This is a genomic window from Flavobacterium sp. B330r (assembly GCF_056824325.1).
In genome coordinates this window covers 5,132,756-5,248,098 of sequence record NZ_CP124860.1, presented here as the reverse complement: position 1 = coordinate 5,248,098, position 115,343 = coordinate 5,132,756, and the positions used below count along the sequence as shown (strand labels likewise).

Sequence of the window (115,343 nt, the reverse complement as noted above, 5' to 3'; positions counted from 1 at the left end):
AGCTTTATTAAGTGGAAAACATGTCGTTTGTACAAAACCCTTTATCGATGATCTTTCTGATGCAAAAGAATTACTAGAATTAAGCAAATCAACAGGAAAGAAAGTTTTTATTGGGCAAAGTTCCCGTTTCTTCGAACCAGCCAAAAGGCAAAGAGCCGATTATGAAGCGGGTTTAATTGGAGATTTAATTACTATTGAAGCCCAATACCATGCTGATCACAGATGGTTTTTGAAGAAAGAATGGTCGCTTTTGCAATCGTTTAAATGGCTGTACGGAGGTCTGAGTCATCCTGTAGATTTCATCAGATGGTATTTACCGAATATTCAGGAAGTGATGGGTTACGGAATGATCAGCAGTAACGGACAAAATGCAGGTTTGAAAAATGAAGATACGATGCATTTTATCTTTAAAGCAACTGACGGAAGAATTGCACGTGTCAGCGGTGTATATACTTCGCCGACTCAACCAGCGCAACGTGACAGTGGCATGAGTACAATTTTAAGAGCAACAGAAGGGGCAAGTCAAGCCGATTATCACGAATTACGTTATGCCGTTACTGATAAAACTGGCGAAGAAAAAGTAATTACTTGGGGCGACAGCACGATAAAATATTATTTTCGTTTTGAAGGACAAAGTCATCACGGCGGGGAATATCAGAATTATTTAGAATATTTTACAGACAGTATCGAGCAAGGTTTTGAAGCTTATCCAAACATGGAAGAAGGAATTGGAACTGTGGCTTTGTTACAAGCAATGGATAAATCTTTGCAAACTGGAATGCCGGTTAAAATCGCCGATATTCTTAACGAATACGGACTATGAACAGTATCTACGATAAATTAACCACGCTCGATTTTGTAATTGTTGCGGGTTATTTAGTGGCTTTATTAGTCATTGGATATGTGGTAAGTATGAAGCAGAGAAAGAAAAACGAAACGCTTTTTCTGGCCGGAAATTCACTAAACTGGTACAGCATCGGGTTTAATATGTGGGGAACCAATGTTGGGCCTTCGTCATTATTGGCTTTTGCGAGTATTGGTTACGCAACGGGAATTGTAGCAGGAAATTTCGAATGGTACGCTTTTGTTTTTTTACTGCTTTTAGCGATGGTTTTTGCGCCAAGATATATTGCAAGTAAAGTAAGCACGATGCCCGAATATATGGGAAAACGCTACGGCGATAGTACGCAGAATATTTTGGCTTGGTATGCTTTGGTAAAAATATTAGTAAGCTGGCTGTCTTTAGGATTATTTAGCGGAGGCGTTTTAGTACGTCAGATTTTGGGAATCCCGATGTGGCAGAGCGTTACCGTTTTAGTGATTTTCTCTGGAATTTTTACGTTTGCAGGAGGATTAAAAGCGATTGCCAAAGTGAATGTTTTTCAGATGATTTTGCTGATTGTAGTTTCATTGACACTTTCCTTTTTAGGTTTACAAAAGCTAGGTGGAATCGATGTTTTAATTGCTAAAACTCCTTCTAACTTCTGGAATTTAATCCGTCCTTCAGATGATGCGCATTATCCGTGGCCAGCTATTTTATTGGGATATCCTGTAGCTGCAGTTGCTTTTTTCTGTACCGATCAATCGATGGTCCAGAGTGTTTTAGGAGCTAAAAATTTGGAGCAGGGACAATTGGGCGTAAACTTTATTGGATGGTTAAAAGTAATGGCATTGCCGTTGTTTATTCTTCCCGGAATTTTGTGTTATGCGTTATATCCAGAATTAGGAAGCAATTCTGATTTAGCTTATATGACCATGGTTACGAATCTTTTCCCAAGCGGAATGAACGGCTTGGTAATCTGTGTGATGATTGCCGTTTTGGTGGGAACAATTGGTTCTTCTTTAAATGCTTTGAGCACTGTTTTTACGAATGATATTTATGTAAAGAAAATCAACCCGACGGCGACGATTCAGGATCAGATTAAAATTGGCCGATTAACAATTGCTGCCGGATGTGTATTTGCAATTCTGATTGCCGTTGCAATTGACAATATAAAAGGGCAGAATCTATTCAATATTTTTCAGGCGGTTTTAGGTTTCCTGGCGCCTTCGTTATCTGTTGTTTTCCTTTTGAGTGTTTTCTGGAAACGTACTACGAAAAAAGCCGTAAATGCAACTCTTTCTTGGGGTTCTGCTTTTAGTTTGTTTGTTGGGGTTTTGTATCTATGGATTTTTCCTGCGGATAAATATCCAGCTTGGCCTCACTTTTTATTGATTTCCTTTTACATTTTTGCTGTGCTTTTAATTACAGCAGTTATTATTTCTTTAACCGATAAAAATCCTGAAGTTAATGTTTCAGATGAAAGGGATATTCCTAAAACTAGTAAAAAGGTTAAGTTTTTGTTTGGGTTGTTAGGGTTGACGATTTTGGTTTTGTATTTGGTTTTTAATGGGAATTAGTGGATTCAAAGGATTTTAAAAATAGTCGATTTCTAATTTCAATTAAAAAAAGAATTAAAAATAAATAGTAAAAAGATTACTTTAATTTAAATATTTTGTAGTTTTTGTATTACATTTGCATCGCTTTTTAAACAATGTTTAATGATAAAAATGTAATTATGTCAAAGAGTATAGTAGCGGTTTTAATTTTATCTCTTATTTCTATTCATAAAATTTCTTCACAGAATCAGAAGATTTTTATTACTAGTGTAAAAAAAGGAGACAATAGTGTAGAGTACAATTATACTAAATCAGTATTAGGGAATTATTTTGTAGAGTTTGATTTAGAAAGTGCTGCAAATGTTCAAGATCTTTCTTCATTTAGAAAAACTTATAATTTGAATTTAACTCAAGATTCGGGAACGCTTTTTAAATTAGATCCTATTGATAAAGAAAAACCAATCTATTGTTCCTATACATATAGTTATAAAAAAGGTTCTATAAACCCGCAATTAGATAATTCTATTGTGTACTTTCTTCCATTTAAAGAAAATAAAGAAGTCGCAATATATGAGTCTTTTAGGTTTAATGTAAAACCTGAAATATGGAAGAACTATGCCGTATATTCTAAAACGAAAGATACTATATGTGCAATGAGAAAAGGTATCGTGACGGAAATAAGAAAATTTACAGTTGCAGATAAAGGAAATACGATCTTTAGAACAGAAATTATAGTAGATCATGCAGACGGTACTAATGCATCTTATATTGGTGTTGATGAAAAATCACTTTCTGTAAAGCTTAATGATCAAATCTACCCAGGTTCTGTAATTGGTGTAATGGATAATGTGGTTGATAATGATAAGAATCATATTTTTAAATTCAATGTCTATTATTTTTCTGATGAAGAAGTGGAGGGAATAGATGGTAAAAAGGTTAGAATACTTGAAAAATCTGTGATGCCAATTTTTTATACAGCAGAAGGATATCAAAATTTACGTAGCGATAAGAAGTACACTGTAAAATATAATGATGAAGTTTTTTCTAAAGAAATGACTTCTCAAGAAAAAGAAAAGTACAGTTCAAATAAGAAGTTATTGTAAAACAAAAAAGCTCTAAAATATTTTAGAGCTTTTTTTGTTTTTAATATGTAAAATATTTTAGTTTTTAATTTTCTTCTCCAAATTAGGCAAGAACCCAGTAATTACCCCAATCAAAGGCAGAAATGCACAAATCTTAAATACATATTCAATACTAGTAGCATCAGCAATTTTTCCTAAAATAGCAGAACCTAAACCGCCCATTCCGAAAGCAAATCCGAAGAAAAGGCCAGCCACAAGTCCGACTTTTCCAGGCAATAATTCAGTAGCATAAACGAGAATCGCTGAGAATGCCGAAGAAAGAATCAATCCGATGATTACAGATAAAGTTCCAACCCAAAATAAAGAAACGTAAGGTAACATTAAAGTAAACGGAGCAACTCCTAAAATAGAAACCCAGATTACATATTTTCTACCATATCGATCTCCAATTGGTCCACCAATTAAAGTTCCAGCAGCAACAGCACCCGAGAATAAAAATAAATAGACTTGTGACTGCTGAATTGTGATGTGAAATTTATCTATCAAGAAGAAAGTATAGTAACTCGTAATACTACTCATGTAGAAATACTTAGAGAAAATCAGAATCAATAAGATAATCAATGAAGCAATTACTCTGTTTTTAGACAAATGATGCGTTTCGATTTGATGAGAAGCTTTATTCGCATTTCTTTCAGATAGATGTGCAGTATACCAAATTGCAATTTTATACAATGCAAAAACACCAACTAACGCAATAATACAAAACCAAGCGATATAAGATTGTCCGTGCGGAATAACAATAAAGGCTGCCAATAAAGGTCCGATAGCACTTCCAGCGTTTCCTCCCAATTGAAAAATAGACTGTGCCAAACCTCTTTTTCCGCCCGAAGCCAAATGCGCCACACGTGAAGATTCAGGATGGAAAATCGAAGAACCAATTCCGATTAAACTTACTGATAATAATAAATTGATAAAACTCGAAGCGATAGAAACAAAGAAAAGTCCAATCATTGTGAAACACATTCCCACAATCAGTGAATATGGTTTTGAGTTTTTATCGGTATACATTCCCACAAACGGCTGTAAAATAGAGGCAACCATTTGGTAAGTCAAAGTAATAATACCAATTTGAGTAAAACTTAAACTGAAATTTTCTTTTAAAAGCGGATAAATTGAAGGAACAACAGCCTGTAAAAGATCATTAATTAAATGGGAAAAACTGATGATGAATAAGATCGAATAAGTGGTTTTTTTAACTATGTCAGGATTTGCTTTAATAGTGTCCATGTGGTATTTTTTGATTTTTAAATTAAGTTTAAAAACAACAGCTGTATTATTTTTTGCAAAGATTAAAAGAATAGTAATGTCAGAATTGCTATATTTGGACAATGAATAACCAGATTCGGACATATCGGATGGCGCAGGAACATGGATACAGACTTGATCCATCGATTCCTGTTATTGGCTATACCGAAATGGTAACCAACGAAATGTGTATTTCTCATTCGCATCCAAGAGGCCAGTTGATCTATGCAACTCGTGGCGTGATGAACGTTGTAGTGGGCAATCATATTTGGGTTGTGAATCCTTTACAGGGTTTGTGGCTTCCAGGCGGAGTAGAACATCAGGTTACTTTTCAGAAAGACGTTAATTATTACAGCGTTTTTATCGATCCATCGGCAATGGAAGGATTGCCAACAAATAGTTTTTCGTTTGATATTCCGATGTTTTTAAAGCAGTTGGTTTTTAAAATCATTTCTTTTGGAATCGAAGGAAATCTGACTCCACCACAAAAAAGAATCATTTCTGTTTTCTTGGATGAATTGGCTTTAATCGAACCAAGTGCGACTTTCTTGCCAACAACCAATCACGAAAGACTTCAAAAAGTTGTAGAGCTTTTAATGGAAGATATTGCCAGCAAAAACACGATCGAATATTACGCCGAAATTTCTTTTATGAGTACGAGAACTTTGTCTCGCTTGTTTATTAAAGAATTAGGAATGAATTTCAGCGACTGGCGTACACGTTTAAAATTATTAGAAGCCATAAAACGTTTGGGCGAAAAACAATCGATCAAAGAAATTGCCTTTAATTTAGGTTACGAAACTACAAGCGCTTTCATTTACATGTTTAAAAAACATTTGGGCAAAACGCCTTCTAATTATATTTTAGAAGATGAAAATGAATCTGAGAGAATGATTGCTTAGATTATAATTTACACAAAAATAACCACAATCATTGTCATTTCGACGGAGGAGAAATCTTCGTGAGAAGCTCTAAAAAGATTGGACTTTAGTTACGGAGTTACTTGCGAAGATTTCTCCTCCGTCGAAATGACAAAAAAGGGTAAATAATTAAAATCCGTTTTTCATCCCCGTCTTTGCGATAGCGAATCCGTCTCATCATCGTCCCATAAAATTCTAACATCATTTTTTTTAGTACTAAAAAAGTGATAAGCCGTAATTTTTCCCTTAAAAAATTATCAAAAAGTACTGTTTTTTATGAAATAGCAGGATAGTGCAGGTTGTGAAATGTAAAGATAACACTTATCTTTAGTCCCAAAATACACTAACTATGCTAAACCGCTTTTCCATTTTTACGACTTTAATTCTTTTTGTTGCCCTTTTTTCTTGTTCTTTATCATCAGCACAGGAAAAACCAAAAGAAGCGACATGGATCTGGTATCCAGGTGATTTTGAAGTTTGGTTAAGCAATAAAATGCAGGTAAGACGCACAGAACGCGAAGCAGTATTTCCGCCACTTTGGCAATATTATAGTCCTTATGCTTTGGTCACTTTTCAAACAGAAGTAGATATTCCACAACCAGACGAAGTGAAAATCTTCTCAGAAGGACCTTTTCAATTACTTTTAGATGGTGTTCAAATTTACGGACAGCCAAAATCAATCATAGTTCCTGCTGGAAAACATAAAATTTCCTTTAAAGTTTACAATCAGGAAGTATTGCCTGCTATTTATATTTCAGGTCAATACGTTAAATCTGATGCTTCGTGGAAAGTAACCAACGAAGATAAACTTTGGATCGATGAAACTGGAAAAGCACAACAATCTGGTACGCCATGGGTTCCTGTTGGTTCTTGGAATTTTAATTCGCCAGAAAATAAACCTTCGGGATTTAAATTAACAACCAAACCTTTAAGTGCAAAGAAAACAGAGAAAATTGGAGTGGGTCAGTTAGTAGATTTTGGCAAAGAAACTTTTGGATATATTAAAATTCACGGTTTAAAAGGGAAAGGCAAACTAGCACTTTATTACGGTGAATCTCGTGAAGAAGCGTTGGATTCTGCTAAATGCGAAACCTTAGATCATTTATCTTTTGATGGAAAACAATCTGAAACTTACACACATGATGGATCGAAAGCATTCCGCTATGTTCAGGTTCAAGCAGATGCAGGTGTAAAATATGATTCTATTTCGATGCTTTATGAATATTTGCCATTAGATTATCGTGGTGCATTTAAATCTTCGGACGAACAATTGAATAAAATTTGGGACGTGTCGGCATATACGATGCATTTAACATCTCGTGAATTTTTTATTGACGGAATCAAACGCGACCGTTGGGTTTGGTCTGGTGACGCTTATCAAAGTTATTTAATGAATTATTATTTATTCTTTGATTCGGCTTCTGTAGAACGAACGCTGTTAGCTCTTCGTGGAAAAGATCCCGTAACCGCTCACGTCAATATCATAATGGATTACTCGTTGTATTGGTTTGTAGGTGTTTACGATTACTATTTGCACACAGGCGATACGAAATTCATCAAAACTTTTTATCCAAGAATGAAATCACTGATGGATTTCTGTTTAGAAAGAAGAAACAAAAACGGATTCCTCGAACCATTAGAAGGCGATTGGGTTTTTATCGATTGGGCAGACGGATTACCAAAAACAGGAGAGGTTAGTTTTGAACAGATGCTTTTGGCAAGAAGTTTGGAAGCCATGGCAGTAAGCGCTGAAATCGCTGGTAAAAGTGAAGACCAAAAACAATATCAAAAACTAGGGAATGATTTAAAAACCAAATTATTTGATGTGTTTTGGGATAAAAAAGAAAACGTCATGAAACACCAGCGTATCGACGGTAAAATGCAAAATATTGTAACCAGATATGCTAATATGTTCGGTATTTTCTTCAATTATTTTAATGAAGAACAAAAACAAAGCGTAAAAAACAAAGTGTTGCTCAATAAAGAAGTTCTCCAAATCACAACACCATACATGCGTTTTTACGAGTTGGAAGCGTTGTGTGCGATGGGCGAACAGGATTATGTTTTAAAAGAAATGAAAGATTATTGGGGCGGAATGCTGAATGAAGGCGCAACCTCTTTCTGGGAAGAATACAATCCAAACAAAAAGGGAACGGAACATTTAACAATGTACGGTCGTCCTTACGGGAAAAGTCTTTGCCATGCTTGGGGCGCAAGTCCGATTTATTTATTAGGAAAATATTATTTGGGTGTAAAACCAACTGCTCCAGGTTATTCTCAATACGAAATCAAACCAAACTTAGGCGGTTTAAAATGGATGGAAGGAAAAGTGCCAACACTAAACGGAGAAGTTGCCGTGTATTGCAGTACCAAAGAAATCAAAGTAAAAGCAGGCGAAGGAGAAGGAAAATTGATTTTTGAAAGTGCCAGCAAACCTAAAACAAACTCTGGAACAATTACAGAATTAGCAAAAAATAAATATCAATTGATTGTAAAACCGAATGTGGAGTATAAAGTAATTTATAAGGCTTTGTAAGTTATGAGTTATTAGTTATAAGTGCCTAGTAATTAGTTCTTAACCCAGTTTGTCATTCCGACCGAAAGGAGACCCGAGCGATAGCGAATAGGCGAAGCAAATCACACTTGTAGCCACAAAGATTGTCACACCAGTTTTGTCATTTCGAGGGACGAGAAATCTCCACAAGTAGCTCCGCAAAGATTGTCGACTATTGTTGCGGAATTCCTAGTGTGATTCCTCCTTCGTCGGAATGACAAAAAAACAAAAAAATAAAACCAATGTTTTCAAAAAATAAAATACACAACTTCAAATTAAAAACCGCTTTCCTAATGCTGCTTGTAATCTGCATTCAAGCCACAGCACAAACCTCTGCATGGAAACCAGCATCATTTGAAATTGTAAAATCTAATTACAAAACTTTCAAAACTACTCAATACGCTCATGTATTTTCAGGAAGCAAACACAATATCGTTCGTTTAGCTCCAGAATTGCAAGGTTTGACTGGGATTGAACTTCCTTTAGAAAAATATAAAAACGGAACTAACGCTCCATTACAATTAAAATTTAAAGAACCAGTAACTGTTTTAGTTGGTGTTTTTCAAGATAAAAATTCAGAATATCTTCAAGCTGATAAACTTCAAAATGCCAAATTAATTTTAGAAAGTGGGGTTACTATAACAGGTTTACCTCCAGTAAATGTTTATGCGGTTTCTTTCTCCAAAGGAACACAAACATTAAATTTTGGAAAAGGATTATTTGCCTTTTTAGGAGTTGTAAAAGCTTCTGAAAAACTAGAACAAAGAAACGCCAATTTTCCAGACGGAAAACTTTGGAATCCAACTTTTATTGTTGAAGGATTTTCAGATGAAAAACCGCTTTTCGAAATTATCGGCGGAGAAAATAAACCGGTTATTGATGAAGGAATGTCGGGAACAGAAGGAATTCAGGGAGGTTTTGAAGGCGGACGTGTGGTGAAAGTCGGCGATACGTATCATATGTTTCCAACAGAAAGAGCAGGAGAAAAAGGTGTTGATTATTATTATGATCGTGTAAAAACTAAAATTGGACATTGGACAAGTAAAGATGCCATTCACTGGAAAAGAGAATCAACCATTTATCAAGCAAGCGGAACTTATGCCATTACAGAAGATGATAATCCGATGAATGATCGTCGTGCAGCTATTTGGTCTTATATGCCAATTTTTAATGAAAAAGCAAACAAATGGTATGGCTATTATTTGGCATATACTGTTAGTAAAGAAATTGAACCAAATCATTCATTTGGAAGAATCTGGCGTTGTGAATCAACTGTAGAAGGAATCAACGGAATTGGCGGACCGTATAAAGATATGGGAATTATTATGGAACCAGGACTAGATTCTCAGCCTTGGGAAGGACGTCAGGGTGTTGCTTCATTTTTTCCATACCAAGTTGGAGATAAATACTTCGGCTTTTACAGCGGTGCGTATCCTTTCAATTCATGGGCTGATTATCCAAAGAAATCAGGAAAAGGCTGGTTTGTAGCTTTAGCCGAATCTAAAAGTTTAGAAGGGCCTTGGTTAAGAATGAACAAAGGTTTGGAACCAATTAAAACTATGCATCCGCAGTTTGTAGAAAATCCAATCGTGAGTCAATTACCAAACGGAATGTATATCGCTATTTTCGACGGAGGTCCAGATGGCTGGGGGCATCATTTACCGAATATGATTGCGTATTCATTATCAGCAGATGGTGTTAATTGGGCAGAAGCACATTATTTACCAATAGAAACTAAAGTTGATAAATGGTGGGATATTATGAGAACGCCTTTGTGTTTAATCCCAGAAGGAAACGACGTTTACACAATAGTCTATAATGCAATCGATTTGAAAAGAAGATTTCATCCAACAGGAATGGTAAAAGTAAAACTGAATAAAGACGTAATGGATTCTAAATTAAAAGAATTGAAAAAATAAATTAAAGTTTCCCGCAGATTTGGCAGATCAAGCAGATAAAAAAAATCAGCTAAATCTGCAAAATCTGCGAGAGAAACAAAATGAAATCCGTGTTATCAGCGTACCAAAATATAACCAAAAAATGAAAATTAAATATCTACTAATTGCCATTTCAGTACTTGTCCTAACAAGCTGTGCAACTAAATACAAAAAAAGAGAAATTACCGACAGCGTAATGCAGGAGATTTACGAAGAAATCAAAACGCCTTATAAATACGGTTTGGTGATGGTTCCTACTGACAACTCATACAAAATGGATTGTCCGAGTGTATTTAGAAAAGACGGAAAATGGTATATGACCTATTTAATTTACGACGGACGAGGTTACGAAACTTGGTTGGCAGAAAGCGACAATCTTCTGGACTGGAAATATCTAGGAAAAGTAATGTCATTTTCAGAAAACGAAAAACACTGGGATGTCAACCAAAAAGCAGGATATATTTCGTTACAAGATCCAACTTGGGGCGGAAGCTACGAATGGGAGAAATACGATGACAAATACTGGATGAGTTATTTTGGAGGAGACAGTAAAGGTTATGAAGCGGGCGTTTTATCAATCGGGATGGCATATACCAAAGAAGCGCCGACAAAACCACATGAGTTTCAAAGATTAGAAAATCCAGTTTTGACTCCAAAAGACAAAGATACCAAATGGTGGGACAATAGTACGATGTACAAAAACAGTGTGATTCGTGATAAAGATAAAGTGACGGGACACAATTTTATCATGTATTACAATGCCCGTGGCGACAGTATAAATCCTGCTAAAGGTGCTGAGCGCATTGCTATGGCAGTATCAAACGACATGAAAACATGGAAACGTTATGGCGAAAAACCATTAATCAATCACCATAAAGGAATCTCGGGCGATGCCTATATTCAACGTATTAATGATACTTGGGTAATGTTCTATTTTGGAGCTTTTTGGACGGGATGGAATCAAGGTGCATTTAACCGTTTTGCCGTTTCGAACGATTTAGTAAACTGGACGGACTGGAAAGGCGACGATTTAGTTAAATCATCTGAATCTTACGATGATATGTTTGCTCATAAATCATTTGTGGTAAAACATGATGGCGTTGTCTATCATTTTTACTGTGCCGTTAATAAAGCAGAACAAAGAGGAATTGCCATTGCAACGTCTAAAGATTTAGGAAAAAGTAAATTGAATTTTGTGGCACCGCCGGAGAAAAAGAAGAAGAATTAAGTACAAAGTACAAAGTACAAAGTACAAAGAATTAAGATACAGTACGTTTTAAACCTGACAGGTTTAATTACGCAAAAATAAATAAAGACACAGTTTTGTAATTTCGACGAAGGAGAAATCTCCACAAGTAGCTACGCACAGGATGGCTGCCAATCTTTGTAGAATATCGTGCGAAGATTTCTCGTTCCTCGAAATGACAAAAGAACTAAAAATAAAATAATGTTTAAAACCAATCATATTCAGCAATTTTTCAACTTTCGACTTTCGGCTTTCGATTTTTTGACTGTAATTTTACTATTCACACCTTACGCAATAAACGCCCAATCCGTAACAGGAGAACCAGCGGGAATCCCAGAATTGCATAAAAAATACGAATTTGCTCCTTGGGAAGATCCAACGATAACAAGTATCAACAGACAACCATCAAGAGCAACTTCTTATTCATACGCAAGTATAGAAGACGCTTTAAAAGGAGACAGAACCAAAAGCCGAATCCAAATGCTAAACGGCGATTGGGATTTTAAATATGCTGTAAATTTGAAAGAAGCTTCAAAAGATTTCTATAAAAATACCGTTTCAGGTTGGGATAAAATTGAAGTACCTTCGAACTGGGAAATGAAAGGATACGATAATCCAATTTACAAAAGTGCCGTTTATCCGTTTAGACCCATAAATCCGCCTTATATACCTAAAGATTATAACGGAGTCGGTTCGTACCAACGCAGTTTTACCGTTCCAGAAAACTGGAAAGATATGACCGTGACTTTGCATTTCGGAGCCGTAAGTTCAGGTTTTGAAGTTTGGTTAAACGGAGAGTTTTTAGGCTACGGAGAAGATAGTTTTTTACCATCAGAATTTGATATTTCGCCTTATTTAAAAGCAGGAGAAAATGTAGTTTCTGTTCGTGTAATTCGTTGGACAGATGGTTCTTATTTAGAAGATCAGGATCACTGGCGTATGAGCGGAATCCAGCGTGAAGTTTTCATTATGGCCGAGCCGAAACTGCGTATTCAGGATTTCTTTGTTCAGACCAAATTAGACAAACAATACACAGATGCGATTTTTAAACTGCGTCCAAAAGTAGAAAATCTTACAGGTGAAAAAATAAAAGATTATACAATGAATGTTCAATTGTACGATGCCAATAATACGGCAATGTTTAAAGAACCGCTTCAAAGACCTGTGATTGATTTGATTAATGAAAGTTACCCTCGTTTGGATAATGTTCGTTTCGGATTCTTCCAAGAAACCATCAAAAATCCAAAAAAATGGAGTTCAGAGGAGCCGAATTTATACACGATGGTCATTTCTATAAAAGATAAAAACGGCAATGTTACAGAAGCCAAAAGCTGTAAAGTTGGTTTCCGTTCGATTGAATTCTCAAAAGAAAACGGAAAAATGCTCATCAACGGAAAAGAAACTTACGTTTATGGCGTAAATCGTCATGATCATCATCCAACAAGAGGAAAAGCGGTTACGAGAGAAGATATCAAACAAGATATTACCACGATTAAAAAGTTTAATTTCAACTTTATACGTACAAGTCATTATCCAAATGATCCTTATTTCTACGAATTATGCGATCAATACGGTATCATGGTAATGGATGAAGCCAATCAGGAAACACACGGAATCGGAGGGAAACTAAGCAACGATCCGCTTTGGACAAATGCTTATATGGAACGAATGATTCGAATGGTTGAAAGAGACAAAAACCATCCATCGGTTGTCATGTGGAGTTTGGGTAACGAAGGCGGAAAAGGACCAAATCATGCTGCAATGTCGGGCTGGGTTCACGATTTCGATATCACACGTCCAGTTCATTATGAACCAGCACAGGGAAATGCCAAATTAGACGGATATATTGATCCGCTTGATCCAGGATATCCAAAAACAATCGATCACGCTTATAGATTCGAAAATCCGCAGGATGATTCGTATGTCGATATGGTCAGCCGTTTTTATCCAGGCGTTTTCACTCCTAAATTTTTAGTCGATCAAAAGAAAGATACTCGTCCGATTATTTTCGTAGAATATTCTCATGCGATGGGAAATTCGGTCGGAAATTTAAAAGAATTATGGGATGAATTCCGTTCGCTTCCAAGAGTTATAGGCGGTTGTATTTGGGAATTTAAAGATCAGGGAATTGTAAAATTTGATTCCAGATCTGGTCAGAATTATTTTGCGCACGGAGGAGATTTTGGCGAGAAATACCACGACGGAAACTTTAATACAAAAGGAATTGTAGATTCTAACGGAAAACCAAAAGGATCTATTTTTGAAAACAAATGGGTATATCAGCCAGCTATTTCGACTTTAAACGGAAGTCAATTAGAAATTAAAAATCGTCAGTCGGTTAAATCATTAGAAGGTTATATTCCGGTTTTAAAAGTGTTGGAAAACGGAAACGTAATCAAAACTCAGATTTTAAAACCATTAAAAGTAGCAGCAGGACAATCAACAACCTTAGATATCAGTTCTTATCTTCCAAAAATGAAAGCTGATGCCGAATATATTTTAAATATAGAATTCCAGCTTTCAAAGGATGAATTATGGGCTTCAAAAGGTTACGCTGTCGCGGAAGATCAGTTTGTATTGAAAAAGAAAGAAGCCGTTTCTCCAGAATCTAAAAAAGAAACCCTAAACGTTTCTGAATCAGATTCAGATTTCAAAATCAAAGGAAAAACTTTTGATATTACAATTGGAAAAACAAACGGAGCTTTGAGTTCTTATATTTTTAATGGAGAAGAGCAGGTTTTTGCACCGCTATTGCCAAACTTCGTAAGACCGCTTACAGATAACGATAAACGTGGATGGAAATCGCAAAAGTTATTGAAACAATGGTATAAAGCAAAACCAAAATTGGTTAACATTTCAATTGATAAATCAGCTTCTGAAGTTAAAATAACAAGCGATTACGAAGTTATAAAAGATAGTGCGAGCGTAAAAGTGATCTATAATATTTTACCAAACGGATTAATAAAAGTAGATTACAGTTTAAAAGCATCAAACAAATTACCAAACATTCCAAAAATCGGAATGCAGATGGGAGTTCAAAGAAAATTCGATCAGATTTCATGGTACGGAAAAGGAGAATTGGAAAATTACAGCGATAGAAGTTTTGGTTCATTTGTTGGTAAATATTCACTTCCAATAAATGATTTTATCGAACATTATCCAAAACCACAGGAAAACGGAAACAGATGCGATGTCAGATGGATGGCGCTAAGCACTCCGCAGAAAAACAACGGATTTTTAGTAGTAAACGATACCAAAGTTCTAAGTATTAGCGCATGGCCGTACACACAGGAAAATCTAAGTGCATCAGGACATACATATGATTTGAAAGATCCAGGATTTTTGACGGTAAACATCGATTTAATCCAAATGGGAGTGGGAGGAAATGATAGTTGGACGATTGTTGCACAGCCATTAGAACAATATCAGATTAAGTCTGGAAATTATGAGTATAGTTTTTATTTGATGCCTTTTAACGGTTCAAAAAATCAATTGGAAAATAGTTTGAAGAAGTTTAAATATTAGTAATTGAGAATTTAGAATTAAAAAGGAATCTGCTAAATCAGCCAAATCTGCGAGAGTAAATTTTTCCCGCAGATTTTGTAGATTTTGCAGATTTGTAAAATCAATTAGAAGTTAAAGATACAGTTTGTCATTTCGACGAAAGGAGAAATGACAAAACAAACGAATAAAAACCTGTCGGGTTTACAAACGAAAATAAAACAGTAAAAATGTTTCAAAAAAAACACCTCTTTTTTATGCTCCTTTTAGCAAGCATTGTCTCTGCACAGGAAGTCTATAAAAAAGAAACCACTTTTCAGCCAACATTAGAATCCTCAAGACCTTGGGTGTATTGGTATTGGATGAAATCAGCATATTCTAAAGTTGGAATTACAGCCGATTTAGAAGCCATGAAACAAGCCGGAATTGCGGGCGCTTATTTAATGACGATTAAAGGACCAGCCAATCCGCCATTGATAGATCCGCCAGTTTTACAGTTGTCGCCTGAATTTTGGGATATGATTCATTGGGCTTTCAAAGAAGCGAATCGTTTAGGTTTGAAATTGGCTTTTCACGGAGCAGACGGATTTGCCGTTGCTGGCGGGCCTTGGATTACACCAGAAATGTCAATGCAGAAAGTTGTTTGGTCTTCAACTGAAATTTTAGGTGGAAAGAAAGTTGCGCTAAAATTGCCAGTTCCAGAACACTATAAAGATTATTATAAAGACATTGCCACTTTTGCTATTCCGATAAAAGAATACCAAATTACTTCGCAGATGCAACTGCCAAAAGTGACCACATCAAACAATACCGATGCTTCTTTTTTAGTTGATCCTAAAAAGGACGAAAACTTCAAGTTTGCCGATGCAGGTTGGATTCAGTACGAATTTGCACAGCCTTTTACCTGCAAATCTATTGTAATAGAAACCAAAGGAAGAGATTTTCAAGCACAACGTCTGATTGTGGAAGTGAGTGATAATGGAATCAATTTTAGATTCCATGAAAGATTGATTGCACCACGCCACGGCTGGCAAGACATGGATTTCCCAAATACGCATACGATTACGCCAGTTACAGCAAAATATTTCAGATTCGTTTATGATCCAAAAGGAACAGAACCTGGAGCAGAAGATTTGGATTTTGCGAAGTGGAAACAGAATCTGAAAGTCAGTAAAATTATACTTTCGAATCAATCGTTGATTAATAATTACGAAGGAAAATCTGGAGCAATTTGGCGTTTGACTCCGCAGACTACTGAAAAAGAAATTCCAAGTTCTGACGCATTTAAAAAATCAGAAATTATCAATATTTCGAATTTTGTTGATGCTGATGGAAACTTGAATTGGAAAGCGCCAAAAGGTAAATGGAAAATTATCCGAATGGGACACACTTCGACTGGACATGAAAATGCAACTGGCGGAGCAGGAAAAGGATTGGAAGTAGATAAATTTAATCCGGAATTAATCCGTTTTCAGTTAGATCATTGGTTTGGAGAAGCAGTTCGTTCGGCTGGTCCAGAATTGGCTTCAAAAGTTTTAGAAATTCTGCATTTTGATAGCTGGGAATGTGGAAGCCAAAACTGGTCTTCGGTTTTTCAGGCTGAATTTAAAAAGAGACGTGGCTACGATCTTGTAGATTATCTTCCAGTTATGGCGGGAATTCCGATAGAAAATGCCGATTTTTCAGAGAAAGTTTTATACGATGTTAGAAAAACAATTGCCGATTTAGTAGCCGATAATTTCTACAGAACTGTCGCTCAAATTGCCAAAGAATACAACGTCAAGTTAAGTTCTGAAAACGTTGCGCCAACCATGATGAGTGATGCTTTGTTGCATTATAAATATGTCGATTACCCTGGTGGAGAATTTTGGTTGAAAAGCCCAACACACGATAAACCTTTTGATATGGTAGATGCCATTTCGGGCGGACATATTTATGGAAAAGATATTATTCAGGCAGAATCTTTTACTGCTTTGCGAATGGATTGGGACGAACATCCCGGAAATCTAAAAACAACTGCCGACCGCAATTACGCTTTAGGAATTAACCGTTTATTCTATCACGTTTTTGTCCATAATCCTTGGACGGATAGAAAACCGGGAATGACTTTAGACGATATCGGAACTTTTTTCCAAAGAGATCAAACGTGGTGGAAACCCGGAAAAGCGTGGTTTGACTATTGTCAAAGAGTACAGTTTCAATTGCAAAAAGGAAAACCTGTAATTGATTTGGCGGTTTTTATTGGCGAAGATTTTCCTTCCCGTTCTTTTGTGCCGGATCGTTTGGTGCCTTTTATTCCGAATGTTTTCGGAAAAGAAAGATTGGAAAGCGAGAAAATCCGTTTAGAAAATGAAGGTCAGCCAACGGCAAAAATGCCAAAAGAAGTGACCTATTCTAAAAATATCACCGATTTATCACAATGGATTAATCCGCTAAATGGTTATCAATACGATTCTTTTAATGCTGATGTTTTAATTAATAGAGCGAAAGTGGTAAACGGAAAAATCTCATTTGAAGGCGGAATTGAATATGGAGCTTTATTCTTCCCAGGAATTCACAAAATGGCACCAAATAAGATTTTATCTTTGGCTTCCGCCGAAAAAATCCTGCAATTGCTAAAAGATGGAGCAACCATTTTTGTGGACGAAAAACCGAACCTTCTGTCGGGAATTCAGTCAGAACCCGATCAAAAGAAATGGCAGAATGTAATTGATGAAATCTGGAATAATGCCAATTCATCAACATGGAAAATTGGAAAAGGTACGGTTGTCAAATTGCCATATTTAGGAAATGATTTTGCTTCCATCGGAATTACTCAAGATGTTTATTTTCCAAATTTAAATAGAGCTGATTCTGAAACATTAGCTTGGGCACATCGCAAATCAGAAAGTGAAGATTTATATTTCCTTTCGAATCAAAAGAATGAAAAAAGAGTATTTGATGCATCTTTCAGAATTTCAGGAAAAGTGCCACAATGGTATAATCCTGTGACAGATCAAACTTCGGCTTTAGCCAATTGGGAAATAGAAAACGGAAGAACTATAGCTTCTATAACTTTAGATTCAAACGAATCTGGTTTTGTGATTTTTAAAGAGGAAACCAATGAAGTTTTAGCAAAAGGAAAATCTTCTGAATTTGAAAAAGTTCAGACTTTAGATGAAAATTGGGAATTACAATTTGATACAGAATTTAAAGGTCCGAAAGAAGTCGTGAAAACCAATAAACTTTTTGACTGGAGCACTTCTGAAAATGATCAGATTAAGTATTATTCAGGAACTGTTATTTACAAAAAAGAGTTTATCTGGAAAGGAAAAGATAGCAATAAAACTTGGTTGGATTTAGGCGAAATGGCCAATATTGCCGAAATCAGAATCAACGGAAAAGATTGCGGAACGCTTTGGACTTTACCTTTCAAAATAGATATTTCAAAAGCTTTACAAAAAGGAAAAAATTCAATAGAAATTAAAGTCACAAATACTTGGGCAAATAGATTAATTGGCGATCAAAAATTGTCAAAAGAAGAGCGATTGACATGGACAACAGCGCCATTTCGTCTGGAAGGAGAGCCTTTGTTGAAAGCGGGATTATTTGGGCCGGTTATGATTTTGAAAGAGAAAAATAAATAAAAATTTAGCCACAGATTAAAATGATTATTTGGATTGTCACCCTGAGCGAAGTCGAAGGGCGTTTCAATTGTAATCGGGCTTCGGCTTCGCTCAGCCTGACATAACTAAAACTAATAATCCTTTTTAATCCTCTAATCTGTGGCAATAAAAAATAAATCAAAATGAAAAAATCAATTATTGCGTTATTAACGATTTTAGCAAGTTTTCAAATCAATGCAAAAATCAAATTACCAGCTTTGTTTACTGATAACATGATGTTGCAGCAAAAATCCAACGCACCCATTTGGGGCTGGGCAGAAAAGAACGCCAATGTGGTAATCAAAACTTCTTGGGATTCTAAAACCTACAAGGTAAAAGCAGACATTTCAGGAAAATGGAAATCAGAATTACAGACTTCTTCTTTTGGTGGCCCATACACGATTGAAGTTTTAGAAGGAAATGAAAAAGTAACCATCAAAAATGTTTTGTTGGGCGAAGTTTGGCTTTGTTCTGGACAATCCAATATGGAAATGCCATTGAAAGGATTTCAGGGACAACCTGTTAAAAATGGAAACGAAATTATTGTAAGATCAACCAATAAAAATATCCGTTTAATCACGATTCCAAGAGCGACAGTTTTAGAACCATTGCAAGATTTTGAAGGAAAATGGGAAGAAGCTTCTCCAAAATCGACATCCAATTTTAGTGCAACGGCTTGGTATTTTGGTTCGCTTTTACAGGAAGTTTTAAACGTTCCTGTGGGATTAATTCATGTTTCTTACGGAGGTTCGAGCATGGAAGCGTGGATGAATCAGGAAATGCTGAAAGATTTTGCGAGCGCTAAAATTCCGACTACAAAAGAAGAATTGGCAAAAGACCCAAATCGTGTTCCGACGACTTTGTTTAACGGAATGCTTTCGCCTGTAATTGGTTACGGAATCAAAGGTTGTATCTGGTATCAGGGAGAATCGAATTACGAAAGAGCTTCTGAATATACGGCTTTAATGAAGAAAATGGTAAGCAGTTGGAGAACGTTATGGAATCAAGGTGATTTTCCTTTTTATTTCGCTCAGATTGCGCCGTTTAATTATGCTTCATTTCATCCAAAAGATTATTTAGAAAAATACAATTCGGCTTATTTGAGAGAAGCACAGTTTAAGGCTTCAAAGGAAATTCCAAATTCAGGAATGGCTGTTTTAATGGATGTTGGAGAAGAAAACAACATTCATCCAATGGATAAAGAAAAAGGCGGAAACCGTTTGGCTTTTCAAGCTTTGGGAAGAACGTACGGAATTGAAGGTTTTGAATTCGAAAGTCCGAAATACAAATCAATGGAAATAAAAGATGGCTCTGTTACGGTTTCTTTTGATGATGTTGCCAACGGAATCACCTCTTATGATAAAGAAGTTTTAGGTTTTGAAATAGCAGGAAAAGATAAAGTTTTTTATCCCGCAAAAACGGTTGTAAGAAGAAAATCAGTGGTTCTGACTTCAGATAAAGTTAAGAATCCAGTTTCAGTTCGATATTTATGGAAAGATTTCGCGAAAGCGGAATTGTTTAGCGCAGGCGGTTTGCCGGTTTCTTCGTTTAGAACAGACGAATGGTAATTATGAATTGTGAATTGTGAATTCAAACGTAGTTTGTCATTCTGAGAAACGAAGAATCACACTCGTAAATCGACAAAGATTTAAGACATTCTATGCGAAGTTTCTAGTGTGATTCTTCGTTCCTCAGAATGACAAGTAAGACTAAAAAAAAACAGATAAAATTGAAATACATAAAATACATACTTCTCTTCACCACGCTTTGCCTCAAAGCGCAAATCCCTGTGCTCGATAATTATAATCAAATTTGGACAACGCAGAGTAATAATTCATCAGAATCTATGCCTTTAGGAGGCGGTGATATTGGTATGAATGTTTGGGTAGAGAAAGGGGATTTGTATTTTTATTTTTCAAGAAGCGGCACTTTTGATGAACATAATACTTTATTGAAATTAGGACGTGTAAAAGTGACTTTAAGTCCGAATCCGTTTGAGGGAAAAGAAAGCTTTCGCCAGGAATTGAAACTGAAAGACGGTTATGTTTTAGTTGGGCAGAATGACACTAAAATAAAACTTTGGGTGGACGTTTTTAAACCGATTATTCATTTTGATTTAGAAAGTAAAAATGCGTTGAAAATGACGGCTTCTTATGAAAGCTGGCGTTATCAAAATCGTTATCCGAAAGGAAAAGAAAATAATGCCAATTCTTATAAATGGGCGCCTCAAGGAGAACTAATTACTTATAAAGATTCTATTTCGTTTGAAAATAACGGAGTTAAATTCTATCATAGAAACAGAGAAAATACGGTTTTTGATGTAGCGGTTAAACAGCAGAAAATGGAATCGGTTAAAGCCCAAATGTTGAACCCGATTGCGAATCTGACTTTCGGCGGATTTATGAAAGGCGAAAATTTAAAACCAAACGGAACTTACTTAGGTAAATACCAGTCAACTGATTTTAAAGGTTTTAATTTATCAAGCATAAAACCATCGAAAAAACATTCTTTAGAAATTTATTTAAACACGAACCAATCTGATTTTTCTACTTGGGATAATGGATTAAAAAGTTTGATTTCTCAAAATAAAAACACAGCAAAACAAGCTGAAAAAAACACTCAAAAATGGTGGAATAATTTCTGGAACCGCAGTTTTATTTTTATTCAAAAAAATCGATCGACTGCGAAAGATTCGGTTTATCAAATTGGACAGAATTATCAATTGTTCAGATACATGCTTGGATGCAATGCGTACGGGAAATATCCAACGAAATTCAATGGCGGACTTTTTACGGTTGATCCTGTTTACACGAATAAAGACCTGAATTTTACGCCTGATTTTAGAAATTGGGGTGGAGGAACGATGACGGCTCAAAATCAGCGATTGGTTTATTTTCCGATGGTGAAAAGCGGTGATTTTGATATGATGAAATCACAATTGAATTATTACGTTAGTCTTCAAAAAAATGCTGAATTGCGTAGTAAAGTCTATTGGAAACATAACGGTGCATCATTCACAGAACAATTAGAAAATTTCGGACTCCCAAATCCAGCAGAATACGAATGGAAACGTCCCACAGATTACGATCCAGGAATGGAATACAATGCTTGGTTGGAATACGAATGGGACACGGTTTTGGAGTTTTGCCAGATGATGTTGCAACAGAAAGAATATGCTGGAGAAGATATTCAGAAATACAATCAATTCATCATTAGCTGTCTTCGTTTTTTTGATGAACATTATCAATACTTAGCAAAACAGCGAGGCAGAAAAGCTTTAGATGGAAACGGAAAATTAGTTCTTTTTCCAGGTTCAGCTGCTGAAACTTATAAAATGACCAATAATTCGAATAGCACGATTTCGGCTTTGCAAGTTATTACAGAAAACCTTTTAAACCTTTCAGGAAATCAGTTGTCAAAAGAAGACGTTGAATATTTAAAAGCATTTCAAACGAGAATTCCGCCTTTAAATTTCGGGCAAATCGAAAATCACAAAGTTTTACTTCCTGCCAAAACATGGGAAAGAGTAAATAATTCTGAAGTTCCGCAATTGTATCCCGTTTATCCGTGGGGAATTTGCGGTGTTGGGAAACCAGATTTAGAAACAGCTTTAAATACATGGAAATACGATTCTGATGCTTTAAAATTCAGAAGTCATATTGGATGGAAACAAGACAATATTTTTTCGGCTCGTTTAGGATTAACCGAAGAAGCAGCAAAATATAATACGCTAAAAATGGCCAATTCAGAAAGACGTTTTCCAGCTTTTTGGGGTCCTGGATTTGACTGGGTTCCAGATCATAATTGGGGCGGATCGGGAATGATTGGTATGCAGGAAATGCTTTTGCAGGAAGCAAACGGGAAAATCTATCTTTTTCCAGCATGGCCAAAAGATTGGAACGTTCACTTTAAATTACACGCGAAACAAAATACAACAATTGAAGCCGAACTTTTAAATGGAGAATTGAAGGTTTTAAAAGTAATTCCAAAAGAAAGAGAAAAAGACATTATAAATCTGTTAGGAAAATCTGAAGCAGAGAAAACGAAATTAAACTAACTATTACCAAGCAAAAATGATAAAGAAATTAATAAGCGGTGCTGTTTTGTCCATGCTTTTGACCACAAATGGGCAGGCACAATCAGTCGCAAATACTGATAAACAAATTGTAAAAGTGGACTTTGATTTTTTTCAAAGAAGACTAGAAGAAGTTCATGATCCGAGTTATGATTCGTGGGTAATTAATGAAGGAAAAGAAGCCGAAAAATCATTTAATAATGTGTCTTTTAAGTTAAAAGGAAATTTTACTTCAAAATGGTACAAAGTCGGAATGAGTGCTCCACATTACAATAGATTAGGAAGTGACGGTTTGGTTACGTCCGAAAATTTGGAATTGAAAATCAGCGGATTGAAAGCGGGAAAACATACGCTTTTGACATTTCATAACGCCTTTGATGTGATTACAGGAAAAACTTTTTCTCCAATCAAAATCTACGTAAACGGAAAACTTCAGGAAACGGTAAATGCGAGTCAGAGAGCCAATGCTAAAATTGATGCGTCGATGGCGTATATTACTTTTAATGCTGAGAAAGGTAAGGATGTAATCGTTCGTTTTGAAATCGATCCAACTTCTAATCCAGATATTGTAAAACAAATTGTGATTAATGGTTTTGAAATTGATACGCCAAATTTAATGAATCAGGCCAGAACTCCTGAACCAAAAAACAGAGACGAACATGTTGAAGTGGGTAAAACTTTAACCTTAAAATGGGACGCTGTAAAAAACGTAGCATCTCATAAGATATATTTCGGTGAAGATAAAAACGCGGTAGAAAACGCAACTGAATCTTCAAAAGAATTTAAAGGAAAACTGACGGAGAAATCGTTTACAGTTTCTGATTTATATTCAGGAACAACTTATTACTGGAGAGTCGATGAAGTGGATAATAATGGCGAAGTGACATTAGGAAATGTATGGTCGTTTAAACCTGCTCAATTGGCATTTCCGGGAGCTGAAGGTTATGGACGTTACGCTGTTGGAGGGCGCGGCGGAAAAGTAATCGAAGTAACCAATTTAAATGACGATGGTCCGGGAAGTTTGCGTGATGCGATTAATCAGGAAATTGGACCAAGAACGATTGTTTTTACTGTTTCGGGAAATATAAAACTGGAATCGAGATTAGTGGCAAATCAGCCCTATATCACTATTGCGGGACAAACAGCTCCGGGTGAAGGAATCACAATCAGCAGAGCGCCAATTGGATTAACAGGAAATGATGGTGTAATTCGATTTTTAAAAGTAAGAATTGGTGGCGGAACTACTTTTGACGGAATGGGATTAACGGGAGCAGATTACAGTATTATTGATCACTGCTCTATTAGCTGGACAATCGATGAATCGTTTAGTTCGCGTGGTGCACATCATATTTCGTTGCAAAGAACTTTAATTTCTGAAGCTTTGAACGTTGCTGGGCATGATAAATATCCAACTGGTAAAATGCACGGATTTGCCGCTACAATTGGCGGTGACATTGGAAGTTTTCATCACAATTTATTGGCTCATAATTACGGAAGAAACTGGAGTATTGGCGGTGGTTTAAATGGAGATGGTTATTATACAGGAAGATTGGATATTACCAATAATGTGGTGTACAACTGGGGACAAAGAACTACAGACGGAGGCGCAAACGAAGTGAATTTTGTAAACAATTATTACAAACCAGGCGCTTCAACTAAAATATTTGTCGCATTAAATGCGCAGCACGAAGGTGTTGGGAAAGGAATGCAGCGTTATTATTTTAACGGAAATATTATGCCAGGGTACTTTGATGAAAAATCTCAGGATAAAGGCAGAAAATTTACTATAAGTCATAATGAAAAAGTAGAATATGAAACTTTCGTAGATAAACCATTTTTTCCTTCTTACGTAGAAACGCAATCAGCGAAAGCAGCTTATAAAAATGTGCTTTCAGATGTTGGAGCAAATCAACCGTTTTTTGATAAACACGATAACAGAATTGTAGAAGAAACTTTAAAAGGAACTTTTACTTACAAAGGAAGCAAAAGCGGTTTAGGCGGAATGATTGATAATGAGCAAGATGCTGGAGGATGGCCAAATTTTGTATCAGAAACTCGTCCAGCAGATTGGGATACAGATCATGACGGTTTGCCAAATTGGTGGGAAAAAGCTTTTGGTTTAAATGAAAATTCACCAGCAGGAGATTTTTCAGATGCTAATCAGGATACAGATAAAGACGGATTTACTCAATTGGATAATTATTTAGATTGGCTGGCTCAACCTCATTATTTTATCAATTTAAAAGAGAAAAAAACTTTAAATGCCGCAGATTATTTCAAAGGATACGAAAATAAACCCGTATATACGTTCTCGGATCTTAAAAATGGAAAAGTGGTTTTAAAAGGAAAAGAAATTCAGTTTACAACCGTTGAAAAAGGATTCGCTTCTTTCGTTCTAACAGTAAAAGATGCAGACGGAGATTCAATGAGCAGAACTATTAATTTCTTTATTAAATAAAAAAAGGTTTCACGCAGATTTTGGCTGATTTAGGCAGATCTGCGCAGATTTTTTTAAAGAATAAAAATCAATAAATATCTGCTAAAATCTGCTAAATCTGCGAGAAAAATTTAAACTCTCGCAGATTTAGCAGATCCAGCAGATTAAATTTATATCAAAATGAAAAAAAACATCATCATATCCTCTTTATTTCTTTCAACCGTAATCTTTGCGCAGAACAAAGGTTTGGTTGCGAATTCAGAAAGCCCGTATTCGAAACTGCAAAGTGTAGGCCTTCAAGATGTAAAATGGACAAACGGTTTCTGGAAAGAACAATTTGATGTAGAAACCAAAAACACATTGCCATATATGTGGGATTTGTATCATAACGATGAGATTTCGCATGCTTACAAAAACTTCGAAATTGCAGCAGGTTTAAGCAAAGGAACTTTTAAAGGGCCTTCATTTCATGATGGTGATTTCTACAAGATTTTTGAAGGAATGGCGGCAACGTATGCCGTAATAAAAGATAAAAAACTAGATGCAGAAATGGATAAGGCCATTGCGCTTTTCGCGAAAGTACAGCGCAAAGACGGTTATATTCACACGCCTGTTTTAATCGATGAACGCTGGGGAACTTTAGGGCCAGAAGAAGTAAAAAAACAATTGGGTTTTGAGAAATACAATATGGGACATTTAATGACTGCAGCTTGTATTCATTATCGCGCGACAGGAAAAACAAATTTTCTGAATATTGCAAAAGGTGTTGCCGATTTCTTGTATGATTTCTACAAAAAAGCTTCGCCAGAATTGGCTCGAAATGCAATTTGTCCATCTCATTATATGGGAATTGTTGAAATGTACAGAACGACTAAAAATCCGAAATACTTAGAATTAGCCAATAATCTAATAGATATTCGCGGAACTACAAATGACGGAACCGATGATAATCAGGATCGAATTCCGTTTAGACAGCAGACAACCGCAATGGGTCATGCCGTAAGAGCGAATTACCTTTATGCCGGTGTTGCCGATTTGTATGCAGAAACGGGAGAAAAGAAATTACTAGATAATTTAGAATCGATTTGGGATGATGTAACGTATCGTAAAATGTACATCACTGGTGGCTGTGGTTCTTTATATGATGGAGTTTCGCCGGATGGAACTTCTTATGATCCAACAGTAGTGCAGAAAATTCACCAAGCGTACGGAAGACCTTTTCAATTGCCAAATGCAACAGCGCATACTGAAACCTGTGCCAATATTGGAAATGTGCTATGGAACTGGAGAATGCTTCAAATTACGGGAGATGCCAAATATGCTGACATTGTTGAATTAGCATTATATAATAGCGTGCTTTCGGGAATGGATTTAGAAGGAGAAAAATTCTTGTATAATAATCCGCTGAATGTTTCTAACGATTTACCGTTTCACCAAAGATGGGGTAATGAACGTGAAGGTTATATCGCATTATCAAACTGTTGCGCGCCAAACGTAACCAGAACTATTGCCGAAGTTGGAAATTACGCTTACAATATTTCAAAAGAAGGCTTGTATGTAAATTTATACGGAAGTAATGAATTGAAAACAAAATCTTTAAACGGAGAAGAAATCGAAATTGAACAGCAAACCAATTATCCTTGGGACGGAAAAATAACGCTGAAAATTGTAAAAGCACCAAAAGATTTACAGACTTTTTTTTTAAGGATTCCGGGTTGGAGTCAGAATGCTTCGGTTTCTGTGAACAATGCAAAGATTACTGATAAAATTGTTTCCGGAACTTATTTGAAATTAAATCAAAAATGGAAAAAAGGAGATGTGATAGAATTGAATCTTCCAATGCCAGTAGAATTAATGGAAGCAAATCCGTTGGTTGAAGAAGTTAAAAATCAGGTTGCTGTAAAAAGAGGACCTTTGGTTTATTGTTTAGAATCAGATCAGCTTCCTGCGAAAATAAGCGTAAATGATGTGGCTTTGAATTTAAAATCGAAATTTACGACTAACAATTTCATTTTGAATAATAGAAATTTAGTAAGCATTGATGCAGAAGCAGTTATAAATTCGAATAATTCTTGGAATAAAACGTTGTATAAACCGCTTTCTTCTAAAAATGCAGATGCTGTACAAGTAAAATTGATTCCGTATTTTGCATGGGGAAATAAAGGAAAAGGTGAAATGACGGTTTGGATGTCGCATTAATTTTTGGACGCGGATGAAACGGATTGCCCTTGGCAAAACGCGGATTAAAGCGGATTTTAACCCAACAGTTTGTCATTCCGAGGAACGAGGAATCACACTCGGGAATCGACAAAGATTGGCGATTTAGTTTGCGGAGTTTCTAGTGTGATCTTTCCTTCGTCAAGAGGACAAAACAAAATGGATAAGTAAATTAAAAAACATATGAAATACATTCTAACTCTGTTTTTAATAACAACAATTTCCCTATCAGCCCAAACGCTCGATAATAAATTGGCATTAACCGTTGCACAAGATGGTTCTGGAGATTTTAAAACCATTCAGGAAGCGGTAAATAATGTGAAAGACAATTCAGAAAAAAGAGTTGTAATTACTATAAAGCCAGGGAAGTATATTGAGAAATTGGAAATTCCGGTTTCTAAAACGTTCATTACTTTAAAAGGGACGGATAGAAATAAGACGATTATTTCATTTGATGATTATTCAGGTAAACCGTTTCGTGAACCAGATCCGTCGGGTAAAAAAGAATTCGGAACAGGAACTTCGTATTCTTTCATAATTAAAGGAAACGACTGTACGCTTGAAAATCTTACTGTCGAAAATACAGCAGGAAGAGTAGGACAGGCGGTTTCACTTCATATAAAGAGCGACAGGGTTATCGTGAAAAACTGTAATCTTTTAGGAAATCAGGATACGCTTTATTTATCAGAGGGGAATACCCGAACCTATTTTGAAAACTGTTTTATTAATGGTACAACCGATTTTATCTTCGGTGCTGCTACGGCTTATTTTTATAAATGTACGATTGAAAGTTTAGTCAATTCCTATATTACAGCGGCTTCAACTCCGCAGGGACAAGCCTATGGTTTTGTTTTTGTTGATTGTAAGCTTACCGCAAAAGACAAATCAGTAGATAAAGTATTTCTGGGAAGACCTTGGAGACCTTATGCCCAAACCGTTTTCATTAATACAGATTTAGGTTCGCACATTATACCAGAAGGTTGGAATGCTTGGATTGATACTCGATTTCCAGATAAAGATAAAACCGCTTATTATGCTGAGTATGGAAGTAAAGGCTCGAGTGCAAAAGAATTGTCTCAACGTGTTTCTTGGTCGCATCAGTTAAAAAAAGAGGATGTACAGAAATATAATATAGATTTAGTTTTTAACGGATGGAATCCAAAAAAATAAACTCATGAAAAAGTTTAGATTTTTTACAATAACATTGTGCTCGGTTTTAATACTGAGCGCTTTTAGTTTTAAGTCGAAAGTAACGACCATTTATTTAATAGGAGATTCTACCGTTGCTGATTATTCGTTAGAAGAAAATTATCAAACTAAAAAATTTCCGCAAGTAGGTTGGGGACAAGTTTTTCAGCCTTTTTTTCAAAAAGACAGTTTAAAACTGGTAAAGAATGTTTTAGGTTCTACCAAAGAAGTAAAAGTAGATGACCGTGCTAAAGGAGGAAGAAGTACAAGAACTTTTTTTCAGGAAGGGCGTTGGTCTTCGGTTTACCAATCTCTTCAAAAGGGAGATGTTGTCATGATGCAGTTTGGTCATAATGATGCTTCTGTAGAGAAAACAGAACGTTATGTAAATATTGAAGGTTACAAAGAGTTTCTTCGACTTTTTATTAATCAGACCAAAGAAAAAGGTGCGACACCAATTGTACTTACTCCAGTTGCTAGAAATTATCCATGGAAAGATGGAAAATTAAGTAATGTTCATGGCGATTATCCGCAGGCGGCTATAGAGGTTGCAAAGGAATTGAAGGTAAAATATATCGATCTGAATGAACTTTCGATGAATTTTTTTTCTTCAAAAGGCCAAGAGTATGTTACTACAAATTACTTTATGAATTTTGAAGCAGGTAAGTTTCCTGCTTTTCCAGAGGGACAAAAAGACAATACCCATTTCCAAACTCAGGGCGGAATTGAAGTCGCTCAATTGGTTTTTAATGCAATGAAGAAATTATAGGTTTATAAAAATAAGGTAAGCCCGCTAATGATTGGATTTAGCGGGCTTTTTTGTGCTTTCCATTCATCACAAAAATCAAAAAAAAAGCTATTTGCAATTTGTTGGTCAGAATTTACGTTTAAAAATATTTTTTTTTAGTAAAATAAATTAAGTTTTTTTTTGGAGCACCCTGTAGGTATCCTGTATTTGCTTTTGTAAGTTTTTTAATCTGAAAAAAATATACTTAGAGTATTTATCTCTATCGTTTTCGTAAAAATTAGTATTTTCTAAACTATTATCTATCAGCAGTGATAGTAATTAGTTTTGCAGAATATATACTATATGTTTATTTTTGATAACAATCTTATTGTTTTTTAGTCAAAATGAGTTTTTAAATTTTGTTATAAGCAAACATTTGTCTTAAATATTTGGGTTCATCTATTTTTTCCATTCGTTTTTTATTAATATTGTTTTTTTTGAGTGTTTTTTTTTGAAATAACATGATTAAAACAGGATAGAGCAGGACGGTTCTAATGTGTCATCGTCATATTTTTGGAATATTAAAATAAATGTGTTTTAAACATTTAATAAAATTAATTTAAGATTCCATTAAGAAAAATTTTGTTAATAGAAGATGCACATTAAACATGACTAACTAACAATTAATAACCTAACCAAAAAAAACATTTATGAAACAAGCACTTATAAAAAGATGTAGTTTTCTTTTGTTTGCACTGATGAGTGTATTGAGTTATGCTCAAAATCAAGTTACAGTAACGGGAACCGTTACAGACAATTTAGGTGGACTATTACCTGGAGTTAACGTAACTGAAAAATCTACCAAAAATTCGGTGACGACAGATTACAATGGAAAGTATCAAATTAAAGTTAAAAGCGGAGGGACATTAGTATTTTCTTTCATCGGAATGAAGAAAATTGAAATTCCTCTTAATAATCGTTCTATTGTCAATGCAAAAATGGAAGACGATTTTAATCAATTAGAAAATATAGTTGTAGTTGGTTACGGTAGTCAGAAGAAAAAAGAACTTACGGGTGCGATTGCTACTATTAAGGCAGACGACTTAATGGATTTACCTGTAACCAATTTATCTGACGCATTAAAAGGATTAGTTCCTGGTGTTACTGTTACTAGTGGTACTGGTCGTCCTGGAGATGCAGGATCTGTTCAAATCCGTCAAACTTTTAGTTTATCTAAAGACGGAGGTTTTAGCACTCCTTTAATTATTATTGACGATATGATTCAGGTTGATCCAAGTAATGGTAAGCCTACATTAGAGCAATTCAACAGATTAGATCCTTCTGAGATTGAAAGTATTACAGTATTAAAAGATGGTTCTGCTGCAATTTACGGTTCGCGTGCTTCACAAGGAGCAATTGTTGTAAAAACAAAACGTGGTAAAGCTGGTAAAGCAAAGTTTTCATACAATAGCCAATTTGCAATAAATGATGCAGTTAGCCACAGTAAAGTATTGGATTCTTATGAGTTTGGAGTTTTTAGCAATAGATTTTTTAAATCTAGAGTAGCTGCGCCTGCTGTTATTGATCCTGCTACTATATATTCTGATGCAGAATTGGAGCAAATGAAAGGTTTAAATTATAACTGGCTAAAAGAAGCTTGGAAACCAGCTATTCAGCAAAAACACTCTTTTAATGTGAGTGGAGGTACTGAAGATATTACCTATTTTGCAGGTGCAACTTATTTGACACAAGATGCAAACTTAGGAAATCAGAAATATGATAAATGGAATTTCCGTACAGGTATCAACGCGAAAATTGCTAAGAATTTAGATTTTTCTGCTTCTGTTTCTGGAAACGTTGGAACAGTTGATAAATCATTTACTAAAGCATCATCAAATATTAGTGATGGTAGTTATGCTTCTGCTGCTGGTGGAGAACAAGCTGATTACGGATTCTTGTTACACATGCCGCAACATGTGCCTTGGCAGACAACAGTAGATGGTAATCAATATTATGTTTCTCCATTTCCTAATTCAAACAAAAACTTCGGAAGCGCAAATGCAAACAATAATATTGCAGGGTGGAACTATTTTGCCAATTTAAATAATGGTTCACATCAAGTTACTGATGATAATACATTCAATGTAAATGCTTCCTTAAATTATAAATTGGCTGCAGTTAAAGGATTATCTTTCAAAGTTACGTATTCAAGAAATCAAAGTTCAGCTTACACAGAGCAAATTCAATTACCTTATGATTTAGTTAGAATTAGAGATTATCAACTTCAAGACAAACACTTAGCAAGTGCGGCTAATCCTAGTTTTTATAATGCTACAACAAATCCAACAGGTAGTTATATTTTAGAAACGAACGTAAGAAACTCGAGAGTGTATTATAACAATACAGACGGTAAAAGTACTCAAGGAGATTTCATGATCAACTATGACAGAACTTTTGGAGATCACCAAATTGGAGCCATGGTAGGTGGTGAAGCTTCTGAAGTATACAATACATTTACACGTTTGGCTTATGAGCAAACAGGTAAAGATTATTTAGGAGATTATCGTACAGCGGGTCAATTAAGCCTTTCTAATAGCCAAGCTACAAAAGTTGAAGGAGGAACATTGTCTTATTTTGGACGTTTAAATTATAGCTTTAAACAAAAATATTTATTCCAGTTTATTTTACGTAGTGATGCTTCGACAAAATTTGCGCCAGAGAATTATTGGGGAACTTTCCCATCTGTTCAAGTGGGTTGGGTGATGTCTAAAGAAAATTGGTTTGAAAAAGGATTGCCTTGGGTTGACTTCTTTAAAATTCGTTACTCTATTGGTAAAACAGGAAAAGATAATATTCAGCCTTGGAGATGGGAGCAATATTATGATCTTATCGTAGACAAAGGTTTTCAGTTTGGACCTGGAACAGCTACAGGTGGTGGTGGATTTAATGGAAATGGTTTGACTCCTAGAGTAAATCCAAATAGAAATGTAACATGGGACACTACTATAAAAAACAACATTGGACTTGATATTAATTTGTTGAAAAACAGATTAAACTTTACTTATGATTTTTATTACGATAAAAATACAGATATGTTAACAGACATGAGCAGTGCTGTAGGTGTGCCAATCTCTGTAGGAGGAGCTTATGCTGAACAAAACTATGGTCAAATTGACGCATGGGGACATGAATTTGCTATTAACTGGAGTGATAAGATAAAAAGTAACATGAGTTATAATGTTGGAATCAACTTTAGCTACAATAATAATGAAATCAAAAAATATCCAGATCAAGGAAATCTTGTTCCGTCAAGTAATACGACACGTGTAGGATATTCATCATTTAATCCAGTATGGGGATTTGCAGTTTGGAAAGGAACTTCAACAGGAGATGGTATTTTACGTACAGATGAAGATATTGCAAATTACTGGGCGTATTTAACAGAACGTGCTACAGCAGTTGGAGGAGTGCCAAGATATTTCGATATCAACTCTGTTTCTGGAATGAGAAAAGGATCTTTGGCTTATCAAGATGTTGCTGGACAACTTAATCCAGATGGAACATTAGCGCCAGCAGACGGACAAATCATGAAAGAGAATGATTATGTGAAATTGGCTAATAGCAGTAGAACTTACGGTTTTACAACCAATTTAGGTTTTAAATATGAAGGATTCTCTTTGAGAACTCAAATCGCAACTTCTTGGGGAGGAGCTAATTTTGTAGACTTAGTAAATCAAGGTACATCATCTGCAAACAATATGTGGTCTCGTGAGAGTTTCTGGAGAGATATGTACGATGCTGAGGATAATCCAAATGGTAAATATCCAAACGTAGCACAATGGACCTATATGTCTAGCCCATCAGATTTCTGGCAGCTAAACACTTTCCGTTGTTTTGTTCGAAACTTAAGTCTTAACTATGACATCCCTAAGAAAGTTTTTGCAGATACAAAAATTGCTGCTATAACGCTGGGAGTAACAGGTAATAATCTTTGGGATTTATACAATCCTTATCCAGATCATTATAGAAATATGTATGATAATTCTTCTGTAAATTATCCTACACTTAGAACTTGGTCGCTTAATTTTAACGTATCATTCTAATCAAAATTAAAAGAAACTATGAAAACACCATTTAAATATATAACACTATCACTATTGCTTGCTGTAGGTGCTGCTTCTTGTAGTGATGATTTTCTAAAGGATAAGAAAGGTTATGGCTTTTACGATGATACATTCTACCAAACCCAAGAGCGTGCTCAAGCTTATGTAGACAATCAATATTATGATTTTTATAATGCTTATAAGTCACCAACTGCTACAATTATTGGTTCTTATACAGATGCAAATTCTAGATTAACAGAAGAGTTAGGTGGAACACAAGATTTTATTAATCCGAATAAAACACTTATAAACTCAGCTGATGCAAGTGGTTATTATGGAGCGAAATTAGCAACTAGTATCAATAACCATCCATACAACAGAATTAGAGAGTGTAATGCCTTTTTAGAAGACATTGATGTAAAAGGTTCAAATTTGGATAAAACATTCCGTGATCAAGCAAAAGGGCAGATGTATTATATGCGTGCTATGCAGTACTTTGATCTAATGCGTGTTTATGGAGGAGTTCCTATTGTAACAACTGTTCAAGATGCATCGGCTACTGATGCTGCAATTCAGTTACCTAGAGCAAAAGTTTCTGAGGTTGTGGCACAAATCGTTAGTGATTTAGATATGGCTGCAAGTTTATTACCTAGTAACTGGGGAGCTGCAGCTTACGGACGTTTTACTAAAGGAGCTGCAATGGCTCAAAAATCTAGAGTACTGTTAACATTTGCAAGTCCTATATTTAATAAAAACTGGGACGGTTCAAACGACCGTTGGGAAGCGGCTTTGAAAGCAGGATTGGAAGCAGAAGCTCAATTGACTGCCGATGGTTACGGATTATATGGAAGCACTGCAAAACAATGGGAACAAATGTTCTTGATTGATAATGCTTTCTGTTCAGAAGCAATCACAGTACAACTTTGCGGATTTGGTGTTACTTCTCAAGCAATTAATAACTCTTGGGAAAAAGGAATCCGTTTATTAAGTTTAGGTGGAACAGGTGGAGGAGTTGCTGCTCCAAAAGAAATGATCGATTTGTTTCCGATGGCGAATGGTAGTAGACCAACTGCCGCAAACGGTTACAATGATTTTACTTTCTTCGTAAATAGAGATCCTAGATTTTACAGAACTTTTGCCTTTTCTGGTTCTAAATGGGGAAGCAAAGAAACTCCAAATAGTGTTCTTTGGGCTTACCGTTGGTTAGATGGTTCAAATAAAGCAGGGTTTTCAGATGGGAATACTGCAATATCAAGTCCAGCTTTCGTAAGAAAAATGACAAATACTGCGGCTAGTAAAGAAACAAACTTTCAGTATTCTGGTACAGATATTTTTGAATACCGTTATGCTGAATTATTATTAAACATTGCAGAATGTTATGCTGCTTTAGGTCAAACTAGTAACACTATAGCTTATTTAGGAAGAATTAGAAATCGTGTTGGTATTCCTTCAGCAAACAATTACGGAATTGGAACACTTTCAGATAAGTATCAAGCAATTGAAGCTGTTTTATATGAGCGTAGAGTAGAATTAGCTTACGAAGGAAAACGTTTTTGGGATGTTCAAAGATGGATGTTATATGATAACGAAGTATTGCCTGGAGTTACAGGAGGTACTGTAAGTAAATTAGGTTTAACACCAATTAACGGAACAAAACGTACTGGTAACTTTTTACAATATAGAGTTTCAACATCTTCAGCAACTACAGATCCTTTGGCTAGTGCTCGTGCAAATGTAGTAGCAGATCCAGATGCGGCAAATTTCCAAGCTCAATTAGCAACGTTGGCAACATTTTATAATACAAACTTTATCCGTACAGCATTAGTTACGCCTATGGATAACTTTAATGGTGCGGCGGTTAATATCAAATTCAATCCTAACTATTATATTAATGGTTTAAATACAACGGCTTTAACTGCAAACCCTTGGCTATTACAAACTATTGGTTGGAATGATAACTTTGGAGGACTAGGTACTTTCAATTATCAAGAATAGATTTTATTTAAAAAACAGAAATATTACAAAGCTTTTCACCTGTATTCGTCAAAAGATACAGGTGATTTGTTTAAAAAGAATTACCACAACTAGAAATTAACATGAAAAATTCCGCATTATTTATCGCATCATCTCTGCTTTTTTTAGGAAGTGCAAAATGTTTTGCTCAATATCCGAAGATAAGTCCAGAAGTTCAGGCTCAAGAAAAAGCAATTAAAGAAGAAGCTCAAAGACTTTCTGATGAAGCTTGGACAAAAGCTTTAGTTGTTATTGAAGAAGAAGCAAAACATGGAAAACCATATATACCGTGGGCAGCTAGACCAACCGATTTACCTCAGGCAGAAATTCCTGCTTTCCCAGGTGCTGAAGGTGGTGGAATGTACACTTTTGGAGGTCGTGGCGGAAAAGTGTATACAGTCACAAGTCTAGAAGATCGCGGACCAGGAACTTTACGTGAAGCTTGCGAACAAGGTGGAGCGAGAATCGTGGTATTTAACGTTGCTGGAATTATTAGATTAAAAAGTCCGTTGATTATTCGTGCGCCTTACATTACAATTGCAGGACAAACAGCTCCTGGCGATGGTGTTTGTATCGCTGGAGAATCAACTTGGATTGATACGCATGACGTAATTATCAGACACGTACGTTTCCGTCGCGGAGAAACTTTCGTAGGTCGTCGTGACGATGCTATCGGAGGAAATCCTGTTGGAAACATCATGATCGATCACGTTTCTGCAACTTGGGGATTAGACGAAAACATGTCAATCTACAGACACATGTACAATCCAGGACCAGGTTACCCAGATATTAAAGTTGGAACGGTAAATATCACGATCCAAAACAGTTTATTTGGAGAAGCTCTTGATACTTATAATCACGCTTTCGGAAGTACTTTAGGTGGAGAAAATTGTTCTTTCATGAGAAATATGTGGGCTAACAATGCAGGAAGAAACCCTTCTATCGGTTGGAATGGAATTTTCAACTTCGTAAATAACGTAGTTTTCAACTGGTATAACAGATCTACAGATGGTGGAGATTATACGGCTAATTACAACATCATCAACAACTTCTACAAGCCAGGTCCTGTAACCGATTTGACGCAGCCAATCAGCTATAGAATTTTAAAACCAGAATCGGGAAGAAGTAAATTGCCTTATGTGGTTTTCGGAAGAGCTTACGTAAACGGAAATGTTATTGACGGAAACGAGAAAGTGACTAAAGATAACTGGGATGGTGGAATTCAGCTAGAGAATAAAAAAGGGGAATTAATGACTTACGATGAAGCAAAAGAATATTTTGCTAAAATGAAAGCAGCTAAGCCTTTTCCGATGCCATGGTTTCGTCCATTCATGAAAGCAGATGAAGCATATGAATTTGTTCTTAAAAATGTTGGAGCAACACTGCCAATTAGAGATAAAGTGGACGAAAGAATTGTAAGAACTGTAAAAACTGGAGTTCCAGAATATGCAAAAGGATTAGAGAAAAAGACTTTCTACCAATTCGAACACAGACGTTTACCGATGGATTCTTATAAAAAAGGAATCATTACCGACATTTCTCAAGTTGGCGGATATCCAGAATACAAAGGAAAACCTTATGTAGATACTGACAAAGACGGAATGCCAGATGCATGGGAGAAAAAATACGGTTTAAATCCGAATGATCCATCTGATGCTCAAGGAGATTTAAATGGAGATGGATATACCAATATCGAAGATTACATCAACGGTGTAAATCCTGCGATAAAAGTAGACTGGAAAGATTTGGCTAATAACAAAGAAACATTAGTTAGACCTTTATTAGATTTAAAATAAGGAACAATTTTTGAAAACATTCCTGTTTTAAAGTAAACAGGAATGTTTTCAAAAAAAGCCTGAAAGGCTCAAAGCAACAACAAAGGACAACGTCCTTTGTATAATAGAATGGAAGCAAAAAAAGCCCTGAAAGGGCGAAAGCAATTAATGAAATATGGACAAAGGCTTACGCCCTTTCAGGGCTATGCCTACATGATTGTGAGTCATAGGATGTTATCCTATGGTGTTGCTTAAAGGCCGTTGGCCTTATGATTGAGTTTAAAACTTCACTAAAAAGAAAAAGAATGGCACTAAATAAAATAAATGCTAGTTTATTATCTCTGGTTTTTGCATTTTCAAGTTTAAATGCACAACAGCATTTAGATCCTGAATATGTAAAAGTTACCAACGAAAGAGCTGCAAAAATCGTTACCAAATTAGATTTGAAAAACGAAGCAAAAGAAAAAGCAGTTTCAAATATCATCGCGCAGCAATTTAGAGATCTAACTGAAATTCAGGACGGAAGAGACGCTGAAATCAAAAAAGTAAAAGAAGATGCTTCTTTAGTAAAAGAAAAGCAAAACGAAAAGATAGATAAACTGAAAGCAAAAGCTGATGAATCAATTGCAAAACTGCATAAATCTTACATCAAAAAATTAAGTAAAGAATTATCAGAAGATAAAATTACTGAAGTTAAAGACGGAATGACATATGGCGTGCTTCCAATTACAGTTGCAGGTTACAATGATATGCTTCCAAATTTAACAGCAGAACAAAAAGACTACATCTACAAAGCTTTAGTTGAAGCAAGAGAACATGCAATGGATGCAGGTTCATCTAAAGAAAAACACGGATGGTTTGGTAAATACAAAGGAAGAATCAACAACTATTTATCGAAACAAGGTTACGATTTAAACAAAGAAAGTAAAGATTGGCACGAACGTGTTGAGCAAAGAGAGAAAGCTAAGAATTAGTAATTAGTAATTAGTGATTAGTAATTAGTGATTAGTGATTAGTGATTAGTTCTTAGTAGCTAGTGGTCATATATTTAGTTATTTATGAATTATAATAATATTAAAAATGCTAATTGCTAAGAACTAAAAACTCAACACAAAAGCTAATTACTAAGAGCTAATCACTAAAAAAGTAACTACTATTAACTACAACCACACAATTTAATGCAAAATATTTTCCCAAACCATACTTTAAAAAGAGCATTTATGGCGTTGTCATTTTGTTCTCTTGTCTCATCGGCGTATGCCCAATATCCTGTAATTCCAAAACCTGTTCAGGAAAAAGCCGATGCTATATTAGCTGACGAAGAAAAAAGGCTGAGCGAAATCTGGAATGCCAATCTTCATATAATCAAAGAAGAAGCAAAACAAGGAAAACCATATTTGCCTTGGGCTTCGTATCCTAAAGATTTTGTTTTTGCAGATATTCCTGCCTTTCCAGGTGCTGAAGGGGGTGGAGCATACACACAAGGTGGTCGTGGCGGAAAAATATTTGTTGTTACGAGTTTAGAAGACAGCGGAAAAGGAACTTTTCGTGAAGCTTGCGAAGCAGTTGGAGCGAGAACAATAGTTTTCAACGTTTCAGGAATTATTCAATTAAAGAAAAGAATCAGCATGCGTGCGCCATACGTAACCATTGCTGGACAAACGGCTCCGGGTGACGGAATTTGCATTGCAGGAGAAACTTTAGAAATTGATACACATGACGTAATTATTCGTCATATGCGTTTCCGTCGTGGTGCAACTGAAGTAACAAGAAGAGACGATGCTCTAGGCGGAAATCCAATGGGAAATATAATCGTTGATCACTGTTCTGTAAGCTGGGGATTAGATGAAAATATTTCTTTATACAGACATCAATTTGCAGCTAATGCAAAATCAAAACTGGAAAAATTACCAGCTTGTAATATCACGATTCAAAACACTATTTCATCAGAAGGGTTAGATACGTATAATCATGCTTTCGGAAGTACAATCGGCGGATTAAATAGTACTTTTATGCGCAACTTATGGGCGGATAACATTTCAAGAAATGCTTCTATCGGAATGTACGGCGACTTTAATTTTGTAAATAACGTAGTATTCAATTGGTGGAATCGTACTCTTGATGGAGGTGATTATCGTTCGATGTTAAACATCATCAATAACTATTTTAAACCAGGGCCAATAACGCCGCAAAACGAACCTATTGCTCATAGAATTGTAAAACCGGAATCTGGTTATATTGAGCCAAAACAATATGGAAGAGCTTATGTTTCAGGAAACTTTATTGTTGGTTCTCCTGAAGTTACGGCAGACAACTGGAATGGCGGTGTACAATTGGAAAACCTTCCAGAAGCTGAAACAAAAGAATTTTTAGCAGCTATTAAACAGCCAAAACCTTTTTCAATGCCAAAATTCAATATCATGTCGGCAGAAGAAGCTTACGATTTTGTTTTAACGAATGTTGGAGCGACAATTCCAAAAAGAGATGCGGTTGATGAAAGAATTATCAAACAAGTTAAAACTGGAAAAATCGAAGTAAAAGACGGTTTAGAAAACAATATCGGAAAAGAGTATATCAAAAGAAGATTACCTGCTGACTCTTATAAAAAAGGAATTATAACGCATCCTGACCAAGTGGGCGGATATCCAACTTACAAGGGAAAAGCCTATAAAGATTCAGATAATGACGGAATTCCAGATGCGTGGGAAAAGAAATACAGTTTAAATCCGAATGATGCTTCAGATGCTAACAAAGATGCAAACGGAGACGGATATACGAACATCGAAAAGTATTTTAACGGTATCGATCCAAACAGTAAAACAGATTGGACGAAAATCGAAAATAATACGGATACTTTGGCTAAGCTGAAATCATTGTTGCAATAAGAGTTAGAAAATAGAGTAAAGAATATAGAAAATAGACATTAGAAAAAATGATTTAGCTTTGAAGAAATCTATATTCTTTACTCTATTTTCTATATTCTAAACATTTCTAAAAAATAATAAGGTGAATTTTATCCAGTTAAAAAATACAATCTCCCTTCAAAAAGATAAAATAGTTTTGTCTAGTTTGGCGATGCTTTTCAGTATAAACATCACAGCCCAAAACAATTTCCCAGACATAATAAAAACCAAAGAGGGAAAACTTTCTTTTACAACAGATAATCAAGGAAACCAAATTCCTGATTTTTCTTTTGCAGGATATAGAAACTCAGAAGTTGCCATTCCGAATTTGGAGAATAAAATTTTCGTTTCTCAACAAGAAGAAGATGCAACTCAGAAAATCCAAAACACAATTGATTATGTAGGTTCATTAAAACCAGATAAATCAGGATTTCGCGGAGCAGTTTTGTTAGACAAAGGAACTTTCAAAATCAGCGGAACATTATACATTAGGAAATCGGGAGTAGTTTTAAGAGGAAGTGGCAATGCCGAAAATGGAACCGTACTTTTAGGAACCGGATTAGAAAGAGAAGCTTTAATTAGAATTTTAGGTGTAAACGATAAAGCATATAAAGATTCATTTGAATTCGCTAACGCATACACATCACTTGGAACACAGAAAATCCAATTAAAAAATACTTCAAAATTAAAAGTGGGTGACGAAATTGAAATCAGTAAACCTTTAACGGATAATTTCATTAAAGAAGTAAACATGCAGGATTTCGGCGGAGAAACTTCTTGGATTGGCTGGAAAAAAGGAGACTGGATTACCACTTGGAATCGTGTCGTAACCAAAATCAACGGAAACGAAGTAACTGTAAATGCTCCAATCACAATGTCTTTGGATGATGTTTTCGGAACTTCAAAAGTAACTGTTTATTCTTGGCAAGGAAGAATTGAAAATACTGGAATTGAAAATATCTTAATAAAATCAACCTACAATCCTTCAAATTTAAAAGATGAAGAACATAGATGGCAGGCGATCAGCATCGAAAATACCAGAAATGCTTGGGTAAAACAAGTTAATTTCAAGCATTTTGCAGGCGGAGCCGTTACGATTTTAAAAACAAGTCAGCAAATTACGGTTGAAGATTGTATGGCAACTGAGCCTATTTCTGAAATCGCTTCATTTAGAAGACATACTTTTTACACAGAAGGGCAGCAAACACTTTTCCAACGCTGTTATTCAGAATTTGGATATCATGATTTCGCCGTCGGCGGATTCGGGACAACTGGTCCAAACGCTTTCGTACAATGCGAATCACATTTGCCATTCGAAAACAGCGGCGCAATAGGAAGTTGGGCAACAGGAGTTTTATTTGACATTGCCAATATCGACGGAAAAGCATTAAGTTATAATAACAGAGAACAAGGCGGAAGAGGAGCAGGATGGACAGCAGCTAATTCTGTAATCTGGGAATCATCGGCATCAAAAGTAGAATGTTATAGTCCGCCAACAGCACAAAACTGGGCTTTTGGAGTTTGGGGGCAATTTGGAGGAAACGGACATTGGAAAGACGTTAACGGACACATCAGTCCAAGAAGTTTATTCTACACGCAGTTAGAAGCTAGATTAGGAAAACTTCCAGTTCAGCCATTTATTTACGATTTAGGTTCAGAACCATCTTCAAGTCCAAGTTTAGAAGTCGCTGCAGAATTGACTAAAAATGCTGCTACAACCGCAAAAAGTTTACAAGAATGGATTGCAGAAGCTTCAAAAGCAAATCCAATAAATACAGAAAGTAAAGGTTTAAAAAATGCAAATGATTTAAAAGTTGCTTCAAATAAAACAGAAAAATCAACTTCAAAAGTAACTACAGAAAATGGCTGGTTAACTTTTGAAGGAAAAGTAATCGCAGGAAAACAAACCAACGTTGCTTGGTGGAGAGGAGATTTAACCGATGATTTCGTAAACAAATCAACACCGCACATTACTCGTTTTGTTCCAGGAAGAACAGGAAACGGATTGACGGATAAAGTACAAGAAACGGTAGATTATTTAACTAAAAACAATATCGTTGCCTTAGAACACAATTATGGTTTATGGTACGACAGAAGAATGGACGATCACGAACGTGTGCGCCGAGTTGATGACGATGTTTGGCCTCCGTTTTACGAACAACCTTTCGCCAGAAGCGGAAAAGATTTCGCTTGGGATCATTTAAGCAAATACGATTTAACAAAATTCAATGATTGGTATTGGAGCCGTTTAGCGCAGTTTGCAACGCTGGCAGAACCAAACGGACAACTGTTAATCAATCAACAATATTTTCAGCATAATATTTTAGAAGCCGGAGCGCATTGGGCAAGTTCACCTTGGCGTTCAGCAAATAATATTAACAGTACAGGATTTCCTGAGCCACCGCCTTACGCAGGAGACAAACGTATTTTTATGGCAGAGCAGTTTTATGATATTACGAATGCGCAAAGAAGAAAATTACACGAAGGTTTCATCAGAAAATCATTCGAGAACTTTCAGGAAAACAGTAACGTAATCCAGTTAACAAGTGCCGAGTATACAGGTCCGTTACATTTTATGGAATTCTGGTTAGACCAAGCCCAAAATTGGAAAGACGAAACTGGTAAAAAAGGATTAATTGGATTAAGTGCTACAAAAGATGTACAAGATGCGATTTTAAATGATGCTAAAAGAGTAAAAACCGTTGATGTAATTGACATTCGTTATTGGTATTACAAAGAAAACGGTTCTGCTTATGCACCGCAAGGAGGCGTTAATTTAGCGCCAAGACAGCACGCCCGAAAACTAAAAACCGGAAAAGAAACAGACAATCAGGTTTATCGTGCCGTTCGTGAATACCGAGAAAAATATCCAGAAAAAGTGATATTATATTCAACAGATGGTTCGTCAAGATTTGGATGGCCGGCTTTAATGGCGGGAGCTTCAATGCCAAACATTCCAAAAATTGAACTGCCACAGTTTTATATCGCTTTAAGCGAAATGAAATTAGTTGAAGGAAATTCGTTTTCAGATAATATTTGGAAATTAGAAAACAAGGGAAAAAGCTATCTTTTTTACTTGAAAAACGAGCAAGATATCACAATCGATTTATCAAACGAAAAAGGAACATTTGAAGTATTTGCCATCAATGCAACAACAGGAAATATAACGAAAAAAGCCAACATCAGCGGAGGAAAACAAGTAACAATTCCACAAGCTGAAATAAATGAAAAAGTGCTTTTTGTAGTGAAAAAATAAAAGAAGGGTTTGCCACGAATTAGCACGAATTTAATTTTGAATTAAATCTGCTCAATCTGAAAGATCTGCGAGAGTAAATTTTTCACGCAGATTTAAAAAAGATAAAAGCAGATTCAACAGATTTTTAAATTTTGATCTGCGTAGATCAGCCAAAATCTGAGAAATCTGCGTGAAACAATAAACACAAGCAGAATAAAAATTAGTGAAAATTCGTGTAATTCGTGGCAAACAAACCTAAAAAACATAAATTCAAAAACAAACCAAAATGAATCTGAAAATTAAATCTTTATACGCTCTTTGTATAAGCTTTATGTTAACAGCACAAAGCGGATTTTCGCAATCTGCAAAAACAAAAGCATCTCTGCCTGAAATCAAAGTATCTAAAAATCAGCATTATTTTGTTACCGAAAACGAAAAACCCTTTTTCTGGCTGGGCGATACAGGCTGGCTTGCATTCGGGAAACTAGACAGAGCAGGAGTAGAGAAATATTTCAAAGATCGAAAAGACAAAGGATTCAATGTCGTTCAGGTAATGGTTTTACACAATATAAATGCCGTTAATGTGTATGGTGACGCCGCTTTAATTAACGAAGACGTTTCAAAACCCCTAATTACAGCAGGAAATGATTTCAAAGATGCAAAGCAATACGATTATTGGGATCATGTAGATTACACTTTAGATGTGGCTCAGAAAAACGGAATTTACTTAGCAATGGTTCCAGTTTGGGGAACCAACGTTTCAAAAGGAAATAAAGTAAGCAAAGAGCAGGCAATTGAATATGCTAAGTTCTTAGCTAACCGATATAAAAACAGAACCAATGTAATTTGGTTAAACGGTGGAGACACACACGGAAATGAATTTCAGGATATCTGGAATGCCATCGGAAATACTTTAAAAACCAACAATCCAAACCAGTTAGTGACTTTCCACCCATTTGGAAGAACCGATTCTTCAGAGAATTTCCATAACGAAAAATGGTTAGATTTCAATATGTTCCAATCAGGACACAGAAGATACGATCAGGATTCAATCAAAACGAATTTCAAAGAAGACAATTACAAATTTGTCCTAAGAGATTTCGAATTAAAACCGACAAAACCAACACTTGACGGAGAACCATCGTACGAAGGAATTCCACACGGTTTGCACGATACTCTACAGCCAAAATGGACAGCAAGCGATGTACGTCGTTACGGATATTGGTCAGTACTTTCAGGCGGTGCAGGTTACACATACGGACATAACGCTGTAATGCAAATGTTCAGAAAAGGAGATAAACCAGCGTACGGAAACAAAGAATTATGGACATCAGCCATCAATGCTCCTGGAGCAAAACAAATGATTTATATTAAGAAATTAATGGAAGAAGTACCATTTTTAGAAGGAGTTCCAGATATTTCATTAGTGGTTAACCAAGGAGAAAAATACGATTATATTCCGGCTATAAGAGGAGAAAAATACGCTTTATTATACACTTATAACGGAAGAATAATAGAAGTAAAACTAGGAAAAATTACTGGAGATAAATTCGAAGCAACTTGGTACAATCCAAGAAATGGTAAGAAAACCAAAATCGGAACATTTGATAATAAAGGAACTCAAAATTTTCAGCCAGAAGGTAAAAAAGAAGATGGTAATGATTGGGTTTTGATTTTGAAATCTACTAAGTGATTAGTGAAAAGTAAAAAGTAATTAGTGAAATGCAATTCGTGAATAATCACGGGTTATCCACAATCTTGTCATTTCGACGAAGGAGAAATCTTCGCAAGAAACTCTACAAAGTTGCTCAACCATGCGGAGCTACTAACGAGGATTTCTCCTTACGTCGAAATGACAAAAAATGAGAATATAATACTCTCGCAGATTTGCTTCGCCTGTTCGCTGTCGCTCGGCTTACAGATCAAGCAGATAAAAATCTTTTTAATCTGTTAAATCAGGGGCAAAAAAAAAATCTGCACAATCTGCCAAATCTGCGAGAGAAAAAAACAACACAACTATGAAAAACATATTAATAATACTCTGCTTCATAACTGGATTAAACACCGCTTTCGCTAACGACGGCTGGTTAAACATCTTAAAAGAAGGAGGAAACAACAAAGGAATAAAATGCACACAAGCCATTCAGAATGCAATTGAAAAAGCATCTAAAAATGGTGGAGGAACGATCTTTTTTCCTGCTGGAGAATATTTAACAGGAGCTCTAACATTAAGAAGCAATATTACAATTCATTTAGATTCAGGAGCACTTTTAAAGTTTTCAGAGAACTTCGATGATTTCCTTCCTTATGTAGAAATGCGTTACGAAGGAATCGTAATGAAAAGTTTCCAGCCTTTATTTTACGCAAAAGATGTTCAAAATATCACCATTACAGGAAGAGGCGTAATAGACGGACAAGGAAAAGCTTGGTGGAATGAAGTGTATCGAATTGAAACTGCTAAAGAACCACTTCCTCCAACCAAATATCAAACCATGTGGGAAGAGCAAAATAAAGGCCTTTACACAGAACCATATTACAAAAGAACGGTTGATAAGAAATTCTTCAGACCTTCTTTTTTTCAGGCTTACAACTGCAAAAATATTTTGATCGAAGGCGTAACCTTTCAAAATTCACCTTTCTGGACGATTAATCCTGAATTCTGTGATAATGTAACCGTAACGGGAATTTCGATTTTTAATCCGCATTCACCAAATACAGACGGAATCAATCCTTCTTCTTGCACGAATGTTCATATTTCAAACTGTCACATCAGTGTTGGAGACGATTGTATCACGATCAAATCAGGAAGAGATGGCGACGGACGTAAATACGGAAAAGCAACAGAAAACGTAACCATTACAAACTGTACCATGTTAAGCGGTCACGGTGGAGTGGTTATTGGAAGTGAAATGTCGGGTGGAATCAAAAAGATCACGATTTCAAATTGTGTTTTTGATGGAACAGATCGTGGAATCCGTATTAAGTCAGCTCGCGGAAGAGGGGGTGTTGTAGAAGATATTCGCGTAGATAATATCGTCATGAAAAATATCAAAGAAGAAGCAATCGTTTTGAGCCTTTTCTACGATAAAGGAACTCAGGTTGAAGCTGTAACCGAGAAAACGCCGATTTTCAGAAACATTCACATGAGCAATATTACGGCTTCAAACGTAAACAAAGCGGGACAGATTCTGGGAATTACCGAAATGCCAATTCAAAACATCACTTTCTCCAACATCAATATGGATGGAAAAGAAGGTTTTACTGTGAGCACGGCAACAGATGTTGAATTTCACGATGTAAAAGTAAATGCAACCGTTGGTTCGTCTTTCAAAATATCAGATTCAAAAAACATCATTTTAGACAATGTTGGATCTTCAACAGCAATAAAAGGAGTTCCTGTTATCAAATTAGATAATGTTTCAAATGTGCTGATCAACAATAATTTTCCATTCAACCCAACCGATATTTTTATCGAAGCGGATGGAAAAGACACTAAAAACATTTTCCTGAAAAATAATGTTTTAAATAACGTTACAACGAAAATCAAAAAAGGCGTTTCTTTAGATAAAAAAGCAATTACAGAATAATAAATCGGTGAGCCAACTTTGTCAAAGTTCGAAACTTTGACAAAGTTTTAAACGTAACAAAATGAAAAAAATACTCATCATATTAACCCTCTCACTTTTTGCGATTAGTTATTCGCAGAAAAAGAAAGATTTATATCTTTTTACGTCGTTTAGAGAACCCGCAACAGAAGGTTTATATTTGGCCTATAGCGAAGACGGTTACAATTGGAAAGGACTAGAAGGATCATTTTTAAAACCCGAAATCGGAGCCAGTAAAATCATGCGTGATCCGTCAATAACAAAAGGAGGCGATGGAACGTATCACATGGTTTGGACAACAGATTGGAAAGGTGGAAACGGTTTCGGTTACTCAAGCTCAAAAGACCTAATTCATTGGTCGAAACAACAATATATTCCAGTAATGAAAAACGAACCAGAAGTAGTAAATGTTTGGGCACCTGAGATTTTTTATGATGATGTCAGAAAAGAATACATAATTATCTGGGCATCAACAATTCCATTTAGATATCCAAAAGGAGTAGAAGAGGAGAAAAATAACCACAGAATGTATTACGTAACGACAAAAGATTTTAAAACTTTTTCGGATACAAAATTATATTACGATCCAGGTTTCAGCGTAATTGACTGTGTGATTGTCAAAAAAGGAAAAAAAGATTATGTTTTGGTTTTGAAAGACAATACAAGACCAATGCGAAACATAAAAGTAGCTTTCGGGAAATCGCCTTTAGGTCCGTTTGAAAAGAGTTCTGAACCGTTGACAGAATATTTATCAGAAGGTCCGACAGTAGTGAAAGTTGGTAAAAACTGGTTGTTATATTATGACAATTATGGTTCAAAAAATTATAAAGCGTTAAGCACAACAGATTTTGTTCATTTTGAAGATGTATCCTCCAAAATAAGTCTTCCCGAAGGACACAAACACGGAACGATTACAACAATCTCTGCGGACGTTTTAAAGGGATTAATTGAAAAGAAATAATTAGAAAAATTTCACGCAGATTTAAAATGATTTAAGCAGATCAAGCAGATTTTTTAATCTGTATAAAATCAGAAAGATTAAAATTAAATCTGCGCAAATCAGCTAAAATCTGCCTAATCTGCGTGAAACAAAAAAATATAAAATGATTGCTTTCCAAAACATAAGAACCAACATCATTACAACAGCCACAATCCTTTTGGCTTGCACGGCTGTAAATGCACAGAACGACACAGTTCGTTATGTTGGCAAAACACTTTCAAACATCGATTACCATCACGGAATGTTAAGTCCAGCGGTTGGAGTTCACGCTACGCAAATCATGCGTGCAAGCCGTGAACATCCAGAAAAAGCGGATGGTTTTGGATGGACATACAACCACCAGCCGATGATGGCGTATTGGAACAGCACCTTTTATCTGCATTATTTGAGCGATCCTTCGGGCGAACATATTCCGCCAAGCCAAACTTTATTAATGACTTCTAAAGACGGAGTAACGTGGACAAAACCAGAAGTGATTTTCCCGATTTACCGTATTCCTGACGGATGGAAAAAGGAAGGCGTTGAAGGCGTTGCCAAAAATCTGGATGCGATCATGCATCAAAGGATGGGCTTTTATACGTCAAAAGACAAACGACTTTTTGCTTTGGCATATTACGGAATCGCAATGGATGAAAAAGACGATCCAAACGACGGAAAAGGAATTGGACGTGTAATTCGTGAAATCAAGAAAGACGGAAGTTTTGGCGAAATTTATTTCATCAGATATAATAAAACTTGGGACAAATCGAAATCGAAATTTCCATTTTACACCGCATCAAAAGACAAGGGTTTGAAAAAAGCCTGCGAAGAAATTTTATCAGAACCTTTGGTTTTACAGCAATGGGTTGAAGAAGCCGATCGTGACGATGAATTGATTCCGTTACAGAAACCATACAAAGCATTTAGTTATTACCATTTGCCAAACGGAAATGTAGTGGGTTTATGGAAACATGCTTTAACTTCAATCAGTAGAGACGGAGGAAAATCTTGGGATTATATGCCATTACGTGCGCCAGGATTTGTAAACAGCAATGCTAAAATCTGGGGACAAAAAACTTCAGACAATCGTTATGCGACACTTTATAATCCGTCAGAATATCGCTGGCCATTGGCGATTTCGACAAGTGACGACGGATTGAATTATAAAGATCTATTATTGGTTCATGGCGAAGTAAGTCCAATGCGTTACGGTGGAAATTATAAATCAGCAGGTCCGCAATACGTTCGTGGAATCACAGAAAAGAATGGAACTCCGCCAGATGGAAAAATCTGGGTGGGTTACAGTATGAACAAAGAAGATATTTGGGTAGCATCGATTCCCGTTCCTGTTACTTCGGTGGTTACCGAAAATGTAAATGACGTTTTCAATACTCTTCCAGACGGACAAGAACTAAAACTATGGAATACCTATGATCTTTCTTGGGCATCAACAAAAATCGAAAAGAAAGCTGATGGTAAAAAATGGCTGACGTTAAGAGATCAGGATTATTTTGATTATTCACGTGCCGAAAGAGTAATACCATTTACAGCAAAATTGGAAGCCGTTTTCACCGTAAAACCAGAACAAAACAATCATGGTTTATTGCAGGTCGAGTTCCAAAATAAACAAGGCTTGCCATCGGTAAGATTGATTTTTGATTCGGATGGAGAATTAAAGGTAAAAAATGGTGCGCGTTTGAGTTCGGTTACAAAATACGAAGCAAACAAAGCGTATACAATCACAGTTAAATTAGATGCTAAAAACCGTCAGTACACTATAAAAGTAAACGATGGAAAAGAATCAACAAAGATATTTTATGCGCCAACAGACGGTTTCGAGCGAATTATGTTCCGCACAGGAGAACAGAGACATTCGCCAGATCCAGACACAGCGCCAGACACAGATGATTACGACGATCTGCCTCAAACTGGAAAATTAATCCCTGAAGCAGTATTTAATATCGAGTCTCTGATAACTAAAAAGTTGTAGAAAAAGAATAACCGTAATCTTCTCATCCTTCCTTCGTCAGGATGACAAAAAATAAGAATAAGTATTCTGCATCCAAACAAATAATAATGAAGAATTTCAAAAACATATTATTAGGACTTAGCTTTTTAATCACATTCATTTCAAATGGACAAATTTTGCCTGTACGTTTAACAACAGAAATGGCCGAAAACCCATTAGCAGTTGTCGAGAATCAGCCGAAATTGAGCTGGCAATTGATTTCAAAAGAATCCGATGCATCACAAGTCGCTTATTTAATTTTAGTAGCTTCCTCCGAAGAAAAACTAAATAATGATGATGGAGATATTTGGAATACGGGAAGAGTTAATACCGACAAAAACCTGCATATCGTTTATAATGGAAAACCATTAAAAAGCGAAACCAAATATTTCTGGAAAGTGAAAGTTTGGAATCAGTCAGGGAAAGTTTCAAAATGGAGTAGAACAGCTTCATTCAGAACCGCTCCATTAGAATCAGATTTAAATCCGACTTGGATTGGTGCTATTACAAAAGCCGACAGCCATTTGCCAGAAGGAAGAAACTATCACACAGCCACTTTCAACAGAGAAAAAAAGAATTCGTTTATCAATGCTTCCGATTCTTTAGCACGCAGAAGTATTATGTTGCGTAAGCCTTTCGAAATAGAAAAAGCAGTCAAAGAAGCTATAGTTTACATTTCAGGTTTAGGACATTACGAATTGACTATCAATGGTAAAAAAGTGGGTAACAGCCAATTTGCGCCTTTGTGGACAGATTATGATAAAACGGTTAATTACAATGTTTATGAGTTAAGCGCAAAAGAATTTCAAAAAGGCGATAACGTAATTGGTGTTTTGTTAGGAAACGGAATGTACAATACGCTTGCCGAAAGGTATACTAAATTCTTCGTAAGTTTTGGCCCGCCGACTTTATTCTTTAAAATGAAAATCAAGTATAATGACGGTTCAGAAGAAATTATAAAATCAGATAGAACTTGGAAATATAGCAAAAGTGCAATCACATATAATAGTATTTTTGGTGGAGAAGATTACAATGCCAATTTAGAGCAGAAAGACTGGAATAGAAAGGGGTTCAAAGATAGAGATTGGAAAAAAGTAGTCATTCAGGAAGCGCCAAAAGGAGTTCTTAGACCACAGACAGCTCCGCCAGTTACCATTCAGAAACAATACGAAGTCAAAACCGTAAAAGAACTGAAACCAAATTTCTATGTTTTTGATATGGGACAGAATCTTTCAGGATTTCCAACTATCAAAGTAAAAGGTAAAAGAGGACAAACGATTCGTGTTTGGGTGGCTGAAGGTTTAAATGAAGAAGGAACAATCGCGCAGGGAAGATCTGGAAAACCTTATTATTATGATTACACTTTAAAAGAAGACGGAACAGAAGAATGGACGCCAAAATTCAGTTTCTACGGTTATCAATATGTTCAAATTGAAAACATTAATTATAAAGAAGATAAGAACAAAGATCTTCCAACATTGGTTGATTTAAAATCGAATTTTATTTACAATTCGGCAGGAGAAGCGGGTAGTTTCTCATGTTCGAACGAGATTTTCAATAAAACGCATGAACTGATAAACAACTCCATAAAAAGTAATTTTCAAAGTGTTTTTACCGATTGCCCGCAACGTGAAAAGTTAGGATGGCTCGAAGAAATTCAGTTGAATGGGCCTGGATTAATGTTCAATTATAATTTGCAGACTTTCCTTCCAGCAACGATGCAGAATATTTCTGATTCACAAAGAGAAAACGGTTTAATTCCGACAATCGTTCCCGAATATGTAATTTTTGGAGGTGATTTTACCGATTCTCCAGAATGGGGCGTTACAGGCGTAATTCTGCCTTGGATGTATTATGAATATTACGGAGATACTTCATTATTAGAGAAATATTTTCCTGTAATGAAAAATTATGTGGATTATTTAGGAACGAAAGCAACAAACCATATCGTTTCCCACGGATTAGGAGATTGGTACGATTACGGAACACATCCAGCTGGATATTCTAAAAATAGTCCGATTGCACTTTCAGCGACTTCGCACTATTATTATGGAGCTTATTTAGTAGCAAAAGCATCAAAATTATTGGGTAAAACGGAAGATTTTGAGAAATACAATGCTTTGGCTTCAGAGATTAAAATAGCTTTCAACAAGGAGTTTTTTAATGAAGAAACCAAGCAATACGGAACAAAGAGTCAGTTTAGCAATGCCGTTCCTATATTTATGGATATCGTAGAACCACAGTATAAAGAAGCTGTAATGCAAAATCTATTAGCTGATATTAAAGAAAAGGGAGATCGTTTGACCACGGGAGATGTTGGAAATCGTTATTTATTCCAGACTTTGGCGAGAAACGGCGAAAACGAAACTATGTACAGAATGCACAATCATTATGATGCGCCGGGTTATGGTTTTCAGATTAAATTTGGTTTAACGACTTTAACCGAACAATGGGATCCAAGAAAAGGAAATTCGTGGAATCATTTTATGTTAGGGCAAATCGAAGAATGGTTTTATCAAAGTTTAGCTGGAATTATGTCAGATTCTGAAAAACCGGGTTTTAAACATTTCTTTATTCAGCCAGAAGTAGTTGGCGATATGACTTTTGCAAAAGCGGATTATCAATCGGTTTACGGAAAAATTGCTTCGTCTTGGGAAAAGAAAGACGGAAAATTTATTTTGACAGTTCAAATTCCAGTGAATACAACTGCGACAGTAAAATTGCCGGTTGCTAAAAATTCAGAAATAAAAATTGATAATAGAAGAGTTAGAGCAGGTTTTGATGAAAAAGTCCAAAAGCCAGTTTTGGAATTGGGATCTGGAATTTATACAATCGAATGCAAATTGTAAAATGTAAAAAGTAATTTGTAAAAATGTTTAAGCCTTTTTCCATAAAAAGAAAAATTAATTGCGTCCTGCTTTAGCTGGACGTTCAAAATAAGACAAGTCAATAGGCTTTACCCAAATAAATAATTTCGGTAAAGCCCATTTAAAAATGAATTTGTTTTCCTCCAGTTAAATCAGGAGGCAAATCAAAAAAATGTAATAATGAAAAATTTAAAATACATCTTAATAGTTTCCATTTTTGCTTTGACATTTGCGAATGCACAAAGCACTTCTGATACTAATTTTAGAAAGCCAGTATCGGAAACACTGAAAAAGATTGAAACTCTTTTTAAAGTAACAATCAATGATGATAGAGGTTTATTAAAAGGAAAAGAACTGGATTATGCCGACTGGAGAATTGAACCTGGAAATCTGCCTCTTTCGCTGACTAATATTCTAGCGCCGTTTGAATTGATGTATTTCAAACAACCCGATGGAACCTACATTATTCGTAAATATGAAAACCATAAAGTTTCAGTCGATAAAGGAAAAGAACGTTTGTTTTATTTAGAAAACCTTTATTCGACTAAAGAGGAATGGGAGAAACGCAAAACGGAGTTAAAAGCTTGTATGATTGAATCATTTGGTTTGGATAAGGCGCCCCCTACGCCAAAATCTAAACCACTTTTAACTCCAAAGAGAATTTATAAAGACTACAGTGTCGAAAATATTGCTTTGGAAATTCTGCCTGGAGTTTATGCAACAGGATCGATTTACAAACCGTATCCGCTAAATAAAAAAGCGGCTGTTATCTTAACACCAGATGGGCATTTTGGCGACGGAAGATACAGAAAAGACGAGCAGTACCGTTGTGCGATGATGGCCAAAATGGGAGCAATCGTTGTAGGGTATGATTTATTTGCTTGGGGAGAATCGTTACTACAATTCCCAGAAGAAACGCATAGAAACAGTATTGCATCTACAGTTCAGGTTTTAACTGGAATTCGTTTATTGGATTATTTGGCAACGGTAAAAAATGCTGATATGTCAAGAGTTGGTGTGACTGGAGGTTCTGGTGGGGGATCACACACGATGTTTTTAGCCGCAATTGATGACAGAGTAAAAGTTTCAGCTCCAGTTGTAATGGTTTCTTCTCATTTCTCAGGTGGTTGTCCATGCGAAAGTGGTCGTGGAATTCATCTTTGTGGAAACGGAACAAACAACGCCGAAATCTCAGCTATGATGGCTCCAAAACCACAATTGATTGTTTCTGACGGAAAAGACTGGACATTAGCTGTTCCGGAATTAGAATTTCCTTTTATCCAAAGAACATACGAATTGTACGGAAAGAAAGATTTAGTTGAAAATGCTCATTTTGCAAAAGAAGGTCATGATTTCGGAATTTCGAAACGTATGGCTTTGTATCCGTTTATGGCAAAATATTTAAATTTAGATTTGAATAAAGTGAAGAACGACAAAGGCGAAATCGACGAATCGACTTGTGTAATTGAACCAAAAGAAAAGTTGTTTGTCTTTGGAGATAAAGGAGAAAAACTGCCTGCAAATGCTTTGAAAGACATCAACAAATTATATGGAATGTTTGGAGAAAAAAATCTGAAAGTTTACGAGGTTAAGAAATAGCCACGAATTCACGAATTTTTTTTGCCACAGATTAAAATGATTAAAAGGATTTTTTTATCTCCTTAATCTGCTTAATCTGCGAGAGTAATTTTTTTTCACGCAGATTTAGCAGATCTGGCAGATTTTTAATCAATGGAAATCCTTTAATCTGTGGCAAAAAAAATAGAGAAATTGAAATAAAAATTAAAAAAGAAATTGGTGCAATTGGTGATTCGTGGCAAGAAAAAAATATACTATGAAGTTAAAAATTAAAATAACGGCAATCTGTTTTGGAATTTTTTCCTTTACAGCAACAGCTCAAAACGACCTAAAATTATGGTACGATAAACCAGCTGCAATCTGGAACGAAGCCTTGCCTTTGGGTAACGGACGTTTGGGCGCAATGGTTTTTGGTGATCCGGCAGTAGAACGTTTGCAGTTGAACGAAGAGACGATTTGGGCGGGTTCTCCAAACAGTAATGCACATTCTAAATCGATCGAGGCTTTGCCAAAAGTAAGACAGCTTATTTTTGATGAAAAATTTGACGAAGCGCAGGATTTGGCTACCAAAGATATTATGTCGCAAACCAACGACGGAATGCCGTATCAGACTTTTGGAAGCGTTTATATTTCATTCGCAGGACATCAAAAATATACGGATTATTATCGTGATTTAGACATCAGTAATGCGACAGCAAAAGTAAAATACAAAGTAAACGGCGTAGAATTTACAAGAGAAATTCTAACTGCATTTTCAGATCAGGTAATTGTAGTGAAACTCTCTGCAAGTCAGCCGGGACAGATTACTTGTAATGTTTTTATGAACAGTCCAATTGATAAGACAGTTGCATCCACAGAAGGAAACCAGATTGTACTTTCGGGAGTTGGAACTAACTTTGAAGGGGTAAAAGGAAAAGTAAAATTTCAAGGAAGACTTACTGCTAAAAATAAAGGCGGGGAAATCGATGCCAGCAACGGCGTTTTAAGCATCAACAAAGCCGATGAAGTGACTTTATACATTTCGATTGCAACCAATTTCAAAAACTATCAAGATATTTCAGGAGATGAAATTACAAAAAGTAAAGACTATTTGGCTAAAGCGGAAACCAAAGATTTTGAAACCATAAAGAAAGCACATGTTGACTATTACCAAAAATTCTTCAACAGAGTATCTTTAAATTTAGGTTCAAATGATTTGGTGAAGAGACCAACAAACGAAAGAATCAGAGATTTCTCAAAACAGTTCGATCCGCAATTGGCTTCGTTGTATTTCCAATTTGGACGTTATCTTTTAATCTCAAGTTCACAGCCAGGCGGACAGCCAGCAAATCTTCAAGGAATCTGGAACGATATGGTTACTCCGCCTTGGGATAGTAAATACACAACCAACATCAATGCCGAAATGAATTACTGGCCTGCACAAGTAACCAATCTGCAGGAAATGCATGAACCTTTTGTACAAATGGCAAAAGAGTTGGCGGTAACTGGTGCAGAAACAGCTAGAACCATGTACAACGCTAGTGGTTGGGTTTTACATCACAACACCGATATTTGGCGTGTTACAGCTCCGGTAGATTCAGCAGCTTCGGGAATGTGGCCAACTGGCGGTGCTTGGGTTTGTCAGGATTTATGGGAAAGATATTTATATACGGGAGATAAAAAATATTTAGCAGAAATTTATCCAATTATGAAAGGCGCTGCCGATTTCTTTTTGGATTTCATGGTTATTGATCCAAATACAAAGTATTTAGTTGTTGTGCCGTCAAGTTCTCCTGAAAACACACACGCAGGCGGAACAGGGAAAGCAACAATTGCATCAGGAACAACAATGGATAATCAGTTGGTTTTTGATTTGTTTACGCATGTTATCGAAGCTTCGACTTTGGTTTCGCCAGATGCTGCTTATGTCAAAAAAGTGAGCGATGCTTTAGCTAAAATGCCTCCAATGAAAGTGGGTAAACACAATCAGTTACAAGAATGGCAGGACGATTGGGACAATCCGAAAGACAATCACAGACACGTTTCGCATTTATACGGATTGTATCCGAGTAATCAGATCTCGGCAATTAAAACACCTGAATTATTTGAAGCTGCTAAACAATCGCTGATTTACAGAACCGACGAATCTACAGGCTGGTCAATGGGGTGGAAAGTGAATTTATGGGCGAGACTTTTAGACGGAAATCACGCTTATAAATTGATTCAAGATCAATTGCATTTGGTTACAGCTGACCAGAGAAAAGGCGGCGGAACGTATCCGAATATGTTGGATGCGCATCAGCCCTTCCAAATTGATGGGAATTTTGGATGCACAGCTGGTTTTGCCGAAATGTTAATGCAGAGTCAGGAAGATGCGATTCATTTATTGCCTGCTTTGCCAACTGTATGGAAAGACGGAAGTATTAAAGGACTAGTTGCCAGAGGTGGATTTGTAATTGATATGACGTGGAAAAACAATAAAGTTTCGGAGCTAAAAATCTATTCGAAAATTGGAGGAAACTGCCGATTGAAAGTTGAGAATACTTTAAAAGGTTCTTCTCTTAAAAAAACAAAAGGGAAAAATCCAAATACTTTGTTTTATGATGTAGAAGTGAAGAAACCTATTATTTCTAAAGAAGCAAAATTGCCTAAAGTACAGTTGCCAACTTACAATATTTACGATGTGAATATGAAAGCAGGACAGACGTATACTTTTACAGGGAATTAAGATAACGAATTAAACCCCACAGGTTTTGAAAACCTGTCGGGTTTACGTACAGTTTGTCATTCCGAGGAACGAGGAATCTCCGTTAGAAGCTCGACAAAGATTGGACTTTCGGCGCGGAGTTACTTGCGAAGATTTCTCCTTACGTCGAAATGACAAAAATGTGAAAAATTGGATAATCCAAAATACCTAAAAGGTTTTAGAAACTTTGCAGGAGTGAGAAAAAGTAAAGGTCTCTCGCGTGAGTGATGGAAGTGGAGCTCTCCCGATTTTTCATCGGGAAGAGGGAACGGACAGCACGACCCGGAGGGGCACGCCCAAAGAATTTTAAAAATAATAATTTGAATATGTTACATCATTTTAGATACAAAATAATAGTTTTCACAATCTTAATTTCAACTTTAAATATAAGTTGCAAATCGGGCGCAGGACATTCTCAAAAAGGAAAATCGGTTATTTTAAAAGAAAAAAACTTCAAACATTATGTGGATTATTTCAACACAATGGAAGATGAAAACTTGAAGTTTGCGATTCCGAATGATAGTGCCTGGGCTTGGATGGAAAAGAATATTCCGTTGTTTGAATGTCCGCAGCAGAATTTTGAGGAGATTTATTATTTCCGTTGGTGGAGTGCGAGAAAGCATATTAAAAAAACACCGCAGGGATTTGCAATTACCGAGTTTTTGGTAGATCGTTCGTATGCAGATAAATACAATATGATTAGTTGTGCTTTGGGGCATCACATTAACGAATTTAGATGGGTTCATGATCCGAAATACATTGAACAGGATGTGAAGCTTTGGTATCGAGGAAATGATGGGAAACCGATGAACAAATTGTATAAATTCAGCAGTTGGACAGCCGATGCTTTATATAATCGTTATTTGGTAAATAAAGATGAAAAATTCTTATTGAATTTGTACCCAGACATGGTTATGGATTATGCGGTTTGGGAAAAAGATCGTCAGCGTAAAGATGGTTTGTTTTGGCAGCATGATGTAAAAGATGGAATGGAAGAATCCTTAAGTGGTGGGCGTAAAGTACAAAATGCAAGACCAACGATTAACAGTTATATGTATGGCAACGCGTTAGCGATTTCTAAAATGGCTGAATTGAAAGGAGATAAGGAAGTGGAAGCAAAATTTAAAGCTAAAGCTGACATTTTGCAGCAATTAGTTGAAACGAAATTGTGGAATAAGAAAAGTGAGTTCTTTGAAACTTTAACAGAAAAAGATACTTTAGCACAAGTTAGAGAAGCGATCGGATTTATTCCGTGGTATTTTAATCTTCCTGAAAAAGGAAAAGGGTTTGAAAAGGCTTGGGAACAGATTAAAGATGAAAAAGGATTTTCGGCTCCATTTGGTTTGACAACGGCTGAAAGAAGAAGTCCAAGATTTAGAACGCATGGAACAGGAACCTGCGAATGGGATGGTGCGATTTGGCCATTTGCAAGTTCGCAGACGTTAACTGCTTTAGCGAATGTTTTGAATAATTACAATCAGAATTTTGTAGCCAAACCCGATTATTTCAAACAAATGGAATTGTATGTTCAATCGCAATATTACAGAGGGAAACCTTATCTTGGCGAATATTTAGACGAAACAACGGGTTATTGGTTAATGGGCGACAGAGAAAGAAGCCGTTATTATAATCATTCGACATTTAACGATTTAGTGATTACAGGATTGGTTGGTTTACGCCCAAGAACTGATGAAAAGATTGAAGTAAATCCGTTGATTCCGCAAGAAAAATGGGATTGGTTTTGTTTGGATAACGTTTTGTACCATGGCAATATTATTACGATTCTTTGGGATAAAACAGGAGAAAAATATAAAAAAGGAAAAGGTTTCAGAATCTTTAAAAACGGAAAAGAAATTGCAGTTTCTGAAAGATTGGAGCGTGTGATTTCAAACTAATTATAAACCCGACAGGTTTAATAGTCATGCAAGTTATTTTAGTTAAGAATAAAATTTGGAGAAAACAGTATTAAATTATTCAATCAAAGGTGGTGTATTTCATATTGTATGGAATATGGTATTTGTGGTTTTAGGTATTTACTTTTTATCACTCATAAATGTTGAAAAGATTACATTTAAATTTACCGATTTCGTATTACCGATTGTGGCTGTTTTATTTATTATCGTTTATGGAAAAAAAGCGGTAATGACACTCTTTAATTTTCATAAAAAAATAATATTCTCGCAAGAAGGATTAGAACTTAATGAGATTTTTTATGAATGGAAAGATATTGTATTTCCAAGAGTTATTGCCAAAACAGAACACACGGCAAAGTACAATTTGTCATATAAGGAGTTTTACCTCACTTTTATTTATAAGCAGAAAACAATCGAAATAAAAATAGATGATTACGATGTATCTGAATATGAAATTAAGGAACTTCTAAAAAAGTATACTCCAAAATTTACACCAAGCACTATGAGCGAAAATAAAACAGTTTACAAACCCATACATAATTTTGACCAGATCATAACTTTAGATGAGTATTATGAACTTGAACATGACGAATCAGAAGAAGCAATAAAAGATATTCAGAAATTAGCTGTAAAAGATCTCGATGGATTAAAGCGTTTCTGTGAAAATCAACTTTTTGCACAGTCTGATAAAGTCAGCTTTGTTTATTATTCGCTAAGTGAAGACGAAGAGATTGATAAATGGGCAGATTTTCTATCTGATGAATTCAATAGAGTTTATCAAATTGCATTAAACCAAAATAAAATTAAAGCACTTTCTCCTGTTTTGACCGAGATTTTTGTTGAAAATATAACTTCATATAATGCAGATCGGGTTAGAGAAACATTGTTAAAAGGTTTGGATCATAAGAATGTAGAAATTCGTTTGAGCGCTTTGGAATTTCTTCCAGATTGGATTGATGAACAGGTTTTGAAGAGTAATCCAACTATAGTATCGAAGCTGAGACAAAAACTGAAAGATCCTGAATGGAAAATACGATGGGAAACAAGTAAATTATTAGAACAAAATAAAATTGCTTTTGAGAGTTTAAGCACATTGGATAAATTAAGAAGATTTATTAATCCTTAATTTTTTAAAAGTAGTTGGATCTAGTTTGTCATTTCGACGTAAGGAGAAATCTTCGCAAGAAACTCTACAATCAAAATCGACAATCTTTGTCGAGCTGCTAACGAAGATTTGCTTCGCCTGTTTACTATAGCTCGGGTCTCCTTAGGTCGAAATGACAAAAATGAGCATAATTTACTCCCGCAGATTTAGCAGATTTGGGAGATTTAAAAAATAGAGTAAAATAATCTGCAAAATCTGCGAGAAAAAAAAATAAAGCCAAAAGCTTAAAAATATTACCATGAAAAAGTTTTTTTTACATCTGACAATAATCATTTCACTTTTCACAATTTCGGCGAAAGCCCAAAACAAAATCATTGTGAGTGATTTAAAATGTGAAATGCTGACAAATCCAGAAGGCATTGACGTTTTACAGCCAAGATTGAGCTGGAAAATAAAAGCAGGGATAAATGATTTAAAACAAACGGCTTATCAAATCACAGCTTCTTCATCTTTAGATAAACTAAATGCAGGAAACGGAGATTTATGGGATAGCGGAAGAGTGCAAAGCGATGAATCTGTAAATGTAATTTATAATGGAAAAAAACTAAAAGACAGACAAGACGTTTACTGGAAAGTAGTCGTTTTTACTAATAAAGGCGAAGTTCAATCAAAAGAAGTAGCACATTTCAGTATCGGGATTTTAACGTATGCCGATTGGAAATCAACTCGCTGGATTGGCTATGAAAAAACTTCTCCGGGAGATAGTATCTCGCAATATTCTCGATTATCAGCGAGATATTTAAGAAAAGAAATTGACTTAAAAAAGAAGGTCAAAAATGCCAAAGTTTATATCATGGGAATGGGCTTGTATGAGTTGTACATTAATGGAAATAAAATTGGTGATCAAGTCTTAGCACCTGTTCCGACAGATTATACGAAGAATGTAAAATACAATGTTTTTGATGTGACTTCACAATTGAAGGAAGGCAAAAATGCATTGGGAACCATTTTAGGAAACGGACGTTTTTTTACGATGCGTCAGGATTATAAACCGTATAAAATCAAAACTTTTGGTTACCCTAAAATGGCTTTGCAATTGTTTGTAGAATATACAGACGGAAGCAAAGAGGTGATTAGAACCGATGATACTTGGAAAATCACAACTGACGGACCAATATTATCGAATAACGAATATGACGGTGAAGAATACGATGCACGTAAAGAAGTGAAAGGCTGGAATACCATTAATTTTAATGATAAAAAGTGGCTTTCAGCAGAATATGTTCAGGAACCGGGCGGATTCTACGAAGGGCAGATGTCGGCCAATATGAAGGTAAAACGCGAAGTAAAGCCAATTTCAATCAAACAAACACCAAAAGGAACTTATATCTTAGATATGGGGCAAAATATGGTGGGCTGGTTACAATTGAAAGTGAAAGGAAATGCTGGCGATAAAATCACCATGAAATTTGCAGAGTCTTTACAGCCTGATGGTTCATTGTATATTGCCAATCTTCGTGATGCCAAAACGACGGATATTTATACGTTAAAAGGCGAAGGCGAAGAAGTCTGGGAACCTCGTTTTATTTTTCATGGATTTCGATTTATTGAAATTTCGGGTTTCAAAACAAAACCGACTTTAGAAAACTTTGTTGGAAAAGTCGTTTATGATGACATTGCCACAACAGGAACTTTTGATTCTTCGAACCCAATTATGAATCAGATTTTTAAAAATGCGTGGTGGGGAATCAGCGGGAATTATAAAGGAATGCCAATTGATTGTCCGCAGAGGAATGAGCGTCAGCCTTGGTTGGGAGATAGAACAACAGGAGCTTACGGCGAAAGTTTCTTATTCGACAATCAGACATTGTATGCAAAATGGTTGGATGATATTAGAAACTCACAAACTATTGATGGCGGAATTCCGGATGTAGCGCCTGCTTTCTGGCGTTATTATGGCGATAACGTGACTTGGCCGGGAACGTATATTACAGTTGCGGATATGTTGTATCAACAATTTGGAGACAAAAAAGTAGTAGAAAAACAATATCCGTCGATGAAAAAATGGATGGATTATATGAAAGAAAACTATTTGGTTGATGATATCATGACCAAAGACAAATATGGCGATTGGTGCGTTCCGCCAGAATCGTTGGAATTAATCCGTTCGAAAGATCCTTCTCGTTTAACAGACGGCGAATTGATTTCGAGTGCGTTTTATTACCAGCTTTTAAATATCATGAAGAAATTTGCTGTAATCGCCAATGCGCAAAATGATATCAAATATTATGACGAATTAGCTTTGAGAATAAAAAAAGCATTTAACGCTAAATACTTTAATTCAGCCAAAAACAACTACGCTAATAATACCGTAACAGCCAATTTACTGCCTTTGACTTTTGGAATGGTTCCAGAAGAATTAGAGCAAAAAGTTTTCGAAAATTTAGTGCATGAAGTAGAAGTGACAAAAAACGGTCATGTAAGTACAGGCGTTATCGGAACACAGTTTTTAATGCGAACGCTGACTAATTTCGGTCGTGGCGATTTGGCTTTCAAACTTGCCTCAAACAAAACCTATCCAAGCTGGGGGTATATGGTAGAAAACGGAGCCACAACCATTTGGGAACTTTGGAATGGAAACACTGCAGATCCAGCAATGAATTCACAAAATCACGTTATGCTTTTAGGCGATTTACTGATTTGGTATTACGAAAATATGGCAGGAATCAAAAGCAATCCTGAAACCCCAGGCTTCAAAGAAATTATCATGAAACCAGATTTTAATGCTGGATTGACTTATGTAAATGCTTCGTATGAATCAATTTACGGATTGATAAAAAGCGATTGGAAAAAAGATAAAAAGGCTTTGGTTTGGAATATTACCGTTCCCGCAAATACATCTGCAGTTGTGTATCTTCCTGCAAGCGATATTGCAGCTGTTTCAATCAATAAACAGAAGCTGGATAAGACTTCTTACGCTTATTCTGTAGAAAAAAATCAAATAATTGTCACACTTTCGTCAGGAAATTTTGCGATAAGCGTTAAATAATCTGCATTTTTAATAATTCGGGACAGTACAGGATACATTGTTAATTTTTTGGTGTTATTTTTACACTTATTAAATATTTTTACCTAAAAAAATGTTGGGTATGTATTTATAGTCAGAAAAAATAATTCATAATTTAATTAAGAATGAAAATAACAAAATTAGCATTTGTCTTGTTTGGACTTTTCCTTTTAGGAAGTTGTAAATCGGCTTTAGAGAAAAAGACTTGGAAAGAAGGAATTTTAGTAGATCAATTTGTTTACGATAAAGCGCCTTATCCGTCTTGTCATGCCATTACAATCGTCGAAGCTACAAATGGTGATTTAGTTGCTTCATGGTTTGGTGGAACTCACGAAAGAAATCCTGATGTTTGCATTTATGTAGCCATCAAACCAAAAGGAAGCGATACTTGGAACGAAGGAGTAAAAGTGGCTGATGGTGTGATGAAAGAAGGGCCGAGATTACCAACTTGGAATCCTGTTTTATACCAAATTCCGGGTGGCGATTTAATGTTATTCTACAAAATCGGACCAAAACCATCTGAGTGGTGGGGCGTAATCAGAACTTCATCTGACGGCGGAAAAACTTGGTCTGAAGCACAAAAAATGCCAGACGGTTTCTTAGGGCCAATCAAAAACAAACCTGTTTTATTAAGCAACGGAACTTTATTATGTCCGTCAAGTATTGAAGGTGACGGTTGGAGACTTCGTATGGAATCTACTCCAGATTTCGGAAAAACTTGGGTAATGGGCGATACGCTTCCAAGAGGAAAACAAAAAATCAATGCGATTCAGCCAAGTATTTTATTTCATAAAGACGGAAGCATCCAAGCTATTGGAAGAACTAGAAATAGAGCTATTTTCAGCACATTCTCTAAAGATAACGGAAAAACGTGGTCGGATGTAGAGTTAATCGGACTTCCAAATAACAACTCAGGAACCGATGCTGTAACGTTAAAAGATGGTAGACATTTGTTAGTTTACAATCACGTTCTTCCTCCGGGAAAAGAAGCAAAAGGACCAAGAACGCCTTTAAACGTTTCGGTTTCTAAAGACGGAATTCACTGGAACGCGGCTTTGGTTTTAGAAGATTCAAAAATTAGTCAATATTCTTATCCATCGATGATTCAAGGTTCAGATGGAATGGTGCATATTGTGTATACTTGGAGAAGAGAAAAACTGAAATATGTAAAAGTAGATCCAAGTAAATTGGTTGCACTTCCAATTAAAAACGGAATCTGGCCAGGCGAAGAAGGAAAAGTGGTAACAGCAGTAAAAGCTGAAGAAGAGTAAAATAAAGTTCGCCACGAATTTCACTAATTTCCACAAATTTTTTAAAATACTAATTCGTGAAAATTCGTGGAATTCGTGGCAAAAAAATATAAAGCCACAGATTAAAATGATTAGAAAGATTTTTTTCTAATTAATCTCCAAAATCTGCTCAATCTGCGAGAGTTAAATTTTTCTAGCAGATTTAGCAGATCGAGCAGATTTTTTTTTAATCTATTTAATCTTTATAATCTGTGGCAAAAAAAATATAAGCATGAAATCTAAAAGAAATTTACTTATTGCAATGCTTGTTGTTATGTCGACAACATTTAATAGCTGTGCAACGGCTCAGTCTTCCAATAAAAAGCAAAAATATAAAGTGGGAGTTTGCGATTGGATGATTTTAAAAAGACAAAAATTAGGCGCTTTTGGTTTGGCTGCTGAAATAAAAGCTGACGGAATCGAACTGGATATGGGAGGTTTAGGAAATCGTCCCACTTTTGACAGCAAATTGGGTGATCCAGTTGAAAGACAAAAATTCTTAGATAAATCGAAAGAAACCGGAGTTGGAATCAGCTCGATTGCAATGTCTGGATTTTATGCACAGTCTTTTGCCACAAGAGAAATTACACCAATGATTGCGGATTGCATTCAAGCTATGAAAAACTTGAAAGTAAAAGTGGCTTATTTGCCGTTAGGAACTCAAACCGATTTGGTTAAGAATCCAGAACTACGCCCCGAAGTGATTAAAAGACTGCAATGGGCTGGAAAAGAAGTAGGCAAAATAGGCGGCGTTATCGCTATTGAAACTTCGTTAAGTGCCACAGAAGAGAAAAAACTTTTAGACGAAGTAGGTTCAAAATATATAAAAAGCTCTTTCAATTTTGCGAATGCTTTAGATAATAAAAGAGATATTTCATCAGAATTAAAAATCTTAGGTAAGAAATATTTAGCGCAGATTCACGCTTCCAACACCGATCAGTTTTGGTTAGAAAATGACAAGGCGATCGATATGCCAAAAATCAAACAAACTTTGGATGAAATGAAATGGAGCGGATGGCTAATTGTAGAGCGTTCTCGAGACGTGACACAAGTGCATAATGTAAAAGCCAATTACGGCGCAAACGTAGCTTATTTGAAGAAGATTTTCCAGAATTAAACAATAAACAGTGATCAATATGTAATCGTTAAACAACACAATTTTTCACTATAAATCTGCCGAGTCTGCTAAATCTGTGAGAGATATTTTTCTCGCAGATCGGGCAGATTTAGCAGATTATTTTTAGAATGAATACCCAAAAACAGCATACTATGAAATATTTACAATTACTTTTTTTATGTTTTTATGTCTCTTTCGCGACAGCGCAAAACATCACTGTTGTTAGTGATCCGAGTTCGCCAAGAGCAAAATTTGGAGCAGAGAAATTATCTGAAACACTTTCAGCAAAAGGATTCAGTGTAACTTCTTCTGATAAATTCAAAAAGTCAAAAGATAAAATAATTGTAATTGGAGAAAAAGGAACTGATTTCTGGAAGAAAAATGCTAAAAGCGCTAAAATCGATGACAGCAAATTAACCAAGAAAGAAGGTTTCCAGATTCGCACTCAAAATAATGTAATTTATGTTGAAGGAACAGATGCTTCTGGTACTTTATACGGAGCTTTGGAATTAACAGATATAATTAAAGCTTCAGGAAAACTTCCTTCAGAAATTAATATTGAAGACAGTCCGGAAATGGTTTTGCGTGGAGCCTGCATCGGAATGCAGAAACCGGTTTATCTTCCAGGACGCGATGTTTACGAGTATCCGTACACGCCAGAAACTTTTCCATGGTTTTACGATAAAGCTTTATGGGTAAAATATTTAGATATGCTGGTTGAAAACCGTATGAACTCGCTGTATTTATGGAACGGACACCCGTTTGCTTCTTTGGTAAAATTGAAAGAATATCCGTTTGCGGTTGAGGTAAGCGACGAAGATTTCAAAAAGAACGAAGAAATCTATAAATTCTTAACGGTCGAAGCGAACAAACGCGGAATCTGGGTAATTCAGATGTTTTATAATATTATTGTTTCTAAGCCTTTTGCAGAGCATTACAACATTAAAACGCAGGATCGTTCAAGACCAATTACGCCTTTATTGTCAGATTACACCAGAAAATCTATTGCTGCATTCATTGAAAAATATCCAAATGTTGGATTATTAGTTTGTTTAGGAGAAGCTATCAACACGATTGATGATGATGTAGAATGGTTTACCAAAACGATTATTCCAGGAGTTCAGGACGGATTAAAAGCATTGGGAAGAACAGACGAGCCGCCAATTATTCTTCGTTCTCATGATACAGATGGGCCTTTGGTAATGGAAAAGTCACTGCCATTATACAAAAACCTTTACACAGAAAGTAAATATACAGGAGAATCGTTAACGACTTATACGCCAGGCGGTCCTTGGGGAGAAACACATAAACAGTTGAGTTCCCTAAAATCAATTCATATTGAGAACGTTCATATTTTGGCCAATTTAGAACCTTTTAGATATGGTTCGCCAGATTTTATCCAAAAAACAGTAAAAGCGATGCACAGCGTTCACGGAGCAAATGCATTACACCTGTATCCGCAAGCTTCGTATTGGGATTGGCCGTATTCGGCAGATAAAACGAAATCAGGTGAGCGTTTATTAGAAATGGATCGCGATTGGATTTGGTATAAAGCTTGGGCAAGATATGCTTGGGACAGTAAAAGAGATCGTACTGAAGAAGTTAAATTTTGGGATAATGATTTAGCTGCGAAATTCGGAACGACTCAGGAAGCAGCAAATAATATTTTAAAAGCTTACGAAGAAACGGGAGAAATTGCGCCAAAAACCTTAAGACGTTTCGGAATCACAGAAGGAAACCGTCAAACCTTATTGCTAGGAATGTTCGAAAGCCAATTGGTGAATCCGTCAAAATGGAGAGTTTATCCAGGATTCCATGAATCTTGTGGACCAGCAGGAGAATTGCTTTTGGAATATGCTAAAAAAGAATGGAACAAAGAACCACATTCTGGCGAACTTCCAACTCAGATTATTGCCGAAATTACCGAACACGGAAGATTGGCTGTCGAAGCAATTGACAAAGCTGAAGCCAGCGTAACAAAGGATAAAGAAGAATTTGAACGCCTTAGAAATGATATTCATGCGTATAAAGCGTTTGCTGATTTCTTCTCAGAAAAAGTAAAAGCTGCTCTATTGGTTTTAAGATACAGTTATTCAAACGATATTGCCGATTTAGACAAAGCGATGCCTCATTTAGAAAAAAGTATTGAGTATTATGAATTATTGGTAAACTTGACAAAAGATACGTATTACTATGCTAACAGTATGCAGACGGCTCAACGTCGAATTCCGATTGGAGGAGACGACGGAAACAACAAAACTTGGGCTGAATTATTACCGCATTATGAGCGTGAATTGGCTAATTTTAAAAGAAATCTTGAGAAGCTAAAATCTTCAAAAGATGGTAAGATCGAAACCAAAGAAGGAAAACCTTGGAAAACAGCTGAAGTAACTTTCATCGACGAAAAACCGGGAACGTATTTAGTAAAACCGGGAACAAAAGTCTACGGAACAGATATTTCTGAGTTAACTAAAATTGCTCCTGAACTTCAAAACCTAAAAGGATTCTCGTTCGTAGAAAATGATCAAAACGAAAAAGGAACACATTTGAAGTTTAGAAATACAAAAGCGGTTAAATTAGTGGTTGGGTATTTCAATTCAGATCAGAAGAGATTTTTATTACCGCCAAGTTTAGAAACCGATGCTGCAGGAAATGCGCACGGTCAAGCCGAAGTGATTCTGGCAAGTGCAATGAATTTAAAAGATTTACCACGTGTAAACATTCATACTTATACTTTTCAGCCAGGAGAGAATAAATTAGATTTAGGAAAAGGAAAAGTATTGATTTTAGGTTTTATCGATGCAGATCAAACCATAACACCACGTGATGTTGGGTATATTGATGCAGGAGAAAAAGCAGCTATTGACTGGTTGTTTTATTAAGAATGATTTGGGCGTGTTCGCCTTGGCGAATCGGGCTTTCGGCTATATCTTTTATTCCGCTCCGCTTCATAAAAGGATACCGCCTCAATCCCTCACGCGAATAAACGTAAAGTTAAACCTGACGGGTTTTTAAAACCCGTCAGGTTTGCTCGAAGTAAACGTGATTAGACCTAACAGGTTTTTAAAACATGTTAGGTCTGTTATCAAGATAACTTAAACAGCCTTATAATCACTTATATGGTTTTAAAAATATGAATAGAATAGTTTTTTTTATTTTTTGTTTTTTTTCAAGCCTTTGCTTTGTTTGGAGTCAGAGCAAAGATTCGGGGAAGTTTCGTAAAGAAATTTCGCTGAATTCGTCTTGGGAAACCGTAATACTGGATAATCTTCCGCTGAAAGAAGAAGATTTTGTAGAAAATCCAAAAACTGATTCCAATTGGCAAAAGGTTAGTGTGCCTCACAATTGGGATCAGTATTATGGTTTCAGAAGAACAAAACATGGAAATTTACATGGTACTGCATGGTACAAAAAAACGCTAAAACTTGATAAAAAAGAGAGTTCAAAACAACATTTTCTCTATTTTGAAGGTGTAAGTTCGTATGCCACAGTTTGGGTAAACGGTAAAAAAGTGGGGGAACACAAAGGCGGAAGAACCACTTTCACCTTAGATATTACAAAATCGGTTTCTTTCGATAAAGAAAATATCATTTTAGTAAAAGCAGCGCATCCATCCTTTATTGCTGATTTACCTTGGGTTTGCGGTGGCTGTTCGGGAGAATGGGGATTTTCAGAAGGTTCTCAGCCAATGGGGATTTTCAGGCCAGTTTCTTTGGTAATTACAAACGATGTTAGAATTCAGCCGTTTGGTGTTCATATTTGGAATGATAAATCGGTTTCAAAACAAAAAGCAATTCTTCATACTACAACCGAAATCAAGAATTACAGTACTTTACGGCGAAATTTAACCATCGAAAATATTCTTTTGGATGCTTCAGGAAAGAAAGTTGTCATTACAAAAAGCGACAACAAAATCAATTCAGGAGAAACAAAAGAAATAGCTCAGACACTTCCTGAGATTCAGAATCCGAAATTATGGTCACCGTCCAATCCTTATTTGTATAAATTGATAACTTCTGTTTATGAAAACGGAAAAATAATCGATCAGTTAGCAACACCTTATGGAATTCGCTGGGTAAGCTGGCCGGTTAGTCGCGATGGAAAAGACAATCGTTTTTTTATAAATGACGAACCTGTTTTTATAAATGGCGTTTGCGAATACGAACACTTAATTGGAAAAAGCCATTCGTTTTCAGACGAAATGATTCATTCCAGAATCGAGCAAATCAAAGCAGGTGGATTTAATGCTTTTAGAGAAGCACATCAGCCTCATAATTTATTGTATCAAAAAGAATTAGACGAAAATGGAATCTTGTTTTGGAGTCAGTTTTCGGCACATATTTGGTACGATACGCCTGAGTTTAAAGAAAACTTTAAATCCTTATTAAAAGAATGGATTAAAGAACGCAGAAACAGCCCATCAGTTGTCATGTGGGGGTTGCAGAATGAAAGCACTATTCCGAAAGAATTTGCTGAAGAATGCACACAGATTATTCGCGAAATGGATCCGTTATCAGCTTCGCAAAGAATCGTAACAACTTGTAACGGTGGAGAAGGAACAGATTGGAATGTCGTTCAAAACTGGTCAGGAACGTATGGCGGAGATCCGTTAAAATACCATTTAGAAATGACGACTCAGTTATTAAACGGCGAATACGGCGCATGGCGTTCAGCCGATTTACATACAGAAGGCGAATTCGACCAAAAAGGAATTTTAAGCGAAAACCGTTTTTCTCAATTAATGGAAATTAAAGTTCGTGAAGCAGAATCGGTAAAAGATAAAATTGCAGGACAATTCAACTGGCTTTTTGCTTCGCACGAAAATCCGGGACGTGTACAAAACGGAGAAGGATTTAGAGATATTGACAAAGTTGGGCCAGTCAATTATAAAGGACTTTTTACGATTTGGGGCGAACCTCTGGATGCTTTTTATATGTACCGAGCCAATTATGTTTCGAACAAAACTAATCCGATGGTATATATCGTTTCGCATACCTGGCCAAGTCGTTGGGAAACAACTGGAATCAAAAACGGAATCGATATTTACTCAAATTGCGATGAAGTAGAATTGTTCAACGATGTAAATAAATCTTCTTTAGGAAAACTAAAAAATCCAGGAATCGGACAGCATTTTCAGTTTAATAATGTCGACATTAAATACAATGTTTTATATGCCGTTGGGTATGTAAACGGAAAAGCGGTTGCCAAAGATTATATCATTTTAAATAATCTGCCAAAAGCGCCAAATTTCGATGCTTTAACAACCAATAAAGCAGATATTACAAAAGCAAAAAGCGGTTATAATTACATTTATAGAGTTAATTGCGGAGGTTCTGAACTAATTGATTCTGCTGGAAATACGTGGTTTACGGATACGCACAAAAACGGACAAAATACTTGGGGTTCGCTATCATGGACCGATAATTTTGAAAAACTTCCAGACTTTTTTGCTAGTCAAAGAACGACTTTCGATCCGATAAACGGAACAAAAGATCCTGAATTATTTCAAAGTTTTAGATACGGAGTTGATAAACTACGTTATGAATTTCCTGTGCCAAACGGAGAATATTTGGTAGAATTGTATTTTACAGAACCTTGGTACGGAACAGGTGGTGGAATGGACTGCAAAGGCTGGCGTTTGTTTGATGTGGCCATCAACGATAATGTTGTTTTAAAAGATTTTGATATTTGGGCAGAAGCAGGACATGACAATGCATTGAAGAAAACATTCAAAGTAAAAAGCACAAACGGAAAAATTGTGATTTCGTTCCCGAATGTAAAAGCTTCGCAGGCGATTATCTCGGCAATTGCAATTGCGACAAAGGATATTCACGCAAGACCAGCATCAGAATCTCCAAAAAACATTCAAAATCTAGTTTTAGATTCTTATGAAAAAATCAACAGAATAGCTTCATGGCTGGATATTAATTCAAAACAATATTCAGATTCTGATGTTGTTTTTACCGAATTGCCTTCGGAAATTTTTGGAGCAGATTATTTACAGTTTTCATCTCATTCTAAAAATAAAGGATCGTTTACCGCTAAAGAAGAATCGACTATTTATTTTTTAGTTGAAGATAAAACAAAGACATTAAAAGAGCTTTCAGATTATAAAAAAATAGAAGAAAAAGCGAAGAACAGCAACGGAATTTCGTTTGATGTTTTCACTAAAAAAATAAAGAAAGGCGAGAAAATTCTTTTTCATAATGCTGAAACAATTTCTACAATTGTCGTTGTTCCAACTTATGATATGGGCGAAAAAGACGATTCAAGACCTGTCGTAATCATTGAAGCCGAAAAAGCAAAAACAACAGGAACCGGAATCGAAAAAGGAAATTTCAAAAAAGCCGATTATATTGAGTTCACAAAAAAGACAAACAATAGCATCGAGTTTGAAGTAAAACCTGGAGTTGCCGGAATTTATTTAATGCGTTTCCGTTTTATGAATAGAAATGAAATGCCGTTAAAAGTTAAATTCAAAATGGAAGATGCATACGGAATTTTAATGCGAAACGATACGATTGAGTTTGTTCCATCGCCAGAAAAATGGAAGATTTTAAACACAACGTCTGGAGGATATATTAATGCAGGAACGTATAAAATTACGTTGGAAGGTGATGATTTGAAGGGATTAATGTTGGATAATTTTGAATTTCAATAGGTTTTTTGAAGTTCAAAGAGGTAAAGTGACAAAGTAACAAAGTGACAAAGGTTTAGTAGGTTTGTCAGGCTGAGCGAAGTCGAAGCCTACGCAAAGTATTTACCCAACGCTTATCACATTCAGTTTGTCATCCCGAGGAACGAAGGATCTCACTAGCTGCTCGACAAAGATTGGCGATTCACGTTGAGGAGTTACTCGCGAAGATTTCTCCTTCGTCGAAATGACAAGATTGGAGAAATTTGGAATAAAAAAAAATGATTATTTATATATTATGATTTTAAAAAAGATAATAGTTGCAGTAATAGTATTGTTTTCGGTATCAGTTTTTGCGCAAAAACAAGCCAGAATTGTCGAAGATTTCAACAAAAACTGGAACTTCAAATTAGGAGATTATCCTGAAGCAATAAATGCCAATTTCAATGCTTCTGACTGGAGAACACTTCAATTGCCGCACGACTGGAGCATTGAAGGAACTTTTGATAAAGACAGTAAAACCAAACAAGCACAGGGATTTTTACCTGCAGGAAAAGGCTGGTATCGTAAAGTTTTTACAATTCCTGCGAATTGGAAAAACAAAACAGTTTCGATTGAATTTGACGGTGTTTTTAAAAACAGTGAAGTTTTCATAAATGGAAAATCTTTAGGAATTCGTCCAAATGGTTATATTTCTTTTGGTTATGATTTAACGCAGTATTTAAACTTTGGAAAAGAGAATTTGATTGCAGTAAAAGTTGATAATGATGCTCAACCCAATTCCAGATGGTACACGGGTTCTGGAATTTACCGAAATGTACGTTTGGTTGCAAGCGAAAAACTGCATGTAGGAAAGTGGGGAACTTATGTTACTACGCCTGAAGTTTCGACAGCCAAATCAAAAATACATTTAGAAGTTACCATTAATAATGATAATGCTTCGGCAAAAGAATTTAAACTCGTTACTTCGATTGTAAATGCAGAAAATAAAGAAGTTGCCAATTATACTTCAACAGAAAAAATCGGTGCTAAAACATCAGAAAAAAAGTTTCATGATTTAGAAGTAGAACAGCCGAAATTGTGGAGTACAGAGAATCCGTATTTGTATAAAGTGATTACAAAAGTGTATGAGAAATCGAAATTGGTTGACAATTATGAAACACCGCTTGGATTTAGATATTTCAATTTTGATTCGGAGAAAGGTTTTTCATTAAATGGCGTTCCAACGAAAATCTACGGCGTTTGTCTGCATCACGATAACGGTGCTTTGGGCGCTGTAGAAAATATTCATGCGGTTAGAAGAAAGCTGGCTTTAATGAAAGAAATGGGAGCAAACGCTATCAGAATGTCTCATAATCCGCATTCTTTGGAAATGATGCAATTGTGCGACGAAATGGGGTTCATCGTTCAGGACGAAGCTTTTGACGTTTGGAAAAAGAAAAAAGTAACCAACGATTACCACAAAGATTGGGATGCTTGGCACAAACAGGATTTAGAAGATTTTATCAAAAGAGACCGTAATAATCCGTCGGTTATGATGTGGAGTATTGGAAACGAAATCAGAGAACAATTTGATTCGACTGGAATTGCAATTACCAGAGAATTGGCTAAAATAGTAAAATCATTAGACGCAACTCGTCCCGTAACTTCGGCTTTGACGGAAAATGTAATTGAGAAAAACTTCATTTACCAATCGGGAGCTTTGGATCTTTTGGGATTCAATTACAAACATGAAGATTATAAAGATTTTCCAACGAAATTTAAAGGACAAAAGATATTAGCATCCGAAAGTGTTTCGGCTTTAGAAACGCGTGGACATTATGATTTTCCTGACGGAATTAAAGCTTGGCCAACAAAACATGGTGCTCCGTTTGACGGAAATGCAGATTGGACCGTTTCGGCTTACGATCAGGTAAAATCGTATTGGGGAGCAACCCACGAAGAGAACTGGAAAACAATCAAAAAACAGGATTTCATGGCAGGGACTTTTATCTGGACGGGTTTTGATTATATCGGAGAACCAGATCCGTATCCTTTTCCTGCAAGAAGTTCTTATTTCGGAATCGTCGATTTAGCCGGACTTCCAAAAGATGTTTATTATATGTATCAAAGCGAGTGGTCGAATAAAACAGTTCTGCATATTTTACCGCATTGGAACTGGAAAAAAGATCAAGAAGTAGAAGTTTGGGCCTATTACAATAATGCTGATGAAGTAGAATTATTCTTAAACGGAAAATCTTTAGGAAAAAAAACCAAACAAAATGATGATTTGCATATTTTTTGGCGTGTAAAATTTGAACCAGGAACATTAAAAGCTGTTTCAAGAAAGAACGGAAAAGTAGTTTTAGAGAAAGAAATCCGAACTGCAGGAGAAGCTTCTAAATTAGATTTGCAAGCTGATAAAACTGCAATCAAAAATGATACTTACGATTTGGTTTACGTAACCGTTTCTATGACTGATAAAGACGGAAATTTAGTTCCAAATGCCATGGATTTAATCAATTTTGAAGTTTCTGGCGGAGGAAAATTAGTTGGTGTTGATAATGGTTATCAAGCCAATTTGGATTCGTTTAAAGCTAATTTTTGTAAATTGTTTAATGGGAAATGTATTGCGATTATCCAGTCTAATGGGAAGAAAGAGAATGTTAAGTTGAAAGCGACAGCAGGGAATGGAATTTCGGTTTCAACGATTCAGATAAATGTTAATTAATTTTATATGTCGCTCCGCTGGAGCTTTTATTCTGTAATGAGGTGGATTTCTATAAATATTAAGCTTCTCCGAAGCTTTGTTTTAATAATTATTCGATTTCAATTTTAGCTCTGGGAGAGCGAAATATTTATAGAAAAATGAGTCTCACATAAGAATAAAGCTCCAGAGGAGCGAAATAATACAAACAATCAAAATCCGTTTCAAAATAGATGCGGATTTTTTGTTTTTTGCTCATTTAGAATATTTATTATTCTTGTAGAATTAAACTTATATTTGCCCTAATAACATAAAAGCCGAAAAATGATTTGTACAATTTATTCGCATCATTTAGGACTGGAAAAAATCAAACAAATATTTCTTTCTCATGTACCTAAAGGTGTTTTTTCTACTAATGGTGAAAACCTTGAATTTGAAGTGAAAGGTGGAATTTTAAGTCCATCAAAAAAAGTAACTATTTTTTACAGAGAAAGAGCTATTCCTTCTTATCAAATTCCACAAATAGACGATTCTGAATTAACTGCAAATTTGAAAGGTTTGTATGGTTTTGTAGATTCGTTACCTACTGAAAATGAAAAGGTAAAAGAATTATTTCTTCATAAAATACAAACACTAAATTCTGAATTTTCGATTCGTGAAGACAAGGGAGAATTGAAAGAATTAGACATTATTATAGCCGATCTTGCAAAGGAATTTGATGCAGTTTTATTTGTTCAGCCAAAAACTATAATAAGTAAATCTGAAACGCAACATTTTTTAGATAAAGATTTAAATCTAATTATTGATACAGAAGGAAGATGTGAAATTGAAGAATTAAAGGTTAATATAAATTCGGAATATTTTGACAATGATCAGACAGAATTAGACGAAGATCAAATAGAAAGAAAAGCTCAAAACGAAGAAATTCTTGAAAAAGAAAATGTAAAAATCAATAAGCATTTGCCTTGTGTTGAATCGGAAAGAGAAACTACAATTCGATCAGCAAAAGAAATAGCCGAAAGAGCGAGTGTTTTGGCTGTGACGAATTTAGTTGCCTTTAACACCATTTCGTCTGAAGAAGCTGTTGATTATTTACAGAATTATAAACTTTGGGAATTTGTAACAGAAGGCGAAAAAGAGTTTCTGGCGAATCCAACGGATGACAAAAAAAGCTATGAAACTTGGAAATGCGAGGGTATTTGGACTTTAATGTGGGCTTTGAAAAAATTCGATACACTTGATTTTCCAAATGAATTTTGCGATCTCGGAAATATTAGTGAAGAAAATTATCCTGTTGCAAAAGACAAAGATCCTTTTGAATTTATTAATACAGTTCATGAAGTTCGTTCTAAAAAAGAAATTTTAGATGCTGCAGATTTGTATTACAGATACAATTGGGCCTGTGTAGACGAAAGGATTAATGGAAGACAAATAGAAAACATTAATCCAGGAATTGTTTACGAAAGACAATATGCGCTCAATTGGCTGATTCATTATATGGATCAAGATTGGGATAATGTGACTTGTGATACTTAATATAAATGCAAGACTTGTTGCTCGCAAAGTCGCGAAGCTGCAAAAAATTTAAACCATATAAGTTATGTAAGTAATTTAAGTAATTTAAGTTTTGACTTAATTGAACTTAAATTACTTATATGGTTTATTTTTTTTTAATAAACTTTGCGTCTTAGCGTCTTTGCGAGATTCTTTATACATTTATAAAAAAACAAATGACTCCAACATTCTTTGCAGATCAGAAAGACTTTAGAAAATGGCTCGAGAAAAATCATCAGAAAGAAAAAGAACTTCTAGTTGGTTTTTATAAAGTTACAAGCAAAAAGCCTTCTATGAGTTGGCCAGAATCGGTTGATCAGGCGCTTTGTTTTGGATGGATTGACGGCGTTCGAAAATCTATTGATGCCGAAAGTTATACGATACGCTTTACTCCAAGAAAACCTTCCAGCATTTGGAGTGCTATTAATATTCAGAAGATGGAAGATTTGACTAATGCTGGACTTATGACAGATGCTGGTTTGAAAGCATTTAGTTTTAGAACTGAAAATAAGTCTAAAATTTATTCGCACGAAAAAGAACCAGTTCCGCTGTTAGAAGTTTACGAAAAACAGTTTCAAAACAATAAAATCGCTTGGGAATATTTTGAGAAGCAAGCGCCTTCTTATAAAAAAGTAATGATTCATTGGATTATGAGTGCCAAACAGGAAAAAACACAACTGTCAAGGCTTGAAAAAACTATTGCTGAGAGTGAGAAACAGAAAAGAGTGCTGTGAATATTTCGAATAAAATCCTTATTTTAGTAATCTGACTTTTAGTAAAATATGGAAAGAGAAAATACCACAAAAATAAAAGGGGAGATTTTGCTGGGTATTATTTTTGCCTTAGAATTATACGCCTTGCCTGTACAGTTTTATTTGCTGTTAAAAAATCCTGAATTTAATTTTTTCAGTGCAACAGTCCGCTTTTTTAGTTTCTTTACCATTACAACAAATACTATCGTTATTATTTGTAGTGCTTTGTTATTATTTGGAGGAAGAAGTTCGGCAAATGCTTTCTTTAGAAAATGTACTACTATTACGGCAATTACAGTTTATATATTGATTGTCGGAATTGTTTTTAATTTGCTTCTTCGTGCAACTCTCCATTTAGAAGGACATCATCTTATTGTAAGCGAAATTTTTCATACAGTCGTTCCTATTTTATTTTTCGTTTTTTGGCTGTTTTTTGTAAGTCCAGAAAAGATCTCTTTTAAAGTTATTTCGTCTTGGCTGATTTATCCTGTCATTTATATCATTTACACTTTGTTTCACGGACTTGCAACCCAATTTTATCCGTACCCTTTTATAGATGCAACCCAATTAGGTTTTCAAACGGCAATTATAAACGGATTTTTTGTTTTACTGTCCTTTGTGATTTTATCTATTATTCTGATTTCTATTTTTAGAATAAAGACAAAAAGTTTGACCTAATTCTCGATAAGATATATATACTAAAAATCCACTTTTGACCAAAACGCTTTAAAAAATGTTGTTGGTCGAAATTCTATTCGAAAGATTTCAATTTATACTACATTTATGCTTTATAGACCATTTTAAAGCAGATCAGCAATGAAAAAAATATTCCTTTCCTTATGTCTTTTGGGTGTGATTTCTAATGCTTCAAGTCAGGAATTCGCTAATGCACCAAAGCCTTTTGGACCGCTTCCCACACAGAAACAAATCGATTGGCAGGAGATGGAATTTTATGCTTTTGTGCACTTTTCATTAAATACATTTACCAATAAAGAATGGGGTTACGGAGACGAGTCGCCAGAACTTTTTAATCCATCACAATTAGATGTTCGTCAATGGGCGCGCGTGGTAAAAGAAGCCGGAATGAAAGGCATTATTCTGGTCGCTAAACACCATGACGGATTCTGTTTATGGCCTTCAGCTTACACAGAACGTTCAGTTAAGAATTCACCTTGGGAAAATGGAAAAGGGGATTTGGTTAAAGAATTGGCCGAAGCTTGTAAAGAATACGATTTAAAACTCGGATTATATCTTTCGCCTTGGGATAGAAATCATCCGCAATACGGCAAACCTGAATATATAACGTATTTCAGAAATCAGTTAAAGGAATTATTGACGAATTATGGAGATGTTTTCGAAATGTGGTTTGACGGTGCAAATGGCGGAGATGGTTATTATGGCGGTGCAAACGAAACCAGAAAAATCAATTCGTTGACTTATTACAATTGGGATGAAACGTATAAATTGATTTACGATATCGCACCAAAAACGCTAGTTTGGGGTGTTGGCCCATCAGAAGCGCGATGGATTGGAAACGAAGAAGGGCGTGCAGGAAAAACCAATTGGTCGTTATTACGCCAAAAAGATGAGTTGGCTGGAAAAGTGCATTACAGCGAATTCATGTCTGGACATGAAGACGGGGAAAAATGGGTTCCTGGCGAAGCCGATGTTTCGATCAGACCGGGATGGTTTTATCATTCGGTTGAAGACGATAAGGTTCGTTCGCTTGACGAAATGGTCGATATTTATTATGAATCGATTGGACGTAATGCCACTTTATTATTAAATCTTCCTGTTGATACTCGCGGTTTGGTTCATGAAAATGACGAAGCGAGATTGAAAGAATTGGTTGCTACAATTAAAGCAGATTTTAAAACAGAATTATTGGCTGGAGCAAAAGTTCAAGCTTCAAACACAAGAGCAGTCGATTCTAATTTCGGACCTGAAAATGTAATTGATGGAAATAAAAATACGTATTGGGCAACAGACGATAAAGTAAAACAAGCTACAATTGAATTTACATTTAAAAAGCCAACTGCAATTAATAGAATTTTGCTTCAAGAATATATCAAGCTTGGGCAACGTGTAAAAGAATTTTCTGTTGAAGCAAAAGTGGACGGACAATGGAAAACGATTGCCAACGAAACTACAATTGGTTACAAAAGAATTCTTCGTTTAGATCGTGTCACAGCTTCTGCAATTAGAGTTAATATTTTAGATGCTAAAGCAGGATTTGTAATCAGTACAATTGAAGCGTATAATGCTCCGACTTTTGTAAAAGAGCCGCAAATTCTTCGTGATAAAAATGGTTTGGTTACGATTAAATCGGAAAGCGGCAATGCAGTTTATTATTCGCTTGACGGAAAAAATCCTTCAGAAAAAAGTACTTTATACAAAGCGCCATTCCTATATAATAAAGCAGTAGAAATTAAGGCCATTTCGAGAAATACAAAAGAAAAAATTAATAGTGCAGTTAGAACAGCCAAATATGGTGTTTCTAAAGAAAAATGGAGCGTAATTTCTATTTCAAGCGGAGATGATAAATCGGTTGAAAGAATTATTGACGGAGATGCCAATACCGATTGGGGATTTGGAAATGATCAAAACAAACTGCCTCAAGCAATCATTATCGATATGGGCGAAGCAAGAGAAATAAAAGGCTTTACATACACGCCACAGCAAGTTGGAAATAATTTGAATTTGATTTCGAATTATGAATTCTATACTAGCGAAGATAATATTACTTGGACAAAGCAATCAGAAGGAGAATTCTCTAACATCAAACACAATCCAATTGAGCAGCTTAAGAGTTTTACTGCAGTAAAAGCAAGATTTTTACGATTTGTTGCTACAGCTGCTGTAGGAAAAGGGCAGACAGTTTCAATTGCTGAAATTGGGGTAATTGAATAAATGCTTCTTTGCGAAGTATTAAAATAACTTAGCACATCTTATTTTGTCTTTTGCCGAAGCGCAGTCGTTATTAGTCGAATTTTTGAGTGGAACGGATAATTTAATTCTACTTTTATTTTAGAAATTAAATGACAAGGCATATGATTAAAGAAGATATAGGTTTTAGAGAAGCAGGGAAATTTGAAGAAACTCGTTTTGAGAAAATTCACAATGTTATTTTCGAATCGTCGCAAGAAGCTTCTTTACTTGTCGCGCAAGAAATTGCCAATTTAATTCAGAGAAAAAACGAGCTAAACGAACCTTGTGTTTTAGGTTTGGCTACAGGTTCTTCGCCAATTAAGGTATATGAAGAATTGGTTAGAATGCACAAAGAGGAAGGTTTGAGTTTTGAAAATGTGGTGACTTTTAACTTAGATGAATATTATCCGATGGATAAAAATGATATTCAGAGTTATTATCATTTTATGCACGAACATTTATTTCATCATGTAAATATTCTTCCTAAAAATATAAATATTCCAGACGGGCAGGTGAGTGCCGAGGAATTACAGCAATATTGCATCGATTATGAGATGAAAATTAAATCGTACGGCGGATTAGATTTTCAGCTTTTAGGAATCGGAAGAACAGGACATATTGGGTTTAATGAGCCAGGTTCTCATGTGAATTCAGGAACCAGAAGTATTACTTTGGATCATATCACGAGAGTCGATGCGGCTTCTTCTTTTTTAGGAATTGACAATGTTCCAAGAAAAGCCATAACAATGGGAATTGGAACCGTTAGAAATGCAAAAAGAATTGTTTTGCTAGGCTGGGGAATCAGTAAAGCAGGAATTATAAAAAAGACAATCGAAGGGGGAGTTTCTTCGCAAGTTCCAGCTACGTATTTACAAGAGCATAACAACACAACATTTGTTCTAGATACAGAAGCTTCGTCTGAATTAACAAGAGTAAAAACACCATGGTTGGTAAAGTCTTGTGTTTGGACAGATGAATTAAAATTAAAAGCGGTGGCTTGGTTAAGTGAGTTGACGAAGAAACCTTTCCTGAAACTGACGGACAAAGATTATAACGACAACGGAATGTCGAGTCTTTTGACGGAAGAAGGAACTGCATACGATTTGAATATTAAAATGTTCAATAAAATGCAGCAAACCATCACGGGATGGCCGGGCGGAAAACCCAATGCTGATGATACATACAGACCGGAGCGTTCCACGCCGGAAAAGAAAAGAATTATCATTTTCAGCCCGCATCCAGATGATGATGTGATTTCGATGGGAGGAACATTTGACCGTTTGGTAGAGCAAGGACACGAGGTTCATGTAGCCTATCAGACTTCTGGAAATATTGCCGTATCAGATGTTGAAGCTTTAAAGTTTGCAGAAATTTCGAAAGCATTACATCCAGATTCTAGAATGTCTGATAAAATAATCGATTTTCTTCAGACCAGAACTGGAAACGAGATTGATTCTTTAGAAGTTAGAAAATTAAAAGGCTTGATTAGAAGAAGCGAATCTTTTGGAGCAACTCGTTACATTGGTTTGCCAGATTCTAACGTAAACTTTTTGGATCTTCCGTTTTACGAAACAGGAACGGTTAAAAAGAATAATCTTTCAGATGCAGATGTCGACATTATGTGTGACATTATTGAAAGAATAAAACCGCATCAAATTTATGCCGCTGGAGATTTAGCAGATCCGCATGGAACTCATAAAGTATGTTTAGACAGTTTGTTTGAATCTTTAAAAAGACTAAAAAACAAAAGTTTTATGGATGATTGCTGGGTTTGGTTATACCGAGGCGCATGGCATGAATGGGAATCGTACCAAATTGACATGGCAGTACCAATGAGTCCTGATCAAGTTTTAAAGAAACGACATGCTATTTTTTATCACCAGTCTCAAAAAGACGGCGTTATGTTTCAAGGTGACGATAGCAGGGAGTTTTGGGTTCGAGTTGAAGATAGAAATAGATTGACTGCAGAAAAATATCACAGCTTAGGTTTAGCAGATTATTCGGCTATTGAAGCGTTTAAAAGATATCACTTTTAGTTTTTTGCAGCATAAAGATAATAGACTATTTCATGGTTTATTTTGGTTAGTTACCTATAATTGAGAGAAAATGCGGTCGTGGTTGGCCGCATTTTCGTTTTTTATTGTTTTGTAAAATGTGAAATGTTATTTGAAAAAGGAATAAAAAAAAGTTAGACATTTTGTGTCTAACTTCTTGCTTATAACTTTTTACTTTTCACTAATTACTTCTCACTAGATCGAAGAATTAAGGATTTTCTGTTTTACCTCGTCAATATAAGATCTTCCTATAACGTATCTAAGTCCTTCAATTTCAATGCTGTTTCCTTCAACGGCGTCAATTTTGTCAATTGCAATCGTATAAGATCGGTGGATTCTGATAAAATCTCTTTCGGGCAATAAACTTGTAAAATCAGATAAAGTACTGTGAATGATAAACTTTCCAGAAGTTGTACTGATTTTTAAATAGTCTTTTAAGCTTTCAATTACTAGGATTTCGTTCAAGAAAATCTTTTTCATTTTTTTCTTGTCGATTTTCACGAAAATAAAAGGATTCTCTTTGCTATTTTCCTGCGGAAGCTTAACTGCGTTATTAAGACGTTTGTTGATTTTGTTTACCGCTTTCATTAATCTAGGAAACTCAATTGGTTTTACTAGATAATCTAAAACATCAAGCTCGTAAGTTTCAATCGCAAACTGATCGTAAGCACTTGTAATAATAAGTAAAGGAGGGTTTTCTAAACTTTTAATAAAATTAATACCGTCCAAAACAGGCATGTTAATGTCTAAAAAAATTACATCTATAGTATTGTTTTTTAAGAAATTTAATCCTTCGATAGAATTGCTAAAAGTATTTACTAATTCTAAATCTTCAATCTGTTCAATATAATTTTTAATAACGTTTATTGCCAATGGCTCATCATCGATAATTAAACACTTTATTTTCATTTGTACTGTTATTTTTGGCCGATATGTGGTTTTTTGTAGGTATAGTTTTCTAAACTTATAAAAGGTGGGGTTATGTGACTTTTATAACTAGTTTAACGACAAAAATATTCTTTTTATTTTTAAATGAAAGCTTATAGTCACTTTTATTATATCCTAATTCAAGTCTTTTTTTTACGTTTTCAATACCTATACCACTTGACTTGTTAAAATTATCTTTATGTACGGTAAATTCGGGCATTGGGTTTGAAATTGTAAAGTATAAAAAATCTCCTTTTACTTTAAAGTTGATGTCAATTACAACATTTCCAGTGTTTTTGTTCACGCCATGCTTAAAAGCATTTTCGACGAAAGTCAAAAGAAGGACTGGAGAAATTTCTTTATCATGAATATCTCCAGAGATATACATATTGACTTCCAGGCGCTCTCCGTTTCTAATTCTTTCCAGATCCAGATAATTCTGAATGCACATAATCTCATTTTCTAAAGTCTGCTTTTTGCCTTTTGTTTCATAAAGCATGTAGCGCATCAATTCAGAAAGCTTTAAAACGATTTTTGGCGTTTTGTTTGATTTTTCTACAGAAAGAGAATAAATATTATTTAAGGTGTTAAAGAAAAAATGTGGAGAAATCTGTGACTTCAAAAACAACAATTCGGTTTCTAGCTGCGATTTTTCTAAATCTGTCACACGTCTTTGTTCTTTTAAGAAATCTAAAGTTATTTTAATGGCAGTAACAAAAGTCATTACATACAATTCACCCATCATCATATCTATCGTATAGTTGAGTGTAAGTGTACTGATGGTCTGCGGACCTTCGGGCCAAACATCGTGTGTAATCAGTAGATAAGTCAAATTAAATTTTAAAACAACCATGACAAAAATCGCTGACAATACACTTATTATATATAGGAAGTACTTTTTGCGATAAATAAACAAAGGCATTAAAACCAAAATATTTAGATAACACAATGCCATGTGAATTGGAAATCCGAGTAAAGTGGTTTTTAACGAATAAACATAATCGTTAAAATAGCTTCCCCAACGGAATGTATTGAATACAAAATACGTTAGCCAAAAGTAAACATGATAACGTATAGGTAAACTATAAGGTTTATTTGAGTTGAAAATCATAATCGTAGAATAGAATGTCGTTTGTTACTATTTTTTGATGTTTAGAGCTGTTTAAATGTCGTCCGTCTAAAAATATTTTGGTAAAAGTTGAATTTATCTAAATTTAAAGTTAAATTAATATTGTTTTGATATGAGGAAAATTACTCTGCTTTCTCTGACGGTAATTTTAACTGCAAGTTGCAAAATAAATGTAGATAAAAATCAACATAAGCAAAGTTTTGCAACAAATTATGTAGATCCTTTTATAGGTACTGGCGGGCACGGACATACATATCCGGGCGTAACAGTTCCGTTTGGGATGCTGCAAGTGAGTCCAGATAATGGGGTTTCTAGCTGGGACTGGTGCTCAGGCTATCATTATTCTGACTCGATAGTTTCTGGATTTAGTCATTTACATTTAAGCGGGACAGGAATCGGTGATTTGGCAGACATTTTATTTATGCCGACAAACAAAAAGTTAGACTTAACCGCCAAAGCCGCTTCACGCGATTTCTTACCGTATAAATCAAAATATAATCATGTTAACGAAAAAGCAATACCGGGTTATTACCAAGTTTTTCTTGAAGATCCTAAAATCAATGTAGAATTAACTTCTACGCAAAGAACCGCATACCATAAGTATACCTATAATAATAACGATACACAATCTGTTATCGTAGATTTAGGTTTTGCCATTAACTGGGACAAAGCGGTAAAAACTGCCATTACAGTTGAAGACCAAAATACCATTAGCGGATACCGTTATAGTACAGGTTGGGCAAAAAATCAGAAAGTGTTTTTTGTTGCCAAGTTTTCTAAGCCCATTACAGAATCTATTATTACAGCTGATAAAAAAGTAGTTTCAGGTAAGAATGCTGAAGGCGAAAACACGGCTTTACAATTATTCTTCGATTCTAAAAACTCGAAAGAATTAGGCGTTAAAGTGGCGCTTTCTTCTGTAAGTATCGCTAATGCGAAAGACAATTTAGATAAAGATCAGGAATTTGAAAAAGTAAAAACAGATGCATCTTTAGATTGGAACAAAGCTTTAAGTAAAATTACAGTTGAAACTCCTGTTGATTCTTTAAAAACCATTTTCTATACCGCTTTATATCACGCTCAAGTTGCGCCTGTGACGTACAGCGATAAAAACGGACAATTTAGAACGGAAGACGATAAAATTGTTACTTCAAAAAATTATACCGCTTATTCTACTTTATCTCTTTGGGATACTTTTAGAGCTGAAAATCCATTACTTACCATTTTAGATCCGAATAAAGTTTCAGATATGGTTAACTCCATGTTAGCATATTACGAGACTAAAAAGATACTTCCGGTTTGGACTTTATATGCAAATGAAACCAACACGATGACAGGATATCATTCGATTCCCGTTATTGTTGATGCCTATATGAAAGGTATTAAAGGTTTTGATGCTGAAAAAGCTTTTGAAGCCATGAAAGCAACGATGATGCAGGACGAACGCGGATTGAATTTCTACAAAAAATACGGTTACATTCCTTATAATTTATTAGACGAATCGGTTACGATTACTTTAGAATATGCTTATGATGACTGGTGTGTGGCTCAAATGGCGAAAGCTTTAGGAAAAACAACTGATTATGAGTTTTTCTCGAAACGTTCAAAAGCTTACGAATATTTATTTGATGCCAAATCTGGTTTTATGAGAGGAAAATCTGAAGATGGAAAATCTTGGAACGAACCTTTCGATCCAAAACATTCCAACCATAGAGAACATACCGATTATACCGAAGGAAATGCTTGGCAACACAGTTGGTTTGTGCCTCATAATGTAGATCAATTTATTAAACTTCATGGCGGAAACGACATTTTCACAAAACGATTAGAACAATTATTTACAGAGAGTTCTGAGATTACAGGAAACAACGTTTCTGCAGATATTTCTGGTTTGATCGGACAATATGCACATGGTAACGAGCCAAGTCACCACATTGCTTATATGTTTAACCACGCTGGTCAGCCTTGGAGAACGCAATATTGGGTGCGCCATATTTTAGACACACAATATAATACGACTGCAAACGGTCTAAGCGGGAACGAAGACTGCGGACAAATGTCGGCTTGGTATGTATTCAGCTCAATGGGGTTGTACCCAATGAATCCAGCTTCTGGTGAATACGAAATTGGAAGTCCGATTTTCGAAAAATCAACTTTAAATCTTCCAAATGGGAAAACTTTTGTAATTGAAGCAGAGAATGTTTCAAACAAAAACTTCTATATCCAATCGGTTACTTTAAACGGAAAAGCATTTAATAAAACAGCCATTTCTCACCAAGAAATGCTAAAAGGCGGTGTACTTCATTTTGTAATGGGAGCACAGCCAAACAAAAACTGGGGTCTGAACTAACTAATTCAAAATAAATAATTTAATGAACATAATAGACGTATCAATCATTTTAATCTATATCGTACTCTCGGTCGGTATCGGAATCTGGATTTCAAGAAAAGCATCAAAAGGACTTGACGATTATTTCCTTGGCGGGAAATCAATCAAATGGTATTTTTTAGGATTGAGCAATGGCTCGGGAATGTTTGATGTTTCGGGAACTTCCTGGATGATTGGAGTTTTATTTTTATATGGAGTAAAAAGCTTCATGTTTATGTGGCTTTGGCCAATATGGAATCAGATTTTTGTGATGATGTTCCTTGCGGTCTGGATTAGAAGATCAAAAGTAATGACAGGTTCCGAATGGATTTTAACTCGTTTTGGAAGCGACAAAGCAGGAAAAGCATCTCATATTATTGTGGCTATTTTTGCCATCATTTCTACAATTGGTTTTATCGCTTATTTCTTCGTTGGAATTGGAAAATTTGTAACCATCATTCTTCCTTGGGATTTAACGGTTCATATGAACGGTGGCGTTTTATTAACCTCAGAACAAGCTTATGCCTTGTTAATCATTTTTTTAACTACCATTTATACAGTTAAAGGCGGAATGTTTTCTGTTGTAGCGACAGAGGTTGTACAATATATTATTATGATTGTTGCGGGAGTTTTAATCGCGGGTTATGCATTCATTAATTATACAGATATTCAAATCAATTCGGTAATTACGCCAGAATGGAAAAATGTTTTCTTCGGATGGGAATTTGAAACGCAATGGAGCGATAAATTCGAAACGTTCAATAGATTAATTGATACGGAAGGTTATAAAATGTTTGGTGCTTTCATCGGAATGACGCTTTTCAAAGGATTCTTCGCGAGTGTTGCAGGACCAACTCCAAGTTACGATTTACAAAGAGTTCTTTCTACAAAATCGGTTAAAGAAGCAGCTTACATGAGTGGTTTTACGAACTTAATTTTATTCATTCCTAGATATTTATTAATCACAGGAATTGTGGTTATTGCTTTAGTGAATTTAGCTCCAGAATTAAACGCAAACGTAAATTTAACGGGCGCAGATTTAGAATTATTAATGCCTAAAGTGGTCAATCTTTATATTCCAGTTGGTATTAAAGGAATTCTTCTAGCAGGTTTATTAGCGGCTTTCATGTCTGGATTCTCCGCTTTTGTAAATGCAGGGCCAGCATATATTGTAAATGATATTTATAAAAAATACTTTAAACCAGTTGCTTCAAATCAGCACTATATTAAAGTAAGTCAGATTTCTTCTTTCTTGGTTGTTGGTCTTGGAGTTTTCATGGGATTCTTCGCAGATTCGATCAACTCATTAACACTTTGGATTACAAGTGCTCTTTACGGAGGTTACGTTGCAGCGAACTTCTTAAAATGGATTTGGTGGCGTTTTAACGGATGGGGCTATTTCTGGGGAATGGTCGGCGGATTAATCGCAGCTTCTCTTCAATTCGTTTTAGATCAAAACAAAGGAAATCTAGCAGCAGGAACATTCTTGCATGATCTTTCGCAAGTGCCATCCATTTACTTATTCCCATTAATTTTCGGAATGTCAATTTTAGGTTGTCTTTTAGGAACTTACTTAAGCAAACCAACAGATATAGAAGTACTGAAATCTTTCTACAGCAATGTGAGACCTTGGGGATTCTGGGGTCCAGTTTACAAACAGTTAAAAGCGGAAGATCAGTCTTTCCAAAAAAATAATGATTTCTATTTGGATATGATGAATTGTGTAATTGGAATTGTATGGCAGTCAAGCATGATTCTGCTTCCAATTTACTTCATTATAAGAGATTATCCAAAAGCGGCTGTGGCATTGGTGGTTTTCTTAGTGACGACTACAGTGTTGAAGTTTACTTGGTTAGACCGAGTTAGGAAGATAGAAGAGTAGATTTTTAGAGAATAGAGTATAGAATAAAGAGTATAGAATAAAGAGTATAGAATAAAGAGTATAGAATAAAGAGTATAGAATAAAGAGTATAGAATAAAGAGTATAGAATAAAGAGTATAGAATAAAGAGTACAGAATCAGGATTTTAGAGGAGATTATTTTGATTCGATAAATTTTAAACACATAGAAACATAGACTTTTTTTAATTTGAAAAAGGAAAAAGAAAGAAACTAGTTTCTAACACATAGATTTAAACATAGCCCGTAGTTTCAACTACGGGAACGCAAGATTGGCCGTGCTGTTATGTACAGCAACTTTGTAAAAGTTCAAAAATTTGACAAAGTTTAACAGTGCAGTTTGTCATCCTGAGGAACGAAGGATCACACACGTAACTCGACAAAGATTGGCGACATAGATTGCGGAGCTTCTAGTGTGATCCTTCCTTCGTCAGGATGACAAAATAGAGCTATGTGATTTATTCAAAGTAAAATGCCTTTTAAGCGTTCCAAAAAACTATGATTCTATGTGTTTAAAAAAGAATAAAACAAAAAACTAATACATAAAAAGAGCAAAAAATGAGTACTATTCCTTGGCAAGACAGACCCGAAAACAGTAAAGATGTAATGTGGAGATATTCTGAGAATCCAATTATCGACAGATATTCGATTCCTTCATCAAACAGTATATTCAATAGTGCAGTTGTACCTTTTGGAGACGGATATGCTGGGGTTTTCAGATGTGATAATAAAGCAGTTCAGATGAATATTTTTGCTGGTTTCAGTAAAGATGGTATCAATTGGGACATTAACCACGAACCAATTGAGATGAAATCTGGAAATACAGAAATGATTGAATCGGCTTATAAATACGATCCGCGAGTGGTTTGGATCGAAGATCGTTACTGGATTACTTGGTGTAACGGTTACAACGGACCAACAATTGGTATTGGTTACACTTTCGATTTTAAAGAATTTTTCCAATGTGAAAATGCCTTTTTACCATTCAACAGAAACGGAGTCTTATTCCCACAAAAAATCAACGGTAAATATGCTATGTTAAGCCGTCCAAGTGATAATGGCCACACGCCATTTGGAGATATTTGGATTAGCTACAGCCCAGATATGAAATATTGGGGAGAACATAGATTGGTTATGAAACCAAGTCCGTTTGAAAAAAGTGCTTGGCAATGTACAAAAGTTGGAGCAGGACCAATTCCGATTTTGACTGAAGAAGGATGGTTAATGATTTACCACGGAGTTATTAATACTTGTAACGGTTTCCGTTATGCGATGGGTTCAGCGCTTTTAGATGTTGATTCGCCAGACCAAGTAAAATACAGAACACAACCTTATTTATTAGGACCAGCAGAAACGTATGAAATGGTTGGAGATGTGCCAAACGTAGTATTCCCTTGCGCTGCTTTACACGATGTAGAAGAAGATAAATTAGCAGTTTATTACGGTGCGGCAGATACACATGTTGCTATCGCTTTCGGAAAATTAAGTGAAGTAATTCAGTTTACAAAAGATAATAGTTTATAATATAAAGATGCATAGTAGAAGTAAATTATTGTCCCTTGCCGTTTTTTTTGTTGGTTTGATGGGTTATTCGCAATCTGAAAAAGAGGTTACACCAAAAAGTTATATTGCGTATAAGACTTCAAAAGAAATTGTTATTGACGGAGACGGGGCAGATAAAGACTGGGAAAAAGCAGCTTGGACAACACCTTTTGTCGACATAGAAGGCTTTGAAAAACCAAAATACAATACTCAGGTCAAAATGCTTTGGGACGATAATTACTACTATATCCTGGCAAAAATGGAAGAGCCTCACGTTTGGGCAAATCTAAGACAACGCGATACGATTATTTTTTATAATAATGATTTTGAGGTTTTTATTGATCCAGATAATGATACTCACAATTATTATGAATTAGAAATAAATGCGTTAAACACCGCTTGGGATTTATTTATTAATAAACCTTACAGAGAAAAAAATACGGTTTTAAACGATTGGAATATTACAGGTTTAAAATCGGCTGTAAAGATTGATGGAACTTTAAATAATGCTTCAGATATTGATAAAGGCTGGACATTAGAAATTGCCATTCCATGGTCAGTTTATAAAACATCTTATTTCGACGATATTGTTCCGAAAGATAAATTTTGGAAAGTCAATTTCTCTAGAGTGAATTGGCAGCATTCAGTTATCGACGGAAAATATGAACGCAAAAAAGATTCAGAAGGAAAATTTCTCCCAGAATACAATTGGGTTTGGTCGCCTATGGGAGTGATAAATATGCATGAGCCCGAAAAATGGGCTTATGTATACTTCTCTTCTAAAGAAAGCGATGATAAATTTTCAATTCCGCAGGAAGAAAAAGTAAAATGGGAACTATATACTTTGTACCGCGCTCAAAAAAGATATTTCGAAAAGAATAAATCTTGGGCAAAATCGTTGCAAAGTATCAGTAAAAAAAATATAGTGGTTGACGGAAAGACTTTAAAGCCAATTTTAGAAAATCATTCATCAGGATTTAATATCTTGGTAAAAAGTCCTTTTTCAAACAAAACCTTAATAATTAAAGAAGATGGTAAAATTATTACGAACGAGTGAGTTGCAAAAACTATCAAAAGTTTTAGTATTAGCGCTATCGCTGAGTTTATTCTCTTGCGGACAAAAAGAAACCAAAGATCAGGAAAACGGTAAATTCACTTTTGGTGTTTGGACCACTGCTGACGCTAAAAAGTCGGATTCAGATTATTCTAAAGAATTCAAAAAATACAAAGACGGCGGAATCGATGAAGTTTTAATTAACACGCAAACCGATCCGAAACTATTAGCAAGATTAGTTCCGCTTGCAAAAAAAGAAGGACTAAAAGTTCACGCTTGGATTATGGCAATGAATCGTCCAAATGATTCGATCGCTTTACAGCATCCAGATTGGTATCAAGTAAGCAAAGAAGGAAAATCTTGCTTTGATAATCGTCCGTATGTAGATTATTACCAATGGCTTTGCCCAACTAAAGAAGAATCTAGAAACCACGTTTTAGGTTTAGTAGAAGGTTTAGCAAAAGTAGAGGGAATTGAAAGCGTACATTTAGACTACATTCGTTTTCCGGATATTTTCTTGCCAATCAGTTTATTGCCAAAATATAACTTGGTGCAAGATGTAGAATTGCCACAATTTGATTTCTGTTATTGTGATGCGTGCGTAAGCAAATTTGAAAAAGAACATCATAAAAATCCAAAAAACAGCCACAATACTTCAATCGATATGGAGTGGAAAAACTTCAGATTAAATGCAGTAAAAGCGGTGGTTGACGATGCGTATAAAATTGCTCATAAACACAATAAAAAATTAACGGCAGCAGTATTTCCTTATCCAGAAATGGCAGATCATATGGTACGCCAGCGTTGGGATAAATGGAATATTGATGAAGTGTATCCAATGATTTATCATAGTTTTTATGATGAAGAAATTGACTGGGTAGGTTATGCAACCAAACAAGGTGTAGCCGATTTAGAAGGAAAACAAACGAAAGTAAATACAGGAATTTATATTCCAGGTTTAAAATCGGATGCAGAATTGAAAGAAGCGATTTTAGAAGCTAAGAAAAATGGTGCAACAGGAGTTTCATTTTTTGACGGAAATGCTTTATCAGACAGTAATTTAAAAACAATTAAGTCGGTAAAAGCGTCGTTGTAGTCGATTTTACTGGGATTAAAAATTATTACTGATTAATTTAGCAACATGAAGAACAATTAGTTTCTGAAAGTTGAATTAAAACCAAAAAGACATGTCAAATAGAAGAGATTTTATTAAGAAAACCACTTTAGGCACTTTAGCCATTAGTTCTGTTTTGGGTGTAAGCGGATTTGCTGCAAATCACGAAAATGAACCAGAAGCTGAATCAAAAGATAAAAAACAGACCAAACCAATTATCATCTCGACATGGAATCATGGTTTGCCTGCAAATAAAGAATCTTGGAAGAATTTAAAAGAAGGAAAATCAGCTTTAGATGCTATCGAAGCTGGAATGAAAATACCTGAAGCAGATCCGAATGTCCGCAGTGTGGGTTACGGAGGATATCCAGATCGCGAAGGGAAAGTGACTCTTGATGCGTGTATCATGGATCATAACAGTAATTGCGGATCTGTTTGTTTCTTGCAAGGAATTAAACACCCCATTTCTGTTGCTAAAAGAGTATTACAAAACACGCCACACGTAATGTTAGCAGGGCAAGGAGCATTGCAATTTGCCTTGTCTGAAGGTTTTAAAGAAGAAAATTTATTAACTACAGAATCTGAAAAAGACTGGAAAAAATGGCTAGAAGATTCAAAATACAAGCCAGTTATTAATATAGAAAATCACGATACCATAAGCATGCTAATGTTAGACCAAGATGGCAATCTTTCTGGCGGATGTACCACAAGTGGTGCTGCTTGGAAGATGCACGGACGCGTCGGTGACTCCCCAATAATCGGCGCGGGTCTTTTCTTGGACAACGAAGTGGGAGCCGCAGCGGCAACTGGTTTGGGTGAAGCGGTTATTAGAACTGCCGGAAGTGCTATGGTTGTCGAACTAATGCGTCAGGGAAAATCTCCTTATGATGCTTGTAAAGAAATCACAGAACGTATTTACAACAAACATAAAAACCACAAAGACATGGAATACCTGCAAGTTGGTTTTATTGCTTTGAATAAAAACGGAGAATACGCAGGTTACAGCCTAAGGTCAGGATTTAATTACGCCGTTTCTGATGACGCAAAAGGCCACAGAATGGAAGACGCGAAATTTAAAATGTCTTGGGATAAATAAAACTGGGCGTAAATGTTTTTAAACACATAGAAGCATAGAATTGTATTGTGTTTAGAGGCGTTTCACTCTTAATAAATAACATAGCGAGTTGAGAACTTTGTCAAAGTTTGAAACTTTGACAAAGTTTAACGACACAGTTTTGTCATCCTGAGGAACGAAGGATCACACTAGTTGATCGACAAAGATTGACGAATTTCTTTGAGGAATTCCTAGTGTGATCCTTCGTTCCTCAGGATGACAAACAAAAACTAAAAAAGTATATCTCTAAAAGTAGATTTATAAGTAACTGTTAGAGAAACCAAAAAACAAAGAATGAAAAAATTACTATTCCTATTAACCGTAATCACTTCAATTTTCTCGGCGAATGCACAGAAAGTTTATACGGAAAATGATATTCGGATCATTCCAAAACCGAGTCAGACTTTTATTAAAACGGGGGTTTTTGAATTTACAAGAGATACAAAGTTTGTGGTTAACGGTGATTTTCAGAAAGACGCTGCAAATGCTTTGGCATCAAAATTTGAGACTGCTGCAGGATGGAAACCAGAAGTTACCACAAAAGCTCCTGCGAGTAATTATGTTTTATTAAAAACAGATCCGAACTTAAAAAATGAAGCTTACGTTTTGGATGTAAATCCAACTAATATTGTGATTTCTGCTAAAGGAAATAATGGATTTTTATATGCTTTAGAAAGTGTTAGACAATTGCTTCCTGAAGCCATCGAAAGTAAATTTACGATTAGCTCTGCAAAATGGCAAATTCCAAGCTTGACCATTAATGATGAACCTCGCTTTAAATGGAGAGGTTTAATGTTGGATTTATCACGTCATTTCTTCGATAAAAATTATGTTTTAGCTACAATTGATCGTTTGGCAGCACATAAAATGAATGTTCTGCACATGCATTTAGTTGACGATCAAGGCTGGAGAATTGAAATTAAAAAATATCCAAAACTAACAGAGGTTGGTGCTTGGAGAGTAGATCAGGAAAATGTTTCTTGGAATGCCAGATTAACGACAAATCCTGATGAAAAAGGAACTTACGGCGGATTTTTTACGCAAGAGGAATTAAAAGAAATCGTAAAATATGCTGCGACAAAAGGAGTTGAAGTAATTCCAGAAATCGAAATGCCGGCTCACGTGAGCAGTGCCATTGCAGCTTATCCAGAATTAGCTTGTTTCAACCAGAGAATTGGTGTGCCGTCAGGCGGAGTTTGGCCTTTAACAGATATTTATTGTGCTGGAAAAGAAACTACGTTCGAATTTTTACAAAATGTAATTGATGAAGTAATTACCATTTTCCCTTCAAAATACATTCATATTGGTGGAGACGAAGCGACTAAAACCAATTGGACAAAATGCCCGCACTGCCAAAAAAGAATCAAAGACGAGCATTTGAAAAGTGTGGACGAATTACAAAGCTACTTTGTAAAACGCATGGAAAAATATATCAATTCTAAAGGTAAAAAAGTAATTGGTTGGGATGAAATTTTAGAAGGCGGTTTAGCTCCAGATGCAACTGTAATGAGCTGGAGAGGAACAAAAGGCGGAATTGAAGCAGCAGATCAAGGTCACGATGTAATTATGACACCAGAAACGCCTTGCTATTTCAACTTTTACCAAGGGCCTCAAAACGAAGAACCTTTGGCTTTTGATGCTTATAATCCGTTAAGCGAAGTATACAAATTTGATCCTGTAGTTTCAACTATGACACCTCAGGAAGCTGCGCACGTATTGGGCGGACAAGCCAATTTATGGGCAGAACATATCGCAGGACCAAAAGATTCTGAATATATGATTTTTCCAAGATTAGCGGCTTTGTCTGAAACCTTATGGAGTCCGAAAGAGAGACGCAATTGGAATGATTTTACATCAAGATTGTTTTCAATGTTCAAACGTTACGATTATCAAGGATTGAATTATGCGAAAAGCGCGTATTTGGTAACCGCTTCTTCAACAGCAGATTTGACCAATAAACAAGTGAAAGTAGAACTGAAAAATGAATTTCCAAACCCAGATATCCGCTATGTTTTAGGAAACCAAAGCATCGATCATCATGCTATAAAATATACAACTCCAATTGAAATTGCAGCAACTACTGTTTTAAAAGCTTCTTTATTTCAAGATGAAAAACCAGTTGGAAAAACATTTACGGATACGATTGTTTTCCATAAAGGATTTGCAAAAAAAGTGAAATACTTAACACCTTTCAACCAGAGTTATAAAGGAGATGCTAATACGATGGTAAATGCTATTCGCGGAAGCAAAAATTTCCATGATGGACAATGGCAGGCTTGGCTGGTTAATGATATGGAATTGGTAATTGATTTGGAGAAAGTAGAAAGTATAGAACAAGTTACAGTTGGGGCTTTAGAAAGTCAAGGCGCTGGAGTTAATTTCCCAATTCAAGTAAAAGTGTTGATTTCTACAGACGGAATTAAATATACGCAAGTGGGTAAAATAATGCGTCCGTATGCAGTAAATCCAGTTCCGGAATTGAAAGATTTCAAAATCAATTTCCAAAAACAAAATGCGCGTTTTGTAAAAGTAATTGGAGGTAACTTAAAGAAAAGTCCAAAAGGAGAAAGCTCTTGGTTGTTTGTAGATGAAATTTTGGTGAATTAAATATTTTTAAACACATAGAAACATAGATTCTTTTTCTTTTGAAACTTGGTATAAGAGTTTAGAAAGAAACTAGTTTCTAACACATAGCTTAACGTGAAATGCTTGTTAAGTTTATAAATGTATAATCTGAAAAAGAATGAATAAGATATTATTTAAGCTCGGAGTATTATTGATTTGCTTGATGCCGTTTTTTACTAGGGCACAAAGCAAAGGATTTTCTATATCTAATGGAGAATTTAAACAAGATGGGAAAATTATAAAAATACATTCGGGAGAAATGCACTATGAGCGTATTCCTAAAGAATATTGGAAACATAGGCTACAAATGATTAAAGCTATGGGATTGAATACCGTAGCAACGTATGTGTTTTGGAATTATCACGAAGTAGAGCCAGGTGTATGGGATTTTAAAACAGGAAATAAAAATTTAGCAGAGTTTGTACGTCTTGCTAAAAGCGAAGGATTGTATGTGATTCTTAGACCAGGTCCGTATGCATGTGGTGAATGGGAATTTGGAGGATACCCTTGGTGGTTGCAAAACAATCCAGATTTAGTAATTCGTACCAATAACAAAGCATTTTTAGACGCTTGCAAAACCTATCTTGAACATTTGTATGCAGAGGTAAAAGGACTTTTTGCTAACCAAGGCGGGCCTATTATTATGGTTCAGGCTGAAAATGAATTTGGTTCTTATGTTTCTCAAAGAACCGATATCAGTGCTGAGGATCATAAAGCATACAAAACTGCAATTTACAATATGCTTAAAGAAACGGGATTCCCAGAGCCCTTTTTTACTTCTGACGGTACTTGGCTGTTTGAAGGCGGTGCTGTTGAAGGCGTGTTGCCGACTGCAAATGGGGAATCAAATATAGAGAATTTAAAGAAGCAAGTTGATAAATACCATAAAGGACAAGGGCCATACATGGTAGCAGAGTTTTATTCTGGCTGGTTGGATCATTGGGCAGAACCATTTATTAAAATTGGATCTGAGGAGATAGCAAGTCAGACAAAAAAGTACCTTGATGCAGGTGTTTCTTTTAATTATTATATGGTACACGGTGGTACTAATTTTGGATTTACCTCTGGAGCTAATTACAATGAAGAAAGTGATATTCAGCCGGATATTACAAGCTATGATTATGATGCTCCTATCAGCGAAGCAGGTTGGGCTACACCAAAATTCATGGCTATTCGTGAAGTAATGCAAAAGTACTCTAAAACAAAATTTGCACCGATTCCAGAGAAAATACCAGTTACAAAATATCCTAATCAGCCTGTCAAATCCACTATGGATGTTTTAAGTTGGATCAAAAAAGAAAAAGCGGTTGTAAATGACCAGCCCTTAACATTTGAAAAGTTAGGTCAAGGAAATGGATATGTTTTATATCGTAAACGATTTACTCAGCCAATTTCTTCTGGCAAATTAAAAATTGAGGGATTAAGAGACTTTGCTACAGTTTATGTAAACGGAGTTAAGGTGGGTGAATTGAATAGAGTTTTCAAAAATTACGAGTTGACCCTTTCTATTCCTTTTAACGGTATTTTAGAAATTCTAGTTGAAAATATGGGACGTATTAATTACGGAGCCGAAATAGTGCATAATACGAAAGGAATTATTTCTCCAGTATTCATTAATGAATATGAAATTAGTGGTGGATGGGAAATGTATAAAATGCCGATGAGTGAAGTGCCAGTTATCAAAAACGAAACGATAAAGCCAGGACGTCCAGTTTTATATGAATCTATTGTGAACATCAATAAACCAGCCGATACTTTTCTTGATATGTCTGCTTGGGGAAAAGGAATTGTATTTGTTAATGGCCACAATCTTGGTCGCTACTGGAAAGTAGGACCACAGCAAACGCTTTATGTACCAGGATGCTGGTTGAAAGCAGGCGAGAATAAGTTTGTTGTATTGGAACAGCTTAATGAAAATAACAAAACAGAATTAACTTTTACAGATCAACCGATACTTGATAAATTAAATTAAGATTACCTATTAAACCAGAAAACAAAGAATAATAAATTATAAATTAGATTAAAGATGAAAAAAGGAATATTCATAATCGCCCTTTTATTTTCAGCTCAGATATTCGCTCAGGCGATTTATGAAGATGAAAGATACGTACCAGAAACAGATCCGTTGGTTTTGAAAAACTTAGACGAGTGGCAAGGCAAAAAATTTGGTTTGCTAATGCACTGGGGAACTTACAGCCAATGGGGAATTGTAGAATCTTGGTCTATCTGCCCTGAAGATTACGGATGGTGTGAACGTAAAAAAGGAAGCAATCCGTCTAATTATAATGATTATATTAAAGATTACGAAGGTTTAAGAAAAACGTTTAATCCTGTAAAATTTGATCCTGAAAAATGGGCTAAAGCGGCTAAATATGCTGGAATGAAATACATGGTTTTCACTACAAAACACCATGACGGATTCAACATGTACGATACTAAATATTCTGATTACAAGATTACTAGTAAAGATGTTCCTTTTCATACCAACCCTAAAGCAGATGTTTTAAAAGAAATTTTCAACTCTTTTAGAGGTGAAGGTATTTCAACAGGAGCTTATTTCTCTAAACCAGACTGGCACAACGAAAACTACTGGGATCCTTATTTTCCTCCATTCGACAGAAACGTAAATTACGATCCGTCTTTATACCCAGAAAAATGGCAGAAATATGTTGATTTCACGCACAACCAAATCTTAGAAATTCTTTCTAACTACGGTAAAGTTGATATTTTATGGTTAGATGGTGGCTGGGTTAGAAAAAGAGACCAAGTAAACATCAAAGAAAACTACGACGAGAAATTTACTGAAAACGAATCTAAAAACGGTTTCATTAAACACAGAGTGGTAGATCAAGATCCAAAAATGGATGAATTGGTTGTAAAAGCGCGTCAAAAACAACCAGGTTTAATTGTGGTTGATAGAGCAGTTCATGGTAAAAACCAAAACTACTTAACTCCAGAAGGACGTGTTCCTGCTAAAACGTTGCCTTATCCTTGGGAATCTTGTATTCCTGCAGGCGGTGGATGGTCTTATTCTCCAGGTGCTGAATACATGACTGGAAGACAAGGTATTCACATGTTAATTGATATTGTAGCTAAAGGCGGAAACTTATTATTAAACATTGCTCCAAGTCCAGAAGGAGAATGGGATAAAGGGGCTTACGATTTATTGCAAGCCTACGGAGATTGGATGAAAGTAAACAGCACAGCGATTTATAACACAAAACCAATCGAGCCTTACAAAGAAGAAAATATTTGTTTTACACAAAATAAAGCGGGTAATGTATTCGCATTTTATTTAGCTAAACAAGGAGAAGATAAAATTCCTGCTGCAGTTACTGTAAAATCTATCAGTCCTAAAAATGGAACTAAGATTACAATGTTAGGTTCTAAAACTTCTTTAAAATGGACCAAAGAAGGAGACGGATTTAAAGTAATTATTCCGGAAAGTTTAAGAAACAATCTTCCTGCAAAAGAAGCTTGGACTTTAAAAATTGAAGCGATCAACAGATAAGAACGAAGCCTATGGTTTTAAATATTAAAAACAAATTTGAAACAGCATGTATTTTATACATGCTGTTTTTTAGCATTACTATTTTTGCGCAGGGGCCTGCCGATTTTGTCAATCCGTTTATTGGAACTTCCAATTATGGGGCGGCTTACCCAGGACCAATTGCACCACGCGGAATGGCAAGTATTAGCCCGTTTAATGTGGCTGGAGTAAAAAATACGCCTATGGAAAAAGACAGTCAGTGGCTTTCTAATCCGTATGTGAATGAAAATACTTTTTTGACAGGATTTAGTCAAGTGAATTTAAGCGGAGTTGGCTGTCCAGATTTGGGTGTTATTTTATTGATGCCAACAACTGGAAATGTAGAAATCGATCATTTAAAATACGGTTCAACCTATTCTAATGAAGTTGCCAAAGCAGCGTATTACAGCGTAAACATCGACAAATACAAAGTAAAAGGCGAATTTACCACTTCAAAACGAGTGGGCGTGAGCAGATTCACTTTCCCGAAAGGGCAATCTAATATTTTATTAAATCTTGGTTTAGGATTAACAAACGAAGAAGGCGCAATGATAAAAGTGGTTTCTTCTACAGAAATTGAAGGAATGAGATCTGTTGGTTCATTTTGTTACAATAGTCCAGAAGATGCTTATCCGGTTTATTTTGTAGCTCAATTTTCTAAACCAGCCGATAAATTTGGAATTTGGAAAAAACCTGCAAAATACAACGGCGTTGAAGCGCAATGGATGGGTTACAACGGAAAAGCGAGAATAATGGAAAATACCATTAAAACCGTAGTAGGTGATAGTATTGGAAGTTATTTTACGTATAAATTCGACAAACAAGAAACGGTTGAAGTGAAGATTGGAATTTCGTACGTAAGTATCGAAAATGCCCGTGAAAACTTAGCAAAAGAAGTTGGTAACAGATCTTTTGATGCAATTTACAAAGAAACCTACAACGAATGGAACGAAGAATTGTCTAAAATTTTGGTTGAAGGTGGTTCAAAAGAAGACAATACGATTTTCTACACAGCTTTGTATCACACTTTAATTCACCCAAATATTTTAAATGATATTAACGGACAATATCCCGTAATCAAAAGAAGTAAAATTGGTAAAACCGATGACACCCGTTATACCGTATTTTCTTTATGGGATACGTACCGAAATGTACATCCATTGATGTCTTTGGTTTATCCAAAACAGCAATCTGATATGGTAAAAAGTATGTTGACTATGTTTGATGAAAACGGCTGGTTACCCAAATGGGAACTGAATTCGACTGAAACTTTTACCATGGTTGGAGACCCTGCAAGTATTGTAATTACAGATACTTATATGAGGGGAGTTCGTGATTATGATGTTAATAAAGCCTATTATGCGATGTTGAAAGGCGCAGATAATATTGAAAATAATCCGCTTCGTCCTGGATTGAAAGATTATATCAAAAAAGGATATTTAACAACCGACAACAAAGGCCCAGTTTCTACAACTCAGGAATATAATATTTCAGATTATTCTATTTCGCTTATGGCCAACGAGTTCGGTGACAAAGACAATGTAAAACGTTTTAAAGAACGTTCATTATCCTACAGAAAATTATTTGATAAAAACTTAAATCTGCTTCGACCAAGAACGGCTGACGGAAAATGGTACGAACCTTTTGATCCTGCTTCTGGAGCTAATTTTGAAGAAAATGTTGGTTTTATCGAAGGAAATGCTTGGCAGTACGCTTTTATGGTTCCGCATGACATTATTGGATTAAAGAAATTAATGGGTGGTGATCAAGCTTTTTCGGCGCAATTGCAGAAAATCTTTGATATTAAGCAATTTGATATGGCAAACGAACCAGATATTGCCAATCCGTATTTATTCAATTATGTGAAAGGCGAAGAATATAAAACTCAGGAAATGGTAAAGAAATTGGTTCGCGAATATTTCAAAAATGAACCAAAAGGATTACCAGGAAATGATGATACAGGCACAATGTCGGCTTGGTTAGTGTATTCGATGATGGGAATTTACCCAATATCGCCGGGAGATCCAATTTACACCATTACAACGCCAATGTTTCATAGAGTGACGATTAAATTAGATCCAAACTATTATAAAAAAGAAAGCATCGTAATTGAAAGACAAGAAAATAATGGTGGGAAAATCAATTCGATTGAGCTAAACGGAAAAACACATAACAGCTTCTTTATCTCACATGATGATTTTGTGAATGGAACAAAGCTTAAAGTGATTCAAAACTAAACACACACAACTATGTTACAATTAAGAATGAGGAAAACGGCCATTATTTTTGTAATGGCTGTTGGTTTTTTTAACCAGACCAACGCCCAGAAAAAGTATCCGTATCAGGATGCCAAATTACCAGTAGAAGAGAGAGTACAAGATTTGCTAAGCCGTATGACACTTGAAGAAAAAGTGCGTCAGATGGATATGTATAGAGGAGATTTTTTTAAAGATAAAGAAGATTTTGCTAAAGCTAAATCGGCAGAAAAAATCGGGAAATTAGGAATTGGAGCGATTCATGATCTTTATCCGCGTTCAGCGAAAATGATCAACGATCTTCAAACCAATGTAATCAAAGGAAACCGTTGGGGAATTCCAGCTTTGATTATGTGTGAAATGCTTCATGGTTATTTAGACGAAGGAAGTACCGCTTTTCCAATGAACATTGGACTTGGAGCAACTTGGGATGTTGCTGTAATGGACAAGGTGGGTAAAGTAATTGGTATGGAAGCTAGAGCGCATGGAGTTCATTTTGGTTTTGGACCAAATTTAGATTTAGGGCGCGAACCAAGATGGGGACGTGTTGCTGAAACTTTTGGTGAAGATGCTTTCTTGAACAGCGAAATTGGTTTGGCTTTCATTAAAGGATTGCAAGGAGACGATTTAAAATCGGATCGTTCTATTATTGCAGAACCTAAACACTTTGCCGTTCACGGTATTCCGCAAGCGGGAGGAAATTCTTCGCCAATTTTAGTTGGAGAGCGTTCAGCAAGAGAAGATCATTTGCCATCTTTCCAAAAAGCTTTTACAAAAGGTGGTGCTTTAGGAACAATGTGTGCGTATTCTGAATTGGACGGAATTCCTTGTGCTGCAAATCACTGGTTATTGACTGATGTTTTGAGAAAAGAATGGGGCTTTAAAGGAATTGTAGTTTCAGATTTAGGAGCTATTAAATACATTCAAACGACTCATAAAGTGGCTGATTCTCCAAAAGATGCTATTAGAGAAGCAGTTTCTTCTGGAGTTGATATGCAGTTTTACGATTTTAGCAATGAATTTTGGCAGAACACCATTATTGAATTGGTAAATGAAAAGAAATTGACAACAGAAAATATCGACCGTGCAGCGGGAGGCGTTTTGCGTTTGAAATTCTTGTTAGGATTATTTGAAAATCCGTACATAGATAAAAATCTAATTAAAGAGCGTTTTCATACTCCAGAAAATCAGAAAGTTGCTTTAGAAGCAGCTCAAAAATCGATGGTTTTATTGAAAAATGAAAACAATATTTTGCCTTTAAGTAAATCGTTAAAAAATATCGCAGTTATCGGGCCAAATGCAAATGCTTCAAGATTGGGTGGTTATGCTCCTAAAAATAGCGTGGGTATGACGGTTTACGAAGGAGTTAAAGAATTGGTTGGAAAAACGGCTAATGTAGTTTATGAAGAAGGAGTTCCATTAATTGTAAAAGGACAAATTATTCCGTCTAAATATTTATTTACTCCAGACGAATCTCAAAACGGATTAAAAGGAGAATATTTCAATAACAGAAATCTGGAAGGAACACCAGCTTTAACTCGTATTGATAGCCAATTAGAGTTTGACTGGCCTTGGGCACCTGGTGATGGTGTGAATGTGGATGATTTTTCTATTAGATGGACTGGATTCTTAAAATCGGATCAAGCATTGGACGGTTGGTTAGGTTTAAGTTCTGATGACGGAATTAGAATGTATATCGATGACCAATTGGTAATCGACAACTGGACAAAAGGTGCGACAAGCATGGTTACAGTTCCAAAAAATATCGAAAAAGGTAAAAAATACAAAGTCCGCATTGAGATGTGGGAAGGAGGCTGGGGAGCCAGAGCTCATTTCCGTTGGAATTTAGAAAAAGTAAACTTACAGCCAGCAATCGAAGCCGCTAAAAAAGCAGATGTTGCGATTGTAGTTTTAGGAGAATCTAACGAATTGGTAGAAGAAAACAGAGACGTTGCTTCTTTAGACTTATTCGGAATCCAGCAGCAATTGATTGAAGAGATCCAAAAAACAGGAACTCCAGTGGTTTGTGTGTTATTAAACGGTCGCCCGCTTTCTACAAACTGGATTGCTGAAAATATTCCAGCAGTTTTGGAAGGATGGTTTCCAGGTGAGTTAGGAGGAAGAGCGGTAGCCGATGTTTTATTTGGAGATTACAATCCTGGAGGAAGATTGCCAATTACAGTTCCGAAATCGGTAGGGCAGTTACCTATATATTATAACCAAAAACCATCTGCAATACATAAATATGTAGCAGAAAGCGAGCATCCTTTATATTCGTTTGGTTACGGATTAAGTTATACGAAGTTTGAATATTCTAATTTAAAGCTGAATACTTCTGAAATTAAACCAAATGGAGAAATAAAAGTTTCTGTTGATGTTAAAAACGTTGGAGATAGAGATGGAGACGAAGTGGTTCAGTTGTATATAAATGATGTATATAGTTCTGTAACGACACCAGAGAAAACTTTAAGAGGTTTCAAACGATTAAATATTAAGAAAGGAGAAACTACAACTGTTGATTTTACACTTACTAAGGATGAGTTAGGCCTTTATAATAGGGAAATGAAGTATGTTGTAGAGCCTGGAGACTTCGAAGTAATGGTTGGCGGAAACTCATCGGATCTTCTAAAAACCAAATTCAAGGTTTCGAACTAAAAAGTGTTAAATGCCGAATAATTTTAAACGATTTTTAGTTAAAAAAATGAATACAACTAAAAAAGGTCAAAATCTATTAGATTAATAGATTTTGGCCTTTTTTATAAGGCAGAGTAGGATTACAAATGAAAACGTTTTCTTTCAATAAATGACCAAAGATTTACCAACACCTGCGAAAAATTGTCATTTGTCGAAATTATATTTTGTTAACAGAATGTATTCTTAAGTTTAACATGTTATTAACTCTAAAAAAACAACTAATATGATTAAAAGCGTACTAAAATTACTGTTTGTCATATGCCTTTTTGGGTTCCAAGGCCTACAAGCGCAGACAACAGTAAAAGGAACGATAACAGATGCTCAAAGCGGAATTCCAATTCCTGGAGCAAATATTATTGTTAAAGGAACTAAAACGAGTGCTTCATCAGATTTTGATGGTAAATACAGCATTAGCGTTCCAAATCAATCAGCAGTTTTAGTTTTTACTTACGTAGGATCTTCTACAAAAGAAGTTGCTGTTGGATCACAAACTACAATTAACGTATCATTAGGTCCAGATACGCAGCAATTAGGAGAGGTAGTCGTTACAGCTCTTGGTATTAAAAGAGAGAAAAAAGCAATTACGTATTCTGCACAAAACGTTTCTGTAGATGAACTTTCTGAAGCTAGATCATTAAACGTTGCCAACTCACTTTCTGGTAAAGTTGCAGGTCTAAACTTCTCTACCACTTCAAATGGTGTAGGTTCTTCTTCTAGAATTACTTTAAGAGGTAACAGATCTCTTAACGGAAACAACCAGCCTCTTTATGTAGTAGATGGTGTGCCAATTTCTAACGGAACAACGAATACAAACCCTGATATTGATACAGGAGGAACTACACAACCTGATGGTATCTCTAACATTAACCCAGAAGATATTGCTTCGATGACTGTTTTGAAAGGTCCATCTGCAGCAGCTCTTTACGGATCTAGAGCATCAAATGGTGTAATCGTAATTACAACTAAATCTGGTAAATCTGGAAAAACTTCAGTTTCGTTATCATCTAACTTTATGGCTTCTTCTGCTTATAACTTGATGAATTTACAAAACGAGTACGGACAAGGTACAAATGGAAATTATGTTTCTAACTCAAGCTCAAGCTGGGGTGCACCTTTAGACGGACGTCAGGTATCTGCTTGGCAATTGGTTCGTAATCCAAATTATGCAGGACCAGCTACACAAAACTATTCTCCACAGAAAAACAACGTTATTGATTTCTACAAAACAGGATATAACTTAGCAAACACTTTGACAGTTACTGCTGGTAACGAAAAAGCGCAAGGATATTTCTCTTATACTAACACACGTGCTGAAGGTATTGTTGGAGGAAACCAATTGGACAGACACAATCTTAACTTAAGATTGACTAGTAAAATTACAGACAAATTAACTTTAGACGCTAAAACAAACTACATCGTTCAAGATATCGATAACTTATTGAGAACAGGTGAAGAGTCTATCGGAACTTCTGCTTATTTATTACCTCGTAGTATCGCTTACAACGATTACAAAGATTTCGAATATATCGATGCTGCAGGACAAAGACAAGTAAACTATTTCCTTGACGAAACTGGAGCTCCAGGAGGAAACCCATTCTGGTCTGCTTTAAGAGATGATGCTCGTACAGATAAAAGAAATAGATTTATTGGTTTAGCTTCTCTTAAATATGAGTTTACAAAAACTTTAAGTTTACAAGGTAGAGCTGGTTTAGACCAAATGACAAACAAAAATGTAAGAAACAGATATGCAACTGCAGCTTTCAATAGCAACATGGGTTCATACAGTGAATCTTATGAAACAGTAAGCGAATTAAACATTGATGCTTTACTTTCTTACAATGAAAAATTCGGAGATTTCTCTATCGGTCTTAATGCTGGTGCGAGTTCATTGCAACAAAATAGTTCAGCTTTAAATTCAGGCGGTGTATTAAGTAAAAGAAACTTCTTCGCGTTATCAAACGTGCAAACAGTTCAATCTACTTCTACAGCTTCAGAGAAAAGAATTAACTCTGTTTACGGATTTGGTCAAATTGGTTTCAGAAACTATTTATTCTTAGATTTAACAGCTAGAAATGACTGGTCTTCTACTTTACCAGAAGATTATTTCTACCCATCTTTCGGACTTTCTGCTGTTCTTTCTGATATGTTTACATTACCAGAAGTAATTAGTTTTGCAAAATTAAGAGCTTCTTATGCTCAAGTGGGTAACGATACAGATCCTTATCAAACACAACAAAGATTCTCTTACATTGGTGGTAATGGTGGTATGTTATACGGACAAAACACAAAAGCAAATCCAAACTTGAAACCGGAGATTTCTTCTTCTAATGAGTTTGGTGCTGATGTTAGATTTTTCAACAATCGTTTAGGTTTAGATTTCACATACTTTAAAACATTAACTAACAACCAAATTTTCTACATCAACACTCCTGAACCTTCTGGATATTCTAGAGCAATTGTAAACGGTGGAGATATCGAAAATAAAGGTTTTGAGTTCACGCTTAGTGCAACTCCAATTCAAACACAAAACTTCTCTTGGGATATTACAGCAAACTACGCTTCTTATAAGTCAAAAGTAAAATCTATCTTTGAAGGACGTGATGAATTAGTAATCGGTGAAGGACGTTTAGTTAGAAGTAAAGTAGTTAAAGGTGGAGAATATGGTGATTTATACATCAAAGGTTTCCAAAGAAATGAAGCTGGAGAAATTTTAGTAAACAGCGCTGGTATTCCATTAGCAACAAATGGTTTTGATGTTCGTGCTGGTAACTTTAACCCAGATTGGACTGCAGGTTTCAAAAATAACTTCAAATACAAAGATTTCTCTTTAAGCTTCTTAGTTGACTTTAGAATCGGTGGTGAAGTTATTTCATACACTCAAGCTAGACAAGCTGGTTTAGGGGTAAGTGATATTACTTTGGCAGGAAGAAATGGCGGAATCGTTGTTGATGGGGTTGTAGATAACGGAAACGGAACTTATACTCAAAATACAACAAGCATCAATGCTGAACAATACTGGACAGCAATCGGTCAAAGAACTCCAATTGCAGAGCCATTCGTTTATGATGCTACAAACATCAGATTAAGAGAGCTTGTTTTTGGTTATTCAATGCCAAAACGTTTATTAGGTAACTCAGGATTTACAAGCATCGATTTCTCATTAGTAGGTAGAAACTTGTTCTTCTTCTTAAACAAAGCTAAGTACTTTGATCCAGAAGCAGGAGCAGGTACAGGTAACTTGCAAGGTATAGAATCTTTCAACATTCCATCAACGAGAGATTATGGAGTGAATGTTAAATTTGGATTTTAATTAAAAAAGAGACATCATGAAATATAGTTTTAAAATAAAAACATTAGGAGTTGCTTTAATGGCAGTTTCTATTTTATCAAGCTGCACTGGCGATTTTGATGAAATAAACAAAGATCCTAATTCATTAACTGAAGATCAGTTAGATGCTACATTAGCTGGTCCTGCATTTGCTTCTGCATTATACGCAGGTATACACAATGGTTCTTATTCATCTCCAGGAGTAGATGATCAAGGTACTTGGGGTATTGCTACAGGTATTTTATCTTCAACTTTTATTCACTATTTAAACTGTGGATATGGAACGGAAAGAAATGCTTTCGTTAATGGATACGAAGGTAGAGGATGGACAAGATTTTACACCGTTGCGGCTCCAGCGTTATCAAATGCTATTAAAGCATCTGAAGGAAACGCAGAAGCTACTGCAATCTTAAAAATCTGGAAAGTTTTTATGTACAACCAAATGGTTGATGCTTACGGACCAATTCCTTATACTGAAGCTGGAAACGGAAAAGATAAAGTTCCTTACGACAGCGTAGAATTTATTTATGCAGATTTCTTTAAACTATTAGATGAAGCAAATGCAACATTAGCTTCAACTTCTGTAACTTCGGTTGCCTCTCTTGCCCCAAATGATAGAGTTTATTCAGGAAGTGTTGACAAATGGAGAATCTTCGGAAACAGTATGAGATTACGTTTGGCCTTAAGAATTTCGGATAAAGAACCTGCAAATGCAAAAACTCAAGCTGAAGCTGCAGTAGCCGCTGGAGTTATGCAAACAAATGATCAAAGTGCTTTCTTTAAAGCAAGTAACATTACTCCAAACAATTTAAATATGATTGTAAACAGCTGGGGTTATGTAATGACATCTTCTATGGAAAGTATCTTAGTAGGTTACAATGATCCGCGTTTAGCTAAATGGTTTGCACCAATTGCTTCAGGAGTATATAGAGGAAATCCAGTTGGAGGTTTAGAAGATCAATTCGGAACTACAGAATTTTCTAAATTCAACAATAATGTCTTAGGAAATGGAGCTGCTAATACACTTAGCGAAACTAAAAACATTGAAATCTTCATGGCTTCTGAAAACTACTTGAGTAGAGCAGAGGGAGCTTTAAATGGATGGAACATGGGAGCAGATGCTAAAACTTTGTATGAAACAGGTATTAGATTATCGCTTGCACAATGGGGAGTTACAGAAGTAGCTGACGTTAACGCTTATATTGCTGGAACAACATTGCCAACATTACCAAACATTTTGACAGTTTATCCAACTTTAGATTTACAAGATGTTCCAGTTAAATTGCCAGTGGCTTGGTCTGCATCTACTGCCGATCAAAGAACTCAAATTGCAGTTCAGAAATACTTAGCAATTTTCCCAGAATCTTGGGAAGCTTGGGCAGATTTACGTAGAAGCGATGCTAAAGTAATCTATCCAGTTTTAAATACTGATAACCCAGATGCTGGAGTTGGTAAATCTTTGATGAAAAGAATTATTTACACTACAAATGAGTACTCATCAAACAAAGCTGCTGTAGATGAAGGAGTTTCTAAATTAGGAGGTCCAGATTCTGGTGGAACAAGACTTTGGTGGGACACAAAATAATTAATTTGGTAAAGTAAAAAATCCAATCGATTTGTTACTTGAGCAGAAGGAGAGGTAACTCTCCTTTTGTTTTATATATAAACCAGTGAATTTTTGCCCCAACTTTAATTCATAATTAGCAATTCCCTTCGTTTGAAATTGAACCAAATTTAATTTGAACACATAGAAGCATAGGTTCTGTGTCTAAAAAGGAAAGTAAAGAGAAAAAGATTTCTTTTACATAGACTTTTATTATGCGTATTTGAATTAGTGAAACGCTTTTTTAGGTTTAGGAAAGCTATGTTTCGATGTGTTTAATAATTTTAAACAAGCACAAATAATATTAATTTTCATCAAAATAAAATGATTTTAAAGAAAAAATATGCTGTAGTAGGTCTATTGGCTTTATTTCTTTTTTCTAATGAAATGAAAGCACAACTGAAGGCAGTAAATATTGAAAGCAATTATATTGCAGATCCGCCTGTTACCACAAATAGCCATGCCTCAACTTTGGTCGAATACAAACCCAATGAGATTTTAGCCGCTTGGTTTGGTGGAAAATATGAAGGTGCAAAAGATGTCGGAATTTATATTTCGGCTTATAAAGACAAAAAATGGTTTGCACCAAAAGAACTGATTCAGCCCTTAATTAAAAACGGAGACACACTACCATGTTGGAATCCGGTTTTGTTTAAAAGCAAAAGCGAGAATTTGTATTTGTTTTATAAAATTGGAAAAAATCCGAGAGAATGGTTTGGCGCTATGATTGTTTCGAAAGATAACGGAACAACCTGGGGAGAACCAAAATATCTTCCAGACGGAATTTTAGGTCCAATTCGAAATAAACCAATAGAAACTACTCCAGGCGTAATTTTATGCGGAAGCAGTACAGAAAGTGTAGGCACTGACGAATGGCGCGTGCATGTTGAGGAGTATACTGAAGCAACAGATTCTTGGAAAAAAATAGCCGTAGAAAACAATCAGAACTTTGATATCATTCAGCCAACATTTTTAATTCATAGTAAAAGTGATATTCAGATGCTGTCTCGTAGCAAACACAATAAAGTAGTTTCGAGCTGGTCAGGAGACAACGGAAAAAGTTGGATTAGAACCAATACTATAAATGTCATCAATTCCAATTCTGGTATTGATGCTTTAACAGTAGACAAAAACACGTTTTTATTGGTAAATAATCCGCTTCCAATTGGAAAAGACTGGTTTAACGGAAGAAATATTTTAGACGTAGAATATTCTAAAGACGGTTTAAAATGGACGAAATTATTCGATCTCGAAAAACAGGAAAAAGGAGAATTCAGCTATCCAGCCATAATCCAAACCACAGACAAAAAAATACACGTTTTGTATACTTATGATCGAAAATATATTAAACATACCTCTTTCGATTTATAAGATAATAGTACGATGATAAAACAGATATTTAATTTTAACACATAGAAACATAGAATTTTATTCCTCTAGAAAAGAGAAATAGAAAAAGCTAGCTTTAACACATAGCTATGTGTTTTAATGTTAGTGAAACGCCTTTTTCAAGTTATGCAATCTATGTTTCTATGTGTTTTAAAAAAAAATCAGTAAAAATCCGCGTCTTTTCAAAGCAAATCCGTTTCATCCGCGTCCCATCTATAGAATAACAATTATGAAATTAAAACTTTTTTTTGCGACCGTATTTTTTTGCTGCACTTTCGTGAATGCACAAATGTCTAATACCTTTTACAAACATGATAAATACCTTTCATCTGATAAATTGGAAGGACGTTTTGTGGGAACAAAAGGGAATAATAAAGCAGCAGCTTACATTCAGAAGTATTTTAAAAAGTATGATTTAAAAGAATTTGGTAATTCATATTATCAACCTTTCCAAGTATTTGTAAAAGAAGGAATCAATAAAATGAAATCTGATAGTGTGGCTACGCAAAATGTTGTGGGTTACATTGAAGGTTCAGATCCTAATTTGAAAAAGGAATACATCGTAATCGGTGCCCATTACGACCATTGGGGTTGGGGCGGACAAGGTTCTGGAAGTAAAAAGAAAGAAGCTTTTGCCATTCATAACGGGGCAGATGATAATGCCTCTGGAGTATCGGCTTTGCTGTGCATTTTAGAAGAAATTTCAAAACAAAAAGTAAAACCTAAACGAAGCATTATTTTTATTTCGTTTAGCGGAGAAGAAGAAGGATTATTGGGTTCAAAATATTTCGTCAATCATCTTCCCGTTCCAAAAGAAGCTGTAAAAGTGATGCTCAATATGGATATGGTTGGAAGATTGAATGATAAAAAAGAGCTTTATATGGGAGGAGCAGGAACTTTTCCGAACGGAGTAGAATTAATGAAAAAACTGCAAGAAAATAGCGGATTAAATCCTGTTATACATGCAGGCGACGTTGGTGGTTCAGATCATGTTTCTTTCTACAAAGAATCCATTTCAGCAGTTGGTTTTCATACCGGTGGGCATCCACAATACCACACACCAGAAGACGATATTGAACTGATTAATTCAGAGGGAGGCGCATTGGTTTCAAAATATATTTACAATGCTCTTATACAAATTGCCAATTATGAAGAAACTTTAGTTTTTATAAAACAGAATTAAATCGTTGAACGAAATTAATTATTTCGTCAACTGATTAGATTTGATCTGTCTAAATCTGCTTTAATCTTTTAAATCTGCGTGAAAAAAATCTACGCGCAAGAATTATTTCACGCAGATTTAAAAGATTTTCGCAGATTAAATTAGATTTTATTTATGGAATAAATTAAGTCGACTAGTGAAATTAATGCCTGTTCAATTTCACAAAACAAGTTAAGTTAATTAGTTTTTGTTTTTTAGCAAAGACGGTGTCTATTACATATTATAGACGCCGTCTTTCATTTTAAAAGCCCATGAAGCCATGGCATCAATTACAGGGAGCAAACCAGTTCCTGCACTGCTTAATTTATAAGTTACAAATGGCGGTACAACAGGTTTTGCTTCACGAATAACCAATCCGTCGGCTTCTAGTTGTTTTAAATGCTGAATGAGCATTTTTTCTGTTACGGCTGGAATAGCTCTTTTCAATTCGCTATAACGTTTATCTCCGGTTGATAAATGATATAAAATAATGGGTTTCCAGTAGCCTCCAATTTTCTCCATAACAAAAGTTACAGGACATTTTTCTAAGGCATACTGCTTGTTTTCTTGAATAGTAGACGATTCTTTAATTGCTGTCATGATACATACTTTAGGGTAAGTACTTGTATAAAAGTAAGTACAAAGATACCTTTGTCCTGTTAAATAAAAAAACATTTTAAGATGAAAATTATAATTTCAGGTTCATTAGGAAACATAGGAAAGCCTTTAACGGCGCAATTGGTAAAATCAGGGCATGATGTAACGGTTATTAGCAGTACTGCAGATCGTAAAGACGCCATCGAAAATTTAGGAGCAAAAGCCGCAATCGGATCAGTTAGCGATGCTGATTTTCTTTCTAAAACTTTTACTGGTGCAGATGCTCTTTTTGCCATGACGCCTCCAAATATGGGTGGAGTTAATATCATTAAAAACACTACAGATGCTGGTGCCGCTTTCGCGAAAGCAATTCAAGAAACCAAAATTAAAAGAGTAGTGATGTTAAGCAGTATTGGAGCCGATTTGCCAACAGGAAACGGACCAATTGCAGGTCTATATAATATTGAGAAGATTTACGAGAAATTAGACGCTTCTATCACGTTTTTAAGAGCAGGATATTTTTACCTTAATTTCTTTAACGATATTCCGATGATAAAAGGAGCGGGGATAATGGGAGCCAATTTTCCAGCGTCAAACAGTATTCCGTTAGTGCATCCAGAGGATATTGCAGCGGCTGCGGCAGAAGAATTGCAGAAAACTCAAGAAGGTAAAAATATCCGTTACATTATTAGTGATGTAAAAACGCCTTCAGAAATCGTAAAAGCTTTTGGATCTGCAATCGATAAACCAGAACTTCCTTGGATCGAATTTACAGACGAGCAATATTTTGGCGGAATGACACAAGCTGGAGTTCCAGAAGAAATGGCAGGTTTATACACCGAAATGGGAACTGGATTACGAAACGAAACCATTGCTGCAGATTTCTTAAACAATGATGGAAATGCAACAGGTAAAATCAAATTAGAAGATTTTGCTAAAGAATTTGCTTCAAAATTATAATCATAAAAAAACATTCCGCTTACTATAAATAGAAGCGGAATGTTCGATTAAAAAAAAACTCAAGTGATGAATTTTCAACAAACTGTTTTCACAGCTGTATATTTTTAGAATACCCCAATGTAGTGGTTTCCTGGTTTGTTGATCAATTTAGCACCTTTAGTAACTTTTCCTGAAGGAATATCAATTACATAAATGTTACCATCTTTTCCAACTGGTGTTACTGCGATATAGAAACTGTTTCCATCCACAACAAAACCTTGGTATTGTCCAAAATCTAAATCAGCGTCGTAGTCAATGCCTTCTACTTTTTGAGCAGTTCTTGCATTCAAATCTAATCTCGCTACATAACCTTGATTTGTGCCATCAAAAGTATATACTGCATAAGCAATTCCGTTTCCAACATATCTCCAAGCATCAATATAGCTTCCTTTTACTCCTAAAGCGGTATCTAAGCTAAATACATAATTATCGTCGTATTGATTGTTTTGATTGATTTTTAAGATATAAGAACCTTTTTGTGTATCTCTTTGCGTAGCTTGGTAAATGTTTCCGTCAGTAGCCACAAAGCTGTTGAAACTTCTGTAACCGCTAGTATCTCCAAATCCAACTTTTGAAGTAATTACCACAGGATTTTCTAAAGAAGGATAATCAACCACAACAGATTTAGATCCTAAACGTTCAAACGTAGTTTCGTTTTTTGATGGATCAGCAGTGTTCGTTTTACGCATCCAAGTTCCAATAATTAATTTGTTTCCTGCTTTGTTTAATGTTGGAGCATCTAAACGGAAAATATGGTGTCCTTGTGCTTCTTCTTCAGCAGTCAATGGAATATCGTATTGTTTGTAAGCAGAAATTAAAGTCTGTTTCATGTCTAAAGACAAGACAGTAGCTTTTCCTCTTGTGTTTTTATATGACTTGTCTTCGTTTACATTAACAATTGGAGTAGCCACGTTAACTGCAACACCGGTTTTGTCACCATCAAAAAGTTTTACCCATCTTGGAGATGTACCAGCATATTGAGAAATATTCACTTTAGCATCAGATACTGCAAAATTGTTTCCTCCGTTTACTTTATACGTCATAAATTCACCTCCATTAGCACCTGTGTAAGTGATATTGAAAAGCGTGTTTCCGTCTACAGAAGATTGAAGACGAGCTGTTCTGCTAGATTGTACAGGAGAACCGTTATCGTAAACGTTTACAGAAAAGTTAGGATCAATTGCGTTTTCTTTGCTGATTGCGTAAACTTTTGTACCACCGTTTCCGTCACCTGGATCTGTTTGCATTACTGCTCCTGCAACCGTAATCCAACGTCCTTCTGTAACCGGATTAACAGGTTCTGAATTTTTATTATCGTCGCTACTGCAAGCCGTGGTTAATGCAAATGCACTAACTAGTAAGCTAGATGTAAATAATTTAAATGTGTTTTTTTTCATCTTTATTGCATTTAAAAATTAGTTATTAATTGAGTGATTAAAATTTATTTAAGGTATAGCTGAGTTTTAAATAAAAAGCTCTTCCTGGTTTTTGGGCCGCAAAATTGTCATAAACCTGTTCATCAAATACATTTCTCGCATCAAAACTTACTGTGAATTGCTTGTTCGGAAAAACATAGCTCAAACCTAAATCTTGAGGAAACTGCGCTGTAGTTCTATCGGTTTCAAGCCAAGAAGTATAAAACGGAGCTACATAACCGCAGTAGTAATACAGATTAAGCTCTGATTTGCTCTGAATTATATTTCTAAAGTTGTACTGAAGATTCGCATTTAGATTAAAGAAAGGCTCATTAGGAAGCTGTTTGTTGTAATTTGGAAGAACATTCCCGTTTTTATCGTATTTGTCTTTAAACAGCGAATTGAATTTGGAAAGATTCATCCCAGCAAAAAAGCGATTGTGGTAAGAATATTGAAAAGA

Annotated in this window: 63 protein-coding genes (2 of these 63 running past the window's edge); 57 read left to right on the top strand and 6 right to left on the bottom strand. The window is 35.5% G+C overall.

Annotation, left to right across the window (positions count from 1 at the left end):
* The 3 genes from QLQ95_RS23060 to QLQ95_RS23050 form a co-directional block, all read left to right on the top strand.
* Positions 1-823 carry the 3' portion of a Gfo/Idh/MocA family protein gene (locus QLQ95_RS23060; protein WP_343543882.1) on the top strand. 242 nt of this gene lie to the left of the window's left edge, so the window shows 823 of its 1,065 coding nt (coding positions 243-1,065); its start codon lies off the left edge, out of view; its stop codon occupies positions 821-823.
* Complete coding sequence (locus tag QLQ95_RS23055) at positions 820-2,400, top strand: sodium:solute symporter (RefSeq protein WP_428238487.1); 1,581 nt, start codon at positions 820-822, stop codon at positions 2,398-2,400. Before QLQ95_RS23060 ends, QLQ95_RS23055 begins: the two co-directional genes overlap by 4 nt.
* A gap of 158 nt (positions 2,401-2,558) precedes the next feature.
* Positions 2,559-3,482 (top strand): M23 family metallopeptidase, encoded by a 924-nt coding sequence (locus QLQ95_RS23050; RefSeq protein WP_428238486.1) that lies wholly within the window; start codon positions 2,559-2,561, stop codon positions 3,480-3,482.
* A gap of 57 nt (positions 3,483-3,539) precedes the next feature.
* Here QLQ95_RS23050 and QLQ95_RS23045 read toward each other — a convergent pair whose 3' ends face one another.
* Positions 3,540-4,748: an MFS transporter gene (locus QLQ95_RS23045; RefSeq protein ID WP_428238485.1), complete on the bottom strand. Its 1,209-nt coding sequence runs from the start codon at positions 4,746-4,748 to the stop codon at positions 3,540-3,542.
* A 101-nt stretch (positions 4,749-4,849) separates the two neighbouring features.
* Between QLQ95_RS23045 and QLQ95_RS23040 the strand changes: the two genes are divergently transcribed.
* From QLQ95_RS23040 to nagB, 38 genes are all read left to right on the top strand, one after another.
* Positions 4,850-5,668 (top strand): AraC family transcriptional regulator, encoded by an 819-nt coding sequence (locus tag QLQ95_RS23040; RefSeq protein ID WP_482501896.1) that lies wholly within the window; start codon positions 4,850-4,852, stop codon positions 5,666-5,668.
* A gap of 367 nt (positions 5,669-6,035) precedes the next feature.
* A complete protein-coding gene (locus QLQ95_RS23035) occupies positions 6,036-8,222 on the top strand; it encodes an alpha-L-rhamnosidase-related protein (protein WP_482501895.1) in 2,187 nt (728 codons plus the stop codon).
* 260 nt (positions 8,223-8,482) lie between these two features.
* Positions 8,483-10,159 (top strand): hypothetical protein, encoded by a 1,677-nt coding sequence (locus tag QLQ95_RS23030; RefSeq protein ID WP_320493802.1) that lies wholly within the window; start codon positions 8,483-8,485, stop codon positions 10,157-10,159.
* A gap of 121 nt (positions 10,160-10,280) precedes the next feature.
* On the top strand, positions 10,281-11,405 hold the full coding sequence (locus QLQ95_RS23025) for a glycoside hydrolase family protein (protein WP_320493803.1): 1,125 nt from the start codon (positions 10,281-10,283) through the stop codon (positions 11,403-11,405).
* 219 nt (positions 11,406-11,624) lie between these two features.
* Positions 11,625-14,948 carry a glycoside hydrolase family 2 TIM barrel-domain containing protein gene (locus QLQ95_RS23020; RefSeq protein WP_482501894.1) on the top strand — a complete coding sequence of 1,108 codons (3,324 nt, stop codon included), beginning with the start codon at positions 11,625-11,627 and terminating at the stop codon, positions 14,946-14,948.
* A gap of 233 nt (positions 14,949-15,181) precedes the next feature.
* The gene (locus QLQ95_RS23015; RefSeq protein ID WP_482501893.1) at positions 15,182-18,550 is read left to right on the top strand and encodes a glycosyl hydrolase; all 3,369 of its coding nucleotides are present in this window, start codon (positions 15,182-15,184) and stop codon (positions 18,548-18,550) included.
* A 161-nt stretch (positions 18,551-18,711) separates the two neighbouring features.
* Positions 18,712-20,136: a sialate O-acetylesterase gene (locus QLQ95_RS23010; RefSeq protein ID WP_482501892.1), complete on the top strand. Its 1,425-nt coding sequence runs from the start codon at positions 18,712-18,714 to the stop codon at positions 20,134-20,136.
* Between the two features lie 221 nt (positions 20,137-20,357).
* Positions 20,358-22,625, top strand: a complete 2,268-nt coding sequence (locus QLQ95_RS23005) for a DUF5703 domain-containing protein (RefSeq protein WP_482501891.1) — start codon at positions 20,358-20,360, stop codon at positions 22,623-22,625.
* A gap of 16 nt (positions 22,626-22,641) precedes the next feature.
* Positions 22,642-25,101, top strand: coding sequence for a pectate lyase family protein (locus QLQ95_RS23000; protein WP_482501890.1), 2,460 nt, complete (start codon positions 22,642-22,644; stop codon positions 25,099-25,101).
* 159 nt (positions 25,102-25,260) lie between these two features.
* Positions 25,261-27,279, top strand: a complete 2,019-nt coding sequence (locus QLQ95_RS22995) for an aceric acid hydrolase (RefSeq protein ID WP_482501889.1) — start codon at positions 25,261-25,263, stop codon at positions 27,277-27,279.
* A gap of 201 nt (positions 27,280-27,480) precedes the next feature.
* Positions 27,481-28,467, top strand: coding sequence for a pectinesterase family protein (locus QLQ95_RS22990; RefSeq protein WP_482501888.1), 987 nt, complete (start codon positions 27,481-27,483; stop codon positions 28,465-28,467).
* Between the two features lie 4 nt (positions 28,468-28,471).
* Positions 28,472-29,254: a rhamnogalacturonan acetylesterase gene (locus QLQ95_RS22985; RefSeq protein WP_482501887.1), complete on the top strand. Its 783-nt coding sequence runs from the start codon at positions 28,472-28,474 to the stop codon at positions 29,252-29,254.
* Positions 29,255-29,922: 668 nt separating this feature from the next.
* Positions 29,923-33,315, top strand: a complete 3,393-nt coding sequence (locus QLQ95_RS22980; RefSeq protein WP_482501886.1) for a SusC/RagA family TonB-linked outer membrane protein — start codon at positions 29,923-29,925, stop codon at positions 33,313-33,315.
* 18 nt (positions 33,316-33,333) lie between these two features.
* Complete coding sequence (locus QLQ95_RS22975) at positions 33,334-35,310, top strand: RagB/SusD family nutrient uptake outer membrane protein (RefSeq protein ID WP_482501885.1); 1,977 nt, start codon at positions 33,334-33,336, stop codon at positions 35,308-35,310.
* A gap of 101 nt (positions 35,311-35,411) precedes the next feature.
* Positions 35,412-37,124, top strand: coding sequence for a polysaccharide lyase (locus QLQ95_RS22970; protein WP_482501884.1), 1,713 nt, complete (start codon positions 35,412-35,414; stop codon positions 37,122-37,124).
* Between the two features lie 284 nt (positions 37,125-37,408).
* The gene (locus QLQ95_RS22965) at positions 37,409-38,077 is read left to right on the top strand and encodes a DUF3826 domain-containing protein (protein ID WP_482501882.1); all 669 of its coding nucleotides are present in this window, start codon (positions 37,409-37,411) and stop codon (positions 38,075-38,077) included.
* 204 nt (positions 38,078-38,281) lie between these two features.
* Positions 38,282-39,988: a polysaccharide lyase gene (locus QLQ95_RS22960; RefSeq protein WP_482501881.1), complete on the top strand. Its 1,707-nt coding sequence runs from the start codon at positions 38,282-38,284 to the stop codon at positions 39,986-39,988.
* A gap of 121 nt (positions 39,989-40,109) precedes the next feature.
* On the top strand, positions 40,110-43,262 hold the full coding sequence (locus tag QLQ95_RS22955; protein ID WP_482501879.1) for a DUF6298 domain-containing protein: 3,153 nt from the start codon (positions 40,110-40,112) through the stop codon (positions 43,260-43,262).
* Positions 43,263-43,527: 265 nt separating this feature from the next.
* The gene (locus QLQ95_RS22950) at positions 43,528-44,934 is read left to right on the top strand and encodes a glycoside hydrolase family 140 protein (RefSeq protein ID WP_320493817.1); all 1,407 of its coding nucleotides are present in this window, start codon (positions 43,528-43,530) and stop codon (positions 44,932-44,934) included.
* A gap of 325 nt (positions 44,935-45,259) precedes the next feature.
* Positions 45,260-46,828 (top strand): glycoside hydrolase family 28 protein, encoded by a 1,569-nt coding sequence (locus QLQ95_RS22945; protein ID WP_482501877.1) that lies wholly within the window; start codon positions 45,260-45,262, stop codon positions 46,826-46,828.
* 61 nt (positions 46,829-46,889) lie between these two features.
* The gene (locus QLQ95_RS22940) at positions 46,890-47,807 is read left to right on the top strand and encodes a glycoside hydrolase family 43 protein (protein ID WP_482501876.1); all 918 of its coding nucleotides are present in this window, start codon (positions 46,890-46,892) and stop codon (positions 47,805-47,807) included.
* A 142-nt stretch (positions 47,808-47,949) separates the two neighbouring features.
* The gene (locus QLQ95_RS22935; protein ID WP_482501874.1) at positions 47,950-49,815 is read left to right on the top strand and encodes a six-hairpin glycosidase; all 1,866 of its coding nucleotides are present in this window, start codon (positions 47,950-47,952) and stop codon (positions 49,813-49,815) included.
* 86 nt (positions 49,816-49,901) lie between these two features.
* A complete protein-coding gene (locus QLQ95_RS22930; RefSeq protein WP_482501872.1) occupies positions 49,902-52,682 on the top strand; it encodes a glycoside hydrolase family 78 protein in 2,781 nt (926 codons plus the stop codon).
* 198 nt (positions 52,683-52,880) lie between these two features.
* Positions 52,881-54,299: an acetylxylan esterase gene (locus QLQ95_RS22925; RefSeq protein ID WP_320493822.1), complete on the top strand. Its 1,419-nt coding sequence runs from the start codon at positions 52,881-52,883 to the stop codon at positions 54,297-54,299.
* A 235-nt stretch (positions 54,300-54,534) separates the two neighbouring features.
* Positions 54,535-56,985: a glycoside hydrolase family 95 protein gene (locus tag QLQ95_RS22920; RefSeq protein WP_482501870.1), complete on the top strand. Its 2,451-nt coding sequence runs from the start codon at positions 54,535-54,537 to the stop codon at positions 56,983-56,985.
* A gap of 344 nt (positions 56,986-57,329) precedes the next feature.
* Positions 57,330-58,898, top strand: coding sequence for an MGH1-like glycoside hydrolase domain-containing protein (locus QLQ95_RS22915; RefSeq protein WP_482501868.1), 1,569 nt, complete (start codon positions 57,330-57,332; stop codon positions 58,896-58,898).
* Positions 58,899-58,953: 55 nt separating this feature from the next.
* Positions 58,954-60,042: a HEAT repeat domain-containing protein gene (locus tag QLQ95_RS22910; protein WP_482501866.1), complete on the top strand. Its 1,089-nt coding sequence runs from the start codon at positions 58,954-58,956 to the stop codon at positions 60,040-60,042.
* Between the two features lie 277 nt (positions 60,043-60,319).
* Positions 60,320-63,070 (top strand): glycoside hydrolase family 78 protein, encoded by a 2,751-nt coding sequence (locus QLQ95_RS22905; RefSeq protein ID WP_482501864.1) that lies wholly within the window; start codon positions 60,320-60,322, stop codon positions 63,068-63,070.
* 143 nt (positions 63,071-63,213) lie between these two features.
* On the top strand, positions 63,214-64,359 hold the full coding sequence (locus tag QLQ95_RS22900) for a sialidase family protein (RefSeq protein WP_320493827.1): 1,146 nt from the start codon (positions 63,214-63,216) through the stop codon (positions 64,357-64,359).
* Between the two features lie 250 nt (positions 64,360-64,609).
* The gene (locus QLQ95_RS22895; RefSeq protein ID WP_482501862.1) at positions 64,610-65,494 is read left to right on the top strand and encodes a sugar phosphate isomerase/epimerase family protein; all 885 of its coding nucleotides are present in this window, start codon (positions 64,610-64,612) and stop codon (positions 65,492-65,494) included.
* 152 nt (positions 65,495-65,646) lie between these two features.
* Positions 65,647-68,376 carry an alpha-d-galacturonidase gene (locus QLQ95_RS22890; RefSeq protein ID WP_482501860.1) on the top strand — a complete coding sequence of 910 codons (2,730 nt, stop codon included), beginning with the start codon at positions 65,647-65,649 and terminating at the stop codon, positions 68,374-68,376.
* A 251-nt stretch (positions 68,377-68,627) separates the two neighbouring features.
* Entirely contained in the window at positions 68,628-72,155 is a 3,528-nt protein-coding gene (locus QLQ95_RS22885; protein WP_482501858.1) for a malectin domain-containing carbohydrate-binding protein, read from the top strand.
* Between the two features lie 271 nt (positions 72,156-72,426).
* Positions 72,427-74,838 (top strand): glycoside hydrolase family 2 TIM barrel-domain containing protein, encoded by a 2,412-nt coding sequence (locus QLQ95_RS22880; RefSeq protein WP_482501856.1) that lies wholly within the window; start codon positions 72,427-72,429, stop codon positions 74,836-74,838.
* A 300-nt stretch (positions 74,839-75,138) separates the two neighbouring features.
* Positions 75,139-76,350 (top strand): DUF4272 domain-containing protein, encoded by a 1,212-nt coding sequence (locus QLQ95_RS22875; protein WP_428238342.1) that lies wholly within the window; start codon positions 75,139-75,141, stop codon positions 76,348-76,350.
* Positions 76,351-76,544: 194 nt separating this feature from the next.
* A complete protein-coding gene (locus QLQ95_RS22870; protein WP_482501854.1) occupies positions 76,545-77,102 on the top strand; it encodes a YdeI/OmpD-associated family protein in 558 nt (185 codons plus the stop codon).
* A 48-nt stretch (positions 77,103-77,150) separates the two neighbouring features.
* A complete protein-coding gene (locus QLQ95_RS22865; protein WP_482501852.1) occupies positions 77,151-77,798 on the top strand; it encodes a Pr6Pr family membrane protein in 648 nt (215 codons plus the stop codon).
* 138 nt (positions 77,799-77,936) lie between these two features.
* Positions 77,937-80,030 (top strand): alpha-L-fucosidase, encoded by a 2,094-nt coding sequence (locus QLQ95_RS22860; RefSeq protein ID WP_482501850.1) that lies wholly within the window; start codon positions 77,937-77,939, stop codon positions 80,028-80,030.
* A 140-nt stretch (positions 80,031-80,170) separates the two neighbouring features.
* On the top strand, positions 80,171-82,084 hold the full coding sequence (gene nagB / locus QLQ95_RS22855) for a glucosamine-6-phosphate deaminase (protein ID WP_482501848.1): 1,914 nt from the start codon (positions 80,171-80,173) through the stop codon (positions 82,082-82,084).
* 213 nt (positions 82,085-82,297) lie between these two features.
* Here nagB and QLQ95_RS22850 read toward each other — a convergent pair whose 3' ends face one another.
* On the bottom strand, positions 82,298-83,011 hold the full coding sequence (locus QLQ95_RS22850) for a LytR/AlgR family response regulator transcription factor (protein ID WP_095930367.1): 714 nt from the start codon (positions 83,009-83,011) through the stop codon (positions 82,298-82,300).
* Between the two features lie 70 nt (positions 83,012-83,081).
* Positions 83,082-84,140, bottom strand: coding sequence for a sensor histidine kinase (locus QLQ95_RS22845; RefSeq protein WP_095930368.1), 1,059 nt, complete (start codon positions 84,138-84,140; stop codon positions 83,082-83,084).
* Between the two features lie 130 nt (positions 84,141-84,270).
* On the opposite strand from QLQ95_RS22845, the gene QLQ95_RS22840 reads away from it, so the two are divergent.
* From QLQ95_RS22840 to QLQ95_RS22770, 15 genes are all read left to right on the top strand, one after another.
* Positions 84,271-86,508, top strand: coding sequence for a GH92 family glycosyl hydrolase (locus QLQ95_RS22840; RefSeq protein ID WP_482501845.1), 2,238 nt, complete (start codon positions 84,271-84,273; stop codon positions 86,506-86,508).
* Positions 86,509-86,530: 22 nt separating this feature from the next.
* Positions 86,531-88,408: a sodium:solute symporter family protein gene (locus tag QLQ95_RS22835; protein WP_095930370.1), complete on the top strand. Its 1,878-nt coding sequence runs from the start codon at positions 86,531-86,533 to the stop codon at positions 88,406-88,408.
* Between the two features lie 574 nt (positions 88,409-88,982).
* Positions 88,983-89,948 (top strand): glycoside hydrolase family 130 protein, encoded by a 966-nt coding sequence (locus QLQ95_RS22830; protein ID WP_250836317.1) that lies wholly within the window; start codon positions 88,983-88,985, stop codon positions 89,946-89,948.
* Between the two features lie 7 nt (positions 89,949-89,955).
* Positions 89,956-91,023, top strand: a complete 1,068-nt coding sequence (locus tag QLQ95_RS22825; protein WP_482501842.1) for a carbohydrate-binding family 9-like protein — start codon at positions 89,956-89,958, stop codon at positions 91,021-91,023.
* Entirely contained in the window at positions 90,998-92,116 is a 1,119-nt protein-coding gene (locus QLQ95_RS22820) for a putative glycoside hydrolase (RefSeq protein WP_482501840.1), read from the top strand. The genes QLQ95_RS22825 and QLQ95_RS22820 overlap by 26 nt, the downstream gene beginning before the upstream one ends.
* A gap of 91 nt (positions 92,117-92,207) precedes the next feature.
* The gene (locus QLQ95_RS22815) at positions 92,208-93,230 is read left to right on the top strand and encodes an isoaspartyl peptidase/L-asparaginase family protein (protein WP_320493839.1); all 1,023 of its coding nucleotides are present in this window, start codon (positions 92,208-92,210) and stop codon (positions 93,228-93,230) included.
* A 312-nt stretch (positions 93,231-93,542) separates the two neighbouring features.
* Positions 93,543-95,855 carry a beta-N-acetylhexosaminidase gene (locus tag QLQ95_RS22810; protein ID WP_482501839.1) on the top strand — a complete coding sequence of 771 codons (2,313 nt, stop codon included), beginning with the start codon at positions 93,543-93,545 and terminating at the stop codon, positions 95,853-95,855.
* Between the two features lie 136 nt (positions 95,856-95,991).
* Positions 95,992-97,845 (top strand): glycoside hydrolase family 35 protein, encoded by a 1,854-nt coding sequence (locus tag QLQ95_RS22805; RefSeq protein WP_482501837.1) that lies wholly within the window; start codon positions 95,992-95,994, stop codon positions 97,843-97,845.
* 54 nt (positions 97,846-97,899) lie between these two features.
* On the top strand, positions 97,900-99,384 hold the full coding sequence (locus QLQ95_RS22800) for an alpha-L-fucosidase (RefSeq protein WP_482501836.1): 1,485 nt from the start codon (positions 97,900-97,902) through the stop codon (positions 99,382-99,384).
* Positions 99,385-99,395: 11 nt separating this feature from the next.
* The gene (locus QLQ95_RS22795; protein ID WP_482501834.1) at positions 99,396-101,639 is read left to right on the top strand and encodes a GH92 family glycosyl hydrolase; all 2,244 of its coding nucleotides are present in this window, start codon (positions 99,396-99,398) and stop codon (positions 101,637-101,639) included.
* A 12-nt stretch (positions 101,640-101,651) separates the two neighbouring features.
* Positions 101,652-104,312 carry a glycoside hydrolase family 3 protein gene (locus QLQ95_RS22790; protein WP_482501832.1) on the top strand — a complete coding sequence of 887 codons (2,661 nt, stop codon included), beginning with the start codon at positions 101,652-101,654 and terminating at the stop codon, positions 104,310-104,312.
* Positions 104,313-104,574: 262 nt separating this feature from the next.
* The gene (locus QLQ95_RS22785) at positions 104,575-107,661 is read left to right on the top strand and encodes a SusC/RagA family TonB-linked outer membrane protein (protein ID WP_482501830.1); all 3,087 of its coding nucleotides are present in this window, start codon (positions 104,575-104,577) and stop codon (positions 107,659-107,661) included.
* Between the two features lie 16 nt (positions 107,662-107,677).
* Positions 107,678-109,264 carry a SusD/RagB family nutrient-binding outer membrane lipoprotein gene (locus QLQ95_RS22780; RefSeq protein WP_482501828.1) on the top strand — a complete coding sequence of 529 codons (1,587 nt, stop codon included), beginning with the start codon at positions 107,678-107,680 and terminating at the stop codon, positions 109,262-109,264.
* Between the two features lie 342 nt (positions 109,265-109,606).
* On the top strand, positions 109,607-110,653 hold the full coding sequence (locus QLQ95_RS22775) for a sialidase family protein (protein ID WP_482501826.1): 1,047 nt from the start codon (positions 109,607-109,609) through the stop codon (positions 110,651-110,653).
* A 247-nt stretch (positions 110,654-110,900) separates the two neighbouring features.
* Positions 110,901-111,854, top strand: a complete 954-nt coding sequence (locus tag QLQ95_RS22770; RefSeq protein ID WP_253251842.1) for a M20/M25/M40 family metallo-hydrolase — start codon at positions 110,901-110,903, stop codon at positions 111,852-111,854.
* Positions 111,855-112,106: 252 nt separating this feature from the next.
* On the opposite strand, the gene QLQ95_RS22765 is transcribed toward QLQ95_RS22770, so the two are convergent.
* Positions 112,107-112,472, bottom strand: a complete 366-nt coding sequence (locus QLQ95_RS22765; protein ID WP_095930384.1) for a winged helix-turn-helix transcriptional regulator — start codon at positions 112,470-112,472, stop codon at positions 112,107-112,109.
* 81 nt (positions 112,473-112,553) lie between these two features.
* On the opposite strand from QLQ95_RS22765, the gene QLQ95_RS22760 reads away from it, so the two are divergent.
* On the top strand, positions 112,554-113,429 hold the full coding sequence (locus tag QLQ95_RS22760) for an NmrA family NAD(P)-binding protein (protein WP_482501824.1): 876 nt from the start codon (positions 112,554-112,556) through the stop codon (positions 113,427-113,429).
* 104 nt (positions 113,430-113,533) lie between these two features.
* On the opposite strand, the gene QLQ95_RS22755 is transcribed toward QLQ95_RS22760, so the two are convergent.
* Both QLQ95_RS22755 and QLQ95_RS22750 read right to left on the bottom strand, forming a co-directional pair.
* On the bottom strand, positions 113,534-114,865 hold the full coding sequence (locus tag QLQ95_RS22755) for a hypothetical protein (RefSeq protein WP_482501823.1): 1,332 nt from the start codon (positions 114,863-114,865) through the stop codon (positions 113,534-113,536).
* 37 nt (positions 114,866-114,902) lie between these two features.
* Positions 114,903-115,343, bottom strand: the end of a protein-coding gene (locus QLQ95_RS22750; RefSeq protein ID WP_482501822.1) for a TonB-dependent receptor. Its footprint extends 1,956 nt past the window's final position; only the last 441 of its 2,397 coding nucleotides appear in the window; its start codon lies off the right edge, out of view; its stop codon occupies positions 114,903-114,905.

What these genes read in the sequence shown, in the direction of transcription:
- QLQ95_RS22895 (WP_482501862.1), top strand. Translation starts at nt 64,610, where the DNA reads ATGAAATCTAAAAGAAATTTACTTATTGCAATGCTTGTTGTTATGTCG.
- QLQ95_RS22765 (WP_095930384.1), bottom strand. Translation starts at nt 112,472, where the DNA reads ATGACAGCAATTAAAGAATCGTCTACTATTCAAGAAAACAAGCAGTAT.
- QLQ95_RS22925 (WP_320493822.1), top strand. Translation starts at nt 52,881, where the DNA reads ATGAAAAATTTAAAATACATCTTAATAGTTTCCATTTTTGCTTTGACA.
- QLQ95_RS22880 (WP_482501856.1), top strand. Translation starts at nt 72,427, where the DNA reads ATGATTTTAAAAAAGATAATAGTTGCAGTAATAGTATTGTTTTCGGTA.
- QLQ95_RS22805 (WP_482501837.1), top strand. Translation starts at nt 95,992, where the DNA reads ATGAATAAGATATTATTTAAGCTCGGAGTATTATTGATTTGCTTGATG.
- QLQ95_RS22775 (WP_482501826.1), top strand. Translation starts at nt 109,607, where the DNA reads ATGATTTTAAAGAAAAAATATGCTGTAGTAGGTCTATTGGCTTTATTT.
- QLQ95_RS22840 (WP_482501845.1), top strand. Translation starts at nt 84,271, where the DNA reads ATGAGGAAAATTACTCTGCTTTCTCTGACGGTAATTTTAACTGCAAGT.
- QLQ95_RS23015 (WP_482501893.1), top strand. Translation starts at nt 15,182, where the DNA reads ATGCTCCTTTTAGCAAGCATTGTCTCTGCACAGGAAGTCTATAAAAAA.
- QLQ95_RS22795 (WP_482501834.1), top strand. Translation starts at nt 99,396, where the DNA reads ATGGTTTTAAATATTAAAAACAAATTTGAAACAGCATGTATTTTATAC.
- QLQ95_RS23035 (WP_482501895.1), top strand. Translation starts at nt 6,036, where the DNA reads ATGCTAAACCGCTTTTCCATTTTTACGACTTTAATTCTTTTTGTTGCC.
- QLQ95_RS22945 (WP_482501877.1), top strand. Translation starts at nt 45,260, where the DNA reads ATGAAAAACATATTAATAATACTCTGCTTCATAACTGGATTAAACACC.
- QLQ95_RS23045 (WP_428238485.1), bottom strand. Translation starts at nt 4,748, where the DNA reads ATGGACACTATTAAAGCAAATCCTGACATAGTTAAAAAAACCACTTAT.
- nagB (WP_482501848.1), top strand. Translation starts at nt 80,171, where the DNA reads ATGATTAAAGAAGATATAGGTTTTAGAGAAGCAGGGAAATTTGAAGAA.
- QLQ95_RS22965 (WP_482501882.1), top strand. Translation starts at nt 37,409, where the DNA reads ATGGCACTAAATAAAATAAATGCTAGTTTATTATCTCTGGTTTTTGCA.
- QLQ95_RS22875 (WP_428238342.1), top strand. Translation starts at nt 75,139, where the DNA reads ATGATTTGTACAATTTATTCGCATCATTTAGGACTGGAAAAAATCAAA.
- QLQ95_RS22780 (WP_482501828.1), top strand. Translation starts at nt 107,678, where the DNA reads ATGAAATATAGTTTTAAAATAAAAACATTAGGAGTTGCTTTAATGGCA.
- QLQ95_RS22800 (WP_482501836.1), top strand. Translation starts at nt 97,900, where the DNA reads ATGAAAAAAGGAATATTCATAATCGCCCTTTTATTTTCAGCTCAGATA.
- QLQ95_RS22900 (WP_320493827.1), top strand. Translation starts at nt 63,214, where the DNA reads ATGAAAATAACAAAATTAGCATTTGTCTTGTTTGGACTTTTCCTTTTA.
- QLQ95_RS22785 (WP_482501830.1), top strand. Translation starts at nt 104,575, where the DNA reads ATGATTAAAAGCGTACTAAAATTACTGTTTGTCATATGCCTTTTTGGG.
- QLQ95_RS22755 (WP_482501823.1), bottom strand. Translation starts at nt 114,865, where the DNA reads ATGAAAAAAAACACATTTAAATTATTTACATCTAGCTTACTAGTTAGT.
- QLQ95_RS22975 (WP_482501885.1), top strand. Translation starts at nt 33,334, where the DNA reads ATGAAAACACCATTTAAATATATAACACTATCACTATTGCTTGCTGTA.
- QLQ95_RS22820 (WP_482501840.1), top strand. Translation starts at nt 90,998, where the DNA reads ATGGTAAAATTATTACGAACGAGTGAGTTGCAAAAACTATCAAAAGTT.
- QLQ95_RS22870 (WP_482501854.1), top strand. Translation starts at nt 76,545, where the DNA reads ATGACTCCAACATTCTTTGCAGATCAGAAAGACTTTAGAAAATGGCTC.
- QLQ95_RS22905 (WP_482501864.1), top strand. Translation starts at nt 60,320, where the DNA reads ATGAAAAAGTTTTTTTTACATCTGACAATAATCATTTCACTTTTCACA.
- QLQ95_RS22940 (WP_482501876.1), top strand. Translation starts at nt 46,890, where the DNA reads ATGAAAAAAATACTCATCATATTAACCCTCTCACTTTTTGCGATTAGT.
- QLQ95_RS22885 (WP_482501858.1), top strand. Translation starts at nt 68,628, where the DNA reads ATGAATAGAATAGTTTTTTTTATTTTTTGTTTTTTTTCAAGCCTTTGC.
- QLQ95_RS22995 (WP_482501889.1), top strand. Translation starts at nt 25,261, where the DNA reads ATGAAAAAAAACATCATCATATCCTCTTTATTTCTTTCAACCGTAATC.
- QLQ95_RS22990 (WP_482501888.1), top strand. Translation starts at nt 27,481, where the DNA reads ATGAAATACATTCTAACTCTGTTTTTAATAACAACAATTTCCCTATCA.
- QLQ95_RS22845 (WP_095930368.1), bottom strand. Translation starts at nt 84,140, where the DNA reads ATGATTTTCAACTCAAATAAACCTTATAGTTTACCTATACGTTATCAT.
- QLQ95_RS23040 (WP_482501896.1), top strand. Translation starts at nt 4,850, where the DNA reads ATGAATAACCAGATTCGGACATATCGGATGGCGCAGGAACATGGATAC.
- QLQ95_RS22935 (WP_482501874.1), top strand. Translation starts at nt 47,950, where the DNA reads ATGATTGCTTTCCAAAACATAAGAACCAACATCATTACAACAGCCACA.
- QLQ95_RS22985 (WP_482501887.1), top strand. Translation starts at nt 28,472, where the DNA reads ATGAAAAAGTTTAGATTTTTTACAATAACATTGTGCTCGGTTTTAATA.
- QLQ95_RS22970 (WP_482501884.1), top strand. Translation starts at nt 35,412, where the DNA reads ATGAAAAATTCCGCATTATTTATCGCATCATCTCTGCTTTTTTTAGGA.
- QLQ95_RS23020 (WP_482501894.1), top strand. Translation starts at nt 11,625, where the DNA reads ATGTTTAAAACCAATCATATTCAGCAATTTTTCAACTTTCGACTTTCG.
- QLQ95_RS22860 (WP_482501850.1), top strand. Translation starts at nt 77,937, where the DNA reads ATGAAAAAAATATTCCTTTCCTTATGTCTTTTGGGTGTGATTTCTAAT.
- QLQ95_RS22835 (WP_095930370.1), top strand. Translation starts at nt 86,531, where the DNA reads ATGAACATAATAGACGTATCAATCATTTTAATCTATATCGTACTCTCG.
- QLQ95_RS23010 (WP_482501892.1), top strand. Translation starts at nt 18,712, where the DNA reads ATGAAAAAATCAATTATTGCGTTATTAACGATTTTAGCAAGTTTTCAA.
- QLQ95_RS22770 (WP_253251842.1), top strand. Translation starts at nt 110,901, where the DNA reads ATGAAATTAAAACTTTTTTTTGCGACCGTATTTTTTTGCTGCACTTTC.
- QLQ95_RS22760 (WP_482501824.1), top strand. Translation starts at nt 112,554, where the DNA reads ATGAAAATTATAATTTCAGGTTCATTAGGAAACATAGGAAAGCCTTTA.
- QLQ95_RS22950 (WP_320493817.1), top strand. Translation starts at nt 43,528, where the DNA reads ATGAATCTGAAAATTAAATCTTTATACGCTCTTTGTATAAGCTTTATG.
- QLQ95_RS22790 (WP_482501832.1), top strand. Translation starts at nt 101,652, where the DNA reads ATGTTACAATTAAGAATGAGGAAAACGGCCATTATTTTTGTAATGGCT.
- QLQ95_RS22825 (WP_482501842.1), top strand. Translation starts at nt 89,956, where the DNA reads ATGCATAGTAGAAGTAAATTATTGTCCCTTGCCGTTTTTTTTGTTGGT.
- QLQ95_RS23030 (WP_320493802.1), top strand. Translation starts at nt 8,483, where the DNA reads ATGTTTTCAAAAAATAAAATACACAACTTCAAATTAAAAACCGCTTTC.
- QLQ95_RS22920 (WP_482501870.1), top strand. Translation starts at nt 54,535, where the DNA reads ATGAAGTTAAAAATTAAAATAACGGCAATCTGTTTTGGAATTTTTTCC.
- QLQ95_RS22815 (WP_320493839.1), top strand. Translation starts at nt 92,208, where the DNA reads ATGTCAAATAGAAGAGATTTTATTAAGAAAACCACTTTAGGCACTTTA.
- QLQ95_RS22830 (WP_250836317.1), top strand. Translation starts at nt 88,983, where the DNA reads ATGAGTACTATTCCTTGGCAAGACAGACCCGAAAACAGTAAAGATGTA.
- QLQ95_RS22865 (WP_482501852.1), top strand. Translation starts at nt 77,151, where the DNA reads ATGGAAAGAGAAAATACCACAAAAATAAAAGGGGAGATTTTGCTGGGT.
- QLQ95_RS22810 (WP_482501839.1), top strand. Translation starts at nt 93,543, where the DNA reads ATGAAAAAATTACTATTCCTATTAACCGTAATCACTTCAATTTTCTCG.
- QLQ95_RS23000 (WP_482501890.1), top strand. Translation starts at nt 22,642, where the DNA reads ATGATAAAGAAATTAATAAGCGGTGCTGTTTTGTCCATGCTTTTGACC.
- QLQ95_RS23025 (WP_320493803.1), top strand. Translation starts at nt 10,281, where the DNA reads ATGAAAATTAAATATCTACTAATTGCCATTTCAGTACTTGTCCTAACA.
- QLQ95_RS22915 (WP_482501868.1), top strand. Translation starts at nt 57,330, where the DNA reads ATGTTACATCATTTTAGATACAAAATAATAGTTTTCACAATCTTAATT.
- QLQ95_RS22980 (WP_482501886.1), top strand. Translation starts at nt 29,923, where the DNA reads ATGAAACAAGCACTTATAAAAAGATGTAGTTTTCTTTTGTTTGCACTG.
- QLQ95_RS23050 (WP_428238486.1), top strand. Translation starts at nt 2,559, where the DNA reads ATGTCAAAGAGTATAGTAGCGGTTTTAATTTTATCTCTTATTTCTATT.
- QLQ95_RS22930 (WP_482501872.1), top strand. Translation starts at nt 49,902, where the DNA reads ATGAAGAATTTCAAAAACATATTATTAGGACTTAGCTTTTTAATCACA.
- QLQ95_RS23055 (WP_428238487.1), top strand. Translation starts at nt 820, where the DNA reads ATGAACAGTATCTACGATAAATTAACCACGCTCGATTTTGTAATTGTT.
- QLQ95_RS22960 (WP_482501881.1), top strand. Translation starts at nt 38,282, where the DNA reads ATGCAAAATATTTTCCCAAACCATACTTTAAAAAGAGCATTTATGGCG.
- QLQ95_RS22850 (WP_095930367.1), bottom strand. Translation starts at nt 83,011, where the DNA reads ATGAAAATAAAGTGTTTAATTATCGATGATGAGCCATTGGCAATAAAC.
- QLQ95_RS22890 (WP_482501860.1), top strand. Translation starts at nt 65,647, where the DNA reads ATGAAATATTTACAATTACTTTTTTTATGTTTTTATGTCTCTTTCGCG.